The 115343-nt window shown below is 33.6% G+C and carries 99 protein-coding genes, 19 tRNA genes and 1 pseudogene (2 of these 119 running past the window's edge); 53 read left to right on the top strand and 66 right to left on the bottom strand.

Features of this window, described 5'->3' with window-relative positions:
• Nucleotides 1–414, bottom strand: the 5' portion of a protein-coding gene (locus HRU50_RS08185; RefSeq protein ID WP_296350035.1) for a histidine kinase dimerization/phosphoacceptor domain -containing protein. The gene continues 1518 nt to the left of window position 1, outside the view; the window shows 414 of its 1932 coding nt (coding positions 1–414); its start codon is at nt 412–414; its stop codon lies off the left edge, out of view.
• Nucleotides 415–778: 364 nt separating this feature from the next.
• On the opposite strand from HRU50_RS08185, the gene polA reads away from it, so the two are divergent.
• Nucleotides 779–3622, top strand: coding sequence for a DNA polymerase I (gene polA / locus HRU50_RS08180; RefSeq protein WP_296350033.1), 2844 nt, complete (start codon nt 779–781; stop codon nt 3620–3622).
• 3 nt (nt 3623–3625) lie between these two features.
• Here polA and HRU50_RS08175 read toward each other — a convergent pair whose 3' ends face one another.
• The 9 genes from HRU50_RS08175 to HRU50_RS08135 form a co-directional block, all read right to left on the bottom strand.
• Entirely contained in the window at nt 3626–5581 is a 1956-nt protein-coding gene (locus HRU50_RS08175) for a YgiQ family radical SAM protein (RefSeq protein WP_296350030.1), read from the bottom strand.
• 88 nt (nt 5582–5669) lie between these two features.
• Complete coding sequence (locus HRU50_RS08170; RefSeq protein WP_296350029.1) at nt 5670–7304, bottom strand: ABC-F family ATP-binding cassette domain-containing protein; 1635 nt, start codon at nt 7302–7304, stop codon at nt 5670–5672.
• A gap of 68 nt (nt 7305–7372) precedes the next feature.
• Entirely contained in the window at nt 7373–10156 is a 2784-nt protein-coding gene (locus tag HRU50_RS08165) for a CHAT domain-containing protein (protein WP_296350027.1), read from the bottom strand.
• Between the two features lie 115 nt (nt 10157–10271).
• The gene (locus tag HRU50_RS08160; RefSeq protein ID WP_296350025.1) at nt 10272–11582 is read right to left on the bottom strand and encodes a hypothetical protein; all 1311 of its coding nucleotides are present in this window, start codon (nt 11580–11582) and stop codon (nt 10272–10274) included.
• 11 nt (nt 11583–11593) lie between these two features.
• Nucleotides 11594–12127, bottom strand: a complete 534-nt coding sequence (locus HRU50_RS08155) for a hypothetical protein (protein ID WP_296350023.1) — start codon at nt 12125–12127, stop codon at nt 11594–11596.
• 2 nt (nt 12128–12129) lie between these two features.
• Nucleotides 12130–12717 (bottom strand): hypothetical protein, encoded by a 588-nt coding sequence (locus tag HRU50_RS08150; RefSeq protein ID WP_296350020.1) that lies wholly within the window; start codon nt 12715–12717, stop codon nt 12130–12132.
• Between the two features lie 11 nt (nt 12718–12728).
• The gene (locus HRU50_RS08145; protein WP_296350018.1) at nt 12729–13370 is read right to left on the bottom strand and encodes a hypothetical protein; all 642 of its coding nucleotides are present in this window, start codon (nt 13368–13370) and stop codon (nt 12729–12731) included.
• 12 nt (nt 13371–13382) lie between these two features.
• On the bottom strand, nt 13383–15587 hold the full coding sequence (locus HRU50_RS08140; RefSeq protein WP_296350017.1) for a T9SS type A sorting domain-containing protein: 2205 nt from the start codon (nt 15585–15587) through the stop codon (nt 13383–13385).
• Between the two features lie 27 nt (nt 15588–15614).
• Nucleotides 15615–17009: a DUF4412 domain-containing protein gene (locus HRU50_RS08135; protein ID WP_296350015.1), complete on the bottom strand. Its 1395-nt coding sequence runs from the start codon at nt 17007–17009 to the stop codon at nt 15615–15617.
• 122 nt (nt 17010–17131) lie between these two features.
• Between HRU50_RS08135 and HRU50_RS08130 the strand changes: the two genes are divergently transcribed.
• From HRU50_RS08130 to HRU50_RS08060, 15 genes are all read left to right on the top strand, one after another.
• Nucleotides 17132–17674 carry a sigma-70 family RNA polymerase sigma factor gene (locus tag HRU50_RS08130; RefSeq protein WP_296350014.1) on the top strand — a complete coding sequence of 181 codons (543 nt, stop codon included), beginning with the start codon at nt 17132–17134 and terminating at the stop codon, nt 17672–17674.
• Nucleotides 17675–17679: 5 nt separating this feature from the next.
• Nucleotides 17680–18393: a hypothetical protein gene (locus HRU50_RS08125; RefSeq protein ID WP_296350013.1), complete on the top strand. Its 714-nt coding sequence runs from the start codon at nt 17680–17682 to the stop codon at nt 18391–18393.
• A 10-nt stretch (nt 18394–18403) separates the two neighbouring features.
• Nucleotides 18404–19363 (top strand): L-threonylcarbamoyladenylate synthase, encoded by a 960-nt coding sequence (locus HRU50_RS08120; protein ID WP_296350011.1) that lies wholly within the window; start codon nt 18404–18406, stop codon nt 19361–19363.
• A 36-nt stretch (nt 19364–19399) separates the two neighbouring features.
• Complete coding sequence (locus HRU50_RS08115) at nt 19400–19768, top strand: DUF2200 domain-containing protein (RefSeq protein WP_296350009.1); 369 nt, start codon at nt 19400–19402, stop codon at nt 19766–19768.
• Between the two features lie 154 nt (nt 19769–19922).
• Complete coding sequence (gene rplM / locus HRU50_RS08110; protein ID WP_296350007.1) at nt 19923–20378, top strand: 50S ribosomal protein L13; 456 nt, start codon at nt 19923–19925, stop codon at nt 20376–20378.
• The gene (gene rpsI, locus HRU50_RS08105; protein ID WP_296350004.1) at nt 20378–20764 is read left to right on the top strand and encodes a 30S ribosomal protein S9; all 387 of its coding nucleotides are present in this window, start codon (nt 20378–20380) and stop codon (nt 20762–20764) included. The genes rplM and rpsI overlap by 1 nt, the downstream gene beginning before the upstream one ends.
• A gap of 225 nt (nt 20765–20989) precedes the next feature.
• Nucleotides 20990–21766 carry a 30S ribosomal protein S2 gene (gene rpsB / locus HRU50_RS08100; protein WP_296350001.1) on the top strand — a complete coding sequence of 259 codons (777 nt, stop codon included), beginning with the start codon at nt 20990–20992 and terminating at the stop codon, nt 21764–21766.
• A gap of 84 nt (nt 21767–21850) precedes the next feature.
• Nucleotides 21851–22825, top strand: coding sequence for a translation elongation factor Ts (gene tsf, locus HRU50_RS08095; protein WP_296349999.1), 975 nt, complete (start codon nt 21851–21853; stop codon nt 22823–22825).
• A 129-nt stretch (nt 22826–22954) separates the two neighbouring features.
• Nucleotides 22955–23662, top strand: coding sequence for a UMP kinase (gene pyrH, locus HRU50_RS08090; RefSeq protein ID WP_296349996.1), 708 nt, complete (start codon nt 22955–22957; stop codon nt 23660–23662).
• A 45-nt stretch (nt 23663–23707) separates the two neighbouring features.
• Nucleotides 23708–24262 carry a ribosome recycling factor gene (gene frr / locus HRU50_RS08085; RefSeq protein ID WP_296349994.1) on the top strand — a complete coding sequence of 185 codons (555 nt, stop codon included), beginning with the start codon at nt 23708–23710 and terminating at the stop codon, nt 24260–24262.
• Between the two features lie 71 nt (nt 24263–24333).
• The gene (locus tag HRU50_RS08080; RefSeq protein ID WP_296349992.1) at nt 24334–25614 is read left to right on the top strand and encodes a DUF5686 family protein; all 1281 of its coding nucleotides are present in this window, start codon (nt 24334–24336) and stop codon (nt 25612–25614) included.
• Between the two features lie 77 nt (nt 25615–25691).
• Entirely contained in the window at nt 25692–28094 is a 2403-nt protein-coding gene (locus tag HRU50_RS08075) for an efflux RND transporter permease subunit (protein WP_296349990.1), read from the top strand.
• An 86-nt stretch (nt 28095–28180) separates the two neighbouring features.
• On the top strand, nt 28181–29614 hold the full coding sequence (gene asnS, locus HRU50_RS08070) for an asparagine--tRNA ligase (RefSeq protein WP_296349988.1): 1434 nt from the start codon (nt 28181–28183) through the stop codon (nt 29612–29614).
• Nucleotides 29615–29685: 71 nt separating this feature from the next.
• Nucleotides 29686–31149: an RNA polymerase factor sigma-54 gene (gene rpoN / locus HRU50_RS08065; protein ID WP_296349986.1), complete on the top strand. Its 1464-nt coding sequence runs from the start codon at nt 29686–29688 to the stop codon at nt 31147–31149.
• A gap of 10 nt (nt 31150–31159) precedes the next feature.
• Complete coding sequence (locus HRU50_RS08060) at nt 31160–31768, top strand: hypothetical protein (protein ID WP_296349984.1); 609 nt, start codon at nt 31160–31162, stop codon at nt 31766–31768.
• On the opposite strand, the gene HRU50_RS08055 is transcribed toward HRU50_RS08060, so the two are convergent.
• The 8 genes from HRU50_RS08055 to HRU50_RS08020 all read right to left on the bottom strand — a co-directional run bounded on the left by HRU50_RS08055 (nt 31763) and on the right by HRU50_RS08020 (nt 36927).
• Complete coding sequence (locus HRU50_RS08055) at nt 31763–32464, bottom strand: porin family protein (RefSeq protein ID WP_296349983.1); 702 nt, start codon at nt 32462–32464, stop codon at nt 31763–31765. The two genes, HRU50_RS08060 and HRU50_RS08055, sit on opposite strands and share 6 nt — an antisense overlap.
• An 87-nt stretch (nt 32465–32551) precedes the next feature.
• Nucleotides 32552–33013: a biopolymer transporter ExbD gene (locus tag HRU50_RS08050; protein WP_296349982.1), complete on the bottom strand. Its 462-nt coding sequence runs from the start codon at nt 33011–33013 to the stop codon at nt 32552–32554.
• A gap of 11 nt (nt 33014–33024) precedes the next feature.
• Nucleotides 33025–33660, bottom strand: a complete 636-nt coding sequence (locus HRU50_RS08045; RefSeq protein WP_296349980.1) for a biopolymer transporter ExbD — start codon at nt 33658–33660, stop codon at nt 33025–33027.
• Nucleotides 33661–33666: 6 nt separating this feature from the next.
• Entirely contained in the window at nt 33667–34107 is a 441-nt protein-coding gene (locus tag HRU50_RS08040) for a hypothetical protein (RefSeq protein WP_296349978.1), read from the bottom strand.
• A 15-nt stretch (nt 34108–34122) separates the two neighbouring features.
• A complete protein-coding gene (locus HRU50_RS08035; RefSeq protein WP_296349976.1) occupies nt 34123–34890 on the bottom strand; it encodes a MotA/TolQ/ExbB proton channel family protein in 768 nt (255 codons plus the stop codon).
• 75 nt (nt 34891–34965) lie between these two features.
• Nucleotides 34966–35053, bottom strand: a tRNA-Ser gene (locus tag HRU50_RS08030).
• Nucleotides 35054–35129: 76 nt separating this feature from the next.
• A complete protein-coding gene (locus HRU50_RS08025; RefSeq protein WP_296349974.1) occupies nt 35130–36155 on the bottom strand; it encodes an asparaginase in 1026 nt (341 codons plus the stop codon).
• 4 nt (nt 36156–36159) lie between these two features.
• A complete protein-coding gene (locus HRU50_RS08020; protein WP_296349972.1) occupies nt 36160–36927 on the bottom strand; it encodes a TatD family hydrolase in 768 nt (255 codons plus the stop codon).
• A gap of 48 nt (nt 36928–36975) precedes the next feature.
• On the opposite strand from HRU50_RS08020, the gene HRU50_RS08015 reads away from it, so the two are divergent.
• Together HRU50_RS08015 and HRU50_RS08010 are read left to right on the top strand one after the other, a co-directional pair.
• Entirely contained in the window at nt 36976–37431 is a 456-nt protein-coding gene (locus HRU50_RS08015; protein WP_296349970.1) for a TIGR02281 family clan AA aspartic protease, read from the top strand.
• Nucleotides 37432–37444: 13 nt separating this feature from the next.
• Nucleotides 37445–38068: a response regulator transcription factor gene (locus tag HRU50_RS08010; RefSeq protein WP_296349968.1), complete on the top strand. Its 624-nt coding sequence runs from the start codon at nt 37445–37447 to the stop codon at nt 38066–38068.
• A gap of 554 nt (nt 38069–38622) precedes the next feature.
• Here HRU50_RS08010 and odhB read toward each other — a convergent pair.
• Both odhB and HRU50_RS08000 read right to left on the bottom strand, forming a co-directional pair.
• On the bottom strand, nt 38623–39837 hold the full coding sequence (gene odhB, locus HRU50_RS08005; protein WP_296349966.1) for a 2-oxoglutarate dehydrogenase complex dihydrolipoyllysine-residue succinyltransferase: 1215 nt from the start codon (nt 39835–39837) through the stop codon (nt 38623–38625).
• 34 nt (nt 39838–39871) lie between these two features.
• Nucleotides 39872–42637 (bottom strand): 2-oxoglutarate dehydrogenase E1 component, encoded by a 2766-nt coding sequence (locus tag HRU50_RS08000; protein WP_296349964.1) that lies wholly within the window; start codon nt 42635–42637, stop codon nt 39872–39874.
• Between the two features lie 123 nt (nt 42638–42760).
• Between HRU50_RS08000 and HRU50_RS07995 the strand changes: the two genes are divergently transcribed.
• Nucleotides 42761–43294, top strand: coding sequence for an alpha-ketoglutarate decarboxylase (locus tag HRU50_RS07995; RefSeq protein ID WP_296349962.1), 534 nt, complete (start codon nt 42761–42763; stop codon nt 43292–43294).
• Between the two features lie 78 nt (nt 43295–43372).
• Here HRU50_RS07995 and HRU50_RS07990 read toward each other — a convergent pair whose 3' ends face one another.
• Together HRU50_RS07990 and HRU50_RS07985 are read right to left on the bottom strand one after the other, a co-directional pair.
• Nucleotides 43373–43723 (bottom strand): hypothetical protein, encoded by a 351-nt coding sequence (locus HRU50_RS07990; RefSeq protein ID WP_296349961.1) that lies wholly within the window; start codon nt 43721–43723, stop codon nt 43373–43375.
• On the bottom strand, nt 43723–44697 hold the full coding sequence (locus HRU50_RS07985) for a polyprenyl synthetase family protein (RefSeq protein ID WP_296349959.1): 975 nt from the start codon (nt 44695–44697) through the stop codon (nt 43723–43725). Before HRU50_RS07985 ends, HRU50_RS07990 begins: the two co-directional genes overlap by 1 nt.
• A 119-nt stretch (nt 44698–44816) precedes the next feature.
• Here HRU50_RS07985 and HRU50_RS07980 point away from each other — a divergent pair, with 119 nt between their 5' ends.
• From HRU50_RS07980 to HRU50_RS07945, 8 genes are all read left to right on the top strand, one after another.
• Nucleotides 44817–45422, top strand: coding sequence for a TetR/AcrR family transcriptional regulator (locus tag HRU50_RS07980; protein ID WP_296349957.1), 606 nt, complete (start codon nt 44817–44819; stop codon nt 45420–45422).
• An 8-nt stretch (nt 45423–45430) separates the two neighbouring features.
• Nucleotides 45431–46774, top strand: a complete 1344-nt coding sequence (locus tag HRU50_RS07975; RefSeq protein WP_296349956.1) for a TolC family protein — start codon at nt 45431–45433, stop codon at nt 46772–46774.
• Between the two features lie 10 nt (nt 46775–46784).
• Nucleotides 46785–47957: an efflux RND transporter periplasmic adaptor subunit gene (locus HRU50_RS07970; protein ID WP_296349954.1), complete on the top strand. Its 1173-nt coding sequence runs from the start codon at nt 46785–46787 to the stop codon at nt 47955–47957.
• A gap of 25 nt (nt 47958–47982) precedes the next feature.
• The gene (locus tag HRU50_RS07965) at nt 47983–51519 is read left to right on the top strand and encodes an efflux RND transporter permease subunit (protein WP_296349951.1); all 3537 of its coding nucleotides are present in this window, start codon (nt 47983–47985) and stop codon (nt 51517–51519) included.
• A gap of 114 nt (nt 51520–51633) precedes the next feature.
• Nucleotides 51634–53388: an aspartate--tRNA ligase gene (aspS, locus tag HRU50_RS07960; RefSeq protein ID WP_296349949.1), complete on the top strand. Its 1755-nt coding sequence runs from the start codon at nt 51634–51636 to the stop codon at nt 53386–53388.
• A 45-nt stretch (nt 53389–53433) separates the two neighbouring features.
• Nucleotides 53434–55215 carry a chloride channel protein gene (locus HRU50_RS07955; protein ID WP_296349947.1) on the top strand — a complete coding sequence of 594 codons (1782 nt, stop codon included), beginning with the start codon at nt 53434–53436 and terminating at the stop codon, nt 55213–55215.
• A 40-nt stretch (nt 55216–55255) separates the two neighbouring features.
• The gene (locus HRU50_RS07950; protein WP_296349945.1) at nt 55256–55501 is read left to right on the top strand and encodes a hypothetical protein; all 246 of its coding nucleotides are present in this window, start codon (nt 55256–55258) and stop codon (nt 55499–55501) included.
• Between the two features lie 98 nt (nt 55502–55599).
• Complete coding sequence (locus HRU50_RS07945; protein WP_296349943.1) at nt 55600–55791, top strand: cold-shock protein; 192 nt, start codon at nt 55600–55602, stop codon at nt 55789–55791.
• Nucleotides 55792–55819: 28 nt separating this feature from the next.
• On the opposite strand, the gene HRU50_RS07940 is transcribed toward HRU50_RS07945, so the two are convergent.
• Together HRU50_RS07940 and HRU50_RS07935 are read right to left on the bottom strand one after the other, a co-directional pair.
• Complete coding sequence (locus tag HRU50_RS07940; RefSeq protein WP_296349941.1) at nt 55820–56296, bottom strand: protease complex subunit PrcB family protein; 477 nt, start codon at nt 56294–56296, stop codon at nt 55820–55822.
• A gap of 10 nt (nt 56297–56306) precedes the next feature.
• Nucleotides 56307–56756 carry a nucleoside deaminase gene (locus HRU50_RS07935; RefSeq protein ID WP_296349939.1) on the bottom strand — a complete coding sequence of 150 codons (450 nt, stop codon included), beginning with the start codon at nt 56754–56756 and terminating at the stop codon, nt 56307–56309.
• Nucleotides 56757–56956: 200 nt separating this feature from the next.
• On the opposite strand from HRU50_RS07935, the gene HRU50_RS07930 reads away from it, so the two are divergent.
• Nucleotides 56957–58003 (top strand): outer membrane beta-barrel protein, encoded by a 1047-nt coding sequence (locus HRU50_RS07930; RefSeq protein ID WP_296349937.1) that lies wholly within the window; start codon nt 56957–56959, stop codon nt 58001–58003.
• 33 nt (nt 58004–58036) lie between these two features.
• Nucleotides 58037–59806, top strand: a complete 1770-nt coding sequence (gene dxs, locus HRU50_RS07925) for a 1-deoxy-D-xylulose-5-phosphate synthase (RefSeq protein WP_296349935.1) — start codon at nt 58037–58039, stop codon at nt 59804–59806.
• Here dxs and HRU50_RS07920 read toward each other — a convergent pair.
• Together HRU50_RS07920 and HRU50_RS07915 are read right to left on the bottom strand one after the other, a co-directional pair.
• Entirely contained in the window at nt 59783–59959 is a 177-nt protein-coding gene (locus tag HRU50_RS07920; protein ID WP_296349933.1) for a hypothetical protein, read from the bottom strand. The genes dxs and HRU50_RS07920 overlap by 24 nt on opposite strands.
• 76 nt (nt 59960–60035) lie before the next feature.
• Nucleotides 60036–61373, bottom strand: coding sequence for a deoxyguanosinetriphosphate triphosphohydrolase (locus HRU50_RS07915; RefSeq protein ID WP_296349931.1), 1338 nt, complete (start codon nt 61371–61373; stop codon nt 60036–60038).
• A gap of 250 nt (nt 61374–61623) precedes the next feature.
• On the opposite strand from HRU50_RS07915, the gene HRU50_RS07910 reads away from it, so the two are divergent.
• Together HRU50_RS07910 and HRU50_RS07905 are read left to right on the top strand one after the other, a co-directional pair.
• Nucleotides 61624–62901, top strand: coding sequence for a hypothetical protein (locus tag HRU50_RS07910; protein WP_296349929.1), 1278 nt, complete (start codon nt 61624–61626; stop codon nt 62899–62901).
• Between the two features lie 73 nt (nt 62902–62974).
• Nucleotides 62975–65818 carry a TonB-dependent receptor gene (locus HRU50_RS07905; protein ID WP_296349927.1) on the top strand — a complete coding sequence of 948 codons (2844 nt, stop codon included), beginning with the start codon at nt 62975–62977 and terminating at the stop codon, nt 65816–65818.
• 77 nt (nt 65819–65895) lie between these two features.
• Here HRU50_RS07905 and HRU50_RS07900 read toward each other — a convergent pair whose 3' ends face one another.
• Nucleotides 65896–66252 (bottom strand): nicotinic acid mononucleotide adenyltransferase, encoded by a 357-nt coding sequence (locus HRU50_RS07900; protein WP_296349925.1) that lies wholly within the window; start codon nt 66250–66252, stop codon nt 65896–65898.
• Between the two features lie 284 nt (nt 66253–66536).
• Between HRU50_RS07900 and HRU50_RS07895 the strand changes: the two genes are divergently transcribed.
• A complete protein-coding gene (locus HRU50_RS07895) occupies nt 66537–68804 on the top strand; it encodes an inorganic phosphate transporter (protein ID WP_296349923.1) in 2268 nt (755 codons plus the stop codon).
• Between the two features lie 74 nt (nt 68805–68878).
• Here the strand turns inward: HRU50_RS07895 and HRU50_RS07890 are convergent, their stop codons facing one another.
• The 3 genes from HRU50_RS07890 to HRU50_RS07880 all read right to left on the bottom strand — a co-directional run bounded on the left by HRU50_RS07890 (nt 68879) and on the right by HRU50_RS07880 (nt 73182).
• Nucleotides 68879–69379, bottom strand: coding sequence for an RDD family protein (locus HRU50_RS07890; RefSeq protein ID WP_296349921.1), 501 nt, complete (start codon nt 69377–69379; stop codon nt 68879–68881).
• A gap of 146 nt (nt 69380–69525) precedes the next feature.
• Nucleotides 69526–71997 carry a ribonucleoside-diphosphate reductase subunit alpha gene (locus HRU50_RS07885; protein ID WP_296349919.1) on the bottom strand — a complete coding sequence of 824 codons (2472 nt, stop codon included), beginning with the start codon at nt 71995–71997 and terminating at the stop codon, nt 69526–69528.
• Between the two features lie 204 nt (nt 71998–72201).
• Nucleotides 72202–73182 (bottom strand): ribonucleotide-diphosphate reductase subunit beta, encoded by a 981-nt coding sequence (locus HRU50_RS07880; protein ID WP_296349918.1) that lies wholly within the window; start codon nt 73180–73182, stop codon nt 72202–72204.
• 697 nt (nt 73183–73879) lie between these two features.
• Between HRU50_RS07880 and HRU50_RS07875 the strand changes: the two genes are divergently transcribed.
• A complete protein-coding gene (locus tag HRU50_RS07875; RefSeq protein WP_296349916.1) occupies nt 73880–74614 on the top strand; it encodes a LytTR family DNA-binding domain-containing protein in 735 nt (244 codons plus the stop codon).
• A 27-nt stretch (nt 74615–74641) separates the two neighbouring features.
• Nucleotides 74642–76579 (top strand): tetratricopeptide repeat protein, encoded by a 1938-nt coding sequence (locus HRU50_RS07870; protein WP_296349914.1) that lies wholly within the window; start codon nt 74642–74644, stop codon nt 76577–76579.
• Between the two features lies 1 nt (nt 76580).
• Here HRU50_RS07870 and HRU50_RS07865 read toward each other — a convergent pair whose 3' ends face one another.
• Nucleotides 76581–77153, bottom strand: a complete 573-nt coding sequence (locus HRU50_RS07865; RefSeq protein WP_296349913.1) for a DUF3109 family protein — start codon at nt 77151–77153, stop codon at nt 76581–76583.
• A 92-nt stretch (nt 77154–77245) separates the two neighbouring features.
• Here HRU50_RS07865 and HRU50_RS07860 point away from each other — a divergent pair, with 92 nt between their 5' ends.
• The gene (locus HRU50_RS07860; RefSeq protein ID WP_296349911.1) at nt 77246–77833 is read left to right on the top strand and encodes a MarC family protein; all 588 of its coding nucleotides are present in this window, start codon (nt 77246–77248) and stop codon (nt 77831–77833) included.
• 4 nt (nt 77834–77837) lie between these two features.
• The gene (locus HRU50_RS07855) at nt 77838–78041 is read left to right on the top strand and encodes a hypothetical protein (protein ID WP_296349909.1); all 204 of its coding nucleotides are present in this window, start codon (nt 77838–77840) and stop codon (nt 78039–78041) included.
• A 6-nt stretch (nt 78042–78047) separates the two neighbouring features.
• On the opposite strand, the gene HRU50_RS07850 is transcribed toward HRU50_RS07855, so the two are convergent.
• The 31 genes and pseudogenes from HRU50_RS07850 to HRU50_RS07700 all read right to left on the bottom strand — a co-directional run bounded on the left by HRU50_RS07850 (nt 78048) and on the right by HRU50_RS07700 (nt 94377).
• Nucleotides 78048–79658 carry a S41 family peptidase gene (locus HRU50_RS07850; protein ID WP_296349908.1) on the bottom strand — a complete coding sequence of 537 codons (1611 nt, stop codon included), beginning with the start codon at nt 79656–79658 and terminating at the stop codon, nt 78048–78050.
• Nucleotides 79659–79660: 2 nt separating this feature from the next.
• Entirely contained in the window at nt 79661–80092 is a 432-nt protein-coding gene (locus HRU50_RS07845; RefSeq protein WP_296349907.1) for a dCMP deaminase family protein, read from the bottom strand.
• 93 nt (nt 80093–80185) lie between these two features.
• The gene (locus tag HRU50_RS07840) at nt 80186–80776 is read right to left on the bottom strand and encodes a HupE/UreJ family protein (protein WP_296349904.1); all 591 of its coding nucleotides are present in this window, start codon (nt 80774–80776) and stop codon (nt 80186–80188) included.
• 130 nt (nt 80777–80906) lie between these two features.
• The gene (locus tag HRU50_RS07835) at nt 80907–82739 is read right to left on the bottom strand and encodes a hypothetical protein (RefSeq protein WP_296349902.1); all 1833 of its coding nucleotides are present in this window, start codon (nt 82737–82739) and stop codon (nt 80907–80909) included.
• Between the two features lie 299 nt (nt 82740–83038).
• A tRNA-OTHER gene (locus tag HRU50_RS07830) sits at nt 83039–83155 on the bottom strand.
• A 9-nt stretch (nt 83156–83164) separates the two neighbouring features.
• Nucleotides 83165–83278, bottom strand: a tRNA-Met gene (locus HRU50_RS07825).
• Between the two features lie 247 nt (nt 83279–83525).
• Nucleotides 83526–84011 (bottom strand): ribonuclease H-like YkuK family protein, encoded by a 486-nt coding sequence (locus HRU50_RS07820; RefSeq protein WP_296349900.1) that lies wholly within the window; start codon nt 84009–84011, stop codon nt 83526–83528.
• Between the two features lie 34 nt (nt 84012–84045).
• Nucleotides 84046–84118, bottom strand: a tRNA-Phe gene (locus HRU50_RS07815).
• Between the two features lie 188 nt (nt 84119–84306).
• Nucleotides 84307–84379 (bottom strand) — tRNA-Gln (locus tag HRU50_RS07810).
• Between the two features lie 6 nt (nt 84380–84385).
• Nucleotides 84386–84457, bottom strand: a tRNA-Arg gene (locus HRU50_RS07805).
• A 5-nt stretch (nt 84458–84462) separates the two neighbouring features.
• Nucleotides 84463–84536: transfer RNA gene (locus HRU50_RS07800), tRNA-Leu, on the bottom strand.
• Between the two features lie 6 nt (nt 84537–84542).
• Nucleotides 84543–84628 (bottom strand) — tRNA-Leu (locus HRU50_RS07795).
• Between the two features lie 5 nt (nt 84629–84633).
• Nucleotides 84634–84706, bottom strand: a tRNA-Met gene (locus HRU50_RS07790).
• A 5-nt stretch (nt 84707–84711) separates the two neighbouring features.
• A tRNA-Val gene (locus HRU50_RS07785) sits at nt 84712–84783 on the bottom strand.
• A 5-nt stretch (nt 84784–84788) separates the two neighbouring features.
• Nucleotides 84789–84860: transfer RNA gene (locus tag HRU50_RS07780), tRNA-Glu, on the bottom strand.
• Nucleotides 84861–84944: 84 nt separating this feature from the next.
• Nucleotides 84945–85016, bottom strand: a tRNA-Arg gene (locus HRU50_RS07775).
• Nucleotides 85017–85022: 6 nt separating this feature from the next.
• Nucleotides 85023–85105, bottom strand: a tRNA-Tyr gene (locus HRU50_RS07770).
• Between the two features lie 8 nt (nt 85106–85113).
• Nucleotides 85114–85187, bottom strand: a tRNA-Cys gene (locus HRU50_RS07765).
• A 7-nt stretch (nt 85188–85194) separates the two neighbouring features.
• Nucleotides 85195–85266, bottom strand: a tRNA-Asn gene (locus HRU50_RS07760).
• Between the two features lie 5 nt (nt 85267–85271).
• Nucleotides 85272–85345 (bottom strand) — tRNA-Ala (locus tag HRU50_RS07755).
• Nucleotides 85346–85456: 111 nt separating this feature from the next.
• Nucleotides 85457–85530: transfer RNA gene (locus HRU50_RS07750), tRNA-Pro, on the bottom strand.
• 133 nt (nt 85531–85663) lie between these two features.
• A tRNA-Lys gene (locus HRU50_RS07745) sits at nt 85664–85737 on the bottom strand.
• Between the two features lie 620 nt (nt 85738–86357).
• The gene (locus HRU50_RS07740) at nt 86358–86480 is read right to left on the bottom strand and encodes a hypothetical protein (protein ID WP_296349898.1); all 123 of its coding nucleotides are present in this window, start codon (nt 86478–86480) and stop codon (nt 86358–86360) included.
• A gap of 87 nt (nt 86481–86567) precedes the next feature.
• A complete protein-coding gene (locus HRU50_RS07735; protein WP_296349896.1) occupies nt 86568–87089 on the bottom strand; it encodes a 3'-5' exoribonuclease in 522 nt (173 codons plus the stop codon).
• Between the two features lie 40 nt (nt 87090–87129).
• Nucleotides 87130–87690, bottom strand: a complete 561-nt coding sequence (locus HRU50_RS07730; protein WP_296349894.1) for a hypothetical protein — start codon at nt 87688–87690, stop codon at nt 87130–87132.
• The gene (gene prfH / locus HRU50_RS07725) at nt 87681–88376 is read right to left on the bottom strand and encodes a peptide chain release factor H (protein ID WP_296350164.1); all 696 of its coding nucleotides are present in this window, start codon (nt 88374–88376) and stop codon (nt 87681–87683) included. The genes HRU50_RS07730 and prfH overlap by 10 nt, the downstream gene beginning before the upstream one ends.
• A 291-nt stretch (nt 88377–88667) precedes the next feature.
• The gene (locus HRU50_RS07720; RefSeq protein ID WP_296349892.1) at nt 88668–90059 is read right to left on the bottom strand and encodes an RtcB family protein; all 1392 of its coding nucleotides are present in this window, start codon (nt 90057–90059) and stop codon (nt 88668–88670) included.
• A 711-nt stretch (nt 90060–90770) separates the two neighbouring features.
• Nucleotides 90771–91190, bottom strand: coding sequence for a hypothetical protein (locus tag HRU50_RS07715; protein ID WP_296349889.1), 420 nt, complete (start codon nt 91188–91190; stop codon nt 90771–90773).
• A gap of 2 nt (nt 91191–91192) precedes the next feature.
• Nucleotides 91193–92248: a nucleotidyltransferase domain-containing protein gene (locus HRU50_RS07710; RefSeq protein WP_296349887.1), complete on the bottom strand. Its 1056-nt coding sequence runs from the start codon at nt 92246–92248 to the stop codon at nt 91193–91195.
• Nucleotides 92248–92993: pseudogene (locus tag HRU50_RS07705) on the bottom strand (nucleotidyltransferase domain-containing protein). The gene HRU50_RS07710 and the pseudogene HRU50_RS07705 overlap by 1 nt, the downstream one beginning before the upstream one ends.
• On the bottom strand, nt 92971–94377 hold the full coding sequence (locus HRU50_RS07700) for an RtcB family protein (protein WP_296349885.1): 1407 nt from the start codon (nt 94375–94377) through the stop codon (nt 92971–92973). Before HRU50_RS07700 ends, HRU50_RS07705 begins: the two are co-directional and overlap by 23 nt.
• Nucleotides 94378–94542: 165 nt before the next feature.
• Here HRU50_RS07700 and HRU50_RS07695 point away from each other — a divergent pair, with 165 nt between their 5' ends.
• Nucleotides 94543–95574: a WYL domain-containing protein gene (locus HRU50_RS07695; protein WP_296349884.1), complete on the top strand. Its 1032-nt coding sequence runs from the start codon at nt 94543–94545 to the stop codon at nt 95572–95574.
• A gap of 78 nt (nt 95575–95652) precedes the next feature.
• Here the strand turns inward: HRU50_RS07695 and HRU50_RS07690 are convergent.
• A tRNA-Leu gene (locus HRU50_RS07690) sits at nt 95653–95734 on the bottom strand.
• 140 nt (nt 95735–95874) lie between these two features.
• Between HRU50_RS07690 and HRU50_RS07685 the strand changes: the two genes are divergently transcribed.
• The 3 genes from HRU50_RS07685 to pth all read left to right on the top strand — a co-directional run bounded on the left by HRU50_RS07685 (nt 95875) and on the right by pth (nt 98304).
• A complete protein-coding gene (locus tag HRU50_RS07685; protein ID WP_296349882.1) occupies nt 95875–96816 on the top strand; it encodes a ribose-phosphate pyrophosphokinase in 942 nt (313 codons plus the stop codon).
• Between the two features lie 174 nt (nt 96817–96990).
• Nucleotides 96991–97593 (top strand): 50S ribosomal protein L25/general stress protein Ctc, encoded by a 603-nt coding sequence (locus HRU50_RS07680; RefSeq protein WP_296349880.1) that lies wholly within the window; start codon nt 96991–96993, stop codon nt 97591–97593.
• A 78-nt stretch (nt 97594–97671) separates the two neighbouring features.
• Nucleotides 97672–98304: an aminoacyl-tRNA hydrolase gene (pth, locus tag HRU50_RS07675; RefSeq protein ID WP_296349878.1), complete on the top strand. Its 633-nt coding sequence runs from the start codon at nt 97672–97674 to the stop codon at nt 98302–98304.
• Nucleotides 98305–98357: 53 nt separating this feature from the next.
• Here the strand turns inward: pth and HRU50_RS07670 are convergent, their stop codons facing one another.
• On the bottom strand, nt 98358–101105 hold the full coding sequence (locus HRU50_RS07670) for a reprolysin-like metallopeptidase (RefSeq protein WP_296349876.1): 2748 nt from the start codon (nt 101103–101105) through the stop codon (nt 98358–98360).
• A 140-nt stretch (nt 101106–101245) separates the two neighbouring features.
• Here HRU50_RS07670 and HRU50_RS07665 point away from each other — a divergent pair, with 140 nt between their 5' ends.
• The 13 genes from HRU50_RS07665 (at nt 101246) to HRU50_RS07605 (ending at nt 112658) form a co-directional block, all read left to right on the top strand.
• Complete coding sequence (locus HRU50_RS07665) at nt 101246–102178, top strand: bifunctional riboflavin kinase/FAD synthetase (protein ID WP_296349875.1); 933 nt, start codon at nt 101246–101248, stop codon at nt 102176–102178.
• Nucleotides 102171–103478, top strand: a complete 1308-nt coding sequence (locus HRU50_RS07660; RefSeq protein ID WP_296349873.1) for an HTTM domain-containing protein — start codon at nt 102171–102173, stop codon at nt 103476–103478. The genes HRU50_RS07665 and HRU50_RS07660 overlap by 8 nt, the downstream gene beginning before the upstream one ends.
• Nucleotides 103479–103568: 90 nt before the next feature.
• The gene (serS, locus tag HRU50_RS07655; RefSeq protein WP_296349871.1) at nt 103569–104840 is read left to right on the top strand and encodes a serine--tRNA ligase; all 1272 of its coding nucleotides are present in this window, start codon (nt 103569–103571) and stop codon (nt 104838–104840) included.
• Nucleotides 104841–105233: 393 nt separating this feature from the next.
• Nucleotides 105234–107018, top strand: coding sequence for a tetratricopeptide repeat protein (locus HRU50_RS07650; RefSeq protein ID WP_296349869.1), 1785 nt, complete (start codon nt 105234–105236; stop codon nt 107016–107018).
• Nucleotides 107019–107086: 68 nt separating this feature from the next.
• Nucleotides 107087–107413 (top strand): DUF4286 family protein, encoded by a 327-nt coding sequence (locus HRU50_RS07645; protein ID WP_296349867.1) that lies wholly within the window; start codon nt 107087–107089, stop codon nt 107411–107413.
• A 5-nt stretch (nt 107414–107418) separates the two neighbouring features.
• Nucleotides 107419–107610 (top strand): hypothetical protein, encoded by a 192-nt coding sequence (locus tag HRU50_RS07640; protein ID WP_296349865.1) that lies wholly within the window; start codon nt 107419–107421, stop codon nt 107608–107610.
• Nucleotides 107611–107622: 12 nt separating this feature from the next.
• On the top strand, nt 107623–108408 hold the full coding sequence (rsmA, locus tag HRU50_RS07635) for a 16S rRNA (adenine(1518)-N(6)/adenine(1519)-N(6))-dimethyltransferase RsmA (RefSeq protein ID WP_296349863.1): 786 nt from the start codon (nt 107623–107625) through the stop codon (nt 108406–108408).
• A 66-nt stretch (nt 108409–108474) separates the two neighbouring features.
• Nucleotides 108475–109845: a magnesium transporter gene (mgtE, locus tag HRU50_RS07630; RefSeq protein ID WP_296349861.1), complete on the top strand. Its 1371-nt coding sequence runs from the start codon at nt 108475–108477 to the stop codon at nt 109843–109845.
• Between the two features lie 27 nt (nt 109846–109872).
• Nucleotides 109873–110238, top strand: coding sequence for a cupin domain-containing protein (locus HRU50_RS07625; protein WP_296349860.1), 366 nt, complete (start codon nt 109873–109875; stop codon nt 110236–110238).
• Nucleotides 110239–110309: 71 nt separating this feature from the next.
• Entirely contained in the window at nt 110310–111245 is a 936-nt protein-coding gene (locus HRU50_RS07620) for a 2-hydroxyacid dehydrogenase (RefSeq protein WP_296349857.1), read from the top strand.
• Between the two features lie 29 nt (nt 111246–111274).
• Nucleotides 111275–111733 carry a DUF1801 domain-containing protein gene (locus HRU50_RS07615; RefSeq protein ID WP_296349855.1) on the top strand — a complete coding sequence of 153 codons (459 nt, stop codon included), beginning with the start codon at nt 111275–111277 and terminating at the stop codon, nt 111731–111733.
• Nucleotides 111734–111735: 2 nt separating this feature from the next.
• On the top strand, nt 111736–112125 hold the full coding sequence (locus HRU50_RS07610; protein ID WP_296349853.1) for a VOC family protein: 390 nt from the start codon (nt 111736–111738) through the stop codon (nt 112123–112125).
• Between the two features lie 53 nt (nt 112126–112178).
• Nucleotides 112179–112658, top strand: coding sequence for a TM2 domain-containing protein (locus HRU50_RS07605; RefSeq protein ID WP_296349852.1), 480 nt, complete (start codon nt 112179–112181; stop codon nt 112656–112658).
• A 43-nt stretch (nt 112659–112701) separates the two neighbouring features.
• Here the strand turns inward: HRU50_RS07605 and HRU50_RS07600 are convergent, their stop codons facing one another.
• The gene (locus tag HRU50_RS07600) at nt 112702–113712 is read right to left on the bottom strand and encodes a carboxypeptidase-like regulatory domain-containing protein (RefSeq protein WP_296349850.1); all 1011 of its coding nucleotides are present in this window, start codon (nt 113710–113712) and stop codon (nt 112702–112704) included.
• Nucleotides 113702–115343 carry the 3' portion of a GNAT family N-acyltransferase gene (locus HRU50_RS07595; RefSeq protein ID WP_296349848.1) on the bottom strand. 179 nt of this gene lie beyond the right edge of the window, so the window shows 1642 of its 1821 coding nt (coding positions 180–1821); its start codon lies beyond the right edge, outside the window; it ends in the stop codon at nt 113702–113704. Before HRU50_RS07595 ends, HRU50_RS07600 begins: the two co-directional genes overlap by 11 nt.

Genomic DNA, 115343 nt, shown 5'->3' with positions numbered 1-115343 from the left:
AGCCATGTAAATATTCCCTAGTAGGTGTCCACTTAATGCAATATCTAATGAATCTTTGCGGCCTTTTGAAAACAAATAAATTTTGCTATAATATTTTAAAGCAGTTTTGAAATCTCCTAGCATATTATGACTAGAGCCCAAAATGTAATATGCCTTTCTTAACCCAACACTATCGTCTTTCTTGACATAGTTTTCAATTAAATCAAGACCAATTTCTTTAGCATACTCAGGGTCTCTTTCTTCAAAATACCGACCTAATAAAAATTTTTGCTTTTTAATAAATTTTACATCACTAGTTGAATCAATGATATTTTGTAGACTATCAGCATATCTATTCGCTCCAGGTTCTTGCCCAAATGAAAATAGACAAAAACATATTAAAAAATTATATAGAAAAAATCGATTAAAAACCATTATAAGCTCGCTGACTTTAACAAATATAAAAAACCATAATTTTTAAAAATCACCCATAAGTATGAAAACAAAAACTACATAATAGCTGATATTTGTTTTAGCTATTAATCAAACATAAAAAGAGTATACATCTTTAGTTAAAGAATATGCTCTTTTTTATTCTCTTTAACTAGTGTGTAAATCCGAGTGATTTTGTGGAACAAATTGTATTCAATGTCATTTTTAAGGGTTACAAATAAGGGTGATACAACATATTGTTGCGATTCGCAGTCATAAAAATCACTCGGATTTACACATTTTTATCAAAATTAGCTTTACCTCCATTTAACTTTTGTAGCTTTGAGTTTCTTTCAAACTCATACTAATGTCAGATCAAAAAAGACTCTTTTTAGTTGATGCTTATGCATTAATATTTCGTGGCTACTATGCCTTTATAAAAAACCCAAGAATCAATAGTAAAGGTGAAGATACTTCAGCTATAATGGGTTTTATGAATTCTCTTTTAGATGTCATAAAACGTGAGCGACCAGATCATTTAGCGGTCTGTTTTGATAAAGGTGGAAGCGTTGATAGAGTTGAAATGTTTGAAGCTTACAAAGCCAATAGAGATGAAACACCAGAAGGTATTAAAACTGCTATACCTTACATCTATGAAATTTTAAAAGCCATGCATATTCCGATTATGGTCAAAGAAGGTTTTGAAGCAGATGATGTTATCGGAACACTTTCTAGACAAGCAGAAAAAGAAGGCTACAAAGTATTTATGGTAACCCCAGATAAGGACTTTGCACAATTAGTGACCGATAATATTTTTATGTACAGACCAGTATTTGGCGGTGGATATGAAACTTGGGGAATTCCAGAAGTTCAAAAGAAGTTTGAAGTACAAACACCAGAACAAGTTATTGACTTTTTAGGTATGATGGGTGACGCCAGTGATAACATACCTGGATTGCCAGGTGTTGGTGACAAAACAGCAAAAAAATTCATCAACCAATTTGGTAGTATGGAAGGCTTACTTGCCAATACAGACCAGCTAAAAGGCAAAATGAAAGAAAAGGTTGAAGCCAATGCTGAGCTTGGTATGCTTTCTAAGAAACTAGCTACTATAATGCTTGATGTTCCTGTAACCTTCGACGCCAAAGATTTTACACTAGACCAGCCTGATATTGAAAAGGTAAAAGAGATTTTCACTAATCTTGAGTTTAGACGATTAACTGATAATTTCATTAAAACATTTGCTGTCGAGACACCTCAAGCAAAAACTACGGAAAAACCTAGTACGAATACTTCTGTGAAAGCTGCAGAAAAATCTACCTCAGCTGGTGCCGGACAATTTTCTTTGTTTGGAAATGACGATGCAAATGCTGCTGAAGTAACTTCAGAATACACCAGAAAAACGGCGGAAACCACATCACATTTTTACCAAAGTGTCGCTTCAGGTATGGCAACCAAACTTTTTGTAAAAAACTTGCTGAATCAAACGCCTGTTTGTTTTGATACCGAAACTACAGGACTCAATCCGCTTACAGCAGAATTGGTTGGTATTGCCTTTTCTTGGGAAACAGGAAAGGGATTTTACATTCCATTTCCTGAGGACAAAACCGAAGCTCAAGAGTTAATTGAAATCCTTCGACCGTTTTTTGAAAATGAAAACATCGAGAAAATTGGTCAGAATCTTAAATATGATATTAAGGTGTTAGCCAAATACAATATTGAAGTCAAAGGTAAACTGTTTGACACTATGTTAGCGCATTATCTTATCAATCCAGATATGCGACACAATATGGATGTATTATCTGAAACGTACCTCAACTACACACCTATTTCTATTGAAACCTTAATTGGTAAAAAAGGTAAAAATCAACTCTCGATGCGAGATGTCCCTCTGGAAAAACAAACCGACTATGCTGTTGAAGATGCAGACATCACTCTACAGCTTAAAGAGCATTTTGAAAAGGAACTTGGCGAAGCCAACACCCAAAAATTATTTGATGATATTGAAGTGCCTTTGCTTCGTGTTTTAGCTGATATGGAATTAGAAGGTATCAACTTAGATAAGGCATTTTTAAATTCACTTTCAGAAGAATTAACTAATGATATTACTTCGCTTGAAAAGAAGATTTATGAAGCTGCTGGTGAAGAATTCAACATTGCATCACCAAAGCAATTAGGTGTAATTTTGTTTGAAAAACTAAAATTAGTTGACAAGCCTAAAAAGACTAAAACAGGTCAATATTCTACTTCCGAGGATATATTAAGCTATTTAGCCAAAGACCACGATATCATTCAAAACGTGCTAGATTTTAGAGGACTTTCTAAACTTAAAAGCACTTATGTTGATGCTTTACCAACGCAAGTATTAGAACAAACAGGTCGCGTTCATACAGATTATATGCAAACTGTTGCAGCCACAGGACGATTGAGTAGCAACAATCCTAACCTTCAGAACATTCCTATTCGTACAGAACGTGGTCGTCAAGTTAGAAAAGCTTTTGTTCCTAGAGATGAAGAACATACACTTTTAGCTGCTGATTACAGTCAGATAGAACTTAGAATCATTGCCGCGTTAAGTAAAGAAGAAACAATGATTGAAGCCTTTAAACAAGGAGAAGACATTCATGCTTCCACGGCCTCAAGAGTGTTTAATGTTCCTATTTCTGAAGTCACTCGCGAACAACGTAGCAATGCCAAAACGGTTAATTTTGGAATCATCTATGGGGTTTCTGCTTTTGGTTTGAGTAATCAGACCAACCTTACCAGAAGTGAGTCTAAAGAGCTAATTGACACCTATTACGCAACATATCCTAAACTGCGAAACTACATTCAAGACCAAGTCGATTTTGCAAGAGATAATGGTTATGTGCAAACCGTTTTAGGACGTCGTCGTTATTTAAAAGACATCAACTCACGTAATGCTGTGGTTAGAGGTGCTGCAGAACGAAATGCCGTAAATGCACCAATACAAGGCAGTGCTGCAGATATTATTAAAATTGCAATGATTAATATTCATCAAAAACTAAATGAAGGTGACTTTAAAACAAAAATGCTTCTACAAGTGCACGATGAATTAGTTTTTGACGTTTATAAACCTGAATTAGAAGCCATCAAAACATTAATCAAACACGAGATGGAAAACGCTTATAAACTAGACGTCCCATTAGATGTTGATTTAGATATTGGTGATAATTGGTTGGAAGCACATTAAGAATTAACGCCTCTTTTTCTTCTTACTTTTATACTTCACCTTTTCTTTTCGTTGGTTAAAAGGTACCGCATCATTATAGGTATGTTTGGGTTTTCCAGGCTTATTTTTACGCCACTTTTCATCCTTTTTAGGAAGCAACACATTTAATAAATCTTGACGTCCAAGCTTATTCAACGTATTACGTATCCAAGCTTTATTTTCATCCTTATACCAGAAGAAAAAACGATGTTGTTCATCTTTTTCTTTTCGTGTTTTAGGTGTTTTTACCTTTTTTAAAGTATATGGGTGATAACCACTATAATAGATTACAGTAGCCACTGTCATTGGTGTTGGTGTGAACCCTTGAACTTGCTCTAGCTGAAAGCCCATATCTTTAGTTTCAGCAGCAAGATTAGCCATATCTTCAGCTTCACAAGCTGGATGATTTGAAATAAAATATGGTATAAGCTGAAGTTTCAACTTATTCTTCACGTTAATTCTATCGAAACGTTCTTTAAACTTATGAAAATAACTGAATGATGGCTTACGCATCAGTTTTAAAACTGGATCGCTTGTATGTTCTGGCGCTACTTTTAAACGTCCAGAAACATGTTTGGTCATTACTTCTTCAGTATAATCATCGAGTTCTTTAGGATCAGCATTTTTATTGAACTCAGGCACCAACATATCGTGACGAATACCACTTCCTATAAATGATTTTTTCACTTTAGGATGACTATCTACAGCTTGGTATAAATCGGTTAAAGGTTTATGAGATGTATCTAGATTACTACAAATTACAGGCGAAATACAACTTGGTGCAACACACTTATCGCATATTTCTTGAACCTTTCCTTTCATTTTGTACATATTAGCACTTGGCCCACCAATATCTGAAAGATACCCTTTAAAATCTGGCATATTCGCGACCGTATCAACTTCTCTTAAAACCGACTCTTGACTTCTAGATGCAATAAATTTTCCTTGATGTGCAGAAATAGTACAAAAACTACAACCACCAAAACAACCACGATGAATATTGATTGAAAACTTAATCATTTCATACGCAGGAATTGGTCCTCGTTTGTTATACTTTGGATGAGGCATTCGAGTGTAAGGCAACTCAAAAGAGGCATCAATTTCCTTTTCTGTCATAGTTGGAAAAGGCGGATTAATCATCAAGGTCTTATTGTTAACCTTTTGAAAAATACGTCTTGCATACAACTTATTACTTTCCTGCTCTATTACTTTAAAATTAGACGCATATGCTTTCTTATCTTTCAAACATACCTCATGTGAAGAGATTTCAACATCTTCCCAGTTTTTATTCTTTGGGATAGATGCTTCGGCATTTAATAACACAGCTGTTTGTTTTACAGTTGTAATACTTGAAAACGGTACACCTTTTTGAAGCAAACGCACCACTTCTCGTAATGGTTGTTCTCCCATTCCGTAAACCAGCATATCTGCTTTAGAGCTTTCAAGAATGGTTGGCATTAATTGGTCACTCCAATAATCGTAGTGCGTTACACGACGTAAAGACGCTTCAATTCCACCTATTAAAACTGGAACATCTGGCCATTTTTCTTTTAGAATTTTGGTGTAAACAGTTGTTGCATAATCTGGTCTAAAACCAATGTCTCCATTAGGCGTGTATGCATCTTTATCACGACGTTTCTTGTTAGCATTATAATTGCTAATCATTGGGTCCATACAACCACCTGTAACACCAAAAAACAGTTTTGGCGCACCAAGTTTTACAAAATCTTGAAGATTATCATTAACGTTTGGCTGAGGCACAATCGCTACTCGTAAACCGTAACTTTCCAAAATTCGACCAATCACAGCAGGACCAAATGACGGATGGTCTACATAAGCATCTCCACTAAATAATATAACATCTAACTCATCCCAACCACGTATCTTAACTTCCTTGTTTGTAGTGGGCAACCAATCTGAAAGTCTTAATTCTTCTCGCATAACTGTGCAAAGGTAATTAGAAAAGTAATTTAAATGGCGTAAAATGTGTTAAACCACACAGTACCAATTCAGTATGAAAAATAGTATACTAGGCTAAATCTAAAGCCTTCAAGTTTTCTATTCGGTTTCTAGCTAAGAAATCATCTATGGTTTCAAAATGCTCAATAACACGCTTGTCTTTAAATTCGAATACCTTTTTAGACAAACCTTGAAGAAAATCACGGTCGTGAGATACCAGTATCAATGTTCCGTCAAACGCTTTTAACGCTTCTTTTAACACATCTTTAGATTTTAAATCGAGATGATTGGTTGGCTCATCCAGAATCAACAAATTTACAGGCTCTAACAATAATTTCACCATAGCCAATCTGGTTTTTTCACCACCAGAAAGCACACCTACTTTTTTATCAATATCATCGCCTTTAAACATAAAACGACCTAGAATATTTTTTATTTGTGTACGCACATCTCCTTTTGCAACCTCATCTACTGTCTGAAAAATCGTTAGTTCTTCGTCCAAAAGTGCAGCCTGATTTTGAGCAAAATAACCGACTTGCACATTATGTCCTAAAGCGCAGGTGCCTTCAACATCAATTTCGCCTAAAATGGCCTTTATCATCGTAGATTTTCCTTCACCATTTCTTCCAACAAAGCATACTTTTTCGCCTCTAGAAATAGACATATTTGTATTTTTAAACACCACGTGCTCGTCGTATGATTTGGAAACCTCTTTTACAGTTACAGGATAATCGCCTGAACGTTGAGTTTTTGGGAAACGTAATTTTAATGCAGAAGTATCAATTTCATCTATTTCAATAATTTCTAATTTCTCTAGCATACGTTCTCGTGATGCTACTTGATTGGTTTTAGAATAGGTGCCTTTAAAACGTTCAATAAACGCCATATTATCTGCAATAAACTTTTGCTGTTCTTGGTAGGCTTTTATTTGATGCGTGCGTCGTTCTTCACGCAATTGTAAATAATGCGAATAATTAGCTTTGTAATCATAAATACGACCCATTGTAACTTCGATAGTTCTGTTGGTAATATTATCTACAAACGCTCTGTCGTGTGAGATAACAATAACGGCTTTGGCTTTGTTGACTAAAAAGTCTTCTAACCAAATTACAGATTCTATGTCTATATGGTTTGTTGGCTCATCTAACAGAATTAAATCTGGTTTTTGAAGTAAAATTTTAGCCAATTCTATTCGCATTCGCCATCCACCAGAAAACTCGCTTGTTGGTCTGTTAAAATCGTCTTGTTTAAAACCTAAACCTTTAAGTGCTTTTTCAACTTCGGCAGTATAATTAACTTCTTCTAAGGCATAGTATTTTTCGCCTAAATCTGAAACACGCTCAATGATTTTCATATACTCATCCGATTCGTAATCGGTTCGAGTTTCGAGTTGTTTATTTAAAGCTTCCATCTCGTCACGCATTTTAAACACGTGACTAAAGGCTTTTGATGCTTCTTCTAAAACAGTAGTATTGTCTTCTGTCAACAAATGCTGAGGCAAGTAAGCAATTACAGCATCTTTTGCTGAACGAACATTTCCTTTAGTTGGATTTTGAACACCTGCAATTATCTTCATCATTGTAGATTTTCCTGCACCATTCTTACCCATTAAGGCAATTTTATCATTCTCGTTTATGGTGAAAGACACGTCACTAAACAAGGTTTGCCCACTAAACTCTACACATAAATTATCTACAGAAATCATAGCTTCATATTTAAAGCCGCAAAACTACTAAAAGCCGAAATATAAATCTTTGATTTTTTTGAAGTGTATTAATTAGATCTTTTAAAAAGGAAAACTGTAAGAACTATTAGTACTAAAATTGAAAGTAACCAAATCCAAGTATTACTACTATCGACTACTGGTGAATCATCACCATACAATACAAAACCTGCCCAATAATAAGGTTGAGAGAGTTTTGTACCGTTATGATTTTCAATGTAGTTTAACTTGGCTTTTCTTAAGGCATCAGCTTTAGTCTGTCCTTTTTTTAAGTTTTCATAGAAACCTACCATGATTTCTTTTGTTGCCATATCTGGCACTTCCCAAAGACTGGCTACCGTTGCTGGAACACCAGCAAAAGTAAATGCCCTCTGAAAAGACTCCATACCTCTACCGTCATTATCATTACCAAAACCGGTATTACAAGCACTTAAAACCGCTAAATTGGCACTCAATTTCATACCATATATCTCTTCTAAACTTAAGTTTTTATCCGAATCTGAATCATCGTCAAAAAGTAATCTGTTAAGACCTGAATTAATCGTATTAATTTCAGCATGCATCGCTAGATGCAATAAACTAGCATTAGGTGCTGTCTCTTTAAAAAGCGTTTTTGAAAGGTTGTCTTTGTATATTTCTGATGTAAAATAATTACTTATTAAACGCGCTTCATTTTGAGCTCCTTCTAAAAAAACAGGTGCACTGCGAGTGACAAATTTCTCATTAGATTCAGGATAATTTGGTGTGTAAATAGCCAATAACTCTTTCTGGTTATTTGTTTTAGTCTTAGGAAACACAAATCCTAAATTTGATGTGTAATGGATATCATAATCTTCAATTAAATATCGCCCATCTATTTTAATCAATTCCCAAGGTAATTGTGTTAAGACACCATCCGGATTAATAATAAGAGAAGTGCAATCGTCATCAATTTTAGGAATTATCACTTTACCTAATTGCGTTGACAACTCATCTCGCTCTTCTTGCTTATTATTAATAGTTGCTAATCGTAAACTTTCAACTAAATTATCATAATTCCAATCTGATAAGACTATATCTATTTTATCTTTAGTAATTTTAATTATTGCGAGTTCTTCTTCTAGTAGAATATATTTTAAAACACATTGTTTATCAGTTAATTCTTGCTGCAACTCATTAACCTCAAAATTTATCTCACTTAGTAAATTAGCGTTAGGATATGCATTATTTAATTTATATTCCGATAGCTCTAAAAGCGTCTGTAAAGAATCCTGAACTTTTATATTATTATCATTTTGTGCCTCGGCAATTGCGGTTAATAGGATTCGTTTTTCTGAAAGTAACGTCTCTAAACCTTCTAAGTTACCTGTTTTTCTATTTTGATAGAATTCTGTCCACACCAAGGTGTTTTTTATAGTTTCATAACGGTTTAATAGGTTTGGATAAAGAATATCTTCATTATAACCCCAACCCTTGGTTTTAATTAATCCGTTAAAAATTCGTCTTAAATATAAATCCTGTCGTTTGTTATATTTTCGCTTATCGTAGGACGCTTCAAACTGCAATAATCCAATTTTATATATCTGGGCAACCATTTTCTTAACAGACTCATCTTGCGGAAAGTTCTTGGTTAAATCCTCTGCAATGGTGTGTAAAACTTCGTTGTGCTTAAAAACATTACTAGGTTTGAAATTGCTGAAATCTGAATTTAAAGAATCTTTACCTTGATGTATATTTTGAATGGCAATTTGAAAATTATGTAGCGCGCTATCCTTGGCCTTCTGACGTGCTCTTATACGACCTTTTTGTGCGAAAAAAGTAGGCGTGTTGACACTAGTAAAAGGAGTTGTTTGTATAACCTCATCTATAGCTAATAGTGCATCTTGAAAACGATTTAACATCATCAAGAATTTACTACGATTATACTTAAAAACATACAAAAAATTAACACCACCATACTCTTCTTGCTCTACTAAACCTATAGCGCGATTCACCAAACTTAAGGCCTCATTAAATTCTGTAATAGAGGTAGATTCTTCAGAATTTCTTGTAGCAATCCAATCTGCTACTTCATTAAGAGATACTGTAACATACATTCCTTCACCACCAATTAAAAAATCTTCCTTCTTAGATAGTTCTTCTATTTTTTTTAACGATTTTAAAATAGCAATACTATCCTTACGCGATTGTCCTAATTCTGTTAATTGATAAATTTTATTGTAGGGCAGCAAAAATTCATAACTGGCTATTCTACCAATAGTTGAGTAATTTCTTTGTTTATCTACAATGGCTTTATGTCTAGCATATAGTCGTTCACCTTGGCGCAATAGACGTTTTGCTTCCTCTATATTTCCGTTGTAAACAGAAGTTCTAGACATATCTATATAAATATTAATCATATAGTTATAGTCTGGCTTTTTCACTGACTCAAAAAGCTCAAGAGCTTTAAGATTCGACTGAAACGAACGATACTGAAGATTAGTATTAAACTCATATAAGGCTTTATCATTATACATTCTCGCCTTCTGTGAGATTCCATCATCTGAATTAGGACAATACGTTATTCCAGCTTCTGAAGCTTTTATGGCTGCTAAATAATTCGCTTCACCAGACTGTTGAGAATACGCTCTTGATAGGTAGACATGCAAAAATGCAACTTCAATGCTATCCATAGGTTTTTTGAGCACTTCTTCAGAAATTGCCTTGTTACAAAAGGAGACTGCTTCTTCTAGTTGATTTTTACCAATAAGTGAAGCCGCATAATCACTTGGATATTGATATTCTTGAGCGTTTATAAAAGAGAAGAATTGAAAAATAACAACTAAAGAGAGTAAGGCTTTTACACACTGATGCATAGATAGTTAGTTTTAAATCATCAAGATAATTAATTTATAAGAACTTAGAAGGTATTTATAAATGAAAAAGACGCTACCTAGAAATAAGTAGCGTCATGATTATTTTTATGAATAATTAATTGGTCTTTTCTATTTTGTAACCAATAAAAATATAGGTACCTGGATATTTGCCGCCTTTAAAAGTAAAGAACCTTTCTTTGTTTAAATCCAATTTAATAAATGGTATTTTAAGTCTTTGGAAATTAAACTTTAACTCACCAGCTACTAACTTTTGAGTAATATTGCTCTGAATATCAAAAACATAATTTTTGTTACTATTGATAGGCTTTATTTTGAATTCTCTTATCTTATCAACCTCCATTTCACCGTAATATTTATAGGACTGTACATCGCCGTTGGTAGTCTCAGCATTCACAGATCTCATTTTCTTCCAATACTTAGAATCAAAATGCCATGGCCGATTCTTACTAACATCCCAAATCCTATTGGTCTTTCCACCTATCGGTGACTCTTTTATAGTTGTGCTTCCATCTTTCGCCTCTAAATGAATACCAATAGTACCATAAACATCAATTCCCTTACTAATCATTGCCTGCTCTGGTGAATAGGTTAAAATTCTTGTTAAGGTAAATCTGTAAGTGCCACTATAATTACTTGTAGTGTTATTTTGAGAAGTACCATCTTTATCATAATAATAAATAGACTTATCCGTACCTATTGCCCAAATTTTGCCATTGTAGACCGCCACGTCTTTAAAGTCTTTTCTAGTATTTTTTAGTAAGACCCACTTATTAGTGCTACTCTTCCATTCATAAATACCTTTATTTCTTCCAACCGCATAGACTTTACCGGTCTTATCATCCATTGTAATTTTAAGTGGTTTTCCATTTAAGTTGTTCCATCTTGCATTCTTAAATTCCTTAAACGCATTATCCTTAAAGCGTGCATACAGCACCTTAGAATCTCTACCAATCACCTGATTAAAGCTAGCTGAATTTTTATTTGCTGCCGTTTGGTCTTTCCACCTACCTTGAAATAGCTTTTTCAATTTACCCGAAGCATCTAAAGCTCTTATATTTCCATTTTTATCAATATCAATCTCTTTGGTTTTAATACCGGGTATTTTATTCCATCTGCCATTAACATCTATATAAACTTCGTCTAATGTTGAGGTAATATAAACACTACCATTTGAGTGTACTGTAACTGATTTCGCATTTTTCGACTGTTTGCCATGCGGTGTAAATTTCTTTGTTCTGGAATTATACTTTTTAATATTGCCCGAAGCATTCACCACATAAACAGCACCATCTTTAGGACTCATGGTAATGTCTGTTGCCTTACCACCAACTTTGACAAAGGTTTGGGCATTAATTGTAATTGCTACTAATAATAAAGTAGCTGTTAGTATGAGTTTAGTTTTCATTGTGTTTTGTTTTAGTATTTTGTTCTTCCTGGTCGCTTTCTGAGAATAAAGTTGATTGTTAAAGACTCTATTTCACCTTCTAAACCAATAGGTTTTATTGCTAATTCTATTTGGTATTTACCTTCTGGCATTGTGCCAATCATTTGCTCAGATGGGTCCTCATCTTCAATAGGGTTACTTGCTAGTAATCCTACAAAATCAAAAGCTTCTGCAGGAATACCCATATCTCCTGGAAAATAAGGTATTGGTTGCTTTCGAATAACATTTTTAACAAGCTCACCGTCCTTTTTTATAGTAGTTATAAACTCGAAGAATACAATCTTTTCGTTATAAACGTTTGTTGGTAAATCCTCACCATCAAAACTAAATTGCAGTTGATATTTACCTGTTTTAAAGTCCTTAAATAACTGTACCGCTGAGTTTGTTTTGAGTTTGAGTGTTGTTTCAGATTTTTCGTTTAAAGTTAGTTTGCCGCTAACGCTTTGCGCATTGAGAGTTACAAATGCAAATAGCAATATTAATAATGTTAAAGAATTGAATTTCATGTTTAAAAGAATTTTGAGTTTTTAATAATGTTAATGGCTGTAGTTTTATAATCGTGCTGTTTGGCATTGGGGTCATTAATACCATTTATGGCTGGCACTTCTAAGAGAATAGTGTATCCATCCATCTTTACCTCAAGCTTACGCTTTTTACCTATCCATATTGCTGCTTTACCTAAATTACTTACAGATTCTGCAGATTTTAATGATGTTAGCTTAAACTGCCATTGTTCTTGCCAATCAGAGTCGCCTTGAAAATCTTCTACAACAGATAGAAATCCTTTAGAATAACTAGATGCCATTGAAGAATCGAAAAGAATCATAAAATCGCAATATTTACCGCCAAAACGTCTAACTTGATCTACTTTTGCTTCGGTTACATTTGCACCCTTATATTGCCGTTTCACCTCATCCATACTAATTAGATCTCCCAGATTGTCAGGTAAGTCTTTAAAACTATATTTATTTCCAGAAAAAGATTTGTTCTCAGCTAGTTCAGAACCAAGTTCTTCGCCAACAATTGTGTTTTTATCCCCAAAACAAGAGGTTAATAAAATGCTCACAAACACAAGTGTATATTTTAAATGTTTCATTTTTAGTTGGTTTAATTGATGTAACCTGCAGCTTTAGCGATTAATAGTGCTGCTTTTTTATAATCTCGGTTTTTAGCAACTTCTTCTTTATTCAACTTGTTTGTCGACGGATAAACGGTAAGTGTATAACCTTCAAACTTTATTTTGAGTTCGGACTTATTTCCGTTCCATACAGCTGCCATACCTAAATTTTCTATCCACTCTGCCGATTCAGACATTGATTTTTGAAGCGCCCAAGCTTCTTCCCAATTTTCTCCAGCTCCTGTGGCTTCGGCAATCTCTCCCATCATCTCATCTTTACCGATTTCTCTGAATACAGAAATTGAACCACGCAACCATTCATAATCATTTTCACTGGTCTCAATATAGATGCTACATTGTGGCTCCATATCCTTACGAAAACGATCAGAATTTTTATTATCCATGATGTGAATCTTATCTTCTGACACCTCATAAAAATTGGCTAGAGCCGATATTGACAATTGCTCGCATGCACTTCTATTTTTATCATAGCTGATGAGATTTCCTTTAAAGTTTTTATTAACAAAACTTGTATCTCCCATCTCTGCAATATCCATTGCTTTTCTGTCCCCTAAACAAGAGACCAATACCATGGCTAATGCACCTAGCATTACTATTTTTTTTAGTTTCATAATTTTTTAGTGTTATTTGATTAATAGTCTTTTATTCATTACCACATTTTGACCATGTATTTGCAGCAGATAAATACCCTTACTTAAGGATTGTACATTTAGTACATAATCGTTTTGATTAATTGCAGAAACTTGAAGTACTTCTTTACCCGCAACATCAAAAATTGAAATAGTATCAATGCCAGAATGTGTCTTAATAGTTACTTGAGAAGACGCAGGATTAGGAAACAGTTGCACCTCTTGTACTAAGTTTTCCTCGACAGATAGTGTAGAACTATCTGCAACTTGAATGTCAAAATCTCCAACCAGTGTATCTTGAGAGCGTCCACCAACCGAAGCTTCAACCCACACTTGTGCATAATAAGTCTGACCAGGGTTCAGGTTATTAACAACGATACCAGCACTGTCGCAAGCAATTGGTGTACCGTTAGCGCAGTCATCATAGATTGCAACTTTAATAGAACTTAAGACACTATTTGCCACAACTGTAATGCTTCCTGACGATGGTGCTTCAAACTCGTACCATACATCTATTAAAATGATGCCATTCTGTTGGCAACTTGGACTTAATCCACTTGAAGTTGCACTCTGCGTTGTCCCAGTAACAACAATACCTAAGTCTAATGGCGTTGCTTCATTACAGCCATCGTTACTTGGTGCACAATCTAAACCAAAGAAAGACTGTGAATCTATCAATGTCCAATTAACTGTACTATAACTAATATCATCTACTTGAATACAAGTTAAATTGGAATTATTTTCTGCTTCAAAATTGGTAACATTAGTATTATTCCCATTTTGAACATTCAGATTTACCAAATTGTTGTCTTGGCAAAATAAGGTTTGCAGTGAAGTATTGTTTGATAAGTCTAACTCTACGATAGTGTTACCTGACACCCCTAAATTGGCAAGGTTAGATAACATATCTACGTCTATCTCTGAAAGCAAATTATTATTCAGAAACACTTGCTGCAATTGCAAATTATTTGAGAAGTCAATTGTAGAAATACTGTTATCATTTAAACTTAGACTAATCAGATTTGGATGAGATGATAAGTCTATTTCCGTAAGATTATTTAAGGCCAAAAGAATTGTTGTTAACCCTGTGTTTTGACTTAAGTCAACCGAAGAAAGATTATTGTTAAATGCAGTTAGTACTTCTAAGTCTGTAAAAAATTCAATACCTGTAAGATCAGAAATATTATAACTATTAACATCTAAATCCGTTACACCTAAGGCATCTGTCGCCAACAATTCTCCATTTATTGTGCCATCTGAGTCAATCCCTAAATCTATCAGAGCTTGTTCAAAATTTGGGTCTAAAATTGCTACTGTTGAGGCGTTACAATCTAAACTAAAAAATACTTGAGAATCTACATTTACCCAATCATTCTCGCTGTCTGTTGGGTCACTAACTGCTACACAGGTTAAATTTGGATTATTCAGTAATGTGATATAAAAATTCCAGGCTGAAGATTTTACATTCTTTACTGTTAGGCTGCTTAAATCATTGAATTCTAAATTTATTTTTAACAGCTCAGGTCTGTCTTCTAAAACTAAACTGGTAAGCTGATTATTTCTAAAATTTATATCCTCAATGATATCACAATTATCAAGGTTAACTGAAGTTAATTGATTATTAAAAGCATCTATTTTCTCTATTAAAGTGTTACTGCTAAAATCTATAACCGTAAAATTGTTATGCTGCATCTTAATATCGTCCAATAAGACCGAACTAGACAAATCAATTGTTGAAAGATTATTAAATTGACACTCTAATCGTTGTAAAGAAGAATTAGTTGGCAGCACTAAAGAAGTGATTTGATTAGATTGACAATACAGACGTTCTAATGAACTGTGATTACTTAAATCTAATGTTGTAAGATTGTTATTGTATATGGTAAGTCTTTCTAAGGCTAAATTGTTTGAAAAATTGGCGGTTGTTAAATTATTGTTCTCAACAAAAAGCCTTTCAAGATTTATAAAGTTCCCGATCCCAGATAAGTCTGAAATATTCTTGCCAGAAATATTTAAGTTGGTAACATTTGCTGCTACACTAGAACTCATGACACCATCTATTTCGTCTGACGGTGAAGTATTATCTAAATTTAAATCTATTAAAGCCTGCTCAAAGTTTGGATCTGGTATACTAAAAGTTTGTGAAAAACCAATAGTTAAGTTTAAAACCAGAATTGCGAATAAAATATTTTTGTTCATTGTATTTTTTTTAGTTAGTTCTTATGTCTAAAACATCTTTTTGTATTCCTTCGGATTGATTGTTTTATTAATATGATCATTAATAGCAATGGTCTCACTTCTCATATTACCTTCGTTTGATGTTATTGTATATTCCATAATATGACCATTCAATACCTCTGTGTTTTGAATAAACCAATTAGGTAACGTAACTTCGGGTGCCACCCATAACTCAATACTTACATTATTATCTGACATAACGTATTCATGACATTCTGCACCAAGTATTGATTTTGTATTGCCTGTTTTTTTAAGATTTGTATAATCGTAATTGGCCATTTCCTCAGCAGGATTCTGCATTTGTTGTCCTCCCATCATACCTTGAGACATTCTCATTTTCATGCCTTCAGCTTCAACAAAAATGTGTACATCTTCGCCATCCATAACTATTAAAGATTCACCATTCATTTCTTCTTCACTAAACTCTGACATGTCTGCCATCATGCCTATATATTTGGCTTCAGGGTTTAGCAAATAGGATATTTGGTATGTCTCATTTTCATCTAAATTGGTTAGTTTTACATCAGTCTTAAAAGTGAAATTATAAATGCCAGGTATTGCCGCATTATTATCTAATGATGGTAGATTTATAACCTGCGTTTCTTCATTTGTTTCTTTTCGCATTCTATTATCAAAAAACTGAACAGGTCCAACATCAATAGCACCTGATATGCTGCTCGACATAAATGAAGATGTATATTCTTGCTCAGTATTGTTCTGATTTTTTATTCTTGTTTCTAATTGCATAGCACCAGTAAATGAGAACTGTACATTTCCTTTACTTACAACATCTATTATTACTTCACCAGATTCTATATCATAAGTTTGGTAATCTCTTGTTACAGCAGAAGAGAATCCATTCTCATCCTCTAATTCTGGTTCCCAAAAAGGATCGTATGACAGTTTAAGTGTTGCTTCTTCTGGAATTTTAAATGTGATTTGTTCTAGTATTGGCTGATCATCCTTAAATAACAATGCATTTCCATTAGGAATATCTAATACATAGCCGTCATGGATGTCAGCAGCATGAGTGACCCATGAACCAAAAATTTTCACACCCGAATTTGTTCTTTCCAACTTTGCCTTGCCAAACTCATCTATCGGATAATTTCCGTATTTGTGGGTGTGCTTTAATACAGCAGAACCCGAAGTGCCCTTTGAAGTTATTTGTTCGCTGTTAGATTTTTTCTCACGTCTTTTCTCTTTCTTAGTTTTTTTCTTTTCTAATGAAAAACTATCTATTTCTTTTTCTACAGCTTCTTCTACTGAACGTTCTAGTTTTTGTTTTGCTTTATCCTTTAATCGCTTAAATAATTGTGCTTGAGCAGAATTCGCACTAAATAAAGCGATCATAAATAGGACGAGTGCTTTCTGAATTTTCATAATTGAGATTTAATAGATTAACACTCTTTGGTATCAGCGCAGAAGAAAAGGTTAACAGCATGCCAAAAAAAATTATATTTGTTATGAACTACTGTTAACCTTTCAAGACTTCAGAAAACTAAATGGTGAAAGAAATTCATGAAGATGATTTGCAACAAAGACTTAGAGCAGACGACAAGTCTGCACTTGAGCTTGTTTATAAATCATACAAGAGTGAGTTCTTAAACTATAGTAAACGGTTTCAGATAAACACAAATGAAACTTTAGATATTTATCAGGACGCAGTAATAGCAATGTATCAGAACTTTACTGTGAAAAAATTAGAATTAAAGGATAGTAGTGTTAAAACCTATCTTTTTGGTATTGGAAAACATAAAATTTATAACGTATTAAAAAAGAGTAATAAACACCTCAAAATTGTAAATGAGGTGGAAGATTTTGAAGAAATTAAAGTGGACGCTGATGATTTAAATTATTATCAGAAACAACTGTCCGAATTATTAAAAAATATCTCGGACAGTTGTAAAGAGCTTCTCAGATTATACTATTATAGAAATCTTACAGTAAGTGAAATTGTAGAACATACCAATTATAAAGATGCTAATACTGTAAAAAGTCATAAATCGAGATGCATGAAGCGCCTAAAATCTATGGTTAGAAGTTAATAGCAATGAAGAAGGAAGACTTAATACAAAAATATTTTAAAGAAGTTTTAACACCTCAGGAAGAGAAGGAGTTTTCAAGCTTGCTAGAGAATGATAGTGACTTTAAGTTAGAATTTGAAGAATATTCTAATTTACAGAAAGCCTTTAAAATAAATGAGGCTGATGAACTTAAAGACTTTCTTAAAAATATTGAGGCAAGTGAAGCTGATATTGCTTTACCATGGTATAAGAAACAGTATATATATTATGTAGCGGCCGCAGTTCTTGTTATTGGTTTGTGTATTCCAATGCTCATGAAACCATCATCTTCCGATCTCTACAATAGCTATTTTGAAATTTATCCCAACGTAGAACAACCAGTTGTAAGAGGAGATAATGACAACGCGTCTAATAACGTCTTTCAGGCTTATGAAAGTAACAATTTTGAAAAGTCTTCTGAAGGATTTAAAGCGCTTTTAGAAAAAGAAACTAATCCTAATTTCAGATTCTATTATGCCATGTCTTTACTTAATAGCCAAAAATATGACGAGGCATTAAGTGAACTAAATGTATTAGAATCATTAGAGTTTGATTATATAGCGGAAACCTTATGGTATTCTGCACTTATTTCTATAAAAAAGGAGCAGTTTGAATCCGCTAAATCTTATCTTCAAATTTTAGATAATTCAAATTCTTCATTTAAATCTAAAGAAAGAAAAGTACTTTTGAAAAAATTATAGAAGTACGACAATGTCTATCATTTCAACAGACATATCAAAAGCGGTTAAACTTTTAAGTAATGAAGACTTAGTTGCAATTCCAACAGAAACTGTTTATGGTTTAGCAGGAAATATTTATTCAGAAAAAGCCATAAAAGCTATTTTTGAAACCAAACAACGCCCATTATTTAATCCTTTAATTGTTCATATTCCTTCTGTTGAATACCTAGAAACTATAGTTGAAGACATTCCGAAAAAAGCACAATTATTAGCCGATGCATTTTGGCCTGGACCAATTACTTTAGTTTTAAAAAAGAAAGCTACCATACCAGATTTAATAACTGCTGGAAAAGATACTGTTGCTATGAGAATGCCTAATCATCCTGTTACATTAAAATTATTGAGCGAATTAGACTTTCCGTTGGCTGCACCAAGTGCTAATCCTTTTAATCGTATTAGTCCAACAACTGCGCAACATGTTGAAAATTATTTTAAAGATGCTATTAAAATGGTACTTGAAGGTGGTTCTTGTGAACGAGGCATAGAATCAACCATTATTGGTTTCGAAAATGGCGAACCAATTATTTATCGTTTGGGTTCAACATCTATTGAAGCGATTGAAGAAGTAGTTGGCAAAATTGAAATTAAAAATAAAAAAGAAGTCGCGCCAGATGCACCAGGAATGTTAGAGCGTCATTATGCACCAACAACAAAAACCATTTTAACTGGTAACCTTATTGATTCAATTGAAGCACATAAAAATTTAAGAATTGGTCTGTTAACATATAATGATTTTCTAGATGATGATGTTATTGACTTCAAAATTGTTTTGTCAGAACACAATAACCTAGAAGAAGCAGCTTCAAAATTATATGACGCTTTACATCAACTAGACAAACAAGAGTTAGATATCATCATTGCCGAAAAACTACCAGATTATGGTTTAGGAAAATCAATTAATGATAGATTGCTGCGTGCTTCAAAATCTTAATTGTATATTTATAAGGTCTAACTATTTCAATTTTCTATGCCGACTGTTACATCAGAGCATAATGAACGCATCTCCAAAATGAAATTCTCTTCAGTGTACCCTCATTATGTTACCAAAATCGAAAAAAAGGGAAGAACATTAGAAGAACTTTATGAAGTAATCCATTGGCTTACTGGATTTGATAATGTGGCGATTCAAAAACATATTGATGACCAAATCACATTTCAAGAATTTTTTGAAAAGGCAAACCTCAATCCAAATGCACACTTAATTAAAGGTATTATTTGTGGATATAGAATTGAAGACATTGATTATCAACTTACACGTGAAGTAAGATATTTAGATAAACTTGTAGATGAATTAGCTAAAGGCAGAAAAATGGAAAAAATACTTAGATCAAGTTAATTTTGCCATCTAATTCTCTATTTCGAACAGCTACCAAAAAAACCACACACAAAGCTTGTCAATTCAATAAGTTATCGTAAATTTGCAACCTCTTTTTTGGAAGAGGAATGTTTAATCAATTGTACCAAAGTGGTACAAAATAAATCAAATTAGTGTGGATACATTAAGCTACAAAACAGTTTCTGCTAACAAATCTACTGTAAATAAAGAGTGGGTTTTAGTTGATGCTGAAGGACAAACTTTAGGTCGCTTTGCTTCACAAGTAGCAATACTTTTAAGAGGTAAGCACAAACCTAACTTTACGCCACACGTTGATTGCGGTGATAACGTAATTGTTGTAAACGCAGAAAAAATCAACTTAACTGGTAACAAGTGGACGGAAAAAAGTTATATCCGTCACACAGGTTATCCAGGTGGACAAAGAAGTCTGACTGCTACTGAGATGTTTGAAAAAGACCCAACAAGATTAGTAGAAAAGTCAGTAAAAGGAATGTTGCCTAAAAACAAATTAGGAGCACAATTATTCCGTAACCTAACTGTTGTTGCTGGTACTGAGCACGGTCATGAAGCTCAAAAACCAAAAACAATTAACTTAAACGAATTTAACTAATGGAAGTAATTCACAAAATTGGCCGTAGAAAGACGGCTGTTGCTCGTGTGTATGTTGCTCAAGGAAATGGTAACATTACAGTGAACAAAAAAGACATGGCGGACTACTTCACTACTGCTCCATTGCAGTACAAAGTGAAGCAACCATTAACCATGACTAACAATGATGGCAACTTTGATATTACTGTAAACGTATATGGAGGTGGTATCACCGGCCAGGCGGAAGCTATACGTTTAGCATTATCTCGTGCAATGTGCGAAGTAGATGCTGAAAACAGAGCAATATTAAAGCCAGAAGGTCTATTAACAAGAGATCCAAGAATGGTAGAGCGTAAGAAATTCGGTCAGAAGAAAGCGCGTAAGAAATTCCAGTTCTCTAAACGTTAATATCCAACAACATTTAATTCAGAATCTGTTCAATCAGATTCTGGATTTCTTTATTTTATTGAAACCGCTGAAAAGTTCAGCAAATTTAAACCAGTTATTGTTGTCCATCACACTTAGTGTGTGAGGATTTAGTTTAGCATCTAAATGAGCTAACAGCCTACGGCAAAAGAGCCAAAAGCTAAAAAAGCGCATTGCTAATTCAACAGAACGTAAACTATTACAAAAATGGAAAAAGTAGAAGTGAAAGAACTACTAGACGCAGGTGTACACTTCGGCCACCTAACACGTAAATGGGATCCAAACATGGCTCCTTACATCTATATGGAGCGTAATGGTATCCATATTATCAACCTTTACAAAACAGCTGCTAAAATTGAAGAGACTTGTGCTGCATTAAGTAAAATTGCTGCATCAGGTAAGAAAATCTTATTCGTAGCTACTAAAAAACAAGCTAAAGACATCGTTGCTGAAAAAGCAGGTGCTGTTAACCAACCATATATTACTGAGCGTTGGCCAGGTGGAATGTTAACTAACTTCGTTACTATTAGAAAAGCTGTAAAGAAAATGGCTTCTATTGATAGAATGAAGAAAGATGGAACATTCAACTCTTTATCTAAAAAAGAACGTTTACAAGTAGATCGTCAACGTGCTAAATTAGAAAAGAACTTAGGTTCTATTTCTGATATGACACGTTTACCAGGTGCTTTATTCGTGGTTGATATTAAGCGTGAGCATATCGCAATTAAAGAAGCTCAGAAATTAAACATTCCAATCTTTGCAATGGTAGATACTAACTCTGACCCACGTCAGGTAGATTATGTTATCCCAGCAAATGATGATGCTTCTAAATCTATAAACAAAGTTTTATCTATCGTTTCTTCTGCAATAGAAGATGGATTAAACGAAAGAAAAGCAGACCGCGCAGCAGGTAAAGAAGCTAAAGCTGAAGCAAAGCCAGCTAAAAAAGCTGAACCAGTTGTTGCAGTTCAAGAAGAAGAATAAAATAACATTTAGAAAATATTCAAAAGTCGTTTAGTTCTTTTCTTTGTAGAAAATTAATTATTCGACTTTTTTAAATTTAAAAACATGGAAAATACAGTAAAAATTACAGCAGCAGAAGTAAACAAGCTGAGAAAAGCTACAGGTGCTGGAATGATGGATTGTAAAAAAGCTTTAGTTGAAGCTGGTGGTGATTTTGATAAAGCCATCGAAGTTTTACGTAAAAAAGGTCAAAAAGTAGCAGAAAAGAGAGCTGACAGGGATTCTTCTGAAGGTGCTGCTGTTGCTAAATTAAACGCTGACAACACTGCTGGTGTTGCTATCGTTTTAGGTTGCGAAACTGACTTCGTCGGTAAAAATGCTGATTTCGTAAAATTAGCTAATGAGTTAGCTGATGCTGCTATCAACTTTGGCACTAAAGAAGAATTTTTAGCTTCAGATTTTGGTGGAATGACAGTTTCTGAAAAATTAATTGAGCAAACTGGTGTTATCGGTGAAAAATTAGACATCACTGCATTTGAAAAATTGGAAGCTCCCTTCGTTGGTGCTTATGTACACATCAATAAAATTGCTGCTTTAGTCGGTTTGTCTGCAAAAGTAGATAACGCTGAAGTATTAGTTAAAGATGTTGCTATGCAAGTAGCTTCAATGGGTGCTACTTCATTAACATATAAAGATTTCGATCCTGCGTATGTTGCGTCAGAAACTGAAGCTCGTATCGCTGTAATTGAAAAAGATAATATCGAATTAGGTCGTTTAGGTAAAACATTAAAGAATGTACCTAAGTATGTATCTATGCAACAATTAACTCCAGAAGTTTTAGCAGAAGCAGAAGAAGCTGCTAAAGCTGAATTAAAAGCTGAAGGTAAGCCAGAACAAATTTGGGACAGAATTTTACCAGGGAAAATGGATCGTTTCATCTCTGATAACACAACTTTAGATCAAGAACAATGTTTATTAGATCAGAAGTTTATCAAAGACGAAAAGAAAACTGTTGGTGAGTATGTTAAGACTTATGGTGAAGTTGAAGTAACAGCTTTTAAAAGAGCGACTGTAGGATAAACCTATAATTTTATATTAAGTAAAAGCCTCTCTGATTGAGAGGCTTTTTTTGTGCTTTTAGTTAACGGAACTTTCACTTTTACAGATGCTAATAATTGTTTAGTTTTGCTACAGCTTTTAAACTCCACAATGAAATACAAAAGAATACTTTTAAAATTATCTGGTGAAGCCCTAATGGGAAGTCGCCAGTACGGAATAGATCCTGATCGCTTAGCTGAATATGCTCAAGATATTAAAGAAATTACTGACCTTGGTGTTGAAGTTGCCATTGTAATTGGTGGAGGAAACATATTTAGAGGTGTGGCTGGTGCAATGAATGGTATGGATCGTGTACAAGGTGACCATATGGGCATGCTAGCAACCGTAATTAACGGCTTGGCACTACAAAATGCTTTGGAAAATACTGGGATTAAAACGCGCTTACAAACGGCCATTAAGATGAATGAGGTTGCTGAGCCCTTCATTAGAAGAAAAGCAATTAGTCATTTAAATAAAGGACGTGTTGTTATATTTGGTGCTGGTACAGGTAATCCTTATTTCACAACAGATTCAGCTGCTGTATTAAGAGCCATAGAAGTTGAAGCTGATGTTATTTTAAAAGGTACTCGTGTAGATGGTATTTACACGGCAGATCCTGAAAAAGACAGCACAGCCGTTAAGTTTGATCAAATTTCCTTTGATGACGTTTTAAGAAAAGGCTTAAAAGTAATGGACACAACAGCTTTTACTCTAAGTCAAGAAAACGAATTACCTATCATTGTATTTGATATGAATAAAAAAGGAAACTTACTTAAAGTGGTTTCTGGAGAAAATATAGGTACTGAAGTAAACATATAAATATTTGGCTCAACTTTTGTTGACCTCAAATAAAATTATAAGACAATGGACGAAGACATTCAATTTATTATTGATACAGCAAAAGAGGCCATGGATGCCGCTGTAAAACATTTAGAGAAGCAACTTGTTAACATTAGAGCTGGTAAAGCTAGTCCAGCAATGCTCGGAAGCGTAATGGTAGATTATTATGGTTCGCAAACTCCATTGAATCAGGTTGCAAATGTCAACACACCAGATGGTCGTACAATATCAGTTCAACCATGGGAGAAAAGTATGCTTCAAGAAATTGAGCGTGGTATAATGATTGCAAACCTTGGTTTTAACCCAATGAATAATGGAGAAACTATTATTATCAATGTCCCACCATTAACTGAAGAAAGACGTAAAGATTTAGCAAAACAAGCTAAATCAGAGTCTGAGGATGCTAAGGTTGGTGTTAGAAATGCTCGTAAAGAGGCAATGAATGAGATTAAGAAAACCGATGTTTCTGAAGATTTCAAAAGTAACGCAGAAATTGATATACAAGAACTTACTGATTCTTACGTTAAAACCATAGATGGTATTCTCGACGTTAAGGAAAAAGAGATTATGACAGTATAGTCATTTATCTAATCAGAATAGATAACATCCCAAAATTGGGATGTTTTTTTTAATCAAAACTTAAAACTCTAATGCTAAAAAAACTATTTGTTGTTATTTTACTCTGCTTATCAACAAATGGTACTGCTCAAGAGCTGACTGAAAAGCAAAAAGATTCTGCAAGAACCGCTCAAGATTCTATACGAAAGACTGAATTCATTAAAAGTATAGGAAACGGCTACCTTCCATTTAAATATTTCGATTTTGATTTACGATACCTTATCAAATTCAATCAATACGAAGGATTTAGAACAGGATTAGGTGGAATCACAAACGAGAATTTTTCTAAAAAATACAGGATTAACGCTTACACGGCATACGGTTTCGTAGATAAAAGAGTAAAGTTTGGAGTTGGTACTGGTTTTAGAATAAACGAAAAAACCAATACTTGGGTAAATCTATCTTATACCGACGATTTACAAGAGTCAGGAAGCTCAAACTTTTTAACTGATAAACGTTTTTTTACGTTTTTTGAACCAAGACTACTTAATATTGATTTATTTCATAGACATATAACAAAGGCCTTATCAATAGAACATAAGTTGACCAATAGACTACTTTCAGAAACAGAGTTTGCTTCAAGCGCAATTACACCGCTTTATAACTACAACTATATCTTTGATGGTAAATCTTTTGACAATTTCAATATTGGCACAGCAAAATTAAGTCTGCAATGGAGTCCTTTTAGTAAATTTGAATTGAAAGATAGTCGTATTGTAGAGACCAAAAATGGTTATCCAAAATTTACTTTACAAGCCACTCAAGGTTTCAGGTCTGTCTTAGGGAGTGACTTTAAATTTTCAAAGTTAGACTTTCGAACGGTTCATCAATTTAATCATAAGAATTCATCAAAAACAAACATTACACTTGTCGCCGGCATTGCAGATGGTGAAGTCCCATTGACGCATTTATATCATGCATACCCGAATAACATCAATAAACAAACCATTTTACAACGGTTCTCAGTTGCTGGTTTAAACAGCTTTGAAACCATGTACTTCAATGAATTTTTCAGTGATAAATTCTCAACATTACAACTTAAACACTTTTTCAAACCATTTAACATTACCGAAAGATTTAAACCTCAATTAGTTTTAATTTCTAGATATGCCTTGGGTGATATGAAAAGTATTAATAGACATCAAGGCATAAACTTCAATACTTTAAATCATTTGTATTCAGAATCTGGGATAGAAATCAACAAATTAATTTTTGGCTTTGGACTAAGTTTTGCTTATAGATATGGGGCTTATCATTTACCAAATCTTGAGGATAATATGGCGTTTAAATTCACTTTTAATCTTTCCATATAACGTCATATTATAATAGTGTTAATTCCTTAGCTAATCCTTAGGTTTTTTCTACCTTTGCCGCTCATTTCTGAGTAGGTATGTTTAAATTATTAACTAAAGGATTTTGGGAAGCTGTGGCACGATTTATTCTGCGCACAAAAATTCCTATTTTAATTGCTATTATCGCGGCAACTATTTTCCTTAGTATGCAATGGAAACATATGCGTTTTACCTATACAGAAGCGAATATGTTACCAGACAATCACGAGGTAAATCTTACTTACAATGATTTCTTAGAAGTTTTTGGTGAAGAAGGAAATCTCATCGTTATAGGTGTTAAAGATTCGACGCTGTTTACTGTTAATCAACTTAATGCCTGGAACGAACTCGCTGAATCCTTTAAATTTGATGATGAAGTTGAAACAGTCATCTCAATTAAAGACCTCCAAAAACTTACAAAAAACAATCAAAAACAACAATTTGATTTAGAACCGTTTATAAAGGACTCTGTTTCAAGTATTGAAGAGATTGAGAAGTTGCAAGATGAATTATTCAAAAAATACCCTTTTTACGATAATTTCTTATTCAATGCTGAAACCAAAACGATAAGAACAGCAATATATCTGAAGAAAGATATAGTTAATACCTCGGCAAGAAAAGACTTTATCATTGATGAATTGCAATTTAGAGTTGAAGTATTTGAAAAGAATACTGGTCTCGATGTTCGGGTGTCTGGTATGCCGTATATAAGAACACTAAACTCACAGAATATTGTTGACGAAATTCCAATTTTTATTGGTGCTGCATTACTTGTGACATCGCTAATATTTTTCCTTTTCTTTAGGTCGTTTAGAGCTACTTTTATATCATTAATTGTTGTGTGTATTGGTGTAATGTGGACTTTTGGTATACTTGGTTTACTTGGATACGAAATCACAGTTTTAACAGCCTTAATTCCACCTCTAATTATTGTTATTGGAATACCAAATTGTATCTTCTTAATCAACAAATACCAACATGAAGTAAAGTCTCATGGTAATAAAGTAAAATCGCTTCAGCGCGTTATTACAAAGGTTGGTAATGCTACATTAATGACCAACGTTACTACTGCTTCTGGTTTTGCGACATTTATCCTAACCGAAAGTAAATTACTTAAAGAGTTTGGTATTGTTGCATCGTTAAGTATACTAGCCATATTTATTCTTTGCTTACTAATAATTCCTATTATTTACACGTTCTTACCGTTTCCAAAGGATAGGCATTTAGAGCACCTTAATAAACGTTGGATAGGTGGTTTTGTAGATTGGATGGAACATATGGTAAAACATAGAAAGATTACCATTTACGCTTCTGGTCTTTTACTGATAATAGTGAGTATGATTGGTATTAACCAGATAAAAATATCTGGAAGTCTTATTGAAGATATGCCACAAGACAAACCATTCTTTAAAGATATTCGTTTTTTTGAAGAAGAGTTTAATGGTATTATGCCATTAGAAATAATGGTTAACACCAAACGTAAAAAAGGTGTTATGAAATTGGGAACCCTTAAACGTATCAATGAGCTTGAAGAATTGATAGATGAAATCCCAGAATTATCAAGACCAATTTCTGTAGTTAGTCTAGTGAAATACAGCAAACAAGCATACTACAACGGCAACCCAAAGTATTACCAGCTACCTACAAGCCAAGAAAAGAGTTTTATTTTTTCGTATACAAAAAACTCTTCTTCAGATGTTGACTTACTTAAAAGTTTTGTTGATAGTACCGGACAATATGCACGCATCACAACTTTTATGAAGGATATTGGCACGGACAAAATGGAACGTATCCAAGAAAATCTTCAACAGAAGATAGACAAGCTCTTCCCTGATGAAAAATATGAAGTTACCATGACTGGGAAAGCATTGGTTTTTCAAAAAGGAACGAATTACTTGGTAAAAAACTTGGTTATTTCTTTAACCCTAGCCATATTCTTAATCTCGTTGTTTATGGCGTATTTGTTTCGTTCCTTTAGAATGATAATAGTATCCTTAATCCCTAACCTACTACCTCTTTTAGTTACTGCGGGATTAATGGGCTATGTTGGTGTACCAATAAAACCATCAACAATATTAGTCTTTAGTATCGCCTTTGGTATTTCTGTAGATGATACTATTCACTTCTTAGCAAAATACAGGCAAGAGCTTCAGGCAAACCACTGGAAAATTCGCAAATCCGTATACGCTGCATTAAGAGAAACAGGTGTTAGTATGTTCTATACTTCAATTGTACTTTTCTTTGGTTTCTCGGTATTTACCATTTCAAGTTTTGGTGGTACTGTCGCTTTAGGTGCTTTAGTTTCCATAACACTCCTATTTGCAATGTTGTCTAACTTACTGTTACTTCCATCATTATTGCTTTCATTAGAAAGAAATATCGCAAATAAAGAAGTACTTAGAGAACCAAGTATCAATATTATACCTGAAGAAGAGGAAGATGATAATGGTAATGACAAATAAGACATTGTATTAAGTTACTATTTTTTTGTTCTACCTCTTGCTAACTCTACACAAATATTATCTTTGCACTTTAAATTTTTTGAACTATGACAAATCGAACAGTCGCACAATTATTATCGGATGATATCACCTTACAAGAGGTTGAGATTAAAGGTTGGGTAAGAACATTTAGAGCTAATCGTTTTATTGCTCTTAATGATGGTTCTACGATTAATAATATTCAGTGTGTTGTAGATTTTGAAAATACAGATGAAGCTATACTAAAGCGCATTACAACTGGTGCTGCTGTATGTATTAAAGGTGAATTGGTAGAAAGTCAAGGAAAAGGTCAAAAGGTTGAAATTCAAGTAAACTCAATTGAGATTCTTGGAGATTCAGACCCTGAAGAATATCCTATTCAACCAAAAAAACACACGTTTGAATTTCTTAGAGAGAATGCACATTTAAGAACTCGTACAAGTACATTTAGCGCTGTTATGCGTTTACGTTCTTCGTTATCGTTTGCTATTCATAAATATTTTACAGAAAACGGTTTCTACAACATGCACACGCCAATTATTACTGGTAGTGATGCTGAAGGTGCTGGTGAAACATTTAGAGTAACCACTTTAGATGCTAAAAAGCCTAGTTTAACAGAAGAAGCTGAGGTTGATTACAAAGAAGATTTCTTCGGAAAAGAAACAAATCTTACCGTTTCTGGACAGCTAGAAGCTGAAACTTACGCCATGTCTCTTGGTAAAGTATATACTTTCGGACCAACGTTTAGAGCAGAAAACTCAAATACCACAAGACACTTAGCTGAGTTTTGGATGATAGAGCCAGAGGTTGCTTTTATGGATTTAGATGGCAACATGGATTTGGCAGAAGATTTTATGAAATCGGTTCTTAACTATGTTTTAGAGCATAATAGAGAAGATTTAGAATTTTTAGATAAGCGTTTAGCAGACGAAGAAAAGAAATTGCCGCAAGCACAACGTAGTCCAATGAACTTAATTGATAAAATTAAGTTTGTAGTGGATAACAATTTTATGCGTGTAAGCTATACTGAAGCAATTGATATCCTTAGAAATTCTAAACCAAACAAAAAGAAGAAATTCAACTATATCATTGAAGAATGGGGCGCAGATTTACAAAGCGAGCATGAGCGCTATTTAGTTGAAAAACACTTTAAGTGTCCTGTAATCTTGTTTGATTATCCTGCTAATATCAAGGCGTTTTATATGCGTTTGAATGAAGACGGAAAAACAGTAAGAGCAATGGATATCTTATTCCCAGGCATTGGTGAAATGGTTGGAGGTTCTCAGCGTGAAGAGCGTTTGGAAGTGCTTAAAGAGAAAATGAAAGCTTTAGATATTCCTGAAGAAGAACTATGGTGGTATTTAGATTTGCGTAAATTCGGAACAGCAGTTCACTCAGGATTTGGACTAGGTTTTGAACGCTTAGTCATGTTTGCTACCGGAATGAGTAATATTAGAGATGTTATTCCTTATCCAAGAACACCACAAAACGCAGAGTTTTAAGATAAAAACAAAACCTGCAAGGCTAAATTCCTTGTAGGTTTTTTTGTAAATTTAAACCTCAAAATTAAAGAATGGCATTAAAACAATACCTACAATTTAAACTCTCACAAAAATTATCACCTCAACAGATTCAGTTGATGAAGTTAATTCAATTGCCAACCCAAGCTTTTGAACAACGCCTAAAACAAGAATTAGAAGAAAATCCAGCTTTAGATACTGGTAAAGACTCTGGTGACAATGAAAATCTAGATGAGTTTGATAATAGTGCCGATGATTTTAATGATAATGAAACAATAGACGCAGACGATATAAATGTTGATGAATATCTAAGTGATGATGAAATACCAGAATATCGTACACAGGCCAACAATTATAGTTCTGACGATGAGGAAAAGAGCATTCCTTATGCCTCAGGAACTTCATTTACGCAACACCTCGTTAACCAATTAAATACTTTCAGACTTACTGAACAAGAAGAAGAAATTGCGAATTTCTTGGTTGGTAGTGTTGATGAAAGTGGTTATATAAGACGCTCTCTTTCGGATATAACAGATGATTTAGCATTCACTCAAAATGTTTACACAGATGAGGAAGAAGTTGAGAAAGTACTAAAGATAGTTCAGCAATTAGACCCTGCAGGTGTAGCAGCACGAGATTTACAAGAATGTCTAAGTATACAACTACATAGAAAAGAACAAAACCCAGATGTTGAGCTTGCTTGTGCAATCATTGACAAAGCATTTGAACAGTTTACCAAGAAACACTATAAAAAGTTAATGCAGAAATTCAGCATTGATGAAGAGCAACTCAAAGATGCTATTGAAGAAATTGAACGACTCAACCCAAAACCTGGTGGTTCTTATGCTGGTAATAACAGAATTATTGAGCATGTTGTTCCTGATTTTGCAATAAAAATTGTTGAAGGTGAATTAGAATTGACGCTTAATGGTCGTAATGCACCAGAACTGCATGTATCTAGAGAATACAACAACATGCTAAAAGGCTACAAAGACAGTAAAGAAAAGTCTAAAGCTCAAAAAGATGCTGTATTATTCATAAAACAAAAGTTAGATGCTGCCAAATGGTTTATTGAAGCAGTAAGACAACGTCAACAAACGTTGTTCGTTACTATGAGTGCCATTATGGAATATCAAAAAGAGTACTTCTTAACTGGTGATGAACGCAAGCTAAGACCAATGATTCTTAAGGATATTGCAGATGAAATAGATATGGATGTTTCAACAATATCTCGTGTTGCCAACAGTAAGTATGTAGATACACCATACGGTACAAAATTGATTAAAGAATTCTTCTCTGAGTCTATGACTAACGACCAAGGTGAGGAAGTTTCTACGCGAGAAATTAAAAAAATTCTTGAAACAGTAATTGAAGAGGAAAATAAAAAGAAACCCTTAACAGACGAAGCGCTTTCTAAAATTTTGAAGGAAAAAGGATATCCAATTGCTAGGAGAACTGTGGCTAAATATAGAGAGCAATTAGATATTCCTGTTGCGAGATTAAGAAAGAAAATATAACACCGCTTGGATGAAGGATTTTATACTTAAAAGTATCTCGTTTGTTTTTCATCCACTGATTATGCCATTACTTGGCGTAATGTTTTATTTTCATAAAACACCTCGATATATCCCTGAACCTGTTCAAAATGCCAAGATCTTCTCTGTGGTTATTCTCACCATAATACTACCCATTTTACTCTTTTTTTTATTACGAACTATTAATAAAGTAGACACTATTTACCTTAAAACAACTAAGGAACGTGTTATTCCACTTTTTATCAATTGTATTATAATTACATTGATTCTATTAAGAGTAATGACTCCTAATGAGATTGTTGAGCTATACTTTTTCTTTTTAGGGATTTTATGTTCAACCTTAGCCTGTTTTATATTAGCACTTTTTAAGATAAAAGCCAGTATACATATGATTGCTGCATCCGGTTTTTTTATGTTTGCTGTAGCTATCGGGATCAACTATCAAATAAATATTAACGGGACAATTGCGTTAATGATGATTATTCTTGGTGCTATTGCAACTTCTCGCTTACATCTGAAAGCGCATACAAATCAAGAGTTATTAATTGGCTTGTTTACAGGGTTATTTCCTCAGTTGGCCTTTTTGAACTATTGGCTATAGGATATAGAACATTAAACCTAATTTAAAAGATCTCATATCAATAGCGTCACCATTAAACCTCGCTGAGTTATTGAAAATTGGATTAAGTCCATAATACGCATGAAAATTCCATGTATCATATCCAATACTCATAGTCAGCCCATATTGTAAGTTATCAAAATCATCTAAATTAGACAGTTTTAAGTCACCATTCTCACTTTTATACTTGGTTGAGTTATAGAGTAAGTAACCTAGTTTAAATCCAGCATAAATGCGCCAGAATGCATAATCTTTTGATGTAGAAGTTCTCCAACGTAATTCTAAAGGAAACTCAACTAAATAGGTTGTAAACTTATTCTTGGTAACATTTAAATTTGTGTCATCAATATCTGAATATACTATTGCACGTTCTTCATTTCTTAAAATTGACATATCCTGATTGTAAGAATTAGAAGACAAACCAAGACCTAGACCAATTGCAAAATTACGTCTTTGATTAATTGGCATATCTCTTATAAAGCCTAAATGAAACCCAGTTGAAAAACCACTTTGTGTAATATCCTGTGGTCTACTTGTCAGTAAATTATATGTAATAGAGAAATAGAACTGATCCTCTCGATACTTGTTATCTAAAATAGTATCGTCAAGACTATTTGATTCTTGAGAAAATGAAGGTGTAAATAAGAAACACACGACTATGATAATGAAATACTTCATGAATTAAAACTACGAAAAGTTTCATACCTAAATAAAAAAACGCCTTGATTTCTCAAGACGTTTTTCTATAAAACTAAGATAATTGTATTATTCTGCTCGAGCGTTTGCAATATACATTACTTTCAATGTATTGGCTTTTCTTAACTCTTGCTTAATATCAGATACTAAACCTGCGTGAGTATCTTTATCAATCTTAAGGCCTACAACAAACTTTGGCTGTAGTTCTTCTATTAATTCAGCCTGCGCTGCTAAAACACTTGGTTTAACCTCTTCAACACTGATGAATGCATCATTAAATTGAATTCTTGGCTCCTCACCAAACTGTTTATATTGCGCACTCGGCTTACCTGCATAAATAAATGCTGTTCTATCTTTTTTAAGCTTTTCAACCTGATCTGCACTTGGCAGTATGTTATCAATCATCAGCGTACTATCACGCATAACGGTCGCTACCATGAAAAAGAAAAGCAACATAAATACAATATCAGGTAAGGATGCCGTTGAAATCGCAGGCAAGTCTCCTTGTTTTCCTTTTTTAAATTTTGACATAATTGTTACTTTTAATTTTTATCTGGTTCTGCTTCAGACAATTTCATAGGGTACATTTTCTTAATCTGATCTATTCGACCGTTTAGAACTGTATCCTTACTAAATTGATTCTTTTCCTTCTCTTCAAGCATTGCTTTATACACATTATCCGCGTCTGGATAATATCTTTTAAACAAGCGATTAGCTTCTCTCTCTCTAAGGTGGTTATATGCCGCAACAAGCTCATTTTGTACATCCATATATTGCTCATAGGATGTTTCTCTGTCGTGCTTCATTGAAATAATTGCCTTATCTGGGTGATCTGAAGAGGATGGATCTCTCTTCCCTTTACAATAATCACAACTTTGACCTTCTGCATTTGTACCACCACCATTATCTAAAAACTCAATTGCTGCTTGTCTTAAATTCTTCAATTCCATTTGATCTTCTTCTACAAGCAATTGATTGTTTCTATTTATAAGAACAGTAAATAAGTTCTTTTGCTTAATAATAGGTGGTTCTACCTCAGAGTCGTCAATTGGTGGCAAACTTCTTAATAATCCTTTATCCTTCTCAATTGTAGTTGTTACCAAGAAAAATATAAGTAATAAGAAGGCAATGTCAGCCATTGAACCTGCGTTAACCTCTGGTGCTGCTCTTTTTGCCATACTCTACTATTTACTAATTACTTTTTTAACTCCAGAGAAAATCATTGCTAATGCAGCAACTATTATCAATATATAAAAAGCTGTAAGCCCTGCACCAACCATCTGAGACTGTGAATCGGTAGCAAAACCGTCTTCTAGTTTATATTTCATTGTATCACCTCCTGCCATAACGTAAGAGATAATTAATACAGCAGCAAATGCCCCTACACCTATCAACGTATTTTTAAGCCCAGCAGTATTTGTAAATAGGTTTTTAACTACAAACACAACAACAAATGCTAAAACAAGTCCTAAAATGATATACGCGATGTAAGCCATAGGATCAACTAAGCCTGCTTTTTCGCCAGTTTCTATAGCTTCATCACCAGCAGCAATGATTCTCACAAGAGAAACCACACCAGCTAAACTGAGCACTATAGCAACAATTTTTAATATTTTGTGTAACATATCTTTATTGGTCTTTTATTTTTTGTGTCTTACTAATAAATCCATCAATGTGATAGATGCATCTTCCATATCATTTACGATACTATCAATCTTAGCGATAATATAGTTGTAAAAAATTTGAAGTACGATAGCCACAATAAGACCAAATACTGTTGTTAAAAGTGCCACTTTAATACCACCAGCTACTAAAGATGGTTGCATGTCACCAGCTGCTTCAATTTTATCAAAAGCTTTAATCATACCGATTACTGTACCCATGAAACCAAGCATTGGTGCTAATGCGATAAATAAAGAAATCCAAGATACATTCTTTTCTAACTGACCCATTTGTACACCACCATAAGCTACAACAGCTTTTTCAGCAGCGTCAATATCTTCGTCAGCTCTATCTAAACCTTGGTAAAAGATTGATGCAACAGGCCCTTTTGTATTTCTACATACTTCCTTAGCTGCTTCAATTCCACCTGAGTTTAATGCATCTTCTACGTTTTGTGTTAATTTCTTTGTATTTGTAGTAGAAAGATTTAAAAAGATAATTCTCTCAATAGCAATTGCTAAACCAAGAATTAAACATAAAAGTACAATCCCCATGAATCCAGGACCACCTTCAATAAAACGCTTTTTTAATACTTGATGAAAACCTAACTCTTCTGCCGGAGCATCATCTTGAGCTAAAGTTGTAGTAATGGTTGCCGTTGCAGTTGTTAGTGTTGTTGCATTGGCATTAACAGTTCCAATAGCCATTAAACAAGTAATAGCAAGGATAGAAAATAATCTTTTCATTGTTCTTAATCTTAATTTTATTAGTTAAAGTGTTAAAGATAAAAAATTTTATGTAACTAGTCCCTAAAAACTATGCAGAGAGGAAGGGATTCGAACCCTCGATACCCTTTTGGAGTATACACACTTTCCAGGCGTGCGCCTTCGACCACTCGGCCACCTCTCTGTAAATCTTAGTACTAAAATTACAGACTGGCAAATAACGAAAAAAAGTTCAAACACTAAAATTTGAGCCGTTAATTTTAGGTCATTTCACCACGTAGTGGTTTTTCAAAATAATACTGGAATTCCTTAGCCTCTATTTTATAGCCTAATAAATACATTAATTTAGAAACCGCGGCTTCAGTTGTGATGTCTTTTCCTGATATGACTCCTATTTTTTTTAGGTGCGCACTCGTCTCATACTGCCCCATACTTACACTTCCTCCTGCGCATTGTGTTACATTAACTATATGAATACCGCTTTCAATGGCCTCATTCAATTCATTGATAAACCAATCTTGAGTAGTTGCATTACCAGAACCATAGGTTTCAATAATTAATCCTTTTAATCCTTCTGTTTTTAAAATTGCTTTTACAATAGGTTGTGAAATACCAGGAAATAATTTCAAAATACCAATGTTTGTATCCATAGCCGTTCTAACAATAAGGTCTTCAGTAAAATTTTCTTTTCTCAAAAACTCTTGATTCACCTTAAGATGGACACCGGATTCTGCTAATGTAGGGTAGTTTGGTGATTCAAAAGCTTCAAAATGCTCTGCATTAATTTTTGTTGTCCTATTGGCGCGATACAATTTATATTCAAAATACAAACATACCTCGCGGATAACAGTTGCTCCCTGCTTCTTTAAAGAGGCTATTTCTATAGAAGTAATTAAGTTCTCTTTGGCATCTGTTCTTAAATCACCAATAGGCAATTGGGAACCTGTAAATATGACTGGCTTATCTAAGTTCTCTAACATAAAACTTAATGCCGAAGCAGTATAGCTCATTGTATCACTGCCGTGAAGCACAACAAACCCGTCTGTTTGAGCATAATTAGATTCTATAACCTTAGCGATGTCTTTCCAATATATTGGATTCATATTGGATGAATCTATTGGTGTTTCAAAAGCTATGGTACTTATATCACAATCTAAAAGTCGTATTTCTGGAATTTTATCTAAAAGACTGTCAAAATCAAACGCTTTTAACGCACCTGTATGTGGATCTTTTATCATCCCAATTGTACCACCAGTATAAATAAGTAATATTTTAGGTTTTTTCATAGAACTAAATTCCAAATACTTCTTTTGAGTTTTGAGTCGTAATTTTAGCTACCTCATCGGCAGTAATTCCATAAAGTTCGGATATTTTTTCTAAAACCTTCTCAATATACATACTTTCATTCCGTTTACCTCTATAAGGTTTAGGAGCTAAGTACGGCGAATCTGTTTCTAACACGATGTGTTTAAGATCTATCTGGTTAATAAATTGATCTATTCTACCATTCTTAAAGGTTACAACACCACCAATACCTAATTTCATATTAAAGGAAATAGCTTTATGTGCTTGTTCTAAATTTCCTGTAAAGCAGTGAAAAATACCAAATAAATCGTCTGACTTTTCTTGTTCTAAGACTTGAAAGATTTCATCAAAGGCTTCTCTACAATGTATAACGATTGGAAGCTTGTATTTTTTTGCTAGATTTATCTGATGCTTAAAAGCTTCAATTTGAATCTCTAAAGTCGTTTTATCCCAATACAAATCAATACCTATTTCACCGACAGCACAAAAGTTACGCTTGGCAAGCATTTCCTCCACATGAGCCAATTCTTCTTTATAATTAGCCTTAACATGTGTAGGATGTAAACCCATCATTAAAAACACATGATCTGGAAAGTCCTTTTCTAATTGTAGCATTGCCTCCGTATATACAGAATCAATAGCTGGTATGAAGAATCTTTCAACTTTAGCATCAATAGCTCTTTGTATCATTTCTGACCTGTCTTCATCGAATGCTTCACTATATAAATGTGTATGTGTATCTGTAATTATCATGCAGCAAAAATAATCGATTAGAGTATTATATTTGTACAAATCTTAAAAATGGAAACATTAAAGGACTTCCTGCTCAACAAAGGATATTCTCGGGTTAAGTTAAAATTGACTAAAACCAATCACTTTGAAATAAAGGCTTCAATAAATGGTGTTAAAGGACGTTTTATTTTAGACACTGGTGCTTCTAGTAGTTGCGTTGGGTTTGAAGCGGTAGAACGATTCAACTTAAAAGTAAAAGATTCTGAGATAAAAGCCGTTGGTGCTGGTGCCTCTAATATGACGACTAAAATATCAAACTCTAATAATTTAAAAATAGGTCACTGGAAAAGAAAGCGTGTGGCTTTAATTTTATTTAATCTATCTCATGTAAATAATGGTTTGGTTAGTCATAATGCAGATCCTGTAGATGGTATTATTGGTGCTGACGTATTAAAAAAATCAAAAGCAATTATAGATTACGAAAAAAAGTACCTTTATTTAAAATTTACCGAAACAAGAAAATAAAGATCAAACTTAAGTGAAACCCTCAATAATTATAGCAGACGATCACCCGCTAATTCTCAAAGGTCTTGAGGATTTTTTAGAGGAAAACGAATATAATGTTATTGCTAGTGCAAAAAATGGTAAGGAAGCTTTTGCGCTTATTAAAGCTCATCAACCAGATCTCGCTATTCTCGATATTCAAATGCCTTTTCTAACTGGATTAGAAGTTGCTAAAAAATGTAAGACAGAAACATTACAAACTAAAGTTATTCTAATTACTCTCGAAAAAGATGAAAAAACATACAATGACGCTATAAATCTTGGTGTAAACGGCTACATACTAAAGGAATTTGCTCTGGAAGAAATTGAAAACTGTATTGACGCAGTCATTAATAATAGTAACTATTTTAGTTCAGACTTAATAGCTCACTTAGAAACAAATAAAGAACCTACTAATCTTAGCAAACTTACCAATCATGAAAGAGAAATTTTAAAGCTTATTGCTCAAAACATGATTGCATCTGAAATTGCCGAAGAATTTGGCATATCTAGAAGAACTATAGAAAAACACAAAAGCAATATTATTAGGAAACTTGGCATAGATGGTAAACAAAATAGATTGCTTATTTGGGCAAAAGAAAATGCTGAATTCTTATAGTTGAAAAAAAATTGAAAAATACGTAACGTTACGTATAGTTTTATGCAGAATTCTTTCAGACCTTTACATCATAGGTTTAATGGTTACTATTATTAAACTTTGTTGTTAAGTAAGGGTTAACAACACGCTATTAATTAGTTCTTAGGGGATTACTTAAGCCTTGACTTTGGTCAAGGCTTTTTGTTTTAAAAATTAATTAAAAAATACGTAACGTTACGTATAGTGTTGTATTACAATTATTTGCAACTTTACAATGCTATTAATTAATGCCTCGAATTTAAGTTCTCAAAAAGCTCTGAATGTTCATGGTTATAATAGTTCAGAGCTTTTTATATAAATTAATAATAAAATTGCATTATGAATGATAATACCACAACCACAAAAGACAAGTTATTAATTGCATTACTTGCCATTTGTTCTTTAATTGTAATCAGCGTTAACGTCGCAGTTAATTTTTTATAATTACGTTTTAGTTAGTAAGACAAAACAATTATTAAAAAAAAGCGCAACTATTAAATAGTTGCGCTTTCTTATATCTTGAGTATTTAGACTTTTTACATCTCAAGGGCTCTCTTAGGATCATTGTCCATCAGCAACTCAGCTGGATTTTCTAAAGCTTCCTTAACCGCTACCAAGAAACCAACTGATTCTTTACCATCAATAATTCTGTGGTCGTAAGATAAGGCCACATACATAATTGGTCTTATTTCAACATTACCATTTACCGCAACAGGACGCTCTACAATGTTGTGCATACCTAAAATACCACTTTGAGGTGGATTAATAATCGGCGTAGATAACATACTACCAAATACACCACCATTAGAAATAGTAAATGTTCCACCTGTCATTTCATCCACAGTAATTTGCCCATCTCTAGCTCTTAATGCTAAACGCTTAACCTCTGCTTCAACACCTCTAAAGGTTAAATTCTCTGCATTTCTAATTACGGGTACCATTAATCCTTTAGGTCCAGAAACTGCGATACTAATATCACAGAAGTCATAAGACACCATTTCCTTACCATCTATCATAGAATTTACAGCAGGATACAGTTTTAATGCTCTTACCACAGCTAAAGTAAAGAAACTCATGAAGCCTAAACTTACACCATGTTTAGCTTTAAACGCTTCCTTATATTCTTTACGCAAATTGAAAATAGGAGACATATCTACTTCGTTGAAAGTCGTTAACATTGCCGTAGTATTTTTAGCTTCAACTAAACGCTCTGCAACTTTTCTTCTAAGCATTGATAATTTAGAACGAGATTCACCTCGACTACCACCTGTTGGAGTACCCATTGATGGTACAGCCTTTACCGCATCATCTTTGGTAATTCTACCATCTCTACCTGTACCAGAAACAGCGCTTGCAGATATCCCTTTTTCATCTAAGATCTTTTTGGCTGCCGGACTTGGTGTACCAGTTGCATATGTTTTAGCTTCTGAAGCTACAGGCTTGGATTCTTCTTTTTTAGGTGCTTCTTCTTTCTTTTCAACTTTGGCTGCTGGCTCACTACCTTCAGGCTTTGCTGCTGCTGTGTCAATTAGACAAACTATTGCACCAACCTCAACAGCATCACCTTCTTCAGCTTTTAAGGTGATTGTACCGCTTGCTTCTGCAGGTAATTCTAATGTTGCTTTATCACTATCAACCTCTGCAATGGCTTGGTCTTTTTCTACATAATCTCCATCTTGCACTAACCATTCTGCTATTTCTACTTCAGTAATTGATTCGCCTGGTGAAGGCACTTTCATTTCTAAAATCATGCTTTATATGTATTTAAGCTCTAATCTGAGTTTATTATTTTTTTCTATTTTGATTATCCTTGGTTTTATCAAAAACGTAATCTATTACTTCTTGATGTCTTATTTTAGATCTTACTGCGCTACCAGCTGCTGGCGCACCATATGGTCTTCTGCTTGCTGCTCTCCAAGTTCTTGCTGCTTCTAGATGCATTAACATATGTCCATAAGCGCCCATATTTCTTGGTTCTTCTTGTGCCCAAACTATATCGTCTGCATTTTTATATTTCTCTAAAACAGCTTTAATATCTTCTGTTGGTAGAGGGAACAACTGCTCTATTCTAACCAAAGCAATATCATCACGTTCTAATTTTTCTTTCTCATCTAATAAATCGTAATAGAACTTACCAGTTACAAATACCAACGATTTTACTTTATCTGCATTAGCCTCTGCATCGTCTATTAACATTTGGAAACTACCATTAGCAAATTCATCTGCAGTAGACACTACTTTAGGGTGACGTAATAAACTCTTTGGTGTAAATACAACTAAAGGTTTTCTATACTTCGCTATCATTTGTTTACGCAACAAATGGAACATATTTGCAGGTGTTGTACAATCTGCTATAAACATATTATCCTTTGCGCATAATTGTAAATAACGTTCCATTCGACCAGAAGAATGCTCTGCACCTTGACCTTCGTAACCATGAGGCAATAACATTACTAAGCCATTAGAGGTTTTCCATTTGTCTTCACCTGAAGAAATATACTGGTCTATCATTATCTGAGCACCATTACTAAAATCACCAAACTGAGCTTCCCAAATGGTTAAAGTATTAGGACTCGCCATGGCATAACCATAGTCAAATCCTACAACTCCATATTCAGATAATAATGAATTGTAAATATTAAATTGACCCTGATCTTCTGAAACATTATTTAATAAGATGATTTCCTCTTCGCTATCTTCAACCTTTACAACAGCATGTCTATGAGAGAAGGTTCCACGCTCAACATCTTGTCCTGATATTCTAACATTGAAGCCTTCATTAAGCAAAGAACCATAAGCTAAGTGCTCGGCCATTGCCCAATCTAATCGATCCTCATCAAACATTTTTTGACGAGACTCTATTAGTCTTTGAATCTTACGAATAAACTTCTTATCTGATGGAAGATTAGAGATTACTTTAGTAATATCTTCAAGTACTTGTTTAGATACTGTTGTATCCACAGGTTGCATCATGGCAACTTCGGTTACTCTTTCTAAACCTTTCCATTCTTCCTGCATAAAAGCAGTAATCTCAGTCTTATCTTCTTTACGAGAATCTTCTAGTTTTTCCTCTAGCGATTCTTTATACTTTGCTTCGATGTGCTTTACATAACCCTCATCAATGATGCCTTCTGCAATTAACTGCTCAGCATAAATATCTCTAGGGTTTTTATGTTTAGCAATTGCCTTATATAGCAATGGTTGTGTAAACTTAGGCTCATCACCTTCATTATGACCGTATTTTCTATATCCTAGTAAATCAATGAATACATCTCTTTTAAATTTCATTCTAAAGTGTAAGGCAAAAAGTGCAGCGTGAACTACTGATTCTGCGTCATCTGCATTAACATGAAGTACAGGTGACAAGGTCACTTTACCAACATCTGTACAGTATGTGCTCGAACGACCATCTAAATAGTTTGTAGTAAACCCAATCTGATTATTTACAACAATATGTATAGTTCCGTTTGTTTTATAACCATCGAGCTGTGACATTTGTACAACTTCATAAACCAGTCCTTGACCAGCTACTGCAGCATCTCCATGTACAACAATTGGTAATACCTCAGAAGCATCTTTTATCTCATCTCTATCTTGCTTTGCTCTTGCAATACCTTGCACTACTGCACCAACAGTTTCTAAATGCGATGGGTTTGGTGCAATGTTAAGATTGATTTTTTTATTGTTATAAGTTTCACGATTACTTGTCCAACCCAAATGGTATTTTACATCCCCATCAAATACTTTTTCCTCATAATCCTTACCATCAAACTCGCTAAAAATATCTTTAGCAGACTTACCGAAAATATTTGTTAATGTACTTAAACGACCACGATGTGCCATACCCATAACAAACTCTTTTACTCCTTCATCAGCAGCTTTCTCAATAATCGCATCTACTGCAGGAATCAAAGATTCGTTACCTTCTAATGAGAAACGTTTTTGACCTACATATTTTGTATGCAAAAATGATTCAAACGCAACGGCTTGATTCAGTTTTTTAAGGATATACTTCTTCTCGTCATTGGTAAAGTTACCATGATTGTCATTGACGTTAAGCTTATTTTGAATCCATTGAATTTCATTCGGATTTCTGATGTACATATATTCTACACCAATAGAATCACAATAAATTCGCTCTAAATGGTCAATGATAGTTTGAAGCGTAACTGCTTTTAATCCTAATATTTCACCAGCCGAAAAAACAGTATTTAAATCGCTTTTAGACAGTCCAAAGTTTTCAATCTCTAAAGTTGGTGCATACTTTCGTCTAGCCCTAACAGGATTGGTTTTAGTAAATAAATGTCCTCTACTCCTGTAGCCATCTATGAGTTTTACGACCTGAAATTCTTTTTGAATTTGTTCTGGTATTTGCGTAGAAACACCTTCTACTATTTCACCATCCATTCCATAATTTTCAGAGCCAAAATCGTAACCTTGAAAAAAGGCTCTCCAACTTGGTTCTACAGAATCAGGATTTTTAAGGTATTGGTCGTATAAATCAGCAAAGTATGCTGTATGGGCTGCGTTGAGAAAGGAATATTTATCCATTACTAAATTCGAGACGTTGTCGTTTCAACAAAATTTAAGCAAAAATACAACTTTTGATAAAATTAGATGCGGTTTTGTTATATTTATGATAATTAGATTTGAAGATTCTTAAATATGATTTTTATGAAGCGGTTTATTGCTAAAAAAGCACTTATAATTAGCCTTGCTTTTTTCACTTTTTCTATCTTTTCTTATGCTCAAGCCAATGACGAGTCTCAGAACTTTTGGGATAGAGTTCAGTATGGTGGTGGTGTTGGTCTAAACTTTGGAAATGGCTTTTTTAGTGGTATGTTAGCACCTAATGCACTGTACAGATTTAATCCTTATGTTGCCGCAGGTACTGGACTTAATTTTCAATACAGTTCATTTAAAAATGACTTTAACTCCGCTGTTCTCGGTGGAAGTGTCATAGGATTATTTAACCCTTCGCAAGAAATTCAATTCTCTACCGAATTTGAACAACTCTATGTTAGCAGAAATATTGAAGACGCATTTAACGGAGACATTAAAGATAAATATTGGTATCCTGCACTTTTTCTAGGAATTGGTTTTAATAATGGAAATGTAACCTTTGGCATAAGATACGATGTACTTTATGACACAAATAAAAGTATACAACCAGAGGCATGGATGCCCTTTGTTAGATTTTGGTTCTAGAAGAGTCCCCTAACTCTTTCCAAAGGAAAAGGAACTCATCGCAGAGTAAAACTATTTTGACAGAAGTATCTGTGCTGCTTATTTATGAATGTTTTTGTACCACACTTTTTGCCATTCGCGTTGAAGAATCAAAAAAGTAACTTCTTCGGATAATCTCAATGTGTCTTCAGTAACTAAACTTCTGATTTTGTGTTCTGATACATCTATTTGGTATAATAAATTGAGATAGTCTGTAAAACGATGTTGAATGAGATGTTGTATTGTTTCTTGAAGTACTAATTTTAAACTTGTAGGAAGCGTTTCTCTATTAAACTCAAGATCTATATTGGCCAACAATAGGTCTTTATTCAATTGAATAATCAACTTTTCATAAAGCTCCAAAGCATTAGCTTCAGAAATTAAATCTTCAAAATTAGCAGGCAATGCCATTATACACGTCTATTCATCAACTGTTCACCAAAAACTTTTAAAACGTGTTTCTTTTCTTCAGAAATATTTAAGTCGTTCAGCACATCAAACGCCTTTGCAGTATAAGCTCTTACAGCTTGTTGTGTCGCTTCAGCAGAACCTGAATCTTCAAACAACCTCTTCGCCATTTTTACCTTTTCATCATTAGGAATGTTTTCATTTTGCATTTCAGATATGAACTCGTCTTTTTGCTTTTCGGTACCTAATTCTAAAGTCTTAAGATACAAATACGTCTTTTTATTCTCTATGATATCACCACCAACCTGTTTACCGAATGTTTCAGGATTGCCGAAAGCATCTAAGTAATCATCTTGAAGTTGAAAAGCTACACCCAAAAATCGGCCAAAGTCATAAATTAACTCTTGGTCTTTTATTGACGCACTAGCTACAATTGCGCCCATTTTCATGGCGGCACCTACCAAAACAGCCGTTTTATACTCAATCATTTTGAGATACTCAGGTATTGTAACATCATTACGAGTCTCAAAATCTATATCGTACTGCTGTCCTTCACAAACCTCTAATGCAGTCTTGCTAAACAGTTTTGCCAATGCCTGAAAAACATCTGACTTATAATTTTCAAAAAGCTGATAGGCTAAAATTAGCATTGCATCACCCGACAATATTCCTGTATTGACATCCCATTTCTCATGCACTGTTTCTTTTCCTCTTCTTAACGGTGCATCATCCATGATATCGTCATGTACCAAGGAAAAGTTATGAAAAACCTCTACCGATAATGCAGCATCCATCGCTTCGTTAATATGAGCGCCAAAAATGTCCGCAGTCATTACGGTTAATACTGGACGTAAGCGTTTTCCACCTAATTTTAATATGTAATTAACTGGCTCATAAAGGTTTTTAGGTTCTCTTTCGGTCGTAAAATCTTCTAAATAAGAGATAAAAGATTTCTGATAAGCTTCAATGTTTTGCATAAGGCAAAAATAAAGCAATAAGCCTATTTAAAGCCAATGTTACTCATGTTAAATAATTATTAAACTTTGGAAACTTTTTTTGTTTTTAAAGTTTCCATATGTACATTTGTGCCCAGATCATGAGAGAAAATATTATTCAAAAATCAGCAGAACTATTTCTTACACTGGGTTTTAAGAGTGTGACTATGGATGATATAGCCAACGAACTTGGTATTTCTAAAAAGACCATTTATGTCCATTTTAGCAATAAGACCAAACTTGTTGAAGCAGTAACATTCAATTTATTTGATACTATTTGTGATGGTATAGACGGTATTTGTACTAACGCACCAAATCCTATTGAAGAGCTATATTCTATTAAAATGTATGTGATGCAGCATTTAAAAAATGAGAAAACATCACCACAATACCAACTGAAGAAATATTATCCAAAAATTCATGCACAATTAAAATTTAAGCAGTTTGAAAAAATGCACAGTTCTGTGCAAGAAAGTTTACAGCATGGTGTTGATACCGGTGTGTTTAGAGATAATATTGATATTGACTTTATTTCTAGAATGTACTTTACCGGCATGACAGGAATTAAAGATAATATGTTTTTTCCTGCTGAGAAATATCAAATGGAGTATCTCATGGAAAGCTATCTAGAATATCACCTAAGAGCCATAGTAACAGAAAAAGGCTTTGACATACTGAATCAATTTATTGTAAAACATCAATCATAATATATTACATGAAACACATCTTAATAGTCATATCAATTTTGAGCTTTAGTTTGGGAAATTCGCAAGACATTCCGAACGCCTTTAGCTTGCAAGAAGCTATAGATTACGCACTACAAAATAACCGACAGGCCAAAAACGCTCTGAGGGATATTGAGGCCGCAAAAAAACAAAAATGGGAAACCACAACCATTGGTTTACCACAATTGAATGCCACAGTTAACTATCAAAACTTTCTTAAACAACAGGTATCTCTAGTTCCTGCAGAATTTTTTGGTGGTGAGCCAGGTGAATTTGCTGAAGTTATTTTTGGCACACAACAAAACGTTAATGCCACAGCAACTTTAAGCCAGCTTTTATTTGATGGATCATACCTAGTAGGTTTACAATCTGCCAAAGTTTTTCTAGAAATTTCTAAAAATGCAAAGGAAAAGACAGATTTAGAGGTGAGAAAAGGGATTATTAACGCATATGGTAATGTTCTTTTAGCCAAAGAAAGTGTACTAATTTACGAGAAGAATATTACAGTACTTCAAAAAAACTTAGATGAAGTCACTAAAATCTATGAAAACGGATTAGAAGAAGAAGAAAGTGTAGAGCAATTACAAATAACACTTTCGAACTTACAAAGTAGTCTCAACAACGCAAAACGTTTAAGAGACATTGCATATCAAATGCTTAATGTCGCTCTTGGAATTGATTATAATTCAGCAATCACACTAACAGACGACTTAGAAAGCTTAGCGGAAAATAATATTTCTCTTGAGGCATTAACGCAGGCAAATGACGTCACCTCAACAATAGATTACAAAATCGCTGAAAATGATAAAGTTTCTAAAGAATTATTGCTTAAACTAGAAAAAAGCAAAGCATTACCGCAATTGAGTGCTTTTCTTAATGGAGGTTATTTAGGTTTTAGTAATGAGTTTACATTTTTAGACCGAGAGCAAGATTGGGCCGGTTTTTCCTCGTTTGGATTTAATTTAAATTTACCAATATTCAGTTCAGGCGGAAGAAGTGCTGCGACGCAACGTGCAAAAATCAACTTAGAAAAATCTATTGATCAACTGACCGAAACAGAACAGCGTTTATTACTAGAAATAGAAACCGCAAAAAGCAATTATAAATTTGCGACTGAAGATTACTACAACAAAAAACAAAACTTGTCTCTTGCTGAGCGCATAGAGCAAAAAAATCAAACAAAATTCTTTGAAGGTATTGCTTCGAGTTTTGAATTGAGACAAGCACAAACGCAACTATACAGTGCGCAACAAGAGTTATTACAAACCATGCTAAACGTTATTAACAGTAAAGCAGAACTAGAGACAATCACTAATACAACAAGCAATTTTTAAACACCTGAAAATGAAAAAATATATAATCATCACCTTTACAGCGGCCATTTTAATGTCATGTGGTGGAAGCGATAAAAATCAATCAGTAGAAGAACTAGTTGCTTCTGGAAGCCTAGAACAATTACGAGCTAAAAAAACTGAACTAGACACTGAACATAAGGCATTAATTGCTCAAATTGAAAGTTTAGATGAAAAGATCAAAGAACTTAGTCCAGCATTAAAAATGCCTTTAGTCACTGTTTTTACTACTGAACAGAAGAAATTTGAGCATTTTGTTGACTTACAAGGTAATGTCAGCACAAAAAAGAATATTGTTATTTATCCGGAGTATGCTGGTGTTTTGACAAATGTATATGTAAAGAAAGGTCAAAACGTAAAATCAGGACAAGCATTAGCTAAGATAGATGATGGTGGATTAAGTCAGCAATTGGCACAGATGCAAATTCAGGCTGAATTGGCAAAAACAACTTTTGAACGTCAAGAGCGACTTTGGAATCAAAAAATTGGTAGTGAAATTCAATATCTTCAAGCTAAATCTAGTTATGAAGCTCAGGAACAAGCCATCAGCCAAATGCAAAAACAAATTGGTAAGACCATTGTACGAGCACCATTTTCAGGAACAATTGACGATGTAATTACAGATCAAGGTACTGTTGTTGGACCAGGACAATCGCAATTATTTAGACTTGTTAATCTAGATGATATGTATATTGAAACTGATGTACCAGAGAGTTATATCACTAATGTAACAAAGGGAAAGGACGTTGAAATCTTCTTCCCAGTTTTAGGAAAATCAATGACTGCTAAAGTAAGACAAGCTGGTAACTTTATTAATCCTGCTAACAGAACCTTTAAAGTAGAGGTTGCTGTGCCAAATAAAGAAAGAACAATAAAGCCAAATCTTACGGCCAAGTTAAAAATTAACGATTATACTAGTGAGAATGCCATATTAATTCCTCAAAGTATTATCTCCGAAAATTCTGAAGGACAACAATATGTTTACACGGTTACAACTAAAAATGATAGTGTTGCGGTTGCAAAACAAACTATTATTGAAACTGGTAAGACTAGTGGTGATTATATAGAAATTCTTTCAGGACTAGAAAATGGTTCAAAGATTATTGAAGAAGGCGCTAGAAGCGTAAAAGACGGACAAGAAGTAAAAGTTCTAGAGACAAAATAAAATTAACCAAAATAAGACGATCACAATGTCTGAAAAATTTAAAAAAGTATATAAAGAATTCGGCTTATCATCTTGGGCAATAGATAATAAAACCACGATGTATGTCTTAATTGCTGTTATTTTAATCTTGGGAACTTCAGCATATAATAGTATGCCGAGAGAAAATTTCCCTGAAATTAAGGAAACAAAAATATATATCAGTACTGTTTATCCCGGTAACACGGCTGAAGATATAGAAAAGCTCATAACAGACCCTATTGAGGATAAAATTAAATCTGTAAGTAATGTTGTTGAGATCGCTTCAACATCTTTAGAAAATTACTCAAGTATTGCTGTAGAGTTTGATGAAGGTATTACTGTAGAAGCCGCAAAACAAAAGATTAAGGATGAAGTAGATGTAGAAACTTCGAGTGAAGATTGGCCAACTTTTAACGGCGCTAAGGTGCAACCAAATATTTTTGATTTAAGTATTTCTGAAGAAACACCTATTTTAAATATTAATATTTCTGGTGATTATCCTGTTGATAAGCTAAAGTCATATGGAGAATATCTAGAAGATAAAATAGAAAGTCTTCTAGAAATTAAAGCAGTTGACATTAGAGGTGCTCAGGACAAGGAAGTTGAAGTAGCTGTTGATATCTATAAAATGATGGCAGCCCAAGTAAGTTTTGACGATATAATCAATACCATTAGTAGAGAAAACATGACCATGTCTGCTGGTAATCTAATTAACAGTGGTCAACGCAGAACAATTAGAGTAATTGGTGAAATTGATAATCCTGAACAACTTGAATCTTTTGTTGTAAAGTCTGAAAGAGGCAATGCTATTTATCTAAAAGATATAGCATCTATAACTTTCAAGGATGAAGATAAAACAACTTATGCAAGAGAATTTGGCGCACCTGTAGTAATGCTCGATGTTAAAAAGCGTAATGGGCAAAACATGGTTGCAGCTGCTGATCAAATTAAAGTCATTGTTGAAGATGCCATTAGAGATGAATTTCCTCAAGACTTACAAGTTACCATATCTAATGATCAATCTTCAAAGACTATTGGTCAGGTAGACGATTTGGTAAACAACATCATCTTCGGAATTATATTAGTAGTTACAGTATTAATGTTCTTCTTAGGTTTTAAAAATGCCCTGTTTGTAGGTTTTGCAATTCCTATGTCTATGTTTATGTCATTGATGATTCTTAACCTATTAGGATATACTATGAATACAATGATACTATTTGGTCTCATTATGGGACTCGGTATGCTTGTAGACAACGGTATTGTTGTAGTAGAAAATGTATATCGATTGATGGATAAGGAAGGCATGAGTCGCATGGAAGCTGCCAAGAAAGGTATCGGTGAAATTGCTTTCCCTATTATTATTTCTACAGCCACAACTGTAGCAGCTTTTATACCATTGGGATTATGGCCAGGCGTAATGGGGCAATTTATGAAGTACTTCCCGATAACTTTATCAGTTGTACTAGGTTCATCATTATTTGTTGCTATCTTCTTTAATTCGGTATTAGTGTCTCGATACATGTCAACAGAAGACAAAGAAATGACTTTGAAGCAAATCATTTCAATAACAGTTATTGTATCTATAATCGGTGGACTTATTCTACTTGTAGGTGGTGCTTACAGAGGTCTAGGAACATTAATGATATTATCTATCATTCTATTATGGATTTACCGATTATTCCTAAGAAGTTGGGCTAATGGATTTCAAAACAAAATATTACCAAGGTGGGAACGTTTTTACGAAAAAACATTAAGAGCTGCTTTAAGAGGATGGAGACCAATTGTCATTTCCGTAGTAACATTTGTATTACTCTTCGTTGCCTTCGGTGGCTTTGGTGCTTCAGTTGGAAGTCAAAGAACAAAGGTAGAATTCTTCCCAGACAATACTCCAAATCAAATTGTAGTTTACATTGAATATCCTGAAGGTACCGATATCAAAAAAACCAATGCAATAACAAAAGAGATTGAAGAGCGCGTTTACACGATTATTAATGAAGATTCTTATAAGCATGGCAATTACAATTTCTTAACAGAAAGTGCGGTATCCCAAGTTGGTGAAGGTGCTGGTAACCCAATGACTGACGGTGGTTCACAGGCAGAAATGCCACATCGCGGCAAGATCACAGCTACCATGCGAGAATTTAAGTTTAGAGAAGGAGTAGATAGTAAGGAGCTCTATAAAAAAGTACAAGAAGGACTTAAGGATATTTATCCTGGTGTTACCATTTCTGTAGAAAAAGATCCAGTTGGTCCACCTGCTGGTCACCCAATTAACCTAGAATTATCGGGTGATGACTATGCAGAGCTTATTGCGACCGCTGAAAAAATGCGAGATTTTATCAACACAAAAAATATTGCAGGAATTGACGAATTAAAAATTGATGTTAACAGATCAAAACCTTCAATGCAAGTTCTTGTTGATAGAGAAAAAGCTGGTGAGTTAGGAGTTACGGCTGGTCAGGTAGGACAACAATTAAGAAATGCTGTATTTGGTGCAAAAGCAGGTATCTATAAAGAAGGTGGTGATGATTATGATATTTATGTAAGATTCAATGAAGAAAACAGATATGATAAAAATGCCATTTTTAATCAGAAAATAACCTTTAGAGATATGGCTTCTGGTCAGGTAAAGGAAATTCCTGTATCTGCAGTGGCATCACAAACTAATACCTCTGGGTTTAGCGCTATAAAGCACAGAAATACCAAACGTATTGTTACACTTTACTCTGCATTAGCACCTGGTTATACAGATGCTGGCGCTATTGTATCTCAAGTACAAGATGTAATGAAAGATTTTGAAGAGCAACCAACTAGCGTTTCAGTAGATTACACTGGTCAAATTGAGGAACAAAATAAACAGATGAATTTCTTGTCTTTGGCATTCCTTGCTGGCTTAGGTTTAATCTTCTTTTTACTTATTTTCCAATTCAACTCGGTGTCAAAACCAGCAATCATTATGCTTGCGATATTCTTAAGTCTTATTGGGGTATTTGGTGGATTAATTATTACGGGTTCAGCATTCGTAATTATGATGACTATGATGGGAATCATTTCACTTGCTGGTATTGTTGTAAATAATGGTGTAGTGTTATTAGACTACACGCAACTACTTATTGATAGGAAAAAGGTTGAGCAAAATCTAGATGATACTGCTTACCTTCTAAAGGAAGACTTACTAGAAGCCATTATTAAAGGTGGAAAAGCTCGTCTAAGACCTGTATTATTAACAGCAATTACAACCATTTTAGGATTAATTCCTTTGGCCACTGGTTTAAATATTAACTTCTTTACACTATTTAGTGAGTTTGACCCTAATATATATGTAGGTGGAGATAATGTTATCTTCTGGGGACCTTTAGCATGGACAGTAATTTATGGACTTTTCATTGCGACATTCTTAACACTTATAGTTGTACCAATTTTATTTTATCTTACAACAAGATTAAAAATGCGTTTGTACAGTCAAAGAGTAGCTTTAGTTGCTGAAGATGTAGAGGAAAATATTGCCATTGACGAAAACGTAAGATTAGCATTAGATAAATAGTAAACTTTATATACTTATATAGAGTGATTAATAGCGATGAGCCTCAACAATTGTTGAGGCTTTTTATTTTTTTATCCTTTAAGTTGATTAAATTTGCAGCTCTAAAATTTTATTATGTATAGAAGTCATAATTGTGGTGAATTAAGAGCATCACATACCAACACAGAAGTAACACTTGCAGGTTGGGTGCAAGGAGTAAGAGATAAAGGGTTTATGATATACTTAGATCTTAGAGATCGCTATGGTATTACACAACTTTATTTTGATGAAGAGCAGACTTCTAAGGACATGATGGAACAAGCTCAAAAGTTAGGACGTGAGTTTGTGATTCAGGTTACAGGTAAAGTACAAGAACGTGCTTCTAAAAATCCAAATATTCCAACAGGTGATATTGAAATTTTAGTATCAGAATTAACCGTTTTAAACGAAGCGCTATTACCACCATTTACAATTGAAGATGATACAGATGGAGGAGAAGAATTACGTATGAAATATCGTTACTTAGATATTAGACGTAATCCTGTAAAAGACAGTTTAATTTTTAGGCATAAAGTTACTCAAGAGGTTAGAAACTACTTATCTAAAGATGGTTTTGTTGAAGTTGAAACACCTTATTTGATTAAGTCAACACCAGAAGGTGCGCGTGACTTTGTAGTACCTTCTCGTATGAACGAAGGTCAATTTTACGCATTACCACAATCGCCTCAAACCTTCAAACAATTGTTAATGGTTGGTGGCATGGATAAATACTTCCAAATTGTGAAGTGTTTTAGAGACGAAGATTTACGTGCAGACAGACAGCCAGAGTTTACGCAAATAGACTGCGAAATGGCGTTTATTGAGCAAGAAGACATTTTAAATGCTTTTGAAGGGTTAACACGTCACTTATTAAAAGAAATTAATGGTGTTGAGGTTGAAAAATTCCCAAGAATGCTTTATGACGAAGCCATGCGTTTATATGGAAACGACAAACCGGACATCAGATTTGGGATGGAATTTGGTGAACTTAACGAAGTTGCACAGCATAAAGATTTTAAGGTATTTAATTCAGCAGAATTAGTGGTTGGTATTGCTGTTCCTGGCGGAAATAGTTACACAAGAAAAGAGATTGATAAATTAATTGATTGGGTTAAGCGTCCTCAAATTGGTGCTTTAGGAATGGTGTATTGTAGATGCAATGAAGATGGAAGTTTTAAATCTTCAGTAGATAAATTCTACGACCAAGACGATTTAGCAAAATGGGCTGAAGTCACAGGAGCAAAAGCAGGAGATTTAATCTGTGTACTTTCAGGAGATACCAATAAAGTTAGAGCACAATTAAGTGCTTTACGTATGGAATTAGCAGAACGTTTAGGTTTACGTAAGCCAGACGAATTTGCTCCACTTTGGGTTTTAGATTTTCCGTTGTTAGAATGGGATGAAGATACAGAGCGCTATCACGCAATGCATCATCCATTTACCTCACCAAAACCAGGTCAAATAGAATTATTAAAAACAGATCCAGGTGCTGTAAAGGCAAACGCATACGATCTAGTACTTAACGGTAATGAAATTGGTGGTGGTTCTATAAGAATACATGATAAAGCAACCCAAGCATTAATGTTTGATTACTTAGGATTTACTGAAGAAGAAGCAAAAGCGCAGTTCGGATTCTTAATGGATGCGTTTCAATATGGTGCACCACCACATGGAGGTTTAGCATTTGGTCTAGATAGATTAGTGGCGATTTTAGGCGGACAAGAAACCATTAGAGATTTTATAGCATTCCCGAAAAACAATTCTGGTAGAGATGTCATGATAGATGCTCCAGCACCAATTGATGAAGAACAACTCACAGAGCTTAATTTAAAATTGAATATTCAATCATAACTATTAAATCCTGCGCATTGCAGGATTTTTTGTTAGTTTTAAACGATGCCAACTAAAGCAAACTTTTTTAGACGAATTCTGATTTGGAGGTACAAACATATCTCTGAAAAGAACTTTCTATTTTTATTGAGTTTGATTGTTGGGTTGCTCGCCGGCTTAATTTCTGTTTTTGTAAAGAACATCACTTTTGCTATAGAAGCCGTTTTTGAAAAAGGTATCATTTTATCAGAAAATAGCATCTACTTTATTCTTCCGATTATTGGTCTTTTCTTAGTGTATCTATTTGTAAAGTATATCTCCAAAAAATATGGTGATCATGCTATACCAACCATATTATATTCTTTATCTAAAAAAGATGGTATTCTAAATAAAAAATCCATTTACTTTCCACTTATCACCGCACCATTAACTGTTGGTTTTGGTGGTTCCGTAGGACTTTTAGGACCTGCAATATTATCAGCTTCGGCAGCCAGCTCTAATCTTGGAAGATTACTTCATATAGACAGAAAAACAAGAAGTCTCTTAATTGCGTATGCGGCTTCTGGTGCAATTGCATCCATTTTTAAATCACCAATTGCGGCAATCATCTTTGCAGTAGAAGTATTTAGTTTAGACCTTACTTTTGCATCATTACTGCCATTACTTATCGCCTCAGTATCATCAGTAATTACATCATATTTTTTCTTAGGTGATAGTGTACTTTTTGATTTTCATGTCACAGATAAGTTTGCTATTAAAGACACCTTATTTTATATCACCTTAGGTATAGGAACAGGTTTCGCTTCCATCTATTTTACCAAGATCTACTTCGCTATTACATCCTTTTTCAATAGATTTAAGTCTGCTCGTAAAAAACTAATCGTTGGAGGAATTGCCATTGGTGTTATGCTCTTTTTTATTCCACCGCTTTATGGTGAAGGTTTTGGGTTTATAAATAACCTCATGCTTGGTAATGATATTGACGCACTAGGCAACACACCATTAAACGAATATCTAGATAATATATGGATTGTCATAGCGCTTCTTTTTGGCATTACCATTTTTAAAGCCATTGCCATGACCACAACTTTTGCTGCTGGCGGAACCGGTGGAATCATTATTCCGTCGTTAGTTATGGGAAGTGCACTTGGCAATGTTGTTGCTAAAGTTATTAATAATTGTGGCTTAGGCTTTAATGTGTCTGAGGCCAACTTTACACTTGTTGGTATGGCAGGTCTTATCGCTGGTGTACTTCACGCTCCGTTAACTGCTATATTCTTGATTGCAGAAATTACAGGTGGCTACCAACTATTTGTACCATTGATGATTACGGCATCTATGTCTTTTATTATTAACAAAAACGGATTAGATCACACCATCTACACTAAAGAACTTCTAGAAAAAGGTACCATACTCACACAAAATAAAGATAAAAATGTCTTGACTTTAATGAAGTTAGATTCAGTAATTGAACAGAACTTTGTGCAACTACATCCCGAAATGTCACTTGGTGACATGCTAAAAAATGGTGTTGCAAAATCTAATAGAAACCTATTTCCGGTTACTGATATAGACAACAACTTTATGGGCATTATACTTTTAGACAATATCCGTTCAGTGATGTTTGACCAAAGCTTGTATAACTCTACTACTGTTGAAACGTTTATGCAAAAACCACCCGAAGTTATTTATTATGAAGAAGATTCAATGGAAAAGGTAATGGCAAAATTTCAGCAGTCTGGCGCTTGGAACCTTCCAGTAATCAGAAACAAGAAATATTATGGATTCGTCTCAAAATCTAAACTCTTAACAGCTTATCGTAGAGAATTGATTAATTTTACGTCATAAATACATTTTGTGTTAGGCGCTCGATTTGACATAAAAAACTATGAAAACTATTCAAACCATAACATTTATTGCCTTTATAGCGTCCTTAGCAAGTATCGCTTCTGGATTTATTTTAGAGGTTGAATACTCAAAAAAACTAGTTGGATTTGGTGTTCTTGGCCTATTCTTGGTAGTTTTTCCTTTGTTTTCTTACTATCGCTGGAAAGATAAGGATGTCAATGATTATATGCTCACAAAGGAAAACCTAGACAAAATGCGCCAAAACCAAAAGGAAAAGAAATACTAATAATCCCTTAATTTTCAACTTCTTTAAATTAAACGATTTATTAACACTTGGCGTTAGTTAATACACTACCTTTGCACTTTAATTTTTATTTATTTATAATGACTGGAACAGTTAAATTTTTTAATGATTCAAAAGGATTTGGATTCATTACAAACGAAGAAACAGGAAAGGACATCTTCGTACACGTATCTAACCTTAATGGTTTAGAACTTCGTGAAGGAGATAATGTAGAGTACACAGAAGCAGAAGGAAGAAAAGGGATGGTTGCAACAAACATAAGCATCCTTTAAGATATACATTATGTTACAGTTTCAACGCTCAACCAATGGTTGGGCGTTTTTTATTTAAAAACAATTGAAATTCACTTTTCTCAATCTTAACAATAATATATGGCTGTGATATTACAGTTGTAGCCATACCTTGAGGTGAATTAAAGCTCACATTTACGATTGTATGCTCTGTGTTTTCAGAAATTTCCAGCGCAATGCTATGTCCACCTGTATTTTTTACTTCGTCAAAGACTGCAAGGACATTATACTTTTCGAAATCAATTTCTTTTTGAGAAAAACCATCAGAGACCTTATTTACTCTATCTAATTTTTGAATCAATGTTTTCCAATGATTAGCATTAGAAATAATAAGATTTTGCTTCGTTATTCCTTCAGCACCTGCACCATATAAATTTCCTTTATCTATAAGCATCTCATCAATTATACTTTTCATTTGATTTGAATTGGATGTTGATTTACAATTAAGCACAAATAATAGAACAGATAAGGTAAATATTTTATTCATTTTAAAAGGTTTAATTGAGATTTCGCTTTTCAATAAAAAAACGTTTCATAAGTTGAGATGACTCATCAGCTAAAATTCCACCGATAACTTTTGTTTTAGGGTGAAGCGCTGTACCCATATTAATAAACCCACGCTTTTCATCTGAAGCACCATAAACAAGTTTATCCATTTGTGTCCAATACAATGCACCTGCACACATTTGACAAGGTTCTAAAGTAACATACATGGTACACTTGTTAAGATACTTTCCACCCAAAAAATTTGCTGCAGCTGTGATGGCTTGCATTTCTGCATGCGCAGTAACATCATTAAGTAACTCAGTTAGATTGTGAGCTCTTGCAATAATTCTATCTTCAACAACAATTACAGCACCAACGGGAATTTCGCCTTTTTCATACGCAATTTCTGCTTCTTCAAGTGCTTTGCGCATAAAGTAAGTATCGTCATATGAATTTATCATTTTGTAGGATTTTACTTGTATTTTTATTTACCAATTTAGTAACTTCGCGCATATATTGAATTTCAACCATGACTAAAAACATACTCTTTGTATTACTTTTGCTAAGCAATTTTTGCTTTACTCAAACTTCATTTAAAAAAGGATACTTCATTACATCCAATAATATTAAAACTGAGTGTTTCATCAAAGACTTAAATTGGTTGAAAAACCCATCAGACTTTAAATATAAAAAAATTGAGAATTCTGAAACATACGTCCATTCATTAAATGAAATCTTAGAATTTGGTGTTTACAATGAATTTAAATTTATTAGAGCCAAAGTCAAAGTTGATAAATCTAATTTTAACACCTCTAAACTTTCAACGAACAAAGAACCTGAATATATTGATACTACTGTTTTTTTAAAAGTACTTATTGAAGGAAAGGCAAAACTTTTTAGTTTCACTGACAGCAATAGTACAAAGTTTTTCTATTCTATCGATGATATCGAAATTAAACCACTTATTTATAAAAAGTATATCAACAAAGAAAACAAAATACTTGAAAATAAGAGATTTAGACTAGAATTGAAAAACAATTTAACACATAAGGAATTTGTTACCCAAAATTTTCAAGATTTAGAATATAGGAAAAAAGAGTTGATTGAATTGTTCAGCAAATACAACGAATTATTCAATTCAGACTATAAAATATTCACAACAAAAAATGAAATTATTAAAATTAATATTAGACCTGGAATAAATTATTCGACCTTAAAAATTCAGCCTAATGGCCAAGGTAATTCGAGTATTAATTTTGACAGTAAATTTTCCCTTAGAATTGGTCTTGAAGCAGAATTCATATTGCCATTTAACAATAATAAGTGGGCCATAATAGTAGAACCAACTTTAGTATCGTTTAAAGGTGAAAACATAGAATCTTCTAGTCAGTTAAATATAAATTACAGATCACTTGAAATTCCTGTTGGGCTTAGATATAATTTTTTCTTAAATTCAAAAGATAAATTATTTCTTAATACAGGATTTGTTTTTGATCTGATTAATAACTCAACTATTCAAATTGATAATTTTGCCGAAGGTGATATTACTTCAGCTCAAAATTTCATGTTTGGATTAGGTTTTAATAATGGTAAAAAAACCAGTTTTGAACTAAGGTATTATACAGGAAAAAACATCACTAAAACTGGTGCTACGGCTCAAAGTGACTTATCATCTTTATCACTAATACTCGGGTATAGAATTTTTTAATAAAAGGCCAATAAAATCTAGTATTTTTGCATTGTGCAAAAAGTACTCCTGAAAGACATAAATATTCCTACAGACTTACGTCGATTAAAAACTGATGAGCTACCACAACTTGCAAAAGAACTGCGTGAATTTATCATCAATATAGTTGCGACTAAAGAAGGTCATTTAGGTGCAAGCCTTGGCGTTATAGAATTGACTATTGCCTTGCATTATGTGTTTAATACACCAGAAGATTTATTAATTTGGGATGTAGGCCACCAAGCTTATGGTCACAAAATACTGACAGGAAGAAAAGATAATTTTCATACCAATAGACAACTTAATGGTATTAGTGGATTCCCTAAGAGAGATGAAAGCATTTATGATACGTTTGGTGTAGGTCATTCTTCAACCTCAATATCTGCTGCTTTAGGAATGGCTATTGCTTCTCAACTTAGTGGTGAAGACAAACATCATATTGCTGTTATTGGCGACGCATCTATTGCTAGCGGTATGGCTTTTGAAGGTTTAAACCACGCTGGCGTTACTGATGCTAACCTCTTAGTTATTCTAAATGATAACGCCATTGGCATTGACCCAAGCGTTGGTGCTTTAAAGCAATACCTTACTAATGTAAAAAAGGGTACTCAAAAACAAGATAATATTTTTGAAGCCTTAAATTTCAATTATTCAGGCCCAATTGATGGACACGATTTTGAGGCATTAATCTCAGAATTAGAGCGTCTCAAAACAATAAAAGGTCCGAAGTTTTTACATGTCATTACAACTAAAGGGAAAGGCTTAAAGCAAGCTGAAGAAAACCAAGTTAAGTACCATGCACCTGGAAAATTTGATGCTAGTACAGGTGAATTAATTCCTAAAACTTCAAATATTGAACCACCAAAATATCAGGATGTATTTGGTGAAACCATTGTAGAACTCGCTAGAGAAAACAAAAAACTTATTGGTATTACTCCTGCAATGCCAACTGGTAGTTCATTAAAATATATGATGGAAGAAATTCCAGAACGCGCCTTTGATGTTGGTATAGCAGAACAACATGCCGTGACTTTGGCCGCTGGTATGGCAACACAAGGCTATATACCTTTTTGTAATATTTATTCAACGTTTTTACAACGTGCTTATGATCAAGTTATTCATGATGTCGCTTTACAAAACTTACCGGTTATATTTTGTTTAGATAGAGCTGGTTTAGTTGGTGAAGATGGTGCAACCCATCATGGTGTTTTCGACTTGGCTTATCTTAATTGTATTCCAAATTTGGTCATTTTTGCACCAAGAGATGCCATTGAGCTGAGACATATGATGTATACAGTACAGTTAGGTATCGATTTCCCCATTGCGATTCGTTATCCAAGAGGTAAAGGTCATCTCATTAATTGGAAAGTGTCATACGAAAACATTGCCATTGGAAAAGGTGAAATCTTAAAAAGTGGTGAAGATATTGCAATTCTATCTATTGGCACGACGGCTAATGCTGTGAGCGAAGCCATTAGCGATCATAATGTTTCACATTATGATATGAGATTTCTCAAGCCTCTAGATACTGATCTACTTCACGAGGCTTTCAGCAAGCATAAAGCAATAATAACCATAGAAGACGGAACCATTAATGGTGGTTTAGGTAGCTCGGTATTAGCCTTTGCGAATAAAAACAATTATACACAAAAGATTGAAATCTTAGGTATAGACGATGCATTCATTGAGCATGGACAAGTGTCCGAATTAAGGAAAAATCAAAAAATAGACGCTCAGTCAATTCAACAAAAAATCAAAGAATTACTCGTCTTCCACAACATCTAGCGTGGCTAGATCAGTTGACTTTTCATTATTATCTAACTGAATATTATCTGAGATTATTGGCTTTTGTTGAGAGCTAGTTAAATCATCAATAACTAAAAGGCCTGTGAGGATAACCATAAAGGCTACAAGTCCTCCGAGAGAGTTGCGTTTCATAAATAGATTTTAGGGGCTATTGGTAAAATTATAACCTATTCGGATAAAACGCAAATTTTTTCGACGAAATGCATTATTAAATATGTCCTTTTAACGTTAGATGCATCTTCATGGCATTAGTATCTGACAACTTAGAGATGAATAGACAAATATTTAAAAGACTCTTGTATATAGATTCTTTTGATAATTCTACGGTTTTTGGAAGTTGGCTAAGAAGTAGTTTATCATAGCTCGTTAAATCATCTTCAAAATGACGCTTTGCCACTTCACAATAAGAAGTCAATAATTGATTTAAAATTTCGTAACCCGCTATCTCTTTGCTGATAACCTCATCTGAACGATACACATTTTTTATACTGAGATTTATTATATCAGCGATTTGAGCTTTGTACTGACTTACATCTAATAAGGCTGTTTTAAATTCACCTGATAGTATAGCTTCTTCATGCGCCATAAAAAGGGTTGCTGCTTCATCAATTAAGGTGCCTATAGCTAAAGCCCTTAAATAACTCACTCGATCTTGCTTGGTTTGTAAAGTGTTATAATTTTTAGTTATAATCTTATCTCTTACCAAATTAATTAGATATTCCAACGCATATTCTTCATCTATAAGTCCAAGATTAATACCATCTTCAAAATCTATAATTGTGTAACAGATATCATCTGCAGCTTCAACCAAATAAGTTAATGGATGCCTTTGAAAACTTAAATGATCTTTATGTCTTCTTTCCAAACCAAGTTCATTAGCAATATCAACAAATATTTCCTTTTCACTTTGAAAAAAGCCATACTTCTTATCTGCAATATGCGTAGTAGGTTTTTTGGGAAGAGACTCTTTTGGATACTTCATGAAGGCACCAAGTGTGGCATAACTTAACCGTAATCCACCAGAACGTCCTTCTCTACTTTCTGTGAGGATTTTAAAACCATTAGCATTACCTTCAAAATCACATAAATCTTGATATTCTTTATCTGTAAGTTGACTTTTAAATTGTTGTCCTTTTCCGTTTTTAAAATAGGCACCTATAGCTTTTTCACCTGAATGCCCAAAAGGTGGATTCCCAATATCATGAGCTAGAGCAGCGGCTGCAACAATGGTACCGAAGTCGTTCATTTTGTAACCATGCATATTTGCTAAGTGTGGATGCTTCTCTAAAACTAACTTACCTACTTGTCGCCCTAAAGATCTTCCGACAACACTTACTTCTAAACTATGCGTAAGTCTTGTATGCACAAAATCTGTTTTAGACAAAGGCACCACCTGAGTTTTATCTTGTAAGCTTCTAAATTCTGATGAAAAAATGATACGGTCATAATCTGAATCAAAGCCTAAACGGGTTTCATCTTGCTCTTTTCTTAGTCTTTTATTGGTATCGCCGAAGCGCTTTAAGGATAATAATTGTTCCCAGGTCATAGTAATACTTTATGCAATGCAAGATAGATAATTTGGCAATTAATTGATTAGAAAAATCTTAGTAAGAAATCCCATTTCCTAATGTTAATTAATTGTTTCGTTAATCTTATTTCAATTAACACTCAGCTAACGCTACACTAACTTTTTGATTACAAATCTTTAATTATTGATTAACCTCATCAACCGAGAATCGCAGTTTCTTTGCAGCACAATAAAAACTAAAAATTGTATTATTAAAATTAAACTAAAAATGAAAAAATTACTTTTAATCGCATTGGTAGCTTCTTCCCTAGTATTTACTGGATGTTTTAAAGATGATGACGCTCCATTAATTGTAGAGACTTCTTCAACAACTACAATTATTAATGAAAATCCTGGTGGTGGAGATGACTGTCCTACTGTAGCTGTAACTGGTGAAGTTGCTGACGGTACTGTATGGACAAATGATAACATCTATCAATTAAACCAAAAAGTTGTTGTTCCTGCAGGTGCAACATTAACAATTAATCCTGGTACTATCATCAAAGGTGCTGCTGGTACAGGTTCTTTAGCTTCTGCTCTTATTGTAGCTAGAGGTGGTACATTAAACGCTAATGGTACTGCTGATGAGCCAATTATTTTTACATCTACTCAAGATAATATTTCTTGTGGCCAAAGTGCTGGTACAAACTTAGACCAAGATGATAGAGGCCTTTGGGGTGGATTAATCGTATTAGGAAATGCTCCTTGTTCTTTTTCAGGTGATATCGTAGAGGCTCAAATTGAAGGAATTCCTGCGGATGATACTTTTGGACTTTATGGTGGTACAAACGCTATGGATAGTTCAGGTAGTATGAGATATATCTCTATCCGTCATGGTGGTGCTTTAATTGGTGAAGGTAACGAAATCAATGGTCTTACTTTAGGTGGTGTTGGTGAAGGTACAATCATTGACAATATCGAGGTAGTTGCAAACGTTGATGACGGTATTGAATTCTTTGGTGGTACTTGTAATGCTTCTAACTTATTAGTATGGGCTCAAGGTGACGACGCTATAGACATTGACCAAGCATACTCAGGGATTATCGATAATGCTGTTGTAGTGTTAGGTGATATTTCTGACCACGCATTCGAAATTGATGGTCCTGAAGGTACAGGTGCTGGTGAATTTACTTTACGTAATGCAACTATCATAGGAAACACTGTTACTGCAAATGGTGAGTACGCTGACTACAGAAGTAATGCACAAGGTTTTACTGAAAACGTATATGCTTTTGGTTTTAAAGATTCTTCAGATGTTGAGTTAGACAACGATGGTGTTGCTACAAACTACAATAATGGTTTATTAACTTTTGGTGCTTGGGAAATCGCTTTACCTGCTGGTGTTACTGACGTTACAAGTATCTTTGTTAACAAAGCTGAAAATGTAATGGTAACAGGTTTCGGTTCTACTGCGACTGCTGTAACAGAAGGTGCTCAAACTGTTGGAGCAACTACTTCTGAACTAAGCTGGACATACTCTAATGTTGAGGGTGGCTTAGGATTCTAAGAATAAATACTACTTACAAAATAATTAAACCCACCTACTTACTAGGTAAGTGGTGGGTTACATAAAACTTTATATGAAAAATATACAAAAAGTATTAACTTTTGTTTTCTTTCTATCAGTATTGTTTTCCTTTTCTCAAGGTAAAGTAGCAGGTACAGTAATAGACGGCGAATTTAATGAGCCTCTTGCATTTGCTAATGTCCTTGTAAAAGGTACTACAACAGGTGTAACATCTGATTTTGATGGAAAGTACGAACTTGAGTTAGAAGAAGGTACTTATACAATCGTATTTTCTTTTGTAGGCTATACTACACAAGAAATTTCTGATGTTGTTATAAAGGATGGAGAAGTATTTACTTTAGATGTTGTAATGGCATCTAACTCTTTAGATGAAGTTGTAATTACTACTACTACTCGTAAAAACACAGAAAGTGCTGTATTAAACTTACAGAAAAAATCAACTGTTGTATTAGACGGATTGTCTTCACAGGCCATAAAAAGTACTGGTGCAAGTAATGTTGCGACTGCTGTAAAGTCTGTGCCTGGTGTTTCTATTCAAGGTGGTAAGTATGTGTATGTACGTGGTTTAGGTGATCGTTATACTAAGTCTATTTTAAATGGGATTGATATTCCAGGTTTAGATCCCGATCGTAATACAATTCAGATGGATTTATTTCCAACGAATATTTTAGAGAACGTAATTGTATTAAAATCAGCATCGGCTGAATATCCTGCAGATTTTACTGGTGGTATTGTTGATATTGTGACTAAAGATTTCCCTTCAAAGGGAGAATATTCTATTTCATTAGGTACTGGTTACAATCCTGATATGCACTTCAATGACAACTATTTAACATCTGAAGGAAGTGATACTGATATCTTCGGTTATGATGATGGTACTCGTAATGTACCTGTGAACAGATACCAATTTGAAGAGGGCATAATTGGAAATGGTGTAAATACAACTACCTTAACAACACTTACTGATAGATTCTCAAAAGAGCTCGCTGCGAAACAAGAACGCAGTGGAATGAATTTTGACTTTGGTTTTACTTTAGGTAACCAGTATGATGTTGGTGATGATAAATTAGGGTATCAGGCATCTTTCTCTTATAAAAATAATACAACTTTTTATGAGAATAGATTGGATGGGGCATTTATTAAGAATCCTCAAGATACTTCGCAAAATGATATGATTGCTACTTTAGACTCAAGAGGTTCTGAAGGTATTAATAATGTGATTCTAAACGGTATGTTAGGTTTGGCTTATAAAACTGACACCTCTAAGTTTAGAGTTAACTTATTACACATTCAAAATGGAGAATCTACAGCAGGTTTCTTTAACCAAACGATTTCGCAAGATGGTACTGGTGGTGGTTTAGAGCCATTAACGAAGAATTCTATCACCTATACTGAGCGTTCTATTACGAACTTATTAATTTCTGGTAAACACAGATTAAATAGTATTAATGAGGATAAGCCTTTCAATTTTGAATGGAAATTATCTCCTACCTTTTCTAAGGTAATGGATAAAGGTCATAGAATTACACCTTTTCAGCAAGCTGATGATGGTACTTCATTCTTGAGTCCATCTGCGTCAACTTTACCTATACAATTATGGAGACACTTAATTGAAGAGTCTTGGGCCGGGAAAGCTGACTTTGACAAAGGAGTAGATATTTTTGGTCGTTCGGCTAAAATTAAATTTGGTGGTGCTTACACTTATAAATTCAGAGACTTCAGTATTGATGATTTTACATTCAATATTAGAGGTGATCAGTCTTTCATCGCTGATGGTAATGCCAATAATTTATTAAATACCGATAATATCTGGACACCTGAAACAGATGCGGGAACATTTGTTGTATTTACGGATAACTTTAACCCGCAAGATGCATATGAAGGTGAACAACATATTGCTGCAACTTACTTTTCAACTGAATTTAATATTTTAGAGAAATTAAAAACTGTTGTAGGTATTAGAACTGAGAAATTCAGCTCTTTCTACACGGGTCAAGATGCAGAAAACGTTTTTGATAGAGAGTTAATCTTAGATGAGTTTGATTTCTTCCCATCTGCGAATTTGATTTACGCAGTTAACGATAAGTCGAACATTAGAGCATCCTATTCTCGCACAACAGCAAGGCCTTCATTTAAAGAAGCTTCTGTTGCACAGATTTTTGATCCAATTACAAGTAGACTATTCATTGGTAACTTAGATTTAGTTCCTACATATGTAAACAACTTTGATGTTAGATATGAATTTTTCGGGGAAGAAGGTGGACAGATGTTTGCAATAAGTGGTTTTTACAAAGACTTTACAGATCCTATTGAACAAACCTTCTTTTTATCTGCACCTACACAGTTAACCGTAGGTAATCTTGGTAACGCTGTAGTTTATGGTGCTGAGTTTGAAGCAAGACAACGATTAGGATTTATCTCTGAAGGATTAAATAATCTTAAACTTACAGCTAACTTCTCTGTGATTAAATCTGAATTAACAATGTCTGACGATGAATTTGCAGGTAGAGTTGCTTCTGCTAGAGATGGCGAAACCATTGATAGAAAAAGAGATTTACAAGGACAAGCTCCTTACCTAATTAATCTTGGATTAAACTATGATAATACAGATATAGGATTAAGAACAGGCTTATTCTTTAATGTACAAGGTGAAACTTTAGAAGTTGTAGGTATTCGTGAGGTACCAGATGTATATACGCAACCGTTTAATAGTTTAAACTTTACACTTAATAAATCTTTCGGAGAAGATAAGCGCTCTTCAATTGACATTAAAGTGAGTAACATTCTAGCTGCTGAGCGTTTAAGTGAATTTACTTCATTTGGAACTAGCAACCAGATTTTCTCATTAAGACAACCTTTTAGAGAGTTCTCTTTAGGATACACGTTTAAATTTTAATAATACCCACTATTATAAATAGTAAAAGGCTTTCTGAAATCAGAAAGCCTTTTTTATTTTTTATCTGTAGAATGTCTTTAGTTAGAAATAGCTAACTTCGTTTTTCCTTCCCAAAGATTAACACTCACAATTCTAGAATCGATATAATCAACTTCTTTTAAAGACTCACCTTGCCAAAAGAACCATTTACCTACCTTAACACCATTGTCATAATTTCCTAAGGCTGTCTTGTTTCCATTAAGGTCGTAACTTTTCCATTCACCGTGCACCTTACCATCTGCATTAAAAGTTCCTGTTTGACTAATTTCACCATTATCATGATAATACGTCGCATAAGTTAATTTACCTTTCTTCTCTAATTTAGGTTGTTGTTTATCTTGTGCATAAGTAAAACTTACACCTAATACCATTAAAAATACTAATACCTTTTTCATTTTATTCCTACTTTAATTAATAATTACATTACAAACATAACATTTTTTTTACTTTACCGCAACTTTTACGTAACATTTATTTAACATTTAGCTTGTTTTTACTTGATTTTCAGTATGTTAAATAATTTTATTTAATTAACATTAAAGCTCTTATACCTAAATAGTAACAAAAGTGCACTTTTGACTTTTACTCAATTTTCTATTTACATTTAGAACATAACATTTTAGTAACATTACGTTCAAATTAAAAGATGAAATTTGTGACCAATTTTATAATGCTTTAAATGGAGAACATTTATATCTATATGCTAGCTGCATTGGCATTTCTTGCAATAGCAGATTTAGTAGTTGGAGTAAGTAATGATGCCGTAAATTTCTTGAATTCGGCTATAGGCTCAAAGGCTGTTTCTTTTAAAACCATTATGATTGTTGCTAGTATTGGTGTAGCTGTAGGTGCACTAACATCTAGCGGAATGATGGAAGTTGCTCGTAAAGGTATTTTTAATCCTGGAGAGTTTATGTTTGACGAAATTATGGTCATTTTTATGGCTGTAATGCTCACAGATATACTACTCCTAGATTTTTTTAATACACTAGGTCTACCAACTTCCACAACAGTTTCTATCGTTTTTGAATTACTTGGTGCATCAGTCGCTGTATCACTTATTAAGATATATGCGGACGACTCTCAGTCTATTATAGACTTAGGCAACTATATCAATAACGAAAAAGCTATTGAGATTATACTAGGCATATTACTTTCAGTTGTTGTAGCCTTTACTATTGGTGCTATCATACAGTATATATCTCGTTTACTACTATCTTTTAAGTTTGAGGAAAAACCAGTTTGGTACAGTGCTATATTTAGCGGTTTCGCAGTAACATCAATTATGTATTTTATTATTGTAAAGGGTTTAAAGAATGCAACTTTTGTTCCTGATTACATTTTAGATTTTTTAAATAATCATCCCGTATATTTTATTGAAGGTAGTTTTGTTGTATTCACGCTTATCTCTTATTTAGCTGTTAAACTTTTCAATGCCAAAATATACACGATCATTATTATCATCGGAACATTTGCTTTAGCTGTTGCCTTTGCCGGTAATGATCTAGTAAACTTTATAGGTGTTCCTATTGCTGCATACAACTCTTATGAGGCTTGGTCAATTAGTGGAGTACAACCATCAAATTACGTCATGACAGCTCTAGGTGAACCAGTACAAACAGAACCGCTATTACTTTTGATTGCAGGTCTTATCATGGTGCTTACGCTTTGGTTTTCTAGTAAGGCAAAAGCCGTAGTTAAAACCTCTGTAGACTTATCGCGTCAAGATGAAGTTAAAGAGCGTTTTGAACCTAATTATTTGTCTAGAAATATTGTTAGGTTAACTATTGGACTCAACGAAAGCATGACTCGTATATTACCAGAGTCTTTTATTGCCTGGTCAAACTTTAGATTTGTACAACCTACTTCCGTAGTGAAATCAAAAGATAAACCAGCGTTTGATTTGATCAGAGCATCGGTAAATCTTATGGTCGCAAGTGTACTTATTTCTATAGCGACCTCTATGAAGCTACCATTATCTACTACCTATGTTACTTTTATGGTTGCAATGGGTACATCTTTAGCGGATAGAGCTTGGGGAAGTGAAAGTGCTGTTTACAGAGTTGCTGGTGTACTCAATGTTATTGGTGGATGGTTTTTTACGGCATTCAGTGCATTTGTTGCTGCAGCAATCATGGCTTATATTCTGTTTTATGGCAAAGGATATGCCTTAGTTGGACTTTTTATTGTAGCAATACTCCTTATAGCAAGAAACTATCTTTCGCACAGAAAGAGTTCTAAAATTATGAAAGAAGAAGATCGATTAGAACGCGCCGAGAGTAGCTCTACTCAAGGTGTAATCTATGAAAGTGCTCTTAATATTGCTACTGTTGTAAAACGCGGAAATAAAATTTATTCTTCAGCAATAAACGGCTTGGCCGTTCAAGATTTAAAATTGCTTAAAAAAAATAGAACTCAAGTTGATAAGTTATCTGACGAAATTGATGGCCTTAAGGACAACCTCTTTTATTTTATCAGAAATCTGGATGGAGCAAGTGAGTCTGCAAGTACTTTCTACATTAATATATTAAGTCATTTACAAGACATGACCCAATCTTTAGAATATATCTCTAAGGTCAGTCATAAACACGTTAATAACAATCATAAGAAGTTAAAATTTAGTCAGATTAAAGAGCTTAAAGATTTAGATAATCATCTTGAAGCACTTTTTATGAGTACTCAAGAAGCTTTTGAATCTCATTCTTTTGAAAAAATAGGAGCAGTCATTGAAAATAAACCTCAAACTTTTGAATTGGTGAAAGCTAAAATTCAGAAGCAGGTTGAGCGTACCAGAAACGAAGAGTCTAGTCCTAAAAATACTACCTTATATTTCAGTTTATTACTAGAGACTAAAGATTTATTGACTGCAATGATGAATTTGCTTGAAGAATACTACCATTCTCATGACAGTTCAGTTGAACCTGCTCAGCCAAATGGCGACAAGTAAGATATTTTAATATTATCTCATAAAAAAGCCTTAGTATTATGTCTAAGGCTTTTTTTATTGTATCAGAATTCAGTCTATTCTGGTAATTTCCCAATTTGATCTAATTCAAATTCTGTTTCAATCTTTTCTTCAAATTTCTTGACTTCAACAACATAAGTTTTGGATATAGAATCGTGCCATCCTTTTCCATCTGTACCTAGAAAAGAAAATTGTTCAAAAGGTATGAACCTGCATAAGGATCTCACTAAAATAGTTTCAAAACTAGGTTCTAAACCGTCATGTGTAACAACTTTCGTCTTGGTAATCCACTTACCTATAGATCGACCTTTTAAAAAGAATTCAAAAGATAAATAATACACAAGCCAAATTAAATAGCCAAAAAGATATTCTACAATAACATTACTTTCTAAAAAGTCCAAAAAAGCAAAACTTCCAACTAATCCAGAAATGATACCGATTACAATTCCGATAACCGTAGAAAATGCGATTATAGCAATATAGTCAATAATAAAATTTGCAAATCGTAACCCTTTTGTTGCTAAAACATCTTGAGACACATGCTTATTTCTATTCATAAATTATAACATTTAAAACTCAAATATAAACTTCCTTCATAAATACCAACACCTTATGACGATCTTTTTAAATCATAAAAAAAGCATCTCAATGATGAGATGCTTTGATAACACTTAAACTGAAGTTCTTTCCTCTGCTGGAATTATTAAGAACCACACATTAAACAATCATCACCTTCTGATGCTTTTGCTTGTGCAATTAAAGCCTTCATTTCTTCTGGTGACATAGGTTCTACTTCCGTAGTTTCTTGAGTAAACTTGGCTGCTGTCTTTGCTGCCTTTGCTTGTTGATCAGCAATTGTGGTATCTTGAGTTACTTGAACAGCTTCTGCAACAGGCTCTTCTTTCTTCTTGTTAGTTAATGTAAACTTAATAGCATCAACGGCACTCTTAGTACGTAAGTAATACATTCCTGTTTTTAAGCCACTCTTCCAAGCATAAAAATGCATAGATGTTAATTTAGCCATTGTAGCACCTTCCATGAATAAATTAAGCGATTGCGACTGATCTATAAAATAGCCTCTTTGACGAGACATGTCTATAATATCTTTCATACTTAACTCCCACACTGTTTTGTAGAGCTCTTTTATGTCTTGTGGAATAACATCTATATTCTGAATAGAACCATTAGCTCTCATAATATCTTGCTTCACCGATTCATTCCAAAGACCAAGCTCTACCAAATCTTCAAGTAAGTGCTTATTAACTACAATAAACTCACCTGAAAGTACACGTCTTGTATAAATATTGGATGTGTAAGGCTCAAAACACTCATTATTCCCTAAAATTTGAGATGTCGATGCTGTTGGCATTGGCGCCACTAACAATGAGTTACGTACACCATGTTTTTCAACTTGCTTTCGAAGTTTTGCCCAATCCCATCGTCCACTTAAATCCTCATCATTAATATTCCAAAGATTATGTTGAAATTCTCCTTGGCTCATTGGTGAACCTTCATAGCTCTGGTATGGTCCGTCAACCTTTGCTTCTTCCATTGAAGCTGTTACTGCAGCAAAATAAAGGGTTTCAAAAATTTCTTGGTTTAACGCCTTTGCTTCATCACTTGTAAATGGCATACGTAATTTAATAAACGTATCTGCCAAACCTTGCACACCTAAACCAATTGGTCTGTGGCGCATATTAGAATTTTCGGCTTCAATTACTGGATAATAATTTCTGTCTATTACTCTATTTAAATTCTTTGTAACACGTTTTGTGATGCGGAATAATTCTTTATGGTCAAATTCCCCATTTTTTACAAACATTGGTAAAGCTATCGATGCTAAATTACAAACAGCTACTTCATCTGGTGATGTATACTCTAAGATTTCGGTACATAAATTAGAGGACTTAATCGTACCTAAATTCTTCTGATTAGACTTACGGTTAGCTGCATCTTTATATAACATGTAAGGCGTACCTGTTTCTATCTGAGATTCTAAAATTTTCTCCCATAGCTCTCTTGCCTTAATCGTCTTGCGCCCTTTGCCCTCCGCCTCATACTTTGTATATAAAGCCTCAAATTCTTCACTATGTGTATCAGCCAATCCAGGACATTCGTTAGGACACATTAAAGTCCACTCACCATCTTCTTGTACACGTTTCATGAACAAGTCTGAAATCCACATCGCATAGAATAAATCTCTTGCACGCATCTCTTCTTTTCCGTGGTTTTTCTTTAAATCCAAGAAATCAAAAATATCAGCATGCCAAGTTTCAAGATAAATGGCAAAACTTCCTTTACGCTTTCCACCTCCTTGATCTACATAACGCGCTGTATCATTAAATACTCTAAGCATAGGAACTATACCATTAGATGTACCATTAGTACCAGCAATATAGCTACCAGTTGCTCTAATGTTATGAATAGATAAACCTATACCACCAGCAGATTGCGAAATTTTTGCTGTCTGCTTTAAAGTATCATAAATACCATCTATACTATCGTCTTTCATTGTTAACAAAAAACATGAAGACATTTGTGGTTTTGGTGTACCAGAATTAAAAAGTGTTGGTGTAGCGTGTGTAAAATATTTTTTAGACATCAACTCGTACGTCTCAATAGCCGCATCTAAATCATTTAAATGAATACCAACTGACACACGCATTAACATATGTTGTGGACGCTCAGCAATCTTGCCATTTAACTTTAAAAGATAAGAACGCTCAAGCGTTTTAAAACCAAAATAATCATAACCAAAATCGCGATTATAAATAATCGTCGAATCTAAACGCTCTTTATTTTCTTGAATAACATTATAAACCTCATCAGATAATAACGGTGCTTTTTTTCCGGTTCTAGGATTGACATATGTATATAAATCTTCCATTACTTCACTGAAAGATTTTTTGGTGTTTTTATGTAGGTTAGATACAGAGATTCGAGCGGCAAGTTTGGCATAATCAGGATGTGTTGTGGTCATCGTAGCCGCAATCTCAGCAGCTAAATTATCTAGTTCGCTGGTTGTTACGCCATCATAAAGTCCTTCAATAACTCGCATGGCAACTTTTACTGGATCTACAAGTTCGTTTAATCCATAGCACAGCTTCCTTACACGAGCTGTAATCTTATCGAACATCATAGGCTCCTTATGCCCGTCTCTTTTTACTACATACATATGTCAATTAGTTTTTAGTATTCTGAATACACCAATTCAGAAAAAGTTAGTTAATGGCAAGTACTGAAAATACAACACTTACTTATCTTGATTAATTAATTTTAATGGACTATTTCTGCTATAAGCGGAAACAGAATATGTCTTTAATGCTATGCTTAGTAGAACTTACTAAGCATTAATTTGAATGCTCAAATATTCTAATGACTAGAAATCTGCGTCAAAAGAAAATTTATCTTTTTCCTCCTCTTTATTAAGGACACCTGCCTTTTGGTATTCTGATACACGTTTTTCAAAGAAGTTAGTTTTTCCTTGAAGTGATATCATATCCATGAAATCGAATGGATTCGATACTCCATACTCTTTTTCACAACCAAGCTCACCAAGAAGTCTGTCTGTTACAAACTCTAAATATTGAGTCATTAGCTTAGAATTCATACCTATAAGGCTCACAGGTAATGATTCTGTCACAAATTCTCTTTCAATATTAAGTGCATCTACAATAATCTCACGAATGCGCTCTTTAGGAACTTTATTAATTAAATGATGATTATGTAAATGCACAGCAAAATCACAATGCACTCCTTCATCTCTAGAAATAAGCTCATTTGAAAACGTTAATCCTGGCATTAATCCTCTTTTCTTTAACCAAAAGATAGAACAAAAAGCACCAGAGAAAAAGATACCTTCAACCGCTGCAAAGGCAATTAGACGTTCAGCAAAACTTGGGGACTCAATCCACTTGAGTGCCCAATCTGCTTTTCTCTTAATTGCTGGAAAGTTTTCAATTGCCTTAAACAACTTATCCTTTTCAACTTCATCCTTAACATAAGTGTCAATAAGTAATGAGTAGGTTTCACTATGGATATTCTCCATCATAATCTGGAATCCGTAGAAAAACTTAGCCTCGCTATATTGTACTTCATTTACAAAATTCTCAGCTAAATTTTCATTTACGATTCCATCACTTGCGGCAAAAAAGGCTAAAATATGTTTTATAAAGTAACGCTCGTCATCAGTTAACTTTTGTGTCCAATCCGTTAAGTCTTGATGCAAATCAATCTCTTCTGCAGTCCAAAAACTAGCTTCAGATTTCTTATACCATTCCCATATATCATGATGCTGAATTGGAAATATTACAAATCGATCTTTATTTTCTGCTAAAATTGGTTCAACTGCTTGAGACATCTTCTTTCTTTTTTATAGTTACTTAAAAACACATTTTTAATATGTTCCGGGACTGACAAAGATTTAAAAATGTCTCAAAAAATGAAAGATTATTTTACAAACATTGTCAACAAGTTTTTAACAAATACGGATAAAACGAAACAATCATAATTCTTAGAGACAACCCACGCTAAAGTCTGCTTATCAACGCCTTACAAAGTTATTTTAGAAAGAATTCTGTGTAGGTTTTGTCATATTAAATGACCGCTCAATAGCCGTTTTTATTAATAAACTAAACAACGTCTGTAATGACAGTAATACATAAAAAAAGAGCGCCTCTTCAGACACTCTTTTATTCTAATAACTAACAAAAGCGACGAAAAACCATTATTAGGAAACCGTTTTTCTATATTTTAATCATACTCTAAAACTAGATCTAACCGTAATCTTAGCTTTATAAAATTTGTATGTACTAACCTAATGAGTAAACCCTTATTTTCACCCTAGAATTCTTAGGTTCGCTTTTATTAGTTTAAAGATGCTTAATATCTCTTCTTCTTAACGCTTTTGATGTATAAATGGCAGTAAAAAATGTATAATTGGAATTAGGGCTATACATTACTGATTTTAAACAAGTTACAGTTTATAATTATATCTTTAATTTTACTTTTTATCAAACTTAATCTCTATATTTACCTTAAATACAACTGAATCTAGCATGTTAAAAGCCGTAATTTTAGACGATGAACCTAAATCAATACAAAGCCTTGTATGGGAATTAAGTAATTTTAGCAATGAAATTGAAGTATCTGAAAGTTTTACCGAACCCAGTAAAGCTTTAAAGTATCTTAAAAATAACACACCTGATTGCTTATTCCTTGATGTTCAGATGCCTACAATCGGAGGTTTCCAGTTTTTAGAACAATTGGACTACACAGATTTCGCAATTGTAATCACCACTGCATACGATGAGTATGCCATAAAAGCCTTAAAACACGAAGCTATAGACTACTTGTTAAAACCTATAGATTCTGATGATTTAAAACACACCATAGAAAAAGTAAAAAAGCACAATGAACGATTTATTAATGCAGACAAGTTTGAACGCATACTTGCAGACTTTAATACCAAATTTGACAAAAAACGAATCACTGTAAATACTGATGGCAAATTACTATTTCTTGATGTTGATGATATTATATATGTAGAATCTGACGGTAATTATAGTACATTACACCTTCAAGATCAGAGGAAAATTGTATTAACTAAAAAATTGAAAGAGGTTAATACTATTTTACCTGACCATTACTTCTTTAGGATTCATAATTCTTTCATTATAAACCTCAATAAGATTAAAGAATTTATTAAAAATGAAGGTTATGTAGTTATGGATAGCAATCATAAAATTCCTGTGGCTCGTCAAAGAAAATCTGACTTTCTCGAAAAACTCTAACAGTAAAATATGTTTAAACAAAAAATAATGTGTAGGTCATTCTTAATCCTTGTATTGGTTTTTTTATTCACCAATAATATCTTAAGCGCCCAGAAAAAAAGGATTGATTTTGACACAGCTTTAAACATGATTATTGAGGATAAACGCGATAATTATATTGGTATCGATTCTCTACTTAAATATTTTAAACGCGATAGTCTAAAATTTAAGCATGCTGCTGAATTATCTAAAGAAAACGATTATCCTTTATTAACAAGTTATGCTTTAAATACCTTAGGTGTTATCAATCGTAATATTTCTAATTATGACCAAGCGATTAAACTACATAAGGAAGCTATTACATATGCTGAAGAAGCTGAAAATGCAGAACAAAAAGTTATTTGCTTGAATATGTTAGGTGTAGCCTACCGACGTATGAACATCATAAAACCTGCATTAGACTGCCATAGTCAAGCATTATCAATCGCCTATAGACTTAAGGAAACCTTACCTAAAGACTCAAAATCTAATATTTCTGTTTCCATTGCTGTTTCACAAAATAGTATAGGTAATATCTACATGGCTTTAAAACAATATGATGTTGCATTAGAACATTTTAAAAAGTCACTAGAAATAGAAAAGAGTATTGAGAATATTTTGGGCTTAGCTATAAATTACAACAATATTGGTTATGCTTATGAGGGTAAAGGTGAATATGAAGCGGCACTAGAAAACTATGATAAATCTCTTGAGTATAACAACACTATGGATTCTGATATTGGACGAATGATATGTTATAATAGTATAGGGTCAGTATATTTAAAACAAAAGCGATATGAATTGGCTGAGCCAATTGTTAAAGATGCTTTGACTAAAGCAATTAAACTAAATGATAAGTTTCATCTTGCAACTTCTTATGTAAATCTCGGTAAATTAGAAATGGGTTTAAACCGAAATAAGAGTGCAGAATTAAATTTAAAAAAAGCACTTGAGATATCTTCTGATTATAAGCTCAAAGGCTCTATCGCTTCTTCAAACAAACTCCTTTCTCAGATTTATCAAGAAAAAGGGAATTTTGAAGCAGCCTTAGATCACTACAAAGCATGTGTAGATATTGAAAATACCATCTTAACAGAGAATAATCTTCAATATGTCAATGACATTGTAGTTGAATTCGAAAATCAATATAAATCAGAACAAATAAAAGCAGAAAAAGAGCTCAATGAAGCCTTACTAAATAGACTTGCACTAAACAAAAAACTCTTTTGGTTTTCCTTGTTAATACTTCTTGTCGTTGGTGTGAGCTTATTAATATTTAATAGAAACAGAACTCTAAATCAAGAAAAGAAAATTTTAACTTTAGAACAAGCGATGTTAAGAAGTCAAATGAATCCGCATTTTATTTTTAACTCGCTAAACTCAATTAAGTTATATATTATAAATAATGAAAAGGAACATGCGGTTTATTATCTCAATAAGTTCTCTAAATTAATCAGGAAAATCTTAATTGCTTCGAAAGAAAAAGAAACAACATTAGAAGATGAACTAGAAACGATGAAACTTTACATGAATATTGAAAATATTCGTTTTGACAATGAAATTGATTTTAATATACGTGTAGAGAAAGGCATTAATATTGGCACTACAAAAGTGCCATCTTTAATACTTCAGCCATTCTTAGAAAATGCCTTATGGCATGGTTTATCCTCTAAACCAAATGATAAAAAAATCAACCTCAACGTATCAAAAAACTCAGAAGACTACATCAATGTAGAAATTATTGATAATGGCATTGGCAGAATTGCATCTAAAATAATTAATAGAAATAAAAAACTAAATCGAAAATCTGTAGGTATTGATATTACAAAGGCTAGGTTAGCAAATTTCTCTAAAGCATTTGCTAATTCGTATATCTTAAAAATTGACGATCTGTATGAAAGTAATTCACCAACGGGAACAAAAGTGACCTTAAGTATTCCTATTTAGACTATTTATTGAAGTTTTGTTCTGCAACCTTTTCTAGCTCTGCATACCAGTCTTTGCCAAACTTACGGATAAGCGCTTCCTTTACAAATTTGTAAATTGGAACTTGAAGTTCTTTCCCCAAAGCGCAGGCATCATCACAGATTTCCCATCGATCATAACTGACACCTGAAAATTCTGAATAATCTTTTACTCTTATTGGGTATAGATGACATGAAACAGGCTTTTTCCAATCAATTTCACCCTGATTATAAGCTTCTTCAATAGCACAAAGTGCAGTATTTTTTTCATCAAAAATCACATATGCACATTCAGCACCGTTAACCAATGGTGTCTCTAAATCACCAAATACTGTTTTTACAGAAGTGCCTTGCGCTTCAATCACTTCAATGCCTTCTTTTCTTAAGAATGGTTTTACTTTAGGATAAATATCATCCAAAATTTTAACCTCTTCTTCATCTAAAGGCGCACCTGCATCACCATCAACACAGCAAGCACCTTTGCACGCAGATAAATTACATACAAAGTCCTTTTCAATAATATCCTCTGAAACTATCGTCTTTCCTAACTGAAACATGAGACAAAAATAAATAAAGTTTACTGTAAATTAATATTGAATATTCGCAATTATATCAGACCTTTGCGGCGAATTTTTAAATGGATTTCAAAATGCAATTTAATATTAAAGAAATCATAACAGCTTTTATGGTACTATTTGCCGTAATTGACATTATTGGTAATATTCCTATCATAATTGATTTACGTAAAAAGGTAGGACATATTCAAAGTGAGAAAGCATCTATTATTGCTGGGGTTATTATGATTGTTTTCTTATTTGTTGGTAAAAGTTTGCTGAATCTAATCGGAATTGATGTCAATTCATTTGCGGTTGCAGGTGCTTTTATTTTATTTTTTATAGCATTAGAAATGATTTTAGGAATTACGCTATACAAACAAGAAGAAAGTAACGCTATAACAGCTTCTGTATTTCCTTTAGCATTTCCCTTAATTGCCGGTCCAGGTAGTTTGACTACTTTACTATCATTACGTGCAGAATTTGAGCATACGGAAAACATAATTGTAGCAGTAATTCTAAATGTTGTTTTTATTTACATTGTCTTAAAAACATCCTCAAAGATTGAACGCATTATCGGCCCGAACGGAATTAACATTATAAGAAAAGTTTTTGGTGTAATTTTGCTAGCAATCGCTGTAAAGTTATTCGCGAGTAATATTAAAGCACTCTTTTTAAACTGATGTTATGAAAATATTTATTTGGATACTAAGTATAATAGCCGCTGCACTCATTATTTTTAACGCCACAAAGTTAAATATGGAAGCACTTTTTGAGGGTGAAAGTTTGACTGCTGTAATTACAATTGTTGCAGGATTGTGCGCTATTTTATTGTTGCAAATTTTAAGACTTTCTAAAAAGATTGAAACACTGAGTAAGAAACGCCAATAGGCAACTCTATTGTTTAAAGGTTGGCTGCTCAGTGCTTAAAAAGATAATCTCTTGCACCATAATATCGTCCTTATTTAGGATCTCAAAAAACGCATTGTCATCAAATAATTGCCTTGCCAAGGTTGCTTTTATAAGTTGCTTTATCTCATTATGGTATGCAACGAAAGATATATTTGTTCTTTCTCGTTGATTCACAAAAGACTGAAATCTTACAAAGATATCATCACTAACTTCAAAGTTGTTTATAAAATCATACTTACTAACATGCTTATAAATTTCTCTGTTTTTATCGAGTTCTTCAAAAACAAAATACCCAAAGTGACCTCTTCTTCGTAAATAATTGAGTATCTCATTATCAAATGATCTATCTAATGGCACAAATATATCCGGAATAATACCACCACCACCATAAACTATTTTTCCTTTAGGTGTCACAAACTTTAAAGAATCGTCGACCTCAATATTTTCTTCATCTGACAATTCTCCTGTTCTGCGACGTTTATAATAGTCATTAAAATAAGAACTGTTGTCACCATTGGTATACGGTCTTTGAATAGATCTTCCGGTTGGTGTGTAATATCTAGACACAGTTAATCTTACAGCACTACCATCACCTAATGCCATTTCTCTTTGTACTAGTCCTTTTCCATAAGAACGACGCCCAACAATAACTCCTTTATCATTATCTTGTAAAGCTCCGGCAATAACTTCGCTCGCCGATGCAGAATTCTCATTGAGTAGAATATAAACCTCGCCGTCTTCAAAATCACCTCTTCGTGTTGCATAAGTACGTTCTTCTTGTCCTTTCTTATCTCTTGTAAAAAGTATTAGCTTATCTTTTTCCAAAAACTCATCTACAATTTGCTCTGCAATACCTAAAAATCCACCAGGATTATCTCTTAAGTCTAGAGCCAACTTTTTAGCTCCCTGAGCTTTTAAATCATCTAAAGCATTTTTAAATTCTATATAACTAGACTCAGCAAAACGATTCATTTTTATGAAACCCAATTCATCAGTTAACATATATGAAGACTCCACACTTTTAATGGGAATACTTTTGCGCTTTATATCAAACTCTAACAATTCATCTTCTCCTTTTCTAAATACTGTAAGCTTAACCCATGTGTTTTTATCACCTTTAAGTTTAGTAGAAATATAATCAGTAGAAATGTTTGGTCCATAAATGGTATCTCCATCCGCTAATAATATGCGATCACCACTCATTATGCCCGCTTTTTCACTTGGTCCTCCTTCGGTTGGCTTAACCACAACCAAAGTGTCTTTGTACGTGTAAAAATTAACACCTATACCCACGAAATCCCCTTTCATGTTTTCAGTGACACGTTCTAAGTCTTCTTTTGGAATATAGGTAGAATGCGGATCTAGATTATTAAGAATTCCATTTACTGTAACATCAACTATGCTGTCTGTATTGACATCTTCAACATATTCATAGTCGATATAATCAATGAGTCTATTGAGTTTGTCTTTTTTACTATTTGTAGTGAAGAGGTTATCTGAAGTATCTCTAAAACTTAATTTTCCACCAATCATAACACCGGCAGCAATCGCTGTACCTATAATGAGTGGTAAATATTTATTTTTTGTTTTAGCCATATTTAGGCATCGAGATCTTCTATTTGTTCTATTTCTACACCTGCCTTTTCTAAAAATCGTAAACCAGAATCATCTTTATACGCTGTAACATAAACAACTCTTACAATACCAGATTGATGAATCAATTTACTACATTCTGTACAAGGTGACAAAGTGACATATAAGGTTGCTCCTTTACAAGATTGTGTAGAAGATGCTACCTTTAAAATGGCGTTTGCCTCGGCATGCAACACATACCATTTGGTATAACCTTCATCATCTTCACAGCAATTTTCAAAACCTGTTGGCGTACCATTATAACCATCTGAAATAATCATGCGATCTTTCACAATTATTGCTCCTACTTGCTTACGTTTGCAATGCGATAGTTTTCCCCATTCTTGGGCAATTCTTAAGTAAGCTTTATCGTACCGTAACTGTTTTTCTTTAGACATTTATAATTGTTAGACTATGAGTATTTAACGAAGATAATCTGATTGAATTGCATTGGCATTGCAGCCTTAGTTAAAATTTTACCAAACTTTTTGCTATTGCTTTAACAAGTCACTTTCTAGTATCATTGGAATAACTAGACCAACAACTATTGAAGATAACACCATCACCCAATCTCGACGCGAAAATCTGAACACTGTCTGCATTAAGAAACCTAAAAACAACACCACAAATACAATAATAACTTGCGCTATTTCAATACCTAGGGCAAACTCTATGAGAAGTTCTAATTTGTTTTCGGCAAGTCCTGCAAACATTTTAAATTCTCTTGCAAAACCAAATCCATGAACAAGCCCAAAAAACAAGGTCGTTGCAAATAGAATTCCTAATCCATTTCGCTCTTTTTTTCCAGCTGTAAATATGTTGTAAACAGCAGCAATTAGTATAGTAACTGGTATTAAAAACTCTACTAATTTTCCGTTAATTGTCACAACACCATAAGCGGCTAAAACTAATGAAAGTGTGTGACCTAACGTAAACATTGAAACCAATATTAAAACACGTTTCCAATCTTTAAAAATATAAGGCACAGCCAAAACCATTAAAAACAAAACATGATCATAGCCATTAGGATCTAGAACATGATTGATACCATACTTAACATTAAACCAGAAATTTTCTAACATACTTTTTCTTATTTGGAACGAGTCAAAGTTACGATTAAAAATTCATAAAAAACTCAGGATAAAATCATAATAATTTGTCATTTCTTAAATCAAAAAACCTGCAAACACATAAAATGCTTGCAGGTTAGTATTAATTAAATAGCTTTATGAAACTATCTTTCTCTAGATTCTCTAACGAAAAATCAAAGTCCGCTTCATCTTTATAATCAGTAATCTCAGCGCCAAGACTTCTTACTAAATCATCAAAAGCTAAAGCATTATTCCATTGTTGGTACAAGGCTCTAGTTGCGATTGTTGAGACTTCTGAGTTACTAGAAACTCTAGAATGTCCTGCTCCAAAATTTAGTAAAACAAAACATTGCTCGTTATTTTTAGGAATTAACATCCCTAAAATGGTCTGCTTCTGCACAGACTCACATTTAATATCTGCGAATACTTTGTTTGGATTCATCATATAATCTTTTGAAACAGAGCTTCCTTTACCAATTACAATTTTATAACCGCAATCACTCGTACCAGAATACACATTGTTCTGAACTAAGGTAGGTACATTTAAACCTTTGTTAGCATACAGATATTCTACAGCTCCGTTTGGTGCAGACGTGATATCACCAGAGTACATCAAGCTTCCTTTTTGCTGATTATAAGTGGCATTCCAACCAATTTTTCCAGCAATATTTAAACCAGATAAATCCAAATCTCTAGCTCCCCAAGCATCTTCCCAATACACTCCAACAGCTAACTTTTTACCATAAAAACGTGTACCTGTTGGAATATTACCAACATACATTTTTTCTGACGTTGGTAAAGCATAAGTTATATCCTCAGGAAAAAACAATCGTTTACCAGACAAATCAAAACGCTGTTTCAAATAACTTAATAAGAAATTATAGTTTTTCTTATACAAAGGATTCTCTATTACTGTTTTCTTAGACTTAACCGCTTTGTTTCTCTTTAAAAGATTAGCCAAAATATTTGATCTACCAACAGACGAAACACCTTCTGATGTAGCCCAAGATTTTCCATTTCTAATGCGATATAAAAAAGCGTCTTGTCCCTGAGCTCTTGTATAACATGCAGATAAAGCCTTAAATAAAGCAAATGGTGTTGCGTTATCTAACCAATGTACATCTTTATCCGTTAATAATGTATTTGTTACATCGTTTAAGGGATTTGATACTAGAGGCTTATGATAGGTTTTAGACAACTTACTAATCTTATTAATGGTTTTAGGCGCTCTATTTTTAAAAGCTAAAAACAAAGGCTTGTAACGATTAAAGATTTCAGCTAATTTTTCTAACCCAAAACTATTAAAAGCTTGTGCTGGGTTATAATTACTGTTTTTAATCAACTCAATCAGTGCATCATTTTTAATTAACAAAGTTGAACCTGTTGCTCTATAGATGACATATCTAAAAAATTCAACGGGATTATCAGGATAAACATTATAAAACTCAGCTAATTTTACGGTAGCTTCTTTGTTTTTAATCTTTTCTTTTCCTGAAAATGTATAACCCAATTCATCCAATAATACCGTTAATAAAGTATCTATAGTATCTTCTTTTAAAGCTATACCAGATTGTAATAATGCCATGCATTTCTGTGTCATTACCTCTTTTGAATAAGCATTAATCACTTTGTAATTAAGCTTCAAATCTGGAATATTTAGAGTTTCATCAGGAATGTAGATGTCTTCTTGAAAATTACTTCCATAAGTAGATACGTAATGCTCAATTTGATCTACATACAATTGGTACCTAGAACTGTTTTTGATTTTACTCCATGACTTATGGAACGTCTTATTAAGATCGTTTCCATTTAGTTTTTCTGCTTTTAAAAAAGCAATAATTTTATCTTTTGCCCAAAGTGCATTTGGTGCAATAATATAGCCTTCATCTGAGATGTATGGTTTATTATTTGATGGTTTTGCCGTAACAGCGTTAAACAATTTTAATGTATTCATAATATTAAAATTTAAACAAGTGAGGTGTATAGTTTTAATAATCAATTAATGAAATAGGAACACCTTTTACCTATTATTTTATAAAAACGAAGAGTAATATCAGATTCAAAGTCTGCGCCTAACGGCACTAATAGGAACTCTTTTTGTCTTTTTAGACGAGACGTAATTACAAACCAAAAGACCCTTTCGGGCGCCGGACTTGAACCAGCTTTATAGGAACGTCTGTTGTCTAATACTGACGGAAAGTACGTTCTGTAAATGAATGTTTTATAGGAACTTTCTGTGTCAGTAATATTTTGGGATTCAGGTAGGATTTGCACCCACGACCTCCAGAGCCAATTTTATAGGAACCTTAAGTGCTGTTATATGGCGAAAGGTAAAAATCCTGGTGCTCTAACTTACTGAGCTACTGAATCCGTATTTAGTGGTCCAGGCGGGATTCGAACCCGCGACCTCCCGGTTATGAGCCGAATAGAGGAACTTTTTTATGCCAATTAGCGAAAAGTAAATAGGCGCTCTATCCTCTGAGCTACTGGACCATTTTATGTTAAAGAACGTTTTTATATTAAGCTCTGCCAGCTTCTATGTCTGGCAGAGCGCTACCTTAAAAGTCTGATTCCAAAGACTTTTTTAATTACTATGCAAATGTTTTATAGTATTACGCAATGTATTTGCGTAGTGATTATTTCTTTTACTCACTTTTAGTTTCTGCTAGGTTCTAGCCTAACTAGAACCCAGCATAAACCATTATTAAAGCATAGGACTCTATTCTTAAGTGAAGAATGTTCACACCATTTTATCTGCACAAGATGAACTTGCGAATGCATGTGGTTTTGCTTTAAACACAAATCCCATTCCTAGGATATATCCCATAGCATCTTTTAAAGCCACATTAGATTGAAATTTAGGATCAGTATTAATATCAGCATGCACCTCTAACTCTACATCAAAAGTTTCTAACATATTGCATAATGCATATGCTACCTCAACAGACATTGTCACTTCTTTAAGCATTCGTTCCTTAATCCCGATCTTAGTATTACCTTTAAGGTTTCTAATGAACATAAAACCACCTTTTCCTTCACGCAATACAACTACCACTGTTGCGTATGCAATGTGATCTTGATAGGCTTGAGAATCTGAACCAACACAAATTTTTAAGCGATGTCCAGCCTTTTGTTCTCTTACTATGGCATCCTTTACAAGTTTGATGATAGAACCTTCAAACACTTTACCACTCATGTTTCTCCATTTTTGCTGTGTTAGCTTCATGATTACTTCATTTTTTAGTTAAACAATTAATTAGTGGAACAGACTCGAATCGAACGAGTACCTTTGGCGCTTCAAACCAACGTGCAGACCTTCTACACCACTATTCCTTTGGGTATCTATCAAGATTCGAACTTGATCCTGAAGAGTCACAATCTTCCATGCGAGCCATTACACTATAGACACCATATTTGGTTCTGACAAAAGGACTTGAATACTTCGACTGCACTCAGTACAGGCTCTTTATCCGCAAACGTATCAGATTTGCACTTTACCAATTAAGCTTTGTCAGAGTCTGATAACCCAATAGGACTTGAACCTATACCTCAGGAGTCAAATTCCTGTATGCTCACCATTTACATCATGGGTTAATATTGCAGGTTTAATAGGACTCGAACCTATACCACAAGGGTCGAAACCTTGCATGCTATCCATTACACTATAAACCTAATTGTACAGAGAGTGGGATTCGAACCCACAGAAACCTGATTCTAAGTCAGGCATGTTTTCCCGTTACATCATCTCTGTTTATTGTACCCGTAGTAGGATTCGAACCTACAAGCGCATATCTGCACCTCAGATTTTAAGTCTGATCTGTTTACCAATTTCATCATACGGGTATGAGTTGAGATATTAGGACTCGAACCTAAACAAACCGCCTTATGAGAGCGGTGCTCTACCTGTTAAGCTATATCTCATTATGTTGAGGCAATAGGGATCGAACCTATGACTCTCACGATGTAAGCGTGATGCTCTTCCACTGAGCTATGCCTCAATTTGCACTCTATAAGGGAATCGAACCCTTGTCGTCCGGTAGAAAGCCGTCTGCACTAACCACTATGCTAATAGAGCTTATTGCGGTTCATACGAGAATCGAACTCGTTTCTCCCGAGAGACAGTCGGGAAGGATAGCCATTACCCCAATGAACCAAATTGTACATCTACCAGGATTCGAACCTAGACTGAAAGATTAGAAATCTTTAGTGCTATCCATTACACCATAAATGCTTATTGTGGAAGTAGTAGGACTCGAACCTACAAGCCCTTTCGGGACCAGATTTACAGTCTAGCGAGCCAACCAATTGCTCAATACTTCCAAATTTTGAGACAAGGATGAGATTTGAACTCATAAAAAACAGGTTTGCAATCTGCCGCCTTTAACCATTCAGTCACCTTGTCTTGCTAGAGATAGCGATAGGATTCGAACCTACAACCAAGGACTTAACAGATCCACGCTCTTCCATTGAGCTACACTATCATTTGTGGAGCATGCAGAGACTTGCACTCTGTTCTGTGGTATGCAAAACCACTGTTTTAGCTTGTTAAACTACATCCCCATAATTATTGCGGAGAGTAAGAGAATCGAACTCTTACTGCCATTAAGCAGACTTACTTAGCAGGTAAGCACAACAAACCAATATTTGTCTACTCTCCAATTATTAATTTAGTCTGGGAAGCAGGACTCGAACCTACAACCTCTGACTTCCAAAGCCAGTAAACTAGCCAATTGTTATATTCCCAGATTTTCACTAACAGGATTAGTTCGCTTCATTCTTATTGTCATAAATAAGAGCTCATGAATGCATGGCATTTCGAACCTGCAACCTCTGACTTCCAAAGCCAGTAAACTATCCATCGTTATCCTCTTAGTTTTGTTGACCCGGTGGGAATCGAACCCACGACCTCGACCTTAAAAGGGCCTTGCTCTAACCTACTGAGCCACGAGTCAATTTTTATCATTTTAATACACATCATAAAAAAAGCGCCTCGTTTTACGGAAGGCGCTCTCTTTATATTTATATGAATGCATAAACTTATGTACCCATAACCTTCCTAGTGTATTTTATAAATCTCTCATCATTACTTATCGCGACCATATATTTCGGTAAACGCGAATAGAGATTAAATTGAATTGTATGTTGTAAAAATTTTGTCATTTGTTTTTTTGTTACTGAAATAAATTCAGCATTAAAATTTCTTCGGTGCAAATATGAAACACATTTTTTAATTACACAAGAAAAATTTTATTTTATTTTACTGATTTTCAAGTAGTTATGTTGTTTTTAAGCAATAGCATTCCTGTCCGTATTTCTACAGATTTACCACATGTTTACAATAGTCTGTCTCCCAATTGCTTCACTGTTTTTTAGTCCTTTATGTTATGGTTTTATCTTTTCAAATTATTTTCAAAAAAATTATGCTTTACATCCAAATTATTTCAGATGACTCTTTACTTTCAATTGTTAATTCACTTAAAAGCGCTTCAAAATTTGGTTTTATTCAAAAAAAAACGCCCAACTTTTAGGTTGGACGCTTCATATTATAGTTTTAATAGTAATTAAATCATATTCAACTTCTAAAAATAGATACAAAACGTCCTCTAATGGTACTCAGTAAAATGACTGCCCATCTATAATCGCCACATTCATTAAAGCGCGACATCGGTTGTTTATGTATCTGTTTTGTATTCATTTTGTATTAAATGTGTTGCAAATATCTGATTTTAATTTTGTTATACAAATATTAAATATTCATACGCATTGATTTTACGTAGTAAAACTATTTTAAACTGATTTTTAAATTCATCTCATTTTTCATAAGTAATAACACTTCAGCGTTACCCATTGCATCATCTATAGGATTATGTGTATGTGCTGTTTTTCTTAAATGTTTCCATTTTGCAAAAGTGTCTTTTTGCATTCCGCAAAAAAGGTCTGATAATCGTCTTGAAGAATGTCCGAATGGGTTTTCACCAATAAAATGATGAAAGTACCAAAATATAAACATCCAATCGAAACCATTATTATCACTTATAAAAATTGGTCTTCCTTTTGAATTTTGATGTATCCAATTCTTAAAGTCTAACATCACCTCTTTGGGATCAGAAAAATGTATTGTGTCTTCTCTAGAATGCCCTGATACCAGTAAAGCTTCTGGATTCCAATTATCTGAAATTGGCTTAAGCTTTCCGTAAAAGGTTCTATCTAATTTCTCATCTACGACAAAAGCTCCGAATGAAACCATTGAAAAATCTCCTGGAATTGGCCCATCGGATTCTATATCTACCATTATATAACTCATTTTATAATTTTTTAGATTCCTGTTTCCACAGGAATAACGATTATTTACTTTTCTTTTTGTTTTTCGCTTTGTCCTTTTTAGAAGACTTCTTCTTTTTCTTAGGTTTATCTAAATCAATCTTCTTTTTTATTCGTTTTTCTTCATCAATCATAAAGTCATAATAATGATCATTATAAATTGATTTTTTAGCTGTTTTTAGATGTTTTAGGCTCTTTTTGTAATCGCCTCGTTTTTCATTTATGTACGAGGATAGCCAATTAAGTTTTGCAGTATCAACACCTTTAATTGTAAACGCAAAATCAATTAATTTCTCAGCGCGCTCATTTTCGTCTGCCCATATAAGATATTTAATGTATAAAGTATAAACCTCTACATAGTCTTGATCTAACGCAATTACTTTATCAAAACACTCAAATGCTTTATCGTAATCATATATATATTCAGCACAAATTTTGCCAAGCAAGTATAACGAAGGACAATGATTTTCGTCATATGAGAGTGCATAGTTTAATGATTCACACGCTTCATTCCAATCGCTAAACCATCCAAAAATTGCTCCTTTAGCTTTTAAATAGTAGCTGTCTGCTATTGTTAATCCCATTGTTGTTTGTTTAATTCGTTTTTTAATTGTTGTCGTTTAGACTTATAACTCTTATTCAATTTCTGAACTTTAAAATCAGAACCTTTAAACACTTTTATTGGATTGCCTCTCTGTAAATTGAGATGGTTTTCCCATTGGTTTTGAACTGCTGTTTTTAATTGTTCAGTATTGAATTCTAATACTTTTTCTTGCAATCGTTGTATTGCTATTTTCTTGTTTTGGTGTTGAGACCTGCTATCCATTACCAACACTTGCAATCCTGTTTTTATATGTGTAGCTCGTATTGCCGAACTCACTTTGTTGACGTGTTGTCCGCCGGGACCAGAACTTCTGGTTGCCTGAAACTTTATCTCTTTTTCGTTTAGAGATAATTCTTCTGAAGCGTTAATCTCAAACACACCAATAAACCAGTTTTTACGCTTATGAAAGGTTCTGAAAGTAGATTTTCCTATCCACTGAATTGTTCCTAACCAACTGTTTAAAAAAGTATCTAATTCGTTTCCTTGTAATCGAATGGTTGCGGATTGTAACGTTCCGTTTTCTAACCCTTTTTCCCTTTGAAGAATTTGATATGAAATTTTTCTTTCTTTCAACTCTTCAATAATAAATTTTAAAACTTGCGCAACAACCCAACAACACTCTATTGGACCTCTTCCTGAGGTGATTTGTATTGTTCTGAAGCCCATCCTAGCCTTCCCAAAGGGAAGGAATTCGGATTGAGCTTGGTTTATATTTTTTGTTTTCATTTTAATTTAACTTATGAATAGTCTTGCGTTAAGGATTACTCGTATCTCTTTATTTCATTAATAAGGAACTCGTGAATGCTTCGCATTTGAGGCGACATCCTTTTTGTGAGATTCCTGCCTACGCAGGAATGACAATAAAAAGATATAGCGTAAAGCCTGACCTTTTAAGGTAACGCCCAAATGCTATTTATGAGATACTGAACCAAGTTAAGCATGACAAAACGTATATTACTACTTATCCATTCTCACAATTTTTGGCGTAAATGTGCCTAAGACTTCTACCAATTCTTGCTGATTATTCATTACTTTTTTAATGTTTTTGTATGCCATTGGTGCTTCGTCAACTCCACCTCCAATGAGTGTGACATCGTGCATTTTTAATTGATGTTTTATATCGCTTTTGGTGAACTTTTCTTTACACTTTCTTCGCGAATGCACACGACCTGCTCCGTGTGAAGCTGAGTTAAGACTTTCTGCGTTTCCTAAACCTTGAATGATAAATCCTGGCGCTGTCATAGAACCTGGAATAATCCCTAACTCACCTTTATTTGCTGGTGTTGCTCCTTTACGATGCACAATACATTCGTTTCCGTTTACAGTTTCTTTCCAAGCAAAATTGTGATGATTTTCAATCTTTACAATCGCTTTAGAACCCAGTAGTTTTCCTATTCGGTAATGAATATCGTCGTGACAAGCCTTTGCGTAATCACCAGCAAGGTTCATAGCCAACCAATATTCTTGTCCGTCGTGCGTATTTAAATCTAACCACGCCAAATGCTGAACATTTTTTGGTAATGGACATTGTTTGCTTGCTAAATACGTGTAATGCTTCGCTATATTTGCTCCCAAACCTCTTGAACCACTGTGCGACAACACACCTATGTAATCGCCTGCTTTGAGTTGCCACTGATTATTTTCATCTGTTATAGATACTACACCAAATTCCACAAAATGATTTCCGCTTCCTGATGTGCCTAATTGCTTAAAGGCTTTTACTTTTAATCGCTTTAACAACGGAATATCCTTAAATTCTGAACGCTCAAAAATCTCATGGTCGTGTTTTTTGTCGTGCGTCTCATACATTCCGAATTTGGTATGCTCCCTTAAGATATTCTCTAACTGATGTTGCTTTCCTTTTAAATAAGACGCTTTAATTGGGTAAATGGTTAAACACATTCTGCACCCAATATCAACTCCAACTCCATAAGGTATTACTGCATTGTCAGTTGCTAAAACTCCACCTATTGGCAATCCGTAACCTGAATGCGCATCTGGCATTAAGGCTCCTTGTACTGCAATTGGCAGTTTTAAAGCATCGTACAATTGGTACTTGGCTTGCTCGTCAATCTCGTTTTCTCCATAAATGGTAAAAGGTGCTCTGGTGTTTTTTAACTTATGAAACTTTACTTCCACAGGTTTGGTTAAACCTTCGGCAACTTTTCCCCATATGGCATTTCCTTTGAACTTTTCTGGATGTTGCAACACTTCTTTTGCTTCTTCTAGAATACGTTCTTTCTTTTCTCTTTTTCTGTATCTATTAATTTGCCCTAAAGCTATATTGATACTATTGTTTTTTGGGAAGCCGAGTTTTATCAGGTCTTTCCCTTTTAATTTATTTCCCATGATTTTGAGACATTAATTGTTAGACTTTACACTGAAAATTGTGTAATGCTATATTTTGAATTGTGTCTCAGAAATTGAAAGCCAATCGAGAAGATTAAAGCATAAAAACTCCGAAACTCTAGTTGCGCTTCGGATTCTTCATATCTTGAATAGATTGTTTTTGCTTTCTATTGATTAACAAAGTTCCGAAGTAAGTGTACAAAGAGTCCTAGCTCTTTTGGTACACTTGTTTGTATTTGATACTTGAACATTTTACTTCGTTTTAATAGTTTGTGAAAAGACCTTTCGACTGCGCTCAAGGTGACAATTCAATTCTTGTTTATTGCATTGCAAATATAAAATGGAAATTTTAAAACTTCCAAATAAAATTTTAATTTATTTATTTGATTATCAGATTATTACACCTATTTTTAGACAGTAGAATTCTTGTCCGCAGTGTGCAGAATGTATAAGATGCTGATAGGTTGATATTTAGGTTTTGTGCTACATATCATTCAATCCGAAAAATTTATAACAAAAAAAGCGCCCAATTTCTTGGACGCTTTCTTGAATGTATCTCTTTTCAAAGTTTTTCACCTATTTCATACCATTTGAAAACAGCTTTTCAGCGTCCGTTTTATGTTTAGTTAATAAATAAATCATAGGTTAAAACTTTTGTTTTGTTTCTTATTGCTTTGTGCAAATATGTGAATTTTATTTGAAATTGAAGAACTAACATTCAAAATTCAGTCTTACATCATTCCAAACTTCTCTTATATATAATGTAATTGAAAAGACATTTTCAATATCTTTTTCTTCTAGAAAGCTCCAATACTCAATAATTGAAAAGTGTAAAAAGCATTCTTTTTTCAGAATGGTTTTGCAAATTTCCCAAAGCTCTAACATTTCAGCATCAGCTTTATTAATTCCATCGTCAAATGAAGAGACTATCAAGCCCATTAAAGTAAATTTGTCATCATCGTCTTTCAACTCTGTTTGATAAACTTTTAGAAACTCTGATATTCTCTTTGAATCAGACACTATTAATTCCCAATCTTGTATAGATTCATCCCAATACAACCCTAAACGTCCTGATAATTTCTTTTCTGATTTTCCTTTAGGGTATCTTGTATACTGTTCTAGGTTCTTCATTTTTAACTATTGTAAAAGTTGCTTCTAATCTTAAGTAAAACACTATTAACTTTTCTTAAATCAGGCTTTTCCGGCAAATTAGAAGCAGCATATAACGCTTCTAACTCTAATTTTCGCTGTTCTGCCCAACTCACCAATTCGTCATATTCAAACTTACCATGCTTTACATCTAATAAGAACTCCCTATCCGAACGCCTTACATTAATTGTACTTTCGGAAGCTATCTCCTTTGCCATGTGCAATAACCTAAACGTATGCATCATGTTTTTGGAATCGTAATTTTTACCATGAGACACGGTTGTTTTATAACGTTCTTCATTACGTTTGCTTACCCAATCCCAATATTCTTTATACTTTTTACAGTATGTTGAATAACCATCCTTGTTAAAAAATAGCATTCCTATAGCTTCTTCTCCCTTCGGTATAGAACTTAAAGCTACACCATTGGCTCTATCATTCTTTATAATGCCTTTGTAAGGAATCTCTAACCTATGATATAGATTATTACAATCTTTAAGATTTGAAATATTAGCTATCCCGCAATTTTCTTGTTTTATCTTTTTAATATCCAAGAAAGTCCGCAAAGGCATTGTTTTTCCGCTTTCATACACCAAACAAAAATCTAAAACTGACTTGCGTTCCTTTTCAACTGGGTTTACAATTTTCTTTTCTAAACCTCTTGCTTTTTTGATTTGAGCATAAGCGTAATTAGCGAATGACTTTTCACATTGTTTAGACAAAAAATCATCTAATTTTATGTCATCAAATATCGGGTGCTTGTAAAGTATACACTCATCAGGTACATTCAATAATTCTAAGATATTGGGATTATTTTTTGAACAAAGCTCTATAAACTTTCGTAGTTCGTAATAAACAATATCATTAGACTCATTATTAATTTGACCAATATAATCCAACCCATAAAACTGTGCTTTAGGAAGAATGAACACACCTCTTATATCTGTATCTGATGTAGGTGTGTCCAGTCCATAAGCTCTACTTCCACTTATACATTCAAAAATAATATGCCCTGATGCTTTTAATGCTTCTAGTGTCATTATTTTAATGTTTTTAAAAACAGCTCATTAAAATTAGCTGGATTAGGTTTTCTATTAGCTAATTTATCTTTAAAGCTGTTATTTTCATTAACTATATGTTTTACTAAATGTATTAAATCTGCTTCTACAGGCTCATTGCTTTTTTCAACACGTTCACTTTTTAGGGTGATAAGTGTATCTAATTTTGAATGATAGCTATCATCAATTAACGAATACATTTCCCTGAATAATACAGGTGGAATAGTTTCATTTTTATATATCCAATTAGCACAAAGCGCAGTTCGGATAGCATAAAAGAAACTCTTCAATGTCATTTTTTCTGAGCCTAATGTTTCCTCAAAATTTTTATTCATACTATGAAAATGATAAAATCCAGAAACAGGGTTAAAGTTTGCATTTGCAACTTTTTTATCTCATTTAAGAAATCACTATCTGCCCGATATACTATTGGCGAAAATAACCATCCTGTGAAAGATGCGTTTGACTTTGCCAAAAGTCGCAACGCTTTACGTATATCCCAACCTGAACCATCCAAATCATCTTCAGTTATGAATTGTATAGTATCGGTTTGCTCCCAAAGATTTAAATACCAATCCTTAGAATGCTTGTAAACAAATCGTATATCATAATCTGAATCTGGGGAAGCAAAGCCCCAAGCTCTACTCCCTGATTCTACAGCGAATAAGATTTCTATACTCTTATCTTGCTCTATTTGTTTTAACTTATTTAGTATTTCTTTTCTCATTATTTCTATTTCTTCTTTTTTTCCAAGGTGCATTTTTCTTCCAATCACCTGCCATGATGCATCCATAAGGCATCACCTCATCTATTACTTTTCCTAAACCAAATTCTTCCATTTGATTCCTTACAGTTTCTGCATTTTTATAAGCACTTGGTAATTCTGTAATATCAATCTCTTCAGAGAAAAACCTAACGTCTAAACCTTGAGTTTCTTCATTAAATATCTCTTGAAACTTTCCAGTTTTACTTTTTCTATGTTGCGTTCTACTCACATTTCTACCCGCTCCATGTGGTGCAAAACCTAAATTAGAGTTTGTTGTTTCGCCTTCAACAATTAAAACTGGTTCAGACATATTTAAAGGAATCAATCTTGGTCCTGTAATATCTGGCATAAACTTAGCGTCTAATGGTGTAGCACCTTTAGCATGGTAAAACAAATCGCCATCTTTAAAGACGAAGTTATGCTCATTCCAAAATCTGTTTTCTTTATCAATTCCTAACTTTTCTAAAGTCGCATCATGCAATACTTCATGGTTTTTCTTTGTCCACTTTCTTATGATCTGCAATGCTTCCCAGTATTGTTGTCCTTCTTCTGTTTCAAAAGGAATCCAAGCATTTTGTTTTAAGGTGTCTGGTGATAACTCTCTTCTAAACTTTTCGGCAACTTTCATTCCTTTTGAGTATAAATTCGCTCCAAAACCTCTACTTCCATGATGTGTTACCATCATAGTATTACCTGTTTTCTTTGATGTTCCAATAAACAAAAAGTGGTTTCCGTCACCTTGAGTTCCTAAATGTGATCTGGCAGCAGAAATACATTTTTGATCATTTAAAAACACATTGTTTTCTATCTCTGCTAACAAATCCATCGGAAATCTAAACTGTGTATTTCTATCTCTTCCACTTGGACCAAAATGAGTTATAGAATGTGCTGCATCTAAAACGGCTTTTGGATCTGTTTTCCCAAAATCCGTTAGCATTACCGAACAACAAATATCTGCACTATGCATACCTGGATGAATAGCATTTTTTGCAACTGCAACTCCACCTACAGGAATTGTACCTGTTGGACCAGTAGGACAAGCGTCTGGCATAATAGCACCATTAACCAAAGTTGGTGTTTTCATTAAAGCATTCATTGTATCTACAACCGAATTCACATTAACTTCTTCTAACTCATTTTCTGCTTTAATATTAATTGAAAATGGAACAGACTTTTGATGTAATTCTATTGGATCTGGTTGTTTAAATTGCTCTAGATACTTGGATAAATCTTCGCCTTCTAATCCATTTGCATTAATAAAATCTAATGCATCTTTCATCCATTTGCCTTGTCTATATCCTAAAGCGATTAAATCGTGACCTGTAATGTGTTTTCTGTTTTCCATTTTTAAATTCTTTTAAAGCTCCGTTAGCTTCCTTGTCTAACGGAGCGTTACTTTTTTCAGTCCTTAAAAAGACTTATTTATAATTCCGATACAAATATTTGAGATATATGCGCAATTATTTTGCGTAGATAAATTTATTATATATTTTCCATTAAAATTTCATCTATGGCACTTAATAAAAATGCATTAATCCGATATAAAACCATTGATAAATGTTTACAAAACAATTACAGACAATGGACTTTAAATGATCTTATTGATGCGTGCTCTGACGCTTTATACGAGTATGAAGGTAGAACTGTAAACGTGAGCAAACGTACCGTGCAATTAGATATACAAATGATGCGTAGTGACAAGTTGGGTTATAATGCACCAATTGTTGTTTATAACAAGAAATATTATAAATACGAAGACCAAGATTACTCCATAACTGATATTCCTTTGAATGAGAATGACATGAATGTGCTTTCGGAAACCGTAGAAATGCTTAAACAGTTTAAAGACTTTTCACTCTTTTCTGAATTAGGTGGTATTATTCAGCGTCTTGAAGATAAAGTCTATACCGAAAAAACAGATCAATCTGCAATTATTCATTTAGATAAAAATGAAAAACTAAAAGGCCTAGATCACTTAGACACCTTATACCAAGCTATCCTGAAGAAAATTGTTCTTAAAATTACTTATCAATCCTTTAAAGCTCGTAAACCTTCAGAAGTTATCTTTCATCCGTTTATTTTAAAAGAGTTCAATAACAGATGGTTCTTAGTTGGTAAAACTGGTGTTGAAGCCAAATCATCAATTATTACTTATGCCTTAGATAGAATTATAAATATTGACTACGATACTTCTATTGCATACACACAACAACCTTTTAATGGTGATAAATATTATAAGGATGTTATTGGCGTAACTGTTTCTAATACTAGAGCAGAACGTATAGAGTTTTGGATTGATAAAAAGAATTCACCATACGTTATTACAAAACCATTTCATCCTTCACAACGAACAATTAGAGAAACAGAAGATGGTGTTATTTTTAATATTTTAGTTCAAATCAATTTTGAATTAGAACGATTGATATTAGGTTTTGGGGATTCTATTAAAGTTATTAAACCTAAACGTCTTAGAGATAGAATGAAGCAGAAGCTTGAAAAAGCAGCAGGATTTTACAAAGAAGAAGCTCAAAAAACGATTTAACCGTACATAAACCGTACAAATAATAAAAGTAAAAATCCGCAAACAATTAATAATCAATTGTATTACGGATTTTATTTGTACTCAAGGTGGGACTCGAACCCACACGCTCGAAAGCATTGGATTTTGAATCCAACGTGTCTACCAATTCCACCACTTGAGCATTATTGGACAGCAAAAGTAAGAAATAATTTAAGCCAAACAATTAAAATAAGCGACATTATGCCACTTTATAAGTTAATAATTTCCCTAAATTTGCAACAACTCATTTAGGACTCAACAACTCTAAAAACTTATCTCAAAATGTCTAAAAATATTACTGAAGCTAAGATTTTTACTTGCTCTCAAAGTAGAGATTTGGCAGAAAAAATTGCAAAAGCATACGGCGTAGAATTAGGAAATGTAATCACTTCAACTTATAGTGATGGTGAATTTCAGCCTTCTTATGAAGAATCTATTAGAGGTACTCGAATTTTCATAATTGGTTCTACAAATCCAGGTCCTAAAAATCTGATGGAAATGCTTCTGATGATTGACGCAGCCAAACGTGCTTCAGCTAGACATATCACTGCTGTAATGCCATATTTTGGATGGGCAAGACAAGACAGAAAAGACAAACCTAGAGTACCTATTGCTGCTAAATTAGTTGCTAAAATGTTAGAAGCTGCCGGTGCAACCCGTATTATTACTATGGATTTGCATGCAGATCAAATCCAAGGATTCTTTGAGAAACCTGTTGACCACTTGTTCGCATCAACTATATTTTTACCATACTTACAAAGCCTTAATTTAGATAACCTTACCATTGCTTCACCAGATATGGGTGGATCAAAACGTGCATACGCTTACTCTAAAGCTTTAAAAAGTGACGTAGTAATTTGTTATAAGCAACGTGCAAAAGCTAACGTTATTTCCCATATGGAACTTATTGGTGATGTAACAGGTAAAAATGTGGTACTTGTAGATGACATGGTTGATACTGCCGGTACATTAACAAAAGCTGCAGATTTAATGATGGAACGTGGTGCAAAAAGTGTTAGAGCTATTTGTACACATCCTATTTTGTCAGGAAGTGCCTACGAGAAACTTGAAAATTCTAAACTTGAAGAATTAATCGTTACGGATACAATTCCGGCTAAACAGAACCATGAAAAATTAAGAGTTTTATCTTGTGCTGATTTATTTGCTAAAGTGATGTATAATGTACATCACAACGAATCTATTAGTAATAAATTTGTAATGTAATCACTCTATTTAAGGCAAATTTATAAGTAGGTTGAATTAAGATTAAGCTTTGTTCGATAGAGGTTTTTAGCGGTAGTATGAAAAAATCGCTTCTAAACAACCGTATTTCTATATATTATTTATACATTTGCAGCCCTCAAAATGAGGGAATTAATTATTAAATAAATATTTGAAATGAAATCAATTACAATCAACGGATCTCAAAGAGAAAGCGTAGGTAAGTCTTCTACTAAAGCCCTACGTAATGCTGGTCAGGTTCCTTGCGTAGTATACGGAGGAGACAAGCCAATGCATTTCTCAGCACCTGAATTGGCATTTTCTAAACTTGTATACACTCCAAACGCGCATACAGTTGTGATTGCCTTAGATAACGGTGAAAAAATCGATGCTATTATGCAAGACATTCAATTTCACCCTGTAACTGACAGAATTCTACATGTAGATTTCTATCAGACATTTGAAGACAAAGAAATCACCATGGAAATTCCAGTTCAAATTGTTGGTACTTCTAAAGGTGTTTTAAATGGTGGTGTACTTAAAAGACCATACAGAAAATTAAAAGTTAAAGCTGTACCTTCAAAACTTCCAGATTTTATTGAAGCAGATATCACTCCATTAGGAATTGGAAATAAGCTTTACATTACTGCTTTAGAAAATGAAGATTACAAATTTTTACATCCAGACAACACAGTTGTTTGTCAAGTAAAACGTAGTAGAAACTCTGTTGTAGCTGATGAAGAGGAAGAAGAAGAAACTGAAGAGACAGCTGAAGCATAAAATAAATTTTAGTTTTTGAAATATTAAAAAAGCATTCTTTAACAGAATGCTTTTTTATTTTTACACCAAAATCTAATTATGTTGAGGTTTTTATTAAAATGGCTTGGTTTTAGCGTTAACTCAAAAGAAACGGAAGAAGATCTTATGAAAAAATTCTTGATTGTTGGCTTAGGTAACATAGGTTTAGAGTATAAAAATACACGCCACAATATTGGGTTTAAAGTGTTAGATCATTTGGTTGAGAGTGAAGATTTAAAATTTGAAACTCAAAAATTAGGTGATATTGCGACCTACAAATTTAAAGGCAGGACTTTTATATTATTAAAACCAAGCACCTATATGAATTTAAGCGGTAAAGCTCTAAAATATTGGATGACCAAAGAAAAAGTACCACTCGAAAATATTTTGGTAATTACAGACGACCTTAATATTCCTTTTGGAACCATTAGAGTTAAGACAAAAGGAAGTGATGGTGGTCATAATGGCCTTAAAGACATTCAAGACAAGTTAAATACAACAAAATACAATCGTTTTAGATTTGGTATAAGTAATAGCTTTAGCAAAGGGAAACAAGTTAACTATGTCTTAGGTGAATGGAGCGAAGAAGAAAATGCAGCGCTTTCTGAACGATTAGACAAATCTATCGAGGTAATTAAATCCTTCGGTACAGCAGGTGTTAGCAATACAATGAACACCTTTAATGGAAAATAAAAAAGTCGATTTTTAATTAAACCGACTTTTTTATATGATTTAATCTGTGATTCCTATTCTACAATGAATCTTTTTGTAACTGTATTTTTTCCATTATTCACCTTTACCAAATACACACCAGATTGTACTTGACCTAAGTTGATGTTTTGGTTAAAATCACCAGAAATATTGTAGGTTTTATTAAATATTAATCTTCCTCTGACGTCAAAAACACCTATTTCAGTAGCCTCAATAGCATTACTAAATTGAACATTAAATGATCCATTATTAGGATTAGGGTAAATAGCAAGTGTATTCATTTCTACATCATCCACAAGTAATGTTTCAGTAGTAGTACATACTTCAACATACCAATCATTTAAAGTTCCGGGGTCTGCATTCCAAAAATCAGTTAAAGTCAATGTCCAATCTCCTTGACTATTCAAACCACTAAAAACATTTAGTGGTGATGAAGGAGAAAATGTTCCTGTTGTAGGTGAAGCACAAGCTATAGCGCCTGCCCCGTCTTCAAATATAACGTCAAAATCGTCTTGACTACCACATTCTCTATCCCAAACAGTTGTTTCTGTAGACCCATTTGGATGTTGTAATTCTACTACCAAATCGTTGATGTAAGAGTGTGTAACATCTACATTAATCTTTACATCTCCAATAACATTAGAATCTGGAATATTTAATGTTGTAACAAGTGGTGTTCCAGCAGTATTTGAACCAGCACCATCTGGAATAGCTAAACTTAAATTACCAGAATCATATTGTGTACATGTAGATGCAACAACATAATCAATGGAAAAACTAGCAGAATTAACAGCGTAAAAAATATTATCCACAGCTTCAATCATAATTCTACAGTATGGTGCAGGAATACTAGGTACTACGATATCCTCAGTTCCATCATTAGGTGTATTTGTAGCAAGAACAGTATTAAAAGTTTGACCACCATCTGTAGATAGCAAGATATTAACATTAGAAGTATTAATACCATTTGCCGTGGTGCCAGCGACATCCCATGTGATCGTCTCAGTACTTCCACTACTTAAAGTTTCGTTTTCTGTAGTTTGAGATGTTATTTGAAAAGGACCTGCGGTACCGCTTACCGTAACTGTCATAGTGTCAAAATCGGACTGTGGGAATTGACCAACACCATCAGATTCTGAACGATCTCTAACTGTTAAAGCAAAGTTTAAATCTCTTCCAATTGTAGATACGGTTTCCCAAGTAGAGTTATCTGCAGATACATTTGGTGTGGTTTCGGTTAATTGTCCATTTAAAACTCGACTAAATATTGGCATGTATCTATCTGGTGAAGTACTCGGCGGTCTACTTCTCCATATTCCACCAGTCGCTTTTGTCGGTCCAAAATTATTTCTTGTGGTTCTTCCGTTATCAATTTGTTCCCAAGTATAGGTTAGTGTATCGCCTGAATCCGCATCTGTTGCAGAACCCTTTAATATAAAGGCAGTTCCGTTTGGTATCGTATAATTTGGTCCAGCGTTAGCTACAGGTGGATTATTGGTAATTGGTGTTCCTACAAAACAATTATTAGGAAAAGCTGCCACATTATTCAACACTTGTAGAATACTATAGTAATGAAAATACGGATCACTGTGCTCTTGCACATTACTAGATGTAATACCAGCATATCCCATTATAGTAGTACCACTGCCCGGTTCAGCATTAACACCTGTTCCTTCAGTATTATGCGAAAAAGTATGATTAGCACCCATTTGATGACCAATTTCATGCGGTACATAATCAATATCAAAAAAATCATTCATATATGGACCACCATCATTATCTAAAAATGAATGGGAAGAAAAACCGCTTCCTTTTTGATTGTTTTGACAAACACAACCTATACAACCCGCATTACCATTATTCGTACCATAGTTAAACAAATGTCCTATATCATAATTTGCCTCACCGATTTGTGCTGTTAAGGTAGACTGTAATTGTGAATTAAAACTCCCTGTGTAAGGATCTGTATTAGGATCTGGGTAAATAATACTTGTACCACTAATAAGGTTAAAGTTTATAGCCATATCTACTTCAAACACTTCATTAGATCTATTTAAAGTAGCAACCATTTGAGCGAAAGCATCGGCCACGGCATCACCATTTGCCGCATTACCATCATCCCAAAAGTTTGTATACTCACCAGTAGTCGAGATTGCTATTCTGAATGTCCTTAAAGTTTGATCATTGGCGTCTTTAGGTAAAAAATTGATTCCGAGATCATCTAATTCAAGGTCTAATAATTCATCGGTAGTTAAACATTCGAACTCTTTAACAGAGCTCATTCTAGCATTTCTTGTATATGTGATATATTGATTTGTACTGCGACTTAAAGGAACAGTGAACACATTAGATTTATCAGTATAAGAAGACATAGTTTGCAAACCTTGAGGTGTAATACTAAACCTTACTCGTGTTCCCTTACCGTCAGTACTAAATCCTAAATATGTTTTAATATTTGGAAATTGAGCTGCTAACTCATCTGATAATGTTTTTACCTCAACTACTCTAAAATTTTGGTAGCTTTTTTCAGCATAAGGTGTTGGGAAACTAATTATGGTGTTAGACTTACCTCTAGCTACATTCCTCATTGGAGCATTTGCTAATTGTTGTTTGAGGGCATCGATATTTAATTCGTGAAGTTGGTAATGTGAAACATCGAAACCAACAAGTTTGGTATTGGTTTTAGCATTAACACTTGACTGTTTCCAATAACCTTTTTGTGCATTTAAGGTTATTGAAAAGCACAACAATGACATAACTAATAAGGGTAGTTTTCTTTTCATAGTACTTTGGTTTTGCTGTAAATTTAATAAAAATTACCTTTTATCCGAATTTTTTGTCATATTAACGATAATATTCCGCTTGAAAATGTTGGCTTATCAATCCTCTTTTTTATTTTTACAAAAAGATTGCATAGCTGAAATTGAGTACCCAAAAATCCAGAAATACTAAAGAATTTTTAAGATCTGTTATCACAATTGGTACGTTTGATGGTGTACATATTGGGCATCAAAAAATATTAAAAAGAGTCATTGAACTCGCCAAAAAAGAACATAAAACTCCAGCTGTATTAACATTATTTCCACACCCAAGAATGGTACTGAGAAAAGATGATGATATAAAACTACTAAATACTATTAACGAACGTATTGCCATTTTAAAATCAAATGGTATAGAAAATGTCATAGTTAAAGAGTTTAATATGGAATTTGCGAATCTAAGTGCTGAGGAATACATCAAAAATGTTCTTGTCGATGAACTCAAAACTCATCAAATTGTTATTGGTTATGACCATCACTTTGGGAAAGATAGAAGTGCGAACATTGATGATTTAAAAAAGTTTGCAGAAAAGTATCACTTTAAAGTTGAAGAAATCTCCGCCCAAGATATTGAAGATGTAACTGTGAGCTCAACAAAAATACGCAATGCTTTGTATGATGGAGATGTAGCCACAGCTAACCGTTATCTAGGTTACTACTATTTTTTAACAGGTACTGTAAATAAAGGAAAAGGCTTAGGAAGAACTATAAACTTTCCTACTGCTAACATTCTTGTTGAAGAAACTTATAAACTCATACCTCATAATGGCGTATATGTTGTAAAATCTAGAATTGACGACAAGATCGTTTATGGAATGATGAACATTGGCACCAACCCTACAGTTAACGGTAAAAATCAATCCATTGAAGTACACTTTTTTGATGTCTCAGAAAATCTTTATGGTAAAAGCCTAAAAATTGAGTTTTTACAAAGACTTAGGGACGAACAAAAGTTTAAAGATGTTGAAGCTCTTAAAAATCAATTAGTTAAGGACAAAACACATTCGTTACGTATCATAAAAGAATTAAATGAATAAGTTTCTATTTAAGCATATTGACAACTCTGGACTTGTTGTATTTAGAGTATTCTTTGGGTTGTTATGTTTTTTAGAGTCCGTAGGTGCCGTATTTACTGGTTGGGTGAGAAAAACACTTGTGGAACCAGAGTTCACTTTTTCATTTATTGGTTTTGAATGGTTACAACCACTACCAGGCAATTGGATGTATGTTTATTATATAGTCATGGGTGTTTTTGGGCTACTCATTATGGTTGGCTATAAATACCGATTCAGCATGTTTATGTTCGCCACTATGTGGACAGCAACTTACCTCATGCAAAAATCATCATATAACAATCATTACTATCTCTTGTTCTTTTTAAGCTATTTAATGGTTTTCTTACCTGCTAATACTTATGCCTCTTTAGACGCGAGAATTAAACCATCAATAAAGAAAATTTCAATGCCAAATTGGTGTCGTTGGTTCTTTATCATTCAGCTTTTTATTTTATATACCTATGCATCAATTGCAAAACTATATCCAGATTGGTTAGACACATCAGTTGTAGCATTATTAATGAAAAGTAAAGCTAATTATCCTTTAATTGGTGAATTTCTACAACAAAAGACAGTGCATTATTTCATCGCTTATGGAGGTATTTTATTTGATGGGTTAATCATACCAGCACTACTATTTAAACCAACACGGAAATTTGCTTTTTTTGCTTCAATATTCTTCCATTTATTTAATTCCATAGTATTTCAAATAGGCATTTTTCCTTATCTCTCTTTGGCGTTTAGCTTATTCTTTTTTGATCCAAGAACTATAAAAAATATTTTTCTCAAATCTAAAAGCTACTACAGCGCCTCAGAAGTAAAGATCCCAAAACACAATAAACTATTTGCTTTTGTATTTGTAACATATTTCGTCATACATATTGGACTTCCTTTAAGGCATCATTATTTTGAAGACGATGTATTGTGGACTGAAGAAGGTCACAGACTAGCGTGGCGAATGATGCTAAGGGCTAAAGATGGTAGGGCACGATTTAGAGTTGTTGATACCGAAACAAACAATGCCATACCAATTAATTTAAACGACTATCTATCAAAAAAACAACAGCGCAATGTTGGTACTAAACCAGATATCATATGGCAATTTGCGCAACGATTAAAGCAAGATTTTAAGAAAAAAGGGAAATCAGTAAAGGTCTATGCAAGCATTTATGTTAGTGTGAATGGCAAACCGCGTAAACGACTAATAGATCCTAATGTAGATCTTGCTAATGAAGAATGGCACCACTTTAAACACCATTCTTGGATAATGCCGTCAAAATAGGTTCTGTTTTGTTTTTATCTGCCTAAAAACTTATTACTTTTGTCCCTCATTTTTCTTAGGCCAATTGGCGTTAACTTCAAAATTTGAAACATGTTACAAGTAGCTTACATTAGAGATAACAAAGAAGATATTGTAAAAAGGCTAGCAAAACGAAATATCGATGCTACTCAAATGATTAATGAAGTCATCTCCTTGGATGAAGCGCGAAGAAGTCTTCAGACAAAACTAGATAGCACTAAAGCAGAATCTAATAGCTTATCTAAAGAAATCGGAAACTTATTTAAATCTGGTGAAGCACAAAAGGCCAATTTGTTAAAGGAAAAGACAACTCAATTAAAAGAAACTACCAAAACTTTAGAGCAAGAGCTCAATTATAAGGCAGATGAGCTTAAAGCGCTGTTGTATAAAATTCCTAATGTACCAAATACTATAGTACCAGCGGGTAATACTGATGAAGACAATGAAGAAGTATTTAGAGAAGGTGATATTCCTGTACTGTACGATGGTGCATTACCACATTGGGAACTCGCTAAAAAATATGATATCATAGATTTTGAGTTAGGAAATAAAATAACTGGTGCTGGTTTTCCCGTATATAAAGGGAAAGGTGCTAAGTTACAACGCGCACTTATCACTTATTTCTTAGATAAAAATACTGAAGCAGGTTATACTGAGTTTCAATTACCACATTTAGTAAACGAAGCTTCTGGTTTTGGAACTGGTCAATTACCAGATAAAGAAGGACAAATGTATCATGTAACTGCTGATAATTTGTATTTAATACCAACGGCAGAAGTACCTGGTACCAATATATTTAGAGATACACTTTTAGCTGAAAGTGATTTACCAATTGGCATAACAGGCTATACACCTTGTTTTAGAAGAGAAGCTGGTAGCTATGGTGCTCATGTTAGAGGTCTTAATAGATTACATCAGTTCGATAAAGTAGAAATTCTTCGTGTAGAACATCCTAATAACTCTTATAATGCTCTAGATGGTATGGTTGAGCATGTAAAGGATATTCTTAAAGAATTAAAATTACCATACAGAATTTTACGTCTTTGTGGTGGTGACTTAGGATTTACCTCTGCATTAACATATGATTTTGAAGTATTCTCAACCGCACAAGACCGTTGGTTAGAAATTTCTTCTGTGTCTAATTTTGAAACTTTCCAGGCAAACCGATTAAAGCTTCGTTTTAAAAACAGTGAAGGTAAAAATGAATTGTGCCATACTTTAAATGGAAGTTCCTTAGCATTACCAAGAGTATTAGCAGGTATTCTTGAAAATTATCAAACTGAAGATGGTATTAAGATTCCTGAAGTTCTAATTCCTTACACAGGTTTTGATATGATTTCTTAATATTGTAAGTATTTTCTTTTTTTAGTTAATATTTATTTCCATTCATCCATTTATTTTGCATTTCTTCGTTTTTAAAGTTAAGTTTATGAAGTGCTTAAATCGCACCCCAAAACTAACCAAATTAAACAACCTGCTTTATGAAAAACTTAAAACGTATTGTTTTAATAGTAACCCTATCTGTTATGGTAGTTAAGGTTCTATTTTAACATTAAAATAGAGAAACAAAAAAATGCTACCGAGTAAAAATAATTGAATCATTATGATAAATATTGGTTAATAGCACATTTATTTTGCTGGTAAAAGAAAGTCTAAACGGTTGCGTTTAGACTTTTTTTTATCATAACATTTACAATATCTCCTTTGAGCATTTGTTATATTTACACCGATAGTAATATGAAAAAGTTTGTTTTAACCATATCAATCCTAATCTCGTTTAGTTTTGGCTTCTCCCAAAATAGTATGGTTCTAGCAGATAGCTATTACAAGAAAGGAGATTTTCAAAAAGCCCTTGTCATTTATCAAAACCTCGTTAAAGAAAAACCTTATAATAGTAAATATGTAGATAAACTTGTTGATACGCATCAACAACTTGAGCAGTTTGACGAAGCTGAACAAATACTTTTAAACAGACTTGAGAAAAGAAGAGCACCTAATTTTGTTGTAGAGTTAGGTTATAATTATCAATTAAAAGATAGTATAGAAAAAGCTCAAGAACTCTATCGTGAAGCGATAATGTACATAGATGAAAAGCCAAACTACATTTATACTATTGCAAAAAGATTTGAGGATCATTCACTTTTAGATGAAGCAATTGAGGTTTACAGTAGAGCGAAGGATCTCGCACCAGAACAAAATTATAGTATTCAACTGGCTAAAATCTATGGAGATAAAGGTGATATTGAAGCCATGTTCAAAAATTATATTGATTACATAGAATTTAGACCTCAATATCTCAACAACATTAAGAGAGCAATTAGTGAGTTTATTGATGAGGATAAAACCAATGAAGCCAATACGTTTTTAAGACGACAGCTTTTAAAAAAAATTCAACAAAAGCCAATGGTCTATTGGTATGAAATGTTAAGTTGGCTATATATACAAGAAGGCGCATACAACAAAGCATTTATTCAAGAGAAAGCACTCTATAAACGTAACCCTGAAAGTCTTGAGCGGATCATAGAATTAGCTGTCACAGCTAACGATGATAATGATAAGGACACAGCCAAAACAATTTTCAAATATGTTATAGAAACTACCCAAGATGCCTATACAGCGTTACTCGCTCATCAATATATTCTTGAAATTGAAACAAAAAATACTAATACCGAAGAGCTCGAAATAATTGATCAAAAATATAATCAACTCTTTAAGGACTATGGTAAATCTGACCTTACCTTACCATTACAATTAGCTTATGGAGAATTTCTAGCATTCCACAAAAAAGACACTAAAAATGCAACATCCTTTCTGCGTAAAAGCCTAAAGTTAAGCATATCAGAATTTCAAGAAGCTAAAGTAAAGTTGTTGTTGGCTGATATTTTAGTCCTAGAAGAACGCTTTAACGAAGCGTTAATCTTCTATTCTCAAATTCAATTAAGCCTGAAAAATAGCACCATTTCGCAAGAAGCAAGATATAAAGTTGCTAAAACAAGTTATTATAAAGGTGATTTTGAATGGGCTGAATCGCAATTAAAAATACTCAAGTCCTCTACATCCCAATTGATCGCTAATGACGCTTTAGATTTAAAATTACTCATTTCAGACAACAAGTACGAAGACAGTACGCAAACCGCACTAAAACATTTTGCCAAAGCAGATTTATTTGCGTTTCAAAATAAAACTGATGATGCTATACGTTTATTAGATAAGATTCTCGAAGAACATAAAGGAGAAAGTATAATTGACCAAACGCTATATCACCAAGCAAAACTATTTGAAAAAAAACAACAATACAGTAAAGCCGAAGCTAATTACCTTCAAATCATAAAAGATTATAGTGAAGATATTCTTGCTGATGATGCACATTACTATTTGGCAGAGTTATACAATAGCTATTTGTTAAAGCCTGAAGAAGCTAAAGCGTTATTTGAAAAAATCATTTTTGAATACGAAGACAGTATCTACTTTATTGACGCACGTAAAAAGTATAGAATGTTGCGTGGTGATGCTATTAATTAATTGGTGGTCTATTTCTTATTCCTATTTTTGCAGGAAATAGAGAATATTTTATTCCGAACAAAAGTCTTATGAAGATTATCTATAATGTCACTATTAATATTGATGATAGTGTCCACGATGAATGGTTAATATGGATTAAAGAACATATACCACAAGTCTTAGCCACAGGCAAATTCATTGAAGCTAAACTCACTAAAGTATTAGTGGAAGAAGAAATGGGTGGCACGACATACTCCATCCAATATAAAGCACATAATAGACAAGCACTAGATGCATACTACAAAGAAGATGCACCAAAATTAAGACAAGACGGTATAAAACGTTTTGCTGATAAAATGCTAGCTTTCAGAACAGAACTCGAAGTTATTGATGAGTACTCAGTTAATTTTAAATAAGCTGTATGCCAATAAATCAAATCTTATACAACAATAAACAGAAACTTATTTTGGTAAGTATAGTGGCAATTGTGGTTGGTGCTTTAATCAGTTATTTCAATTATGGTACTGAACCTTGGGAAACCATCGGTGGTCTTATTTGCGGTTTATTCTTCGGAATGCTGATTATTTTCATTTCATTAAAACAACCTAACTAATCACTCTCAATAGTGTCAAATCAAAACCAAGTTAGAGCCAAAAAACATTTAGGACAACATTTTCTTAACGATGAAAATATTGCTAAGAAAATAGCTGATACTTTATCGCTAGAAGGTTATAAGGATGTTTTAGAAATTGGTCCAGGAATGGGTGTACTTACAAAGTATTTACTTAAAAAAGACACTACCACTCATGTTATTGAAATAGATACAGAATCTGTTGACTATCTTAAAAACAATTACCTCAACCTGGCAAGTCGTATCTATGAAAAAGACTTTTTAAAGTACGACCTAACTGAAGTGTTTGGTGATAAGCCTTTTGCTATAATTGGGAATTATCCATACAATATTTCTTCTCAAATTGTATTTAAAACTTTAGAATTGCGTCAACAAATTCCTGAATTTTCAGGGATGTTTCAAAAAGAAGTAGCGCAGCGTATATGTTCTAAAGAAGGTAGTAAAGTCTATGGTATATTATCGGTTTTAACACAAGCTTTTTATGATGCGGAATATCTATTTACAGTGCCACCAAGTGTTTTCAATCCACCACCAAAAGTAGATTCGGGTGTACTTTTACTAAAACGAAAAACGAACTTCTCACTCCCATGTGATGAGAAGTTATTCTTTAAAGTGGTAAAAACCGCGTTTCAACAACGAAGAAAAACATTACGTAATAGTTTAAAAACATTCAATCTTTCAGATAATTTAAAAGCAAACACTATCTTTGGGCAGCGACCAGAACAATTGAATGTTTCGCAATTTATTGAGCTGACATCGCTGATAGAGAATGATGAATAGGATTAGTTTTCTTAGATTTCGACTACGCTCAATCTGACGGAAAATTAAGAAACTATAAAAAAATCGGTGGAAGAACTTCAAGATAACATACAATTTCAACTCACGAATGAGCTCATAGAAAAGGTAGAAATCCTTGTCGAAGACCAGAAAGACAAAGAGTTAAAAGCCTTACTAAATGAGTTTCACTATGCTGATATTGCGGAAATTATTGATGAAATAGACCTTGATGATTCCGTTTATGTTATTAAACTATTAGATTCTGAAACCACTTCAGATATCCTCATGGAACTCGATGAAGATATCAGAGAAAAAATTCTAAAAAATCTTTCGGTTAAGGAAATTGCAGAAGAAGTTGAAGAGTTAGATACTGATGATGCGGCAGATATGATTGGCGAATTACCTGAAGAACGCCAAGAAGCTGTAATTTCTCAAATTGAAGATGAAGAACACAAAGCTGAAATACAAGAACTCTTAAACTATGATGAAGACACTGCCGGTGGACTCATGGCCAAAGAGCTTGTTAAAGTATACGAAACATGGACAGTTGCGGGTTGTTTGCGTCGTATTCGCGGACAAGCAAAAGAAGTGAAACGTGTACACTCTATCTATGTTGTAGATAAAGAAGAAAAACTAATTGGTCGTTTATCTCTTAAAGACCTCATAGTTGCCAAAAGCGACCAAAAAATTGCAGAAATCGCAAAAGACAATGTTGATTTTGTAAATGTGGCTGACGACCCAGAAGATGTCGCTAAGGTAATGGCTAAATACGATTTGGAGGCTATTCCTGTTGTTGATGATTCCCAGACGTTATTAGGAAGGATTACCATTGATGATATTGTTGATGTCTTAAAAGAAGAAGCTGATAAAGATTATCAATTAGCCGCAGGTATTACACAAGATGTAGATTCTGACGATAGTATTTTAGAGCTAACACGCGCGCGCTTACCTTGGTTATTCCTTGGTCTTGTTGGAGGTATTGGTGCATTTTTAATCATGGAAGGTTTTCAAGAGGCTTTTAATAAGTATGCATTACTCTTCTTTTTCACACCATTAATTGCCGCAATGGCCGGAAATGTTGGTGTACAATCAAGTGCAATTATTGTACAAGGTTTAGCTAATGATGATGTCAAAGGAAGTATTAATAGCAGGTTAATAAAAGAAATGCTTCTTGCCGCCTTAAATGGTACTATTCTAGCGCTATTCTTGTTTGTATTTGTTTGGATAACAAAAAGTGATGTAAATACAGCGTTAGCAATATCAGTATCCTTAATAGCAGTAATCATTGTAGCTGGTTTAATTGGCACCTTTGTTCCATTATTTTTAGACAAAAGAGGCATAGATCCTGCAATAGCCACAGGACCTTTTATCACTACAAGCAACGACATCTTTGGTATCCTAATTTACTTTTGGATTGCAAAGTTGATACTTGGTATTTAATACCATTTGCTTTCGTAACTTTATAGCATGAAAGCAATTAATATTCAAGATAAACTTACTAAATTCGATAAAAATTGGTATCCACATCAAATAGCTGTGGTTGATGACATGCAGGTGCTTCTAGCAAAATTGAAAGGTGAATTTGTCTGGCACAGTCATAAGGATGAAGACGAATTATTTCAAGTCATTAAAGGCACGCTATATATGCAATTTAGAGACAGAACTGAAGTTATAAATGAAGGCGAATGTATTGTTGTACCTAAAGGAGTTGAACATAATCCATGTACAAAAAATGATGAAGAAGTTCATGTCCTTTTATTTGAAAAGCAAAAGATAGCACATACTGGAAATGTAATCCACGAAAAAACACAAACTGAATATCCTAAGATATAAAATTAACAATCTGTCACATCGAGCTTAGTCGAGATGTGTTGAAAAAATTCCCACTTTCGTGGGAAGTTACCATGAAAATACTACACCTAGACACCAATCATCCATTACTTATAAATCAACTCAACGATTTAGGCTTTACCAATCACGAAGATTATACCTCTTCAAAAGAAACTATTGAAGCTAAAATTTCGGAATATGATGGTTTTATTATTAGGAGTCGATTTAGGATTGACAAGGACTTTTTAGATAAAGCAACTAATCTAAAATTCATTGGTCGCGTCGGTGCAGGACTAGAAAATATAGATTGTGATTATGCCGAACAGAAAGACATATACCTTATATCAGCACCTGAAGGCAATAGAAACGCCGTTGGTGAGCATAGTTTAGCCATGTTATTGTCGTTATTTAATAAGCTTAACAAAGCAGATAAAGAAGTGAGACAAGGCAAATGGTTACGAGAAGATAATCGCGGTTTAGAGTTAGATGGTAAAACTGTTGGACTTATTGGTTATGGAAATATGGGTAAAGCCTTTGCAAAAAAGCTTCGTGGTTTTGATGTTGAAGTATTTTGTTATGATATTAAGCCTCATGTTGGAGATGAAAACTGCAAGCAAGTTTCGCTTGAAGAATTGCAAGAAAAAGCAGGTGTATTGAGCCTTCACACACCACAAACTGAACTCACTATTAATATGGTAAATACTGAGTTTATAAATGGTTTTAAAAAACCTTTTTGGCTCATTAATACTGCAAGAGGAAAGAGTGTGGTAACTGAAGATTTAGTATCTGCACTAAAATCTCGTAAAATTCTTGGTGCAGGCTTAGATGTTTTAGAATATGAAAAGTCTTCTTTTGAAAATTTGTTCTCTGCGGATATGCCTGAAGCATTTCAATTTCTTATCAAATCGGAGAATGTCATACTATCACCACATGTTGCTGGGTGGACTACAGAAAGTAAAGAAAAACTAGCTCAGACCATTGTAGATAAAATTAAATCAAAATTTTGCTAAATTAGATGACAACTAATTTCATCTAAATCATGCAATATAAAGCTGAATCTCCGGAAGATTACATATCACAACTTCCGGAAGACAGAAAAGCACCAATATCTAAACTTCATCAACTTATTAAGGACAATATGCCAGAAGGTTTAGAATCTGGCATAAGTTATGGCATGCTGGGTTATTATGTGCCAAAATCTATCTATCCAGATGGATATCACTGCAAACCATTTCCACCTTTACCGTTTATAAATTTAGCCTCGCAAAAGAATTTCATAGCATTATACCATTCAGGTGTCTATGCAAAGCAAGAGCTTTACGATTGGTTTGTCTCAGAATACCCAAAACATTGTAAGTATAAATTAGATATGGGTAAAAGCTGTATCCGTTTTAAGAAAATGGATGATATACCGTACGATTTAATTAAAGAATTAATGCGTAAAATGTCTGTTGAAGAATGGATAGAAATATATGAATCAGCCATAAAGAAGAAATAAACATGAAAAAAAGAGTAACAGGCATTGGTGGACTTTTCTTTAAGAGCAAAGACCCAAAAGCATCAAGAGATTGGTATAAAAAACATCTAGGTTTTAACACAGACGACTATGGCTCTACGTTCTGGTGGAAAGATAATGAGGGAAAAGATTGTTCCACGCAATGGAGTGTATTCTCTGAAGACACCAAGTATTATGAACCTTCAAAAAAAGACTTCATGTTTAACTATCGTGTTGAAAACTTAGAAGCACTTCTAAAGGTTTTAGAAGACGAAGGTGTAACAATTGTAGGTGATATGGAGACATATAGTTACGGAAAGTTTGCTTGGATACTTGATAATGAAGACAATAAGATTGAATTATGGAAACCCATTGATGCGGCATTTAAGGAATAACATTACTTTTTTTATAACTTTAAAACACTATTAATTAATAAATACTAAAAACTATGTCAGAAGAAAATAAAGATTTAGGTGAAGAACTAAATGATATGATTGGCGATGCCAAAGAATCTGCAAAACGTGCAGGCGAAAAAATAAGTCAAAAAACAAGTGAATTTGCGGAAGACGCTAAAGAAAAAGCTAGTGAATTTGCAAGTGAAGCTAAAGAGACTGCAAAAGAATTTTCAGATGGTGCTAGAGAAGCTTATCAAAACGCAACCGGTGACAATAAGAAAATTTTAGCTGGTATTCTAGGAATTATCTTCGGAGGATTGGGAGTTCATAAATTTGTTTTAGGTTACAGCAAAGAAGGTGGAATTATGCTTGGCTTAACACTTATTGGAATTGTTCTTTCTTGTATAGGTATTGGTGTATTTGTTGTATGGATTATGGGAATAATTGGTTTTATTGAAGGAATTATCTATTTAACTAAATCAGATGAGGATTTTTACAACACATATCAAGCAGGAAAGAAACCTTGGTTTTAAATTAAAGAATAAAAAAACCAGAAGACATTGCTTCTGGTTTTTTTTAATTCTCATCCAAATTATAATCTAACGGTAAAGTATCACCAATTCTTTGACTTCCCATGGCCCCACTAAAATACACACCTTTTATTGCTGAATAATTGCCATAGACATCTAACAAAATACTATTAACATAAATTTCAATCGCTGACTGGTCTCTTTTGTTATGTAAAATTGAAACCTTTTTACTTAAGCTTACTTCTTTAAAAGCTGGATTCTCAGCTACTTTTATCTTAAAGAAATCCCATTCATTAACTCTAAAACTCTTGTAATAAATTTGGTATCCTTCGTCCTTTAAGTTTTCATTATATAAAGCTCTCATAAAGTGTTGTACAGAACCTTTATAAACCTTCTCTCGAGCGCGTTTTGCTTTTTTCTTATTAGAATTTTCTATATCCTTATAAAAAGACGTCCCCGCATAGGCAACTCTCTCAATAACAAATTCTTTATCATCAATATTAACATAACGAAAGGTAGCTTCAAAATCTATAAGGTCAAAAGACAACTCATATTTTAAAGCTCTATTCTTTATTAAAATGGGCCTATCAGAACTTGCAGTTAAGATTTGACTGCGTTTGTCATATCTAAGAATAATGTCATTCTCATTTAAAATTTTACAAGACCTTCCATATTTTGATTTACCTAAAAACTCTCTCTTAAAAAGGGAAAGTTTTTGTTTCCTCGTAAGACCATCATCAAAATCAATAAAAACTTCATCCAAACCAACTGCAGATGGTTTCATTTTAATAATAACATCTTTTTTAACTCTATAATCAGTTATTAGTACTTTTTCAAAACCCAGATACGAAAAGACCAAATTAGACTGAATGGCATCTGTGTAGGTTATAGAAAATCTACCTTCGGCATCTGTTGTTGTACCTATTGTTGTATTATCAAAATAAACGGCTACAGTTTCGAGAGGTTTGTTAGAAGAAGCATCAAGCACAGTACCTGTTATTGTCTGAGAAAAAGACAACATTGGAAAAAGTAGAATTAGAAATATTCTACTTATCATTATTCTCGGTGAATTTACGTTCTAGTTCAGCTTGAAATTCTTCCATTACAGGTCTTACTGTACTTTCTGGTAAGTCAGCAATCTTTATGTACATAAGACCATCAACAGCATTGTTAAATAGCGGATCTACATTAAAAGCCACAATTTTTGCATTTTGTTTGATGTACTTTTTAAGTAACACCGGTAATCTTAAGGAACCAGGTTCTACCTCATCGATAAGTTTGTCTAGTTTGTTAAGATCAGCTTCTGCCTCGTCGAATACAAATTCTTTATCGGCATCTTTCAACTTTACTTTAAATTCCTTCTTAGGATGCACATATTGGGCTAAATACGGATCATAATAATGAGATTTCATAAACTCAATCATCAAACTTTTGGAGAAGTTTGAGAACTGATTACTTATGCTTACACCTCCAATTAAGTATTTATGTTCGGGATGACGCAGTGTTGTGTGTACTATTCCTTTCCAGAGTAAAAATAACGGCATTGGTTTTTGCTGATAAGACTTTACTATAAAAGCTCTACCCATTTCAATAGATTCGCTCATCATCTTATATAGTTCTGGTTCAAAACGAAACAAATCTTGCATATAGAAGCCGTCAATACCATAGCGCTCAAAAATTTGTGAACCTAATCCCATCCTATAAGCTCCTGCCACAACCTTAGCCTGATTATCCCACAAAAACATGTGGTGATAATACGTATCAAAAGTATCTAAATCAATAGCTTCATTTGTGCCTTCTCCAACTTCTCTAAAAGTAATTTCTCGCAGTCGTCCTAATTCTCTCAGAACATTTGGCATCTCTCTAGCTTCAGCCAAAAAGACCTCGTAATTTTTACTTTCTAGAAGTCTGCACTCATTTGCTCTTAGTTTTTCTACCTCAGCAACCATAACATCTGTATCAACCGGTGTTACAATACTTTTAGGTGCCTTTGGTACTTTTACACTAGATTTTAAGTTATCTAATATCTTTGATTTTGTTTCAAAGGAATTGGAAAGCATATAGGTTTTTCGTCTTAAGAAATCTGAAAAATCTGCTAACTCTCCATGTTCTTTTTGATCTTTTACAGAAATAGGCTTACCAATTCTTACCTTAATTACACGACGTTTTTGTGTTAATAATTCTGAAGGTAATTTAGCTGTTCTTAGTGTATCACTAATCTTAGAAAGTCTGTAAAATAAGCGACTATTTTTTGCATGAAAATAAATTGGAACAACAGGAACTTCTGCCTTTTGAATAAGTTTCATAGCAGCTTCTTCCCATGGTTTGTCAACAACGAGTTTGCCATCTCTGTAAGTAGAAACTTCACCAGCCGGAAACACACCTAACGGATGACCTTCTCTTAAATGTAATATGGCATTTTTAAAACCAGTGATACTGCTTTTAACATCCTTTCTGTCTTCAAAAGGATTTACAGGCATTATATATGGCTTTAGTGGCTCAATACGATGCAATAAAAAGTTAGCGATGATTTTAAAATCTTCACGTTGTTCTAGCATTAACTTTAAGAGTACAATGCCTCCAAGCGGATGATTAGAAATAGTTATATAAGCGCCATCTTTTGGTAAACGCTTAAGATCCTCTTCTGGTATTTCAAACTTTATTTGAAAATCATCTAAGAGCGCATTC

This window comes from Winogradskyella sp., assembly GCF_013213835.1.
In the GTDB taxonomy this organism is placed as follows: Bacteria; Bacteroidota; Bacteroidia; order Flavobacteriales; family Flavobacteriaceae; genus Winogradskyella.
This window is presented reverse-complemented; position numbering and strand designations above follow the sequence as displayed.

Coding starts and splice junctions, on each gene's coding strand:
- asnS (WP_296349988.1), top strand. CDS start 28,181: ATGACAAATCGAACAGTCGCACAATTATTATCGGATGATATCACCTTA.
- HRU50_RS08125 (WP_296350013.1), top strand. CDS start 17,680: ATGAAGAAGGAAGACTTAATACAAAAATATTTTAAAGAAGTTTTAACA.
- HRU50_RS08075 (WP_296349990.1), top strand. CDS start 25,692: ATGTTTAAATTATTAACTAAAGGATTTTGGGAAGCTGTGGCACGATTT.
- HRU50_RS07995 (WP_296349962.1), top strand. CDS start 42,761: ATGAAGCGGTTTATTGCTAAAAAAGCACTTATAATTAGCCTTGCTTTT.
- HRU50_RS07695 (WP_296349884.1), top strand. CDS start 94,543: ATGGCACTTAATAAAAATGCATTAATCCGATATAAAACCATTGATAAA.
- HRU50_RS08160 (WP_296350025.1), bottom strand. CDS start 11,582: ATGAAAACTAAACTCATACTAACAGCTACTTTATTATTAGTAGCAATT.
- HRU50_RS07735 (WP_296349896.1), bottom strand. CDS start 87,089: ATGAGTTATATAATGGTAGATATAGAATCCGATGGGCCAATTCCAGGA.
- HRU50_RS07660 (WP_296349873.1), top strand. CDS start 102,171: ATGAATAAGTTTCTATTTAAGCATATTGACAACTCTGGACTTGTTGTA.
- HRU50_RS08045 (WP_296349980.1), bottom strand. CDS start 33,660: ATGGCAAAAAGAGCAGCACCAGAGGTTAACGCAGGTTCAATGGCTGAC.
- HRU50_RS07710 (WP_296349887.1), bottom strand. CDS start 92,248: ATGACACTAGAAGCATTAAAAGCATCAGGGCATATTATTTTTGAATGT.
- HRU50_RS07720 (WP_296349892.1), bottom strand. CDS start 90,059: ATGGGAAATAAATTAAAAGGGAAAGACCTGATAAAACTCGGCTTCCCA.
- rpsI (WP_296350004.1), top strand. CDS start 20,378: ATGGAAGTAATTCACAAAATTGGCCGTAGAAAGACGGCTGTTGCTCGT.
- HRU50_RS07645 (WP_296349867.1), top strand. CDS start 107,087: ATGAAGATTATCTATAATGTCACTATTAATATTGATGATAGTGTCCAC.
- HRU50_RS08175 (WP_296350030.1), bottom strand. CDS start 5,581: ATGCGAGAAGAATTAAGACTTTCAGATTGGTTGCCCACTACAAACAAG.
- polA (WP_296350033.1), top strand. CDS start 779: ATGTCAGATCAAAAAAGACTCTTTTTAGTTGATGCTTATGCATTAATA.
- HRU50_RS08115 (WP_296350009.1), top strand. CDS start 19,400: ATGCCGACTGTTACATCAGAGCATAATGAACGCATCTCCAAAATGAAA.
- HRU50_RS08020 (WP_296349972.1), bottom strand. CDS start 36,927: ATGATAATTACAGATACACATACACATTTATATAGTGAAGCATTCGAT.
- HRU50_RS08145 (WP_296350018.1), bottom strand. CDS start 13,370: ATGAAACTAAAAAAAATAGTAATGCTAGGTGCATTAGCCATGGTATTG.
- pyrH (WP_296349996.1), top strand. CDS start 22,955: ATGAAATACAAAAGAATACTTTTAAAATTATCTGGTGAAGCCCTAATG.
- HRU50_RS08170 (WP_296350029.1), bottom strand. CDS start 7,304: ATGATTTCTGTAGATAATTTATGTGTAGAGTTTAGTGGGCAAACCTTG.
- HRU50_RS07605 (WP_296349852.1), top strand. CDS start 112,179: ATGTCAGAAGAAAATAAAGATTTAGGTGAAGAACTAAATGATATGATT.
- HRU50_RS07935 (WP_296349939.1), bottom strand. CDS start 56,756: ATGATAAATTCATATGACGATACTTACTTTATGCGCAAAGCACTTGAA.
- HRU50_RS07855 (WP_296349909.1), top strand. CDS start 77,838: ATGAAAATATTTATTTGGATACTAAGTATAATAGCCGCTGCACTCATT.
- HRU50_RS08080 (WP_296349992.1), top strand. CDS start 24,334: ATGCTAAAAAAACTATTTGTTGTTATTTTACTCTGCTTATCAACAAAT.
- HRU50_RS07835 (WP_296349902.1), bottom strand. CDS start 82,739: ATGAATACATTAAAATTGTTTAACGCTGTTACGGCAAAACCATCAAAT.
- HRU50_RS08060 (WP_296349984.1), top strand. CDS start 31,160: ATGAAGGATTTTATACTTAAAAGTATCTCGTTTGTTTTTCATCCACTG.
- HRU50_RS07885 (WP_296349919.1), bottom strand. CDS start 71,997: ATGTATGTAGTAAAAAGAGACGGGCATAAGGAGCCTATGATGTTCGAT.
- HRU50_RS08000 (WP_296349964.1), bottom strand. CDS start 42,637: ATGGATAAATATTCCTTTCTCAACGCAGCCCATACAGCATACTTTGCT.
- HRU50_RS08135 (WP_296350015.1), bottom strand. CDS start 17,009: ATGAAAATTCAGAAAGCACTCGTCCTATTTATGATCGCTTTATTTAGT.
- HRU50_RS07940 (WP_296349941.1), bottom strand. CDS start 56,296: ATGAATAAAATATTTACCTTATCTGTTCTATTATTTGTGCTTAATTGT.
- serS (WP_296349871.1), top strand. CDS start 103,569: ATGTTACAAGTAGCTTACATTAGAGATAACAAAGAAGATATTGTAAAA.
- HRU50_RS07970 (WP_296349954.1), top strand. CDS start 46,785: ATGAAAAAATATATAATCATCACCTTTACAGCGGCCATTTTAATGTCA.
- HRU50_RS07945 (WP_296349943.1), top strand. CDS start 55,600: ATGACTGGAACAGTTAAATTTTTTAATGATTCAAAAGGATTTGGATTC.
- HRU50_RS07615 (WP_296349855.1), top strand. CDS start 111,275: ATGCAATATAAAGCTGAATCTCCGGAAGATTACATATCACAACTTCCG.
- HRU50_RS07905 (WP_296349927.1), top strand. CDS start 62,975: ATGAAAAATATACAAAAAGTATTAACTTTTGTTTTCTTTCTATCAGTA.
- prfH (WP_296350164.1), bottom strand. CDS start 88,376: ATGGGCTTCAGAACAATACAAATCACCTCAGGAAGAGGTCCAATAGAG.
- HRU50_RS07610 (WP_296349853.1), top strand. CDS start 111,736: ATGAAAAAAAGAGTAACAGGCATTGGTGGACTTTTCTTTAAGAGCAAA.
- HRU50_RS08140 (WP_296350017.1), bottom strand. CDS start 15,587: ATGAACAAAAATATTTTATTCGCAATTCTGGTTTTAAACTTAACTATT.
- HRU50_RS07715 (WP_296349889.1), bottom strand. CDS start 91,190: ATGAAGAACCTAGAACAGTATACAAGATACCCTAAAGGAAAATCAGAA.
- HRU50_RS07955 (WP_296349947.1), top strand. CDS start 53,434: ATGCCAACTAAAGCAAACTTTTTTAGACGAATTCTGATTTGGAGGTAC.
- HRU50_RS08150 (WP_296350020.1), bottom strand. CDS start 12,717: ATGAAACATTTAAAATATACACTTGTGTTTGTGAGCATTTTATTAACC.
- HRU50_RS08040 (WP_296349978.1), bottom strand. CDS start 34,107: ATGTTACACAAAATATTAAAAATTGTTGCTATAGTGCTCAGTTTAGCT.
- HRU50_RS07895 (WP_296349923.1), top strand. CDS start 66,537: ATGGAGAACATTTATATCTATATGCTAGCTGCATTGGCATTTCTTGCA.
- frr (WP_296349994.1), top strand. CDS start 23,708: ATGGACGAAGACATTCAATTTATTATTGATACAGCAAAAGAGGCCATG.
- HRU50_RS07840 (WP_296349904.1), bottom strand. CDS start 80,776: ATGTTAGAAAATTTCTGGTTTAATGTTAAGTATGGTATCAATCATGTT.
- pth (WP_296349878.1), top strand. CDS start 97,672: ATGTTGAGGTTTTTATTAAAATGGCTTGGTTTTAGCGTTAACTCAAAA.
- HRU50_RS08130 (WP_296350014.1), top strand. CDS start 17,132: ATGGTGAAAGAAATTCATGAAGATGATTTGCAACAAAGACTTAGAGCA.
- HRU50_RS07980 (WP_296349957.1), top strand. CDS start 44,817: ATGAGAGAAAATATTATTCAAAAATCAGCAGAACTATTTCTTACACTG.
- HRU50_RS07820 (WP_296349900.1), bottom strand. CDS start 84,011: ATGAAGCTAACACAGCAAAAATGGAGAAACATGAGTGGTAAAGTGTTT.
- rpsB (WP_296350001.1), top strand. CDS start 20,990: ATGGAAAAAGTAGAAGTGAAAGAACTACTAGACGCAGGTGTACACTTC.
- HRU50_RS07670 (WP_296349876.1), bottom strand. CDS start 101,105: ATGAAAAGAAAACTACCCTTATTAGTTATGTCATTGTTGTGCTTTTCA.
- HRU50_RS08120 (WP_296350011.1), top strand. CDS start 18,404: ATGTCTATCATTTCAACAGACATATCAAAAGCGGTTAAACTTTTAAGT.
- HRU50_RS07700 (WP_296349885.1), bottom strand. CDS start 94,377: ATGGAAAACAGAAAACACATTACAGGTCACGATTTAATCGCTTTAGGA.
- HRU50_RS07680 (WP_296349880.1), top strand. CDS start 96,991: ATGAAATCAATTACAATCAACGGATCTCAAAGAGAAAGCGTAGGTAAG.
- HRU50_RS08025 (WP_296349974.1), bottom strand. CDS start 36,155: ATGAAAAAACCTAAAATATTACTTATTTATACTGGTGGTACAATTGGG.
- HRU50_RS07910 (WP_296349929.1), top strand. CDS start 61,624: ATGAAAAAATTACTTTTAATCGCATTGGTAGCTTCTTCCCTAGTATTT.
- HRU50_RS07900 (WP_296349925.1), bottom strand. CDS start 66,252: ATGAAAAAGGTATTAGTATTTTTAATGGTATTAGGTGTAAGTTTTACT.
- HRU50_RS07650 (WP_296349869.1), top strand. CDS start 105,234: ATGAAAAAGTTTGTTTTAACCATATCAATCCTAATCTCGTTTAGTTTT.
- HRU50_RS07985 (WP_296349959.1), bottom strand. CDS start 44,697: ATGCAAAACATTGAAGCTTATCAGAAATCTTTTATCTCTTATTTAGAA.
- HRU50_RS07860 (WP_296349911.1), top strand. CDS start 77,246: ATGCAATTTAATATTAAAGAAATCATAACAGCTTTTATGGTACTATTT.
- odhB (WP_296349966.1), bottom strand. CDS start 39,837: ATGATTTTAGAAATGAAAGTGCCTTCACCAGGCGAATCAATTACTGAA.
- HRU50_RS07870 (WP_296349914.1), top strand. CDS start 74,642: ATGTGTAGGTCATTCTTAATCCTTGTATTGGTTTTTTTATTCACCAAT.
- HRU50_RS07880 (WP_296349918.1), bottom strand. CDS start 73,182: ATGTCTCAAGCAGTTGAACCAATTTTAGCAGAAAATAAAGATCGATTT.
- HRU50_RS07730 (WP_296349894.1), bottom strand. CDS start 87,690: ATGGGATTAACAATAGCAGACAGCTACTATTTAAAAGCTAAAGGAGCA.
- HRU50_RS07875 (WP_296349916.1), top strand. CDS start 73,880: ATGTTAAAAGCCGTAATTTTAGACGATGAACCTAAATCAATACAAAGC.
- HRU50_RS07920 (WP_296349933.1), bottom strand. CDS start 59,959: ATGAAACGCAACTCTCTCGGAGGACTTGTAGCCTTTATGGTTATCCTC.
- HRU50_RS07890 (WP_296349921.1), bottom strand. CDS start 69,379: ATGAATAGAAATAAGCATGTGTCTCAAGATGTTTTAGCAACAAAAGGG.
- HRU50_RS07950 (WP_296349945.1), top strand. CDS start 55,256: ATGAAAACTATTCAAACCATAACATTTATTGCCTTTATAGCGTCCTTA.
- HRU50_RS07600 (WP_296349850.1), bottom strand. CDS start 113,712: ATGATAAGTAGAATATTTCTAATTCTACTTTTTCCAATGTTGTCTTTT.
- HRU50_RS07850 (WP_296349908.1), bottom strand. CDS start 79,658: ATGGCTAAAACAAAAAATAAATATTTACCACTCATTATAGGTACAGCG.
- HRU50_RS08015 (WP_296349970.1), top strand. CDS start 36,976: ATGGAAACATTAAAGGACTTCCTGCTCAACAAAGGATATTCTCGGGTT.
- HRU50_RS07915 (WP_296349931.1), bottom strand. CDS start 61,373: ATGACCTGGGAACAATTATTATCCTTAAAGCGCTTCGGCGATACCAAT.
- rpoN (WP_296349986.1), top strand. CDS start 29,686: ATGGCATTAAAACAATACCTACAATTTAAACTCTCACAAAAATTATCA.
- HRU50_RS07740 (WP_296349898.1), bottom strand. CDS start 86,480: ATGAATACAAAACAGATACATAAACAACCGATGTCGCGCTTTAATGAA.
- aspS (WP_296349949.1), top strand. CDS start 51,634: ATGTATAGAAGTCATAATTGTGGTGAATTAAGAGCATCACATACCAAC.
- HRU50_RS07685 (WP_296349882.1), top strand. CDS start 95,875: ATGTCTAAAAATATTACTGAAGCTAAGATTTTTACTTGCTCTCAAAGT.
- HRU50_RS07975 (WP_296349956.1), top strand. CDS start 45,431: ATGAAACACATCTTAATAGTCATATCAATTTTGAGCTTTAGTTTGGGA.
- HRU50_RS07625 (WP_296349860.1), top strand. CDS start 109,873: ATGAAAGCAATTAATATTCAAGATAAACTTACTAAATTCGATAAAAAT.
- HRU50_RS08165 (WP_296350027.1), bottom strand. CDS start 10,156: ATGCATCAGTGTGTAAAAGCCTTACTCTCTTTAGTTGTTATTTTTCAA.
- HRU50_RS07865 (WP_296349913.1), bottom strand. CDS start 77,153: ATGTTTCAGTTAGGAAAGACGATAGTTTCAGAGGATATTATTGAAAAG.
- HRU50_RS07990 (WP_296349961.1), bottom strand. CDS start 43,723: ATGGCATTGCCTGCTAATTTTGAAGATTTAATTTCTGAAGCTAATGCT.
- tsf (WP_296349999.1), top strand. CDS start 21,851: ATGGAAAATACAGTAAAAATTACAGCAGCAGAAGTAAACAAGCTGAGA.
- HRU50_RS07640 (WP_296349865.1), top strand. CDS start 107,419: ATGCCAATAAATCAAATCTTATACAACAATAAACAGAAACTTATTTTG.
- HRU50_RS07965 (WP_296349951.1), top strand. CDS start 47,983: ATGTCTGAAAAATTTAAAAAAGTATATAAAGAATTCGGCTTATCATCT.
- HRU50_RS08055 (WP_296349983.1), bottom strand. CDS start 32,464: ATGAAGTATTTCATTATCATAGTCGTGTGTTTCTTATTTACACCTTCA.
- HRU50_RS08035 (WP_296349976.1), bottom strand. CDS start 34,890: ATGAAAAGATTATTTTCTATCCTTGCTATTACTTGTTTAATGGCTATT.
- HRU50_RS07620 (WP_296349857.1), top strand. CDS start 110,310: ATGAAAATACTACACCTAGACACCAATCATCCATTACTTATAAATCAA.
- HRU50_RS08155 (WP_296350023.1), bottom strand. CDS start 12,127: ATGAAATTCAATTCTTTAACATTATTAATATTGCTATTTGCATTTGTA.
- HRU50_RS07845 (WP_296349907.1), bottom strand. CDS start 80,092: ATGTCTAAAGAAAAACAGTTACGGTACGATAAAGCTTACTTAAGAATT.
- HRU50_RS08050 (WP_296349982.1), bottom strand. CDS start 33,013: ATGTCAAAATTTAAAAAAGGAAAACAAGGAGACTTGCCTGCGATTTCA.